Annotated in this window: 118 protein-coding genes, 3 tRNA genes and 4 pseudogenes (2 of these 125 running past the window's edge); 80 read left to right on the top strand and 45 right to left on the bottom strand. The window is 40.2% G+C overall.

Annotated elements, in window-relative coordinates:
* From gltX to GYM62_RS15665, 5 genes are all read right to left on the bottom strand, one after another.
* Positions 1-944: the 5' portion of a glutamate--tRNA ligase gene (gene gltX / locus GYM62_RS15685; protein WP_219957096.1), read on the bottom strand. The gene continues 595 nt to the left of window position 1, outside the view; only the first 944 of its 1539 coding nucleotides appear in the window; the start codon lies at positions 942-944; its stop codon lies beyond the left edge, outside the window.
* A gap of 200 nt (positions 945-1144) precedes the next feature.
* The gene (rplS, locus tag GYM62_RS15680; RefSeq protein WP_091652338.1) at positions 1145-1510 is read right to left on the bottom strand and encodes a 50S ribosomal protein L19; all 366 of its coding nucleotides are present in this window, start codon (positions 1508-1510) and stop codon (positions 1145-1147) included.
* 51 nt (positions 1511-1561) lie between these two features.
* Positions 1562-2278: a tRNA (guanosine(37)-N1)-methyltransferase TrmD gene (gene trmD / locus GYM62_RS15675; protein ID WP_091652340.1), complete on the bottom strand. Its 717-nt coding sequence runs from the start codon at positions 2276-2278 to the stop codon at positions 1562-1564.
* 3 nt (positions 2279-2281) lie between these two features.
* Positions 2282-2812, bottom strand: a complete 531-nt coding sequence (gene rimM / locus GYM62_RS15670; RefSeq protein WP_219957095.1) for a ribosome maturation factor RimM — start codon at positions 2810-2812, stop codon at positions 2282-2284.
* Positions 2813-2826: 14 nt separating this feature from the next.
* A complete protein-coding gene (locus tag GYM62_RS15665) occupies positions 2827-3387 on the bottom strand; it encodes a 30S ribosomal protein S16 (protein WP_091652347.1) in 561 nt (186 codons plus the stop codon).
* 161 nt (positions 3388-3548) lie between these two features.
* Here GYM62_RS15665 and GYM62_RS15660 point away from each other — a divergent pair.
* The 6 genes and pseudogenes from GYM62_RS15660 (at position 3549) to GYM62_RS21075 (ending at position 7355) form a co-directional block, all read left to right on the top strand.
* Positions 3549-3620: transfer RNA gene (locus tag GYM62_RS15660), tRNA-Arg, on the top strand.
* A 616-nt stretch (positions 3621-4236) separates the two neighbouring features.
* Positions 4237-5133 (top strand): group II intron reverse transcriptase/maturase, encoded by an 897-nt coding sequence (gene ltrA / locus GYM62_RS15655; protein WP_255590353.1) that lies wholly within the window; start codon positions 4237-4239, stop codon positions 5131-5133.
* Complete coding sequence (locus tag GYM62_RS21095; protein ID WP_255590404.1) at positions 5099-5335, top strand: group II intron maturase-specific domain-containing protein; 237 nt, start codon at positions 5099-5101, stop codon at positions 5333-5335. The genes ltrA (GYM62_RS15655) and GYM62_RS21095 overlap by 35 nt, the downstream gene beginning before the upstream one ends.
* A 19-nt stretch (positions 5336-5354) precedes the next feature.
* Positions 5355-5519 (top strand): hypothetical protein, encoded by a 165-nt coding sequence (locus tag GYM62_RS21090; protein WP_255590402.1) that lies wholly within the window; start codon positions 5355-5357, stop codon positions 5517-5519.
* A gap of 584 nt (positions 5520-6103) precedes the next feature.
* A pseudogene (ltrA, locus tag GYM62_RS21175) lies at positions 6104-7038 on the top strand (group II intron reverse transcriptase/maturase).
* Positions 7035-7355, top strand: a complete 321-nt coding sequence (locus GYM62_RS21075; RefSeq protein WP_255590341.1) for a group II intron maturase-specific domain-containing protein — start codon at positions 7035-7037, stop codon at positions 7353-7355. Before ltrA (GYM62_RS21175) ends, GYM62_RS21075 begins: the two are co-directional and overlap by 4 nt.
* Positions 7356-7482: 127 nt before the next feature.
* On the opposite strand, the gene GYM62_RS15645 is transcribed toward GYM62_RS21075, so the two are convergent.
* From GYM62_RS15645 to GYM62_RS15625, 5 genes are all read right to left on the bottom strand, one after another.
* Positions 7483-7815, bottom strand: a complete 333-nt coding sequence (locus GYM62_RS15645; RefSeq protein WP_255590399.1) for a helix-turn-helix domain-containing protein — start codon at positions 7813-7815, stop codon at positions 7483-7485.
* A 4-nt stretch (positions 7816-7819) separates the two neighbouring features.
* Entirely contained in the window at positions 7820-8152 is a 333-nt protein-coding gene (locus GYM62_RS15640) for a type II toxin-antitoxin system RelE/ParE family toxin (RefSeq protein WP_219957094.1), read from the bottom strand.
* An 879-nt stretch (positions 8153-9031) separates the two neighbouring features.
* Positions 9032-10375 carry a hypothetical protein gene (locus GYM62_RS15635; RefSeq protein WP_219957093.1) on the bottom strand — a complete coding sequence of 448 codons (1344 nt, stop codon included), beginning with the start codon at positions 10373-10375 and terminating at the stop codon, positions 9032-9034.
* 96 nt (positions 10376-10471) lie between these two features.
* Positions 10472-11542: a dipeptidase gene (locus tag GYM62_RS15630; protein ID WP_219957092.1), complete on the bottom strand. Its 1071-nt coding sequence runs from the start codon at positions 11540-11542 to the stop codon at positions 10472-10474.
* A gap of 2 nt (positions 11543-11544) precedes the next feature.
* A complete protein-coding gene (locus GYM62_RS15625; protein ID WP_219957091.1) occupies positions 11545-12255 on the bottom strand; it encodes an SAM-dependent methyltransferase in 711 nt (236 codons plus the stop codon).
* Positions 12256-12340: 85 nt separating this feature from the next.
* Here GYM62_RS15625 and GYM62_RS15620 point away from each other — a divergent pair, with 85 nt between their 5' ends.
* Positions 12341-12529, top strand: a complete 189-nt coding sequence (locus tag GYM62_RS15620) for a hypothetical protein (RefSeq protein ID WP_219957090.1) — start codon at positions 12341-12343, stop codon at positions 12527-12529.
* 44 nt (positions 12530-12573) lie between these two features.
* On the opposite strand, the gene GYM62_RS15615 is transcribed toward GYM62_RS15620, so the two are convergent.
* Together GYM62_RS15615 and GYM62_RS15610 are read right to left on the bottom strand one after the other, a co-directional pair.
* A complete protein-coding gene (locus tag GYM62_RS15615; RefSeq protein ID WP_219957089.1) occupies positions 12574-14940 on the bottom strand; it encodes a S8 family serine peptidase in 2367 nt (788 codons plus the stop codon).
* A gap of 1 nt (position 14941) precedes the next feature.
* Positions 14942-15313 (bottom strand): hypothetical protein, encoded by a 372-nt coding sequence (locus GYM62_RS15610; protein ID WP_219957088.1) that lies wholly within the window; start codon positions 15311-15313, stop codon positions 14942-14944.
* Between the two features lie 573 nt (positions 15314-15886).
* Here GYM62_RS15610 and GYM62_RS15605 point away from each other — a divergent pair.
* On the top strand, positions 15887-17221 hold the full coding sequence (locus tag GYM62_RS15605; protein WP_219957087.1) for an amidohydrolase family protein: 1335 nt from the start codon (positions 15887-15889) through the stop codon (positions 17219-17221).
* 56 nt (positions 17222-17277) lie between these two features.
* Here GYM62_RS15605 and GYM62_RS15600 read toward each other — a convergent pair whose 3' ends face one another.
* Positions 17278-18036 carry an alpha/beta fold hydrolase gene (locus GYM62_RS15600; RefSeq protein WP_219957086.1) on the bottom strand — a complete coding sequence of 253 codons (759 nt, stop codon included), beginning with the start codon at positions 18034-18036 and terminating at the stop codon, positions 17278-17280.
* A 249-nt stretch (positions 18037-18285) separates the two neighbouring features.
* Positions 18286-19002, bottom strand: coding sequence for a pyridoxine 5'-phosphate synthase (locus GYM62_RS15595; RefSeq protein ID WP_219957085.1), 717 nt, complete (start codon positions 19000-19002; stop codon positions 18286-18288).
* Positions 19003-19062: 60 nt separating this feature from the next.
* Here GYM62_RS15595 and GYM62_RS15590 point away from each other — a divergent pair, with 60 nt between their 5' ends.
* The 3 genes from GYM62_RS15590 to GYM62_RS15580 are packed head-to-tail and all read left to right on the top strand — an operon-like array spanning position 19063 to position 20639.
* Positions 19063-19515, top strand: coding sequence for a GatB/YqeY domain-containing protein (locus tag GYM62_RS15590; protein WP_219957084.1), 453 nt, complete (start codon positions 19063-19065; stop codon positions 19513-19515).
* A gap of 1 nt (position 19516) precedes the next feature.
* Entirely contained in the window at positions 19517-20074 is a 558-nt protein-coding gene (locus GYM62_RS15585; protein ID WP_219957083.1) for a CvpA family protein, read from the top strand.
* Positions 20055-20639 carry an aminodeoxychorismate/anthranilate synthase component II gene (locus GYM62_RS15580; RefSeq protein WP_219957082.1) on the top strand — a complete coding sequence of 195 codons (585 nt, stop codon included), beginning with the start codon at positions 20055-20057 and terminating at the stop codon, positions 20637-20639. The genes GYM62_RS15585 and GYM62_RS15580 overlap by 20 nt, the downstream gene beginning before the upstream one ends.
* Here GYM62_RS15580 and GYM62_RS15575 read toward each other — a convergent pair.
* From GYM62_RS15575 to ubiE, 7 genes are all read right to left on the bottom strand, one after another.
* Positions 20623-21276, bottom strand: coding sequence for an outer membrane lipoprotein carrier protein LolA (locus GYM62_RS15575; RefSeq protein ID WP_091652377.1), 654 nt, complete (start codon positions 21274-21276; stop codon positions 20623-20625). The two genes, GYM62_RS15580 and GYM62_RS15575, sit on opposite strands and share 17 nt — an antisense overlap.
* A gap of 32 nt (positions 21277-21308) precedes the next feature.
* Positions 21309-23801 (bottom strand): DNA translocase FtsK, encoded by a 2493-nt coding sequence (locus GYM62_RS15570; RefSeq protein WP_219957081.1) that lies wholly within the window; start codon positions 23799-23801, stop codon positions 21309-21311.
* A gap of 54 nt (positions 23802-23855) precedes the next feature.
* Positions 23856-24896, bottom strand: a complete 1041-nt coding sequence (locus tag GYM62_RS15565) for a quinone-dependent dihydroorotate dehydrogenase (RefSeq protein WP_219957080.1) — start codon at positions 24894-24896, stop codon at positions 23856-23858.
* 91 nt (positions 24897-24987) lie between these two features.
* Positions 24988-25731, bottom strand: a complete 744-nt coding sequence (locus GYM62_RS15560; RefSeq protein ID WP_255590398.1) for a M15 family metallopeptidase — start codon at positions 25729-25731, stop codon at positions 24988-24990.
* Positions 25728-26486: an SDR family NAD(P)-dependent oxidoreductase gene (locus GYM62_RS15555; protein ID WP_219957079.1), complete on the bottom strand. Its 759-nt coding sequence runs from the start codon at positions 26484-26486 to the stop codon at positions 25728-25730. Before GYM62_RS15555 ends, GYM62_RS15560 begins: the two co-directional genes overlap by 4 nt.
* A 59-nt stretch (positions 26487-26545) precedes the next feature.
* Complete coding sequence (locus GYM62_RS15550) at positions 26546-27349, bottom strand: porin family protein (protein WP_219957078.1); 804 nt, start codon at positions 27347-27349, stop codon at positions 26546-26548.
* Positions 27298-28020, bottom strand: coding sequence for a bifunctional demethylmenaquinone methyltransferase/2-methoxy-6-polyprenyl-1,4-benzoquinol methylase UbiE (ubiE, locus tag GYM62_RS15545; RefSeq protein ID WP_091652392.1), 723 nt, complete (start codon positions 28018-28020; stop codon positions 27298-27300). Before ubiE ends, GYM62_RS15550 begins: the two co-directional genes overlap by 52 nt.
* A 124-nt stretch (positions 28021-28144) precedes the next feature.
* Here ubiE and yihA point away from each other — a divergent pair, with 124 nt between their 5' ends.
* The 7 genes from yihA (at position 28145) to GYM62_RS15510 (ending at position 31746) form a co-directional block, all read left to right on the top strand.
* Positions 28145-28756, top strand: coding sequence for a ribosome biogenesis GTP-binding protein YihA/YsxC (gene yihA, locus GYM62_RS15540; RefSeq protein WP_091652395.1), 612 nt, complete (start codon positions 28145-28147; stop codon positions 28754-28756).
* A gap of 38 nt (positions 28757-28794) precedes the next feature.
* Positions 28795-29223: a DUF5606 domain-containing protein gene (locus GYM62_RS15535; protein WP_219957077.1), complete on the top strand. Its 429-nt coding sequence runs from the start codon at positions 28795-28797 to the stop codon at positions 29221-29223.
* Between the two features lie 39 nt (positions 29224-29262).
* Positions 29263-29562 (top strand): hypothetical protein, encoded by a 300-nt coding sequence (locus GYM62_RS15530; protein WP_219957076.1) that lies wholly within the window; start codon positions 29263-29265, stop codon positions 29560-29562.
* Between the two features lie 147 nt (positions 29563-29709).
* The gene (locus GYM62_RS15525; RefSeq protein ID WP_219957075.1) at positions 29710-30105 is read left to right on the top strand and encodes an endonuclease domain-containing protein; all 396 of its coding nucleotides are present in this window, start codon (positions 29710-29712) and stop codon (positions 30103-30105) included.
* A 310-nt stretch (positions 30106-30415) separates the two neighbouring features.
* Positions 30416-30949 (top strand): hypothetical protein, encoded by a 534-nt coding sequence (locus tag GYM62_RS15520; RefSeq protein WP_219957074.1) that lies wholly within the window; start codon positions 30416-30418, stop codon positions 30947-30949.
* A complete protein-coding gene (locus tag GYM62_RS15515; protein ID WP_219957073.1) occupies positions 30900-31322 on the top strand; it encodes a hypothetical protein in 423 nt (140 codons plus the stop codon). The genes GYM62_RS15520 and GYM62_RS15515 overlap by 50 nt, the downstream gene beginning before the upstream one ends.
* Before the next feature lie 37 nt (positions 31323-31359).
* Positions 31360-31746 (top strand): integrase core domain-containing protein, encoded by a 387-nt coding sequence (locus GYM62_RS15510; protein ID WP_219957072.1) that lies wholly within the window; start codon positions 31360-31362, stop codon positions 31744-31746.
* 275 nt (positions 31747-32021) lie between these two features.
* Here the strand turns inward: GYM62_RS15510 and GYM62_RS15505 are convergent, their stop codons facing one another.
* The 4 genes from GYM62_RS15505 to GYM62_RS15490 all read right to left on the bottom strand — a co-directional run bounded on the left by GYM62_RS15505 (position 32022) and on the right by GYM62_RS15490 (position 36723).
* Positions 32022-33953, bottom strand: coding sequence for an OmpA family protein (locus tag GYM62_RS15505; RefSeq protein ID WP_219957071.1), 1932 nt, complete (start codon positions 33951-33953; stop codon positions 32022-32024).
* A gap of 37 nt (positions 33954-33990) precedes the next feature.
* Positions 33991-34479, bottom strand: a complete 489-nt coding sequence (locus GYM62_RS15500; protein WP_219957070.1) for a hypothetical protein — start codon at positions 34477-34479, stop codon at positions 33991-33993.
* Positions 34480-34553: 74 nt separating this feature from the next.
* Positions 34554-35345 carry a (Fe-S)-binding protein gene (locus GYM62_RS15495; RefSeq protein ID WP_219957069.1) on the bottom strand — a complete coding sequence of 264 codons (792 nt, stop codon included), beginning with the start codon at positions 35343-35345 and terminating at the stop codon, positions 34554-34556.
* 43 nt (positions 35346-35388) lie between these two features.
* Entirely contained in the window at positions 35389-36723 is a 1335-nt protein-coding gene (locus tag GYM62_RS15490; protein WP_091652414.1) for a 4Fe-4S dicluster domain-containing protein, read from the bottom strand.
* A gap of 103 nt (positions 36724-36826) precedes the next feature.
* Here GYM62_RS15490 and GYM62_RS15485 point away from each other — a divergent pair.
* The 5 genes from GYM62_RS15485 to GYM62_RS15465 all read left to right on the top strand — a co-directional run bounded on the left by GYM62_RS15485 (position 36827) and on the right by GYM62_RS15465 (position 39292).
* A tRNA-Phe gene (locus GYM62_RS15485) sits at positions 36827-36902 on the top strand.
* Positions 36903-37215: 313 nt separating this feature from the next.
* A complete protein-coding gene (locus GYM62_RS15480) occupies positions 37216-37674 on the top strand; it encodes an RNA polymerase sigma factor (protein ID WP_255590397.1) in 459 nt (152 codons plus the stop codon).
* Positions 37671-38090 carry a hypothetical protein gene (locus tag GYM62_RS15475; RefSeq protein ID WP_219957067.1) on the top strand — a complete coding sequence of 140 codons (420 nt, stop codon included), beginning with the start codon at positions 37671-37673 and terminating at the stop codon, positions 38088-38090. Before GYM62_RS15480 ends, GYM62_RS15475 begins: the two co-directional genes overlap by 4 nt.
* 6 nt (positions 38091-38096) lie before the next feature.
* Positions 38097-38630 carry a DUF4252 domain-containing protein gene (locus GYM62_RS15470; RefSeq protein WP_091652422.1) on the top strand — a complete coding sequence of 178 codons (534 nt, stop codon included), beginning with the start codon at positions 38097-38099 and terminating at the stop codon, positions 38628-38630.
* A gap of 182 nt (positions 38631-38812) precedes the next feature.
* On the top strand, positions 38813-39292 hold the full coding sequence (locus GYM62_RS15465; protein WP_219957066.1) for a DUF4252 domain-containing protein: 480 nt from the start codon (positions 38813-38815) through the stop codon (positions 39290-39292).
* Between the two features lie 382 nt (positions 39293-39674).
* Here GYM62_RS15465 and GYM62_RS15460 read toward each other — a convergent pair.
* Both GYM62_RS15460 and GYM62_RS15455 read right to left on the bottom strand, forming a co-directional pair.
* Positions 39675-40094 (bottom strand): annotated as a pseudogene (locus GYM62_RS15460) (IS30 family transposase); the annotation flags it as partial.
* A gap of 106 nt (positions 40095-40200) precedes the next feature.
* Positions 40201-40683: a helix-turn-helix domain-containing protein gene (locus GYM62_RS15455; RefSeq protein ID WP_219957065.1), complete on the bottom strand. Its 483-nt coding sequence runs from the start codon at positions 40681-40683 to the stop codon at positions 40201-40203.
* Between the two features lie 179 nt (positions 40684-40862).
* Here GYM62_RS15455 and GYM62_RS15450 point away from each other — a divergent pair, with 179 nt between their 5' ends.
* The 3 genes from GYM62_RS15450 to GYM62_RS21170 all read left to right on the top strand — a co-directional run bounded on the left by GYM62_RS15450 (position 40863) and on the right by GYM62_RS21170 (position 43298).
* Positions 40863-42047: a hypothetical protein gene (locus tag GYM62_RS15450; RefSeq protein ID WP_255590396.1), complete on the top strand. Its 1185-nt coding sequence runs from the start codon at positions 40863-40865 to the stop codon at positions 42045-42047.
* Positions 42048-42185: 138 nt separating this feature from the next.
* On the top strand, positions 42186-43169 hold the full coding sequence (locus GYM62_RS15445; RefSeq protein WP_219957064.1) for a 6-bladed beta-propeller: 984 nt from the start codon (positions 42186-42188) through the stop codon (positions 43167-43169).
* Between the two features lie 21 nt (positions 43170-43190).
* The gene (locus GYM62_RS21170; protein WP_219957063.1) at positions 43191-43298 is read left to right on the top strand and encodes a cysteine peptidase family C39 domain-containing protein; all 108 of its coding nucleotides are present in this window, start codon (positions 43191-43193) and stop codon (positions 43296-43298) included.
* 89 nt (positions 43299-43387) lie between these two features.
* Here GYM62_RS21170 and GYM62_RS15435 read toward each other — a convergent pair whose 3' ends face one another.
* Positions 43388-44533 (bottom strand): ATP-binding protein, encoded by a 1146-nt coding sequence (locus GYM62_RS15435; protein WP_219957062.1) that lies wholly within the window; start codon positions 44531-44533, stop codon positions 43388-43390.
* A gap of 171 nt (positions 44534-44704) precedes the next feature.
* On the opposite strand from GYM62_RS15435, the gene GYM62_RS15430 reads away from it, so the two are divergent.
* Entirely contained in the window at positions 44705-45823 is a 1119-nt protein-coding gene (locus GYM62_RS15430; protein WP_219957061.1) for a hypothetical protein, read from the top strand.
* A 10-nt stretch (positions 45824-45833) separates the two neighbouring features.
* Here the strand turns inward: GYM62_RS15430 and GYM62_RS15425 are convergent, their stop codons facing one another.
* Complete coding sequence (locus GYM62_RS15425) at positions 45834-46115, bottom strand: DUF427 domain-containing protein (RefSeq protein WP_219957060.1); 282 nt, start codon at positions 46113-46115, stop codon at positions 45834-45836.
* A 523-nt stretch (positions 46116-46638) separates the two neighbouring features.
* Here GYM62_RS15425 and GYM62_RS15420 point away from each other — a divergent pair.
* A complete protein-coding gene (locus tag GYM62_RS15420) occupies positions 46639-47202 on the top strand; it encodes a hypothetical protein (protein ID WP_219957059.1) in 564 nt (187 codons plus the stop codon).
* Positions 47203-47276: 74 nt separating this feature from the next.
* On the opposite strand, the gene GYM62_RS15415 is transcribed toward GYM62_RS15420, so the two are convergent.
* From GYM62_RS15415 to GYM62_RS15400, 4 genes are all read right to left on the bottom strand, one after another.
* Complete coding sequence (locus tag GYM62_RS15415) at positions 47277-48458, bottom strand: ATP-binding protein (protein WP_219957058.1); 1182 nt, start codon at positions 48456-48458, stop codon at positions 47277-47279.
* 164 nt (positions 48459-48622) lie between these two features.
* Positions 48623-49189 (bottom strand): flavodoxin family protein, encoded by a 567-nt coding sequence (locus GYM62_RS15410; RefSeq protein WP_219957057.1) that lies wholly within the window; start codon positions 49187-49189, stop codon positions 48623-48625.
* 224 nt (positions 49190-49413) lie between these two features.
* On the bottom strand, positions 49414-51156 hold the full coding sequence (locus GYM62_RS15405) for a M14 family metallopeptidase (RefSeq protein WP_219957056.1): 1743 nt from the start codon (positions 51154-51156) through the stop codon (positions 49414-49416).
* A 3-nt stretch (positions 51157-51159) separates the two neighbouring features.
* Positions 51160-52752, bottom strand: a complete 1593-nt coding sequence (locus GYM62_RS15400) for a M14 family metallopeptidase (protein WP_219957055.1) — start codon at positions 52750-52752, stop codon at positions 51160-51162.
* A gap of 212 nt (positions 52753-52964) precedes the next feature.
* On the opposite strand from GYM62_RS15400, the gene GYM62_RS15395 reads away from it, so the two are divergent.
* The 9 genes from GYM62_RS15395 (at position 52965) to GYM62_RS15355 (ending at position 64056) form a co-directional block, all read left to right on the top strand.
* Positions 52965-53795: a universal stress protein gene (locus tag GYM62_RS15395; protein WP_219957054.1), complete on the top strand. Its 831-nt coding sequence runs from the start codon at positions 52965-52967 to the stop codon at positions 53793-53795.
* 6 nt (positions 53796-53801) lie between these two features.
* Positions 53802-55037 (top strand): cation:proton antiporter, encoded by a 1236-nt coding sequence (locus tag GYM62_RS15390; protein WP_219957053.1) that lies wholly within the window; start codon positions 53802-53804, stop codon positions 55035-55037.
* Positions 55038-55141: 104 nt separating this feature from the next.
* Positions 55142-56170, top strand: a complete 1029-nt coding sequence (gene hemH, locus GYM62_RS15385) for a ferrochelatase (protein WP_219957052.1) — start codon at positions 55142-55144, stop codon at positions 56168-56170.
* Positions 56171-56460: 290 nt separating this feature from the next.
* On the top strand, positions 56461-57627 hold the full coding sequence (locus tag GYM62_RS15380) for an MFS transporter (protein WP_219957051.1): 1167 nt from the start codon (positions 56461-56463) through the stop codon (positions 57625-57627).
* Positions 57628-57697: 70 nt separating this feature from the next.
* Entirely contained in the window at positions 57698-58300 is a 603-nt protein-coding gene (locus GYM62_RS15375; protein WP_091653036.1) for a DUF2179 domain-containing protein, read from the top strand.
* Positions 58300-59007, top strand: coding sequence for a tRNA1(Val) (adenine(37)-N6)-methyltransferase (locus GYM62_RS15370; protein ID WP_219957050.1), 708 nt, complete (start codon positions 58300-58302; stop codon positions 59005-59007). Before GYM62_RS15375 ends, GYM62_RS15370 begins: the two co-directional genes overlap by 1 nt.
* Positions 59008-59123: 116 nt before the next feature.
* On the top strand, positions 59124-60578 hold the full coding sequence (locus GYM62_RS15365; RefSeq protein WP_219957049.1) for an IPT/TIG domain-containing protein: 1455 nt from the start codon (positions 59124-59126) through the stop codon (positions 60576-60578).
* 9 nt (positions 60579-60587) lie between these two features.
* Positions 60588-62987: a TonB-dependent receptor gene (locus tag GYM62_RS15360; protein WP_219957048.1), complete on the top strand. Its 2400-nt coding sequence runs from the start codon at positions 60588-60590 to the stop codon at positions 62985-62987.
* A 1-nt stretch (position 62988) separates the two neighbouring features.
* Entirely contained in the window at positions 62989-64056 is a 1068-nt protein-coding gene (locus GYM62_RS15355) for a DUF4249 domain-containing protein (protein WP_219957047.1), read from the top strand.
* A gap of 13 nt (positions 64057-64069) precedes the next feature.
* On the opposite strand, the gene GYM62_RS15350 is transcribed toward GYM62_RS15355, so the two are convergent.
* Positions 64070-65404: a saccharopine dehydrogenase C-terminal domain-containing protein gene (locus tag GYM62_RS15350; protein ID WP_219957046.1), complete on the bottom strand. Its 1335-nt coding sequence runs from the start codon at positions 65402-65404 to the stop codon at positions 64070-64072.
* A gap of 111 nt (positions 65405-65515) precedes the next feature.
* On the opposite strand from GYM62_RS15350, the gene GYM62_RS15345 reads away from it, so the two are divergent.
* The 8 genes from GYM62_RS15345 (at position 65516) to GYM62_RS15310 (ending at position 72968) form a co-directional block, all read left to right on the top strand.
* Entirely contained in the window at positions 65516-65995 is a 480-nt protein-coding gene (locus GYM62_RS15345) for a cytidine deaminase (protein WP_219957045.1), read from the top strand.
* A gap of 3 nt (positions 65996-65998) precedes the next feature.
* A complete protein-coding gene (locus tag GYM62_RS15340; RefSeq protein WP_219957044.1) occupies positions 65999-66643 on the top strand; it encodes an alpha/beta hydrolase in 645 nt (214 codons plus the stop codon).
* Between the two features lie 96 nt (positions 66644-66739).
* Positions 66740-67177 (top strand): UPF0158 family protein, encoded by a 438-nt coding sequence (locus GYM62_RS15335; protein ID WP_091652528.1) that lies wholly within the window; start codon positions 66740-66742, stop codon positions 67175-67177.
* 78 nt (positions 67178-67255) lie between these two features.
* Positions 67256-67753, top strand: a complete 498-nt coding sequence (locus tag GYM62_RS15330) for a GNAT family N-acetyltransferase (RefSeq protein WP_219957043.1) — start codon at positions 67256-67258, stop codon at positions 67751-67753.
* Positions 67754-67775: 22 nt separating this feature from the next.
* The gene (locus GYM62_RS15325; protein ID WP_219957042.1) at positions 67776-69356 is read left to right on the top strand and encodes a M1 family metallopeptidase; all 1581 of its coding nucleotides are present in this window, start codon (positions 67776-67778) and stop codon (positions 69354-69356) included.
* Between the two features lie 3 nt (positions 69357-69359).
* Positions 69360-69659, top strand: a complete 300-nt coding sequence (locus GYM62_RS15320; protein WP_219957041.1) for a hypothetical protein — start codon at positions 69360-69362, stop codon at positions 69657-69659.
* 140 nt (positions 69660-69799) lie between these two features.
* On the top strand, positions 69800-72619 hold the full coding sequence (carB, locus tag GYM62_RS15315; protein ID WP_219957040.1) for a carbamoyl-phosphate synthase large subunit: 2820 nt from the start codon (positions 69800-69802) through the stop codon (positions 72617-72619).
* Between the two features lie 91 nt (positions 72620-72710).
* Entirely contained in the window at positions 72711-72968 is a 258-nt protein-coding gene (locus GYM62_RS15310; protein ID WP_091653039.1) for a DUF4834 family protein, read from the top strand.
* A 184-nt stretch (positions 72969-73152) separates the two neighbouring features.
* Here the strand turns inward: GYM62_RS15310 and GYM62_RS15305 are convergent, their stop codons facing one another.
* Together GYM62_RS15305 and GYM62_RS15300 are read right to left on the bottom strand one after the other, a co-directional pair.
* Positions 73153-74370 carry a class I SAM-dependent methyltransferase gene (locus tag GYM62_RS15305; RefSeq protein ID WP_219957039.1) on the bottom strand — a complete coding sequence of 406 codons (1218 nt, stop codon included), beginning with the start codon at positions 74368-74370 and terminating at the stop codon, positions 73153-73155.
* Complete coding sequence (locus GYM62_RS15300; RefSeq protein ID WP_219957038.1) at positions 74371-75363, bottom strand: aspartate-semialdehyde dehydrogenase; 993 nt, start codon at positions 75361-75363, stop codon at positions 74371-74373.
* 302 nt (positions 75364-75665) lie between these two features.
* Here GYM62_RS15300 and GYM62_RS15295 point away from each other — a divergent pair, with 302 nt between their 5' ends.
* On the top strand, positions 75666-76043 hold the full coding sequence (locus tag GYM62_RS15295) for a transposase (protein ID WP_219956869.1): 378 nt from the start codon (positions 75666-75668) through the stop codon (positions 76041-76043).
* Complete coding sequence (locus tag GYM62_RS15290; protein ID WP_219959474.1) at positions 76013-76861, top strand: IS3 family transposase; 849 nt, start codon at positions 76013-76015, stop codon at positions 76859-76861. Before GYM62_RS15295 ends, GYM62_RS15290 begins: the two co-directional genes overlap by 31 nt.
* Positions 76862-76934: 73 nt before the next feature.
* On the opposite strand, the gene GYM62_RS15285 is transcribed toward GYM62_RS15290, so the two are convergent.
* Positions 76935-77189, bottom strand: a complete 255-nt coding sequence (locus tag GYM62_RS15285) for a hypothetical protein (RefSeq protein WP_219957037.1) — start codon at positions 77187-77189, stop codon at positions 76935-76937.
* 228 nt (positions 77190-77417) lie between these two features.
* On the opposite strand from GYM62_RS15285, the gene GYM62_RS15280 reads away from it, so the two are divergent.
* From GYM62_RS15280 to scpB, 4 genes are all read left to right on the top strand, one after another.
* Complete coding sequence (locus tag GYM62_RS15280) at positions 77418-79922, top strand: lamin tail domain-containing protein (RefSeq protein ID WP_219957036.1); 2505 nt, start codon at positions 77418-77420, stop codon at positions 79920-79922.
* 68 nt (positions 79923-79990) lie between these two features.
* Positions 79991-80161: a hypothetical protein gene (locus GYM62_RS15275; protein WP_175557866.1), complete on the top strand. Its 171-nt coding sequence runs from the start codon at positions 79991-79993 to the stop codon at positions 80159-80161.
* A 213-nt stretch (positions 80162-80374) separates the two neighbouring features.
* Positions 80375-80758 carry a TraR/DksA C4-type zinc finger protein gene (locus tag GYM62_RS15270; protein ID WP_091652554.1) on the top strand — a complete coding sequence of 128 codons (384 nt, stop codon included), beginning with the start codon at positions 80375-80377 and terminating at the stop codon, positions 80756-80758.
* A gap of 4 nt (positions 80759-80762) precedes the next feature.
* Positions 80763-81323: an SMC-Scp complex subunit ScpB gene (scpB, locus tag GYM62_RS15265; protein ID WP_091652556.1), complete on the top strand. Its 561-nt coding sequence runs from the start codon at positions 80763-80765 to the stop codon at positions 81321-81323.
* Between the two features lie 1333 nt (positions 81324-82656).
* On the opposite strand, the gene GYM62_RS15260 is transcribed toward scpB, so the two are convergent.
* The 4 genes from GYM62_RS15260 to era all read right to left on the bottom strand — a co-directional run bounded on the left by GYM62_RS15260 (position 82657) and on the right by era (position 85826).
* Positions 82657-83280 (bottom strand): SprT-like domain-containing protein, encoded by a 624-nt coding sequence (locus GYM62_RS15260; RefSeq protein ID WP_219957035.1) that lies wholly within the window; start codon positions 83278-83280, stop codon positions 82657-82659.
* A 64-nt stretch (positions 83281-83344) separates the two neighbouring features.
* A complete protein-coding gene (locus tag GYM62_RS15255; RefSeq protein WP_091652562.1) occupies positions 83345-83542 on the bottom strand; it encodes a hypothetical protein in 198 nt (65 codons plus the stop codon).
* Positions 83543-83617: 75 nt separating this feature from the next.
* Positions 83618-84931 carry a ribosome biogenesis GTPase Der gene (gene der / locus GYM62_RS15250; RefSeq protein WP_091652565.1) on the bottom strand — a complete coding sequence of 438 codons (1314 nt, stop codon included), beginning with the start codon at positions 84929-84931 and terminating at the stop codon, positions 83618-83620.
* Position 84932: 1 nt separating this feature from the next.
* Positions 84933-85826, bottom strand: coding sequence for a GTPase Era (gene era / locus GYM62_RS15245; protein ID WP_091653042.1), 894 nt, complete (start codon positions 85824-85826; stop codon positions 84933-84935).
* Between the two features lie 551 nt (positions 85827-86377).
* On the opposite strand from era, the gene GYM62_RS15240 reads away from it, so the two are divergent.
* From GYM62_RS15240 to GYM62_RS15105, 29 genes and pseudogenes are all read left to right on the top strand, one after another.
* A tRNA-Met gene (locus GYM62_RS15240) sits at positions 86378-86450 on the top strand.
* A gap of 171 nt (positions 86451-86621) precedes the next feature.
* Positions 86622-87878, top strand: coding sequence for a tyrosine-type recombinase/integrase (locus GYM62_RS15235; RefSeq protein ID WP_146914387.1), 1257 nt, complete (start codon positions 86622-86624; stop codon positions 87876-87878).
* A gap of 2 nt (positions 87879-87880) precedes the next feature.
* Complete coding sequence (locus tag GYM62_RS15230) at positions 87881-88576, top strand: hypothetical protein (protein ID WP_146914386.1); 696 nt, start codon at positions 87881-87883, stop codon at positions 88574-88576.
* A gap of 69 nt (positions 88577-88645) precedes the next feature.
* The gene (locus GYM62_RS15225) at positions 88646-88948 is read left to right on the top strand and encodes a hypothetical protein (RefSeq protein ID WP_103923791.1); all 303 of its coding nucleotides are present in this window, start codon (positions 88646-88648) and stop codon (positions 88946-88948) included.
* 277 nt (positions 88949-89225) lie between these two features.
* On the top strand, positions 89226-90248 hold the full coding sequence (locus GYM62_RS15220; protein WP_103923792.1) for an AAA family ATPase: 1023 nt from the start codon (positions 89226-89228) through the stop codon (positions 90246-90248).
* A 192-nt stretch (positions 90249-90440) separates the two neighbouring features.
* Positions 90441-91457, top strand: a complete 1017-nt coding sequence (locus GYM62_RS15215) for a toprim domain-containing protein (RefSeq protein ID WP_160111208.1) — start codon at positions 90441-90443, stop codon at positions 91455-91457.
* Between the two features lie 76 nt (positions 91458-91533).
* Entirely contained in the window at positions 91534-91689 is a 156-nt protein-coding gene (locus GYM62_RS15210) for a hypothetical protein (RefSeq protein WP_184496413.1), read from the top strand.
* An 18-nt stretch (positions 91690-91707) separates the two neighbouring features.
* Positions 91708-91854: pseudogene (locus tag GYM62_RS21070) on the top strand (phage integrase N-terminal SAM-like domain-containing protein); the annotation flags it as partial.
* Positions 91852-92496: a tyrosine-type recombinase/integrase gene (locus tag GYM62_RS15205; protein ID WP_255590697.1), complete on the top strand. Its 645-nt coding sequence runs from the start codon at positions 91852-91854 to the stop codon at positions 92494-92496. The pseudogene GYM62_RS21070 and the gene GYM62_RS15205, both read left to right, overlap by 3 nt.
* 85 nt (positions 92497-92581) lie before the next feature.
* On the top strand, positions 92582-94492 hold the full coding sequence (locus GYM62_RS15200; RefSeq protein ID WP_103923795.1) for an ATP-binding protein: 1911 nt from the start codon (positions 92582-92584) through the stop codon (positions 94490-94492).
* Positions 94493-94579: 87 nt separating this feature from the next.
* The gene (locus tag GYM62_RS15195; protein ID WP_219957034.1) at positions 94580-95785 is read left to right on the top strand and encodes an SIR2 family protein; all 1206 of its coding nucleotides are present in this window, start codon (positions 94580-94582) and stop codon (positions 95783-95785) included.
* 141 nt (positions 95786-95926) lie between these two features.
* The gene (locus tag GYM62_RS15190) at positions 95927-96925 is read left to right on the top strand and encodes a DUF2971 domain-containing protein (protein ID WP_103923797.1); all 999 of its coding nucleotides are present in this window, start codon (positions 95927-95929) and stop codon (positions 96923-96925) included.
* 370 nt (positions 96926-97295) lie between these two features.
* The gene (locus tag GYM62_RS15185; protein WP_160111209.1) at positions 97296-97562 is read left to right on the top strand and encodes a helix-turn-helix transcriptional regulator; all 267 of its coding nucleotides are present in this window, start codon (positions 97296-97298) and stop codon (positions 97560-97562) included.
* 96 nt (positions 97563-97658) lie between these two features.
* Complete coding sequence (locus GYM62_RS15180; RefSeq protein ID WP_014773254.1) at positions 97659-98528, top strand: SDR family oxidoreductase; 870 nt, start codon at positions 97659-97661, stop codon at positions 98526-98528.
* Positions 98529-98573: 45 nt separating this feature from the next.
* A complete protein-coding gene (locus tag GYM62_RS15175) occupies positions 98574-99335 on the top strand; it encodes an SDR family NAD(P)-dependent oxidoreductase (protein WP_144605546.1) in 762 nt (253 codons plus the stop codon).
* A gap of 83 nt (positions 99336-99418) precedes the next feature.
* The gene (locus tag GYM62_RS15170; RefSeq protein ID WP_014773255.1) at positions 99419-99772 is read left to right on the top strand and encodes a nuclear transport factor 2 family protein; all 354 of its coding nucleotides are present in this window, start codon (positions 99419-99421) and stop codon (positions 99770-99772) included.
* The gene (locus tag GYM62_RS15165) at positions 99744-100229 is read left to right on the top strand and encodes a hypothetical protein (protein WP_014773256.1); all 486 of its coding nucleotides are present in this window, start codon (positions 99744-99746) and stop codon (positions 100227-100229) included. Before GYM62_RS15170 ends, GYM62_RS15165 begins: the two co-directional genes overlap by 29 nt.
* Positions 100230-100340: 111 nt before the next feature.
* Positions 100341-100718, top strand: coding sequence for a DoxX family protein (locus GYM62_RS15160; RefSeq protein WP_219957033.1), 378 nt, complete (start codon positions 100341-100343; stop codon positions 100716-100718).
* Complete coding sequence (locus GYM62_RS15155) at positions 100718-101383, top strand: NAD(P)-dependent oxidoreductase (RefSeq protein ID WP_014773258.1); 666 nt, start codon at positions 100718-100720, stop codon at positions 101381-101383. The genes GYM62_RS15160 and GYM62_RS15155 overlap by 1 nt, the downstream gene beginning before the upstream one ends.
* An 84-nt stretch (positions 101384-101467) precedes the next feature.
* Positions 101468-102349 (top strand): dioxygenase, encoded by an 882-nt coding sequence (locus GYM62_RS15150; RefSeq protein WP_014773259.1) that lies wholly within the window; start codon positions 101468-101470, stop codon positions 102347-102349.
* A gap of 13 nt (positions 102350-102362) precedes the next feature.
* Positions 102363-102851 (top strand): luciferase family protein, encoded by a 489-nt coding sequence (locus GYM62_RS15145; protein ID WP_014773260.1) that lies wholly within the window; start codon positions 102363-102365, stop codon positions 102849-102851.
* A 52-nt stretch (positions 102852-102903) separates the two neighbouring features.
* Positions 102904-103335, top strand: coding sequence for a PaaI family thioesterase (locus tag GYM62_RS15140; RefSeq protein WP_014773261.1), 432 nt, complete (start codon positions 102904-102906; stop codon positions 103333-103335).
* Positions 103336-103486: 151 nt separating this feature from the next.
* A complete protein-coding gene (locus tag GYM62_RS15135) occupies positions 103487-104080 on the top strand; it encodes a TetR/AcrR family transcriptional regulator (RefSeq protein WP_200820542.1) in 594 nt (197 codons plus the stop codon).
* A gap of 71 nt (positions 104081-104151) precedes the next feature.
* The gene (locus GYM62_RS15130) at positions 104152-105186 is read left to right on the top strand and encodes an efflux RND transporter periplasmic adaptor subunit (protein ID WP_103923946.1); all 1035 of its coding nucleotides are present in this window, start codon (positions 104152-104154) and stop codon (positions 105184-105186) included.
* Between the two features lie 4 nt (positions 105187-105190).
* Positions 105191-108265: an efflux RND transporter permease subunit gene (locus tag GYM62_RS15125; RefSeq protein WP_014773264.1), complete on the top strand. Its 3075-nt coding sequence runs from the start codon at positions 105191-105193 to the stop codon at positions 108263-108265.
* 11 nt (positions 108266-108276) lie between these two features.
* Complete coding sequence (locus GYM62_RS15120; RefSeq protein WP_014773265.1) at positions 108277-109647, top strand: TolC family protein; 1371 nt, start codon at positions 108277-108279, stop codon at positions 109645-109647.
* 86 nt (positions 109648-109733) lie between these two features.
* The gene (locus GYM62_RS15115) at positions 109734-110600 is read left to right on the top strand and encodes a patatin-like phospholipase family protein (protein WP_014773266.1); all 867 of its coding nucleotides are present in this window, start codon (positions 109734-109736) and stop codon (positions 110598-110600) included.
* Between the two features lie 10 nt (positions 110601-110610).
* Entirely contained in the window at positions 110611-110841 is a 231-nt protein-coding gene (locus GYM62_RS15110; protein ID WP_184496415.1) for an acyl carrier protein, read from the top strand.
* Between the two features lie 127 nt (positions 110842-110968).
* Positions 110969-112183, top strand: a pseudogene (locus GYM62_RS15105) (IS256 family transposase).
* A 260-nt stretch (positions 112184-112443) separates the two neighbouring features.
* Here GYM62_RS15105 and GYM62_RS15100 read toward each other — a convergent pair.
* The 4 genes from GYM62_RS15100 to GYM62_RS15085 all read right to left on the bottom strand — a co-directional run.
* Positions 112444-112713 (bottom strand): hypothetical protein, encoded by a 270-nt coding sequence (locus GYM62_RS15100; protein ID WP_014773269.1) that lies wholly within the window; start codon positions 112711-112713, stop codon positions 112444-112446.
* A gap of 7 nt (positions 112714-112720) precedes the next feature.
* Positions 112721-113467: a ParA family protein gene (locus tag GYM62_RS15095; RefSeq protein WP_103923800.1), complete on the bottom strand. Its 747-nt coding sequence runs from the start codon at positions 113465-113467 to the stop codon at positions 112721-112723.
* 68 nt (positions 113468-113535) lie between these two features.
* Positions 113536-113943: a helix-turn-helix domain-containing protein gene (locus GYM62_RS15090; protein ID WP_103923801.1), complete on the bottom strand. Its 408-nt coding sequence runs from the start codon at positions 113941-113943 to the stop codon at positions 113536-113538.
* Between the two features lie 380 nt (positions 113944-114323).
* Positions 114324-114410: the 3' portion of a hypothetical protein gene (locus GYM62_RS15085; protein WP_219957032.1), read on the bottom strand. It continues 168 nt past the right edge of the window; the window shows 87 of its 255 coding nt (coding positions 169-255); its start codon lies off the right edge, out of view — the gene reads right to left on this strand; the stop codon is at positions 114324-114326.

Genomic DNA, 114410 nt, shown 5'->3' with positions numbered 1-114410 from the left:
CCGGGGTTCCATCCCAAGAATGCCAGGAAGTTTAATAGGGCTTCAGGAAGGTAGCCTTGCTCTCTAAAACCTGCAGCCGTTTCTCCGCTTTCCTTATTTTCCCAATTGAGTGGGAAAACAGGGAACCCTAACTTATCGCCATCTCTTTTGGATAATTTTCCATTACCATCTGGTTTCAGAAGGAGTGGCAGATGAGCAAATTCCGGCATGGAGTCTTCCCAACCGAAGAATTTATAAAGTAGCACGTGCAGTGGCGCAGAAGGTAGCCATTCTTCTCCTCTGATGACATGCGTAATGTCCATCAAATGATCATCCACGATGTTTGCAAGGTGATAGGTTGGCATCCCGTCAGACTTCATCAAAACCTTATCATCCAAAGTACTGGAATGAACCATTACCCATCCTCGAATCAGGTCATTCATTCTGACCTCTTCTTTTCGTGGGATTTTCACCCGAATGACATAAGGCTCACCTGATGCTAAGCGCTCTTTCACCTCTTCTTCAGAGAGCGTCAGAGAGTTTTTCATTTGGGTTCGGGTAATGCTGTTATACTGAGGGGTTACCACTCTTGCAGCTGTTAGTCTTTCCCTCATAGCTTCCAATTCCTCTGCTGTATCAAAAGCATAGTAGGCATGTCCCTTTTCCACTAAGTCCAAAGCGTACTGCATATAGTCAGCCTTTCGCTCAGATTGGCGATAAGGGGCTACCGAACCTGGATTCCATGGACTTTCATCTGGAGCTATCCCCAACCATTCCAAAGAGTCTTTGATGTATTCCTCTGCACCAGGAACAAATCTATTCTGATCTGTATCTTCTATTCTCAAGAGGAATTTACCTCCCGTTTTTTTGGCAAATAGGTAATTGTATAGGGCGGTTCTTACACCTCCAATATGCAAGGGCCCTGTGGGTGAAGGGGCAAATCGTACGCGAACTTCTCTACTCATGGAATTGTGTTTCTAGTCTGAAAACAGGCTATTTGATATAAAGTTTTTCAAATCAGGGTGCAAAGATAAGGATTTGTGGAGGATTGTAAGAGGGGTTGAGCTGAATGAAATGGAGGGCTGGCTTTTTCCTGTCTACAAATGGCTTTAAACCAAAAAAGGAACCCATTGCTGAGTTCCTTTTTTATGATTTCCGGAGAAGCTTAGTGCTTCACCTGGATTTTTTCCTTGATACGAGCAGCTTTACCCTGACGTCCTCTCAAGTAGAACAATCTAGCTCTTCTTACTCTACCTTGTCTCAATAGATCGATTTGCTCGATAGAAGGAGAAAGGATAGGGAAGATACGCTCTACACCGATACCGTTCGAGATTTTTCTTACTGTGAAAGTCTCACCATTGGTATTCGGGTTTTTACGCTGGATTACAGTTCCCTGGAACTGCTGGATTCTTTCCTTGTTACCTTCTTTGATACGTACGTGTACGTTGATGGTATCACCAGCTTTGAAAGAAGGGAATTTGGCTCTCGCCTCGCTGTATTCCGCTTCTACAATTTTCATTAGTTCGCTCATAGCTTCTATATTTTATGCTTTCGCTGTTTGGCCAACGCGTGGCTTATTCAATTACTTTTTGTTCGATTTCAAATCGCTTTCCCCTAATCCGGACTTGGCCCAAAGGTCAGGTCTTCGCTCACGGGTTCGGCGAACCGACGCTTCAAATCTCCATTCATTTATTTTGGCTTCATGCCCAGAAAGTAACACTTCCGGCACTTCCATTCCTTGCCATTCAGCAGGCCTGGTATAGACTGGTGGGGCTAACAGATTGTCCTGAAAGGAATCTGTCAAAGCAGAAGTCTCATCGTTTAAAACGCCCGGTAGGAGTCTGATCACTGCATCCGCTACTACAGCTGCTGCCAGTTCACCTCCTGAAAGGACGAAATCTCCGATACTGATTTCCTGAGTGATAAACCGCTCTCGAATTCGCTCATCCACACCTTTGTAGTGACCACAAAGGATCAGTAGATTTTGCTTCATCGATAGCGTATTTGCCATGGGCTGATCAAAAGTCTTGCCGTCAGGAGTCATATAGATGATTTCATCATATGTTCTCTCTTTTTGCAAAGCTTCTATGCAGTTGGCGATGGGTTCAATCATCATGACCATTCCCGCGCCGCCTCCAAAGGCATAATCGTCTACCTGCTTTTGCTTGCCAGTGGCATAATCCCGCAAATTGTGCACTCGAATTGTGGCTAGTCCTTTTTCCTCAGCTCTTTTTAGAATAGAGTGAGAGAAAGGCCCTTCCAATAATCCGGGAACAACGCTGATGATGTCAATGTGCATGCCTCAGTCTTCCAAATAAATGTCAAGTAAACCTTCGGGTAATCGGCAGTAAACTTTCTTTGCTGCCTTGTCCACCTTTTGAATGATGCCATCCTGAATTGGGATGAGCACTTCTTTGTTTTGGTGTTTTACTCCGAGGAGATCTTGGGTTTCCAGATCGTAGATGATTTCCACCGGACCGAGAAGTCCCTTGGTTTCATCCTCTACCTCAAACCCTATTAATTCATGGTAGTAATATTGATCGTCTGTTAGTTCGGGAAGTTCGCTAAGCGGAAGGTAAACTTCCGATCCTACCAAATGCTCCACCTGCTCTATGCGATCCAGCTCCTCAAATTTTGCCAAAGCTTTATTTCCTGGCTGTAAGACAAAGTGTTCCAAAAAGAATGGAACCAATCTGCCTTTTTGTTCGAGGAAAAGGTGCTCCAGATCTTCATAATCCTCTGGATAATCCACATCCAGCACCACAACTATTTCACCACGAAGTCCATGAACCTTGGCTACATAGCCTAATTGAAAGCATTGCTCCTTGTTCATGGGGAGATTCTTTATTAAGCTTCTGTTGCTTCGTCGCCTTCTGCGGAAGCTTCAGGAGCTGCTTCTTCGCTAGCTTCTTCAGCAGGAGCCTCAGCAGCAGCTGCAGCAGCTTTTGCTTCGTCTTCTCTAGCTTTGATAGCATCCAAACGAGCCTGGTTCTTAGCAGCTTCAGCTTCCAAAGCTTTCTTACGAGCTTCTTCTTTAGCCTTGCCGATAGAATCAACCTTGCCTGCGATTTTAGCGTCTTTTTCGTTCAACCAAGCTTCGAACTTCGCATCAGCTTGTTCTTGAGTGATTGCTCCTTTGATTACACCGATTTGAAGGTGTTTTTTCAGCATGACACCTCTGTAAGAAAGCATAGCTTTTACAGTGTCAGTTGGCTGAGCTCCGTTCAACAACCACTGTAGAGCACGCTCATTGTTGATGTTGATGGAAGCAGGGTTAGTGTTCGGATTGTAAGTACCGATTTTCTCGATGAAGCGTCCATCACGTGGAGCTCTTGCATCTGCGATAACCACGTCATAGATAGCCATTTTCTTTCTACCTCTACGTGCTAATCTGATTTTAACTGCCATAATTTAAATTGTGTTTGTTTAGTGGATGGAACCCGTCCATCCTAAATTTGGAGTGCAAAGATAGGGTAATTCCCTGTAATGCCATAAGTTGGGTCGAAATAATTTGCCAAAAAGTAGGGTTTTATTTTAACTTGCGTGACTTGAATTTAGATTCAAGGCTTGGCCCTGTAGTTCAACGGATAGAACAAGCGTTTCCTAAACGCTAGATCTAGGTTCGATTCCTAGCAGGGCTACTATATAACGGACCAGTGTACACGCCGCTGCGGGACTTAGAAGGCAGCGACTTTTCTTCCCGTAAAGCAGCTAAACTAATGAACTTCTGCCTGATATACAACAGTACCCGCAGTGGAGTGTACACAGTGTGTGTGCCTTGAATGGTGAATATAGACCAAAAAGATGGTCGTTCCAACGGGTGAAAGTCCCTTAAGCGCGGGAGTCGTTACCCGAAGCCAAGCAAGTGGCAAGGTGGTTTACCGTGAGGTATGCACTGAAGTAAGCCAGACTGCGGTGTCTGTACTGACGAAAAGGAACTCTATACTGAGGCTATGAGGCTGGATGAGGTAGCACATCATGCCGAAGTCCTAAGCTCTGGAAACAGAGATAAGCCAAAATAGTAGATAGAGCAGCGATAGACACAAGGATATTCATCTTACCGAGGGAGGTCTCTGGACGTCTGGAATGTCCAAGAGAAGTCAGCCGAGGTCATAGTAGTTATCGGAAACGAGCTGTAAATACTGCAGAGGTCTCACTGAATAACGAAGGACTGAACATTGAATCGCGTCCTAATTCGGATAGGAATCCCGCACATGCGAGATAGCCTATTCTTAAGCGGACAAGGAGAACAAAGTAATGATAGAAAGAGTACTTCAATCCAAAAACCTTTATAAAGCCTACCGTCAAGTAGTGGGTAATAAAGGCTCATCGGGAGTGGACGGTATGCAGGTGACCGAATTGAAGTCGTTTATCGACCAAGGCAGGACAGCTGTATTAACCGACATCCTGAAAAGGAGGTACGTACCTAAAGCTATCAGAGGGGTTGAAATCCCAAAGAGTAACGGAAAAACCAGATTACTCGGAGTCCCATGCGTAGTGGATAGATGGCTTCAACAGGCAGTTAGCCAGCAATTAGCCACCCGATTCGAATTAACTTTCGAAGAGGAGAGCCACGGTTTTCGACCCGGAAAGAACCTTCACGGAGCAGTAACACAAGCCCTGAAAAACATCAATGATGGCTATCAGGACATTGTGGACATTGACCTGAAAGGTTTCTTTGATGAGGTACAACACTACAAACTGCTTCAGTTAATCTACAATAGGGTAAAATGTCCCACAACTTTGTGGCTGATCCGAAAATGGCTGAGAGCACCAATCCAGATCAATGGAAAACTGCACAAACGCCGAAAGGGTATGCCACAGGGAAGTCCCCTGAGTCCATTGCTGTCCAATATATTATTGGACGAACTGGACAAGTACCTCAAAAGTAAAGGGTTGAAATTCGTGCGCTATGCCGATGACTTCAGTATCTATACTAAGTCCAAAGCATCCGCCCAAAAAGTAGGCAATGAAGTCTATCTGTTTCTGAAGAACAAACTGGATTTGCCTATCAACAAGGAGAAAAGCGGAATCCGAAGACCCTCTGACTTTGAGCTGCTAGGTCATGGCTTCGTGCCAACCTACAAAAAAAGGGGAAAAGGGCAAATACCAACTGATAGTGAAGAAGCAAAGCTGGGTAAACCTGAAACGTAAGCTCAAATGGATCACCAAGAAAACCCTGCCATACAGTTTTGAGGAAAGGCTTCAAAAACTCAATGAGGTATGGATGGGATGGGTAAACAATTACCGACTGGCCAGTATTCAGGGCCAAGCTCAAACAACTCGACGAGTGGCTGAGGAACCGACTCAGATATTGTATTTGGCACGACTGGAAGAAACCCGAGCGAAAACGTAAAAACCTAATCAGACTTGGAGTGGATCATGACCATGCTTACGCATGGAGCAGGACCAGAAAAGGAGGATGGGCTGTGGCCCAAAGTCCCATACTCGGAACAACAATTACGCTCTCTAGACTGAGAAGAAAAGGTTATCTAAGTATGCTGGACTATTACTCTAAATCAAAGCCTGAGATTCAATGAACCGCCGTATACGAGACCCGTACGTACGGTGGTGTGAGAGGCGCACCGTGGGCCTATGGCTCACGGCCGTCTACTCGATGTGTGCTGTGTAAGCTATGATAAAGATGAGGGCAGGCCCTCGGTGAGGGTTGTTTAGGAACACTCACCAAACCACTTCTATGATGCATCTGCGGTAACAATGATGTGTGAAGCGATAGAAGAAAAGGCTGTTTAAATGGTCAGGTAAGGATAGAAGAGATGAGCGAAAGCGAACCTTCCGATGAAGTGACGAAAAGACCAGTCGTTGTCAAAATCCGGTTTATATCGAGAGGCCGGAGATAAGTATAGAAGGTGCCTAATTTACTGTCTATACGGCAACCGTCATAAAGGGGCATGACTTCTATTCAGGCTTTATTGTGGAATCGCAGGAAGCCTATATGCTATGCCAAAAGGAAAACACAAGCAGGCAATACCTGTGAGTTGATTACTGATGAGTATATAGGTGACGGATGAAGTCGTAGTAGTGATGAAACTCCTGTAATGGGAGCGGAGCGAAGGGCTTCAATTATGCAGTTTTAATTTAAGAACAACTTAACTAGTTAAGGATGATTTTTAAAGAACAGACAAAGTCGGTACCAATTACCAAAGAGATGGTTTGGGAATCCTACAAGAAGGTAAAAAGTAATGGAGGTAGTGCAGGGATTGACCAGCAGAGCCTGTCGGAATTTGACAGGGTACGTTCCAAAGAACTGTACAAACTCTGGAACAGACTGGCTTCTGGAAGTTACTTTGCACCAGCGATAAAGCGGGTAACAATACCCAAGGCAGGGGGTAAGACCCGTCCTTTGGGAATTCCCACTGTAAGCGACAGGATTGCCCAACAGGTAGTAAAGACGTACCTAGAACCAAGGCTGGAATCAGTATTTGTGGACAATTCCTACGGATACCGCCCGAACAAAAATGCGCACACAGCAATCCAAAGCGTACAACAGAATGTACGTCGATACAGCTGGGTTATAGATTTGGATATACAGGAGTTCTTCGAAAATGTGAACCATGAGCTTTTGTTGAAAGCTTTGGAAAGACACGTTTCAGAGAAATGGGTATTGCTGTACATCAAAAGGTGGCTGGAAGCACCAGTCATACTTGAGGATGGTGCGGTCAAAGTATCCACGGGAAAAGGTACTCCTCAGGGAGGGTAATCAGCCCGCTTCTTGCCAATCTTTACATGCATTATTGTGTTGATAAATGGCTGGAGAAATTCCATCCATCCGTAATCATGGTTCGGTATGCTGATGACCTTATTATCCATTGCAGTAGCTATCAGGAAGCTGTCAGAACACTTACAGATTTGAAGGATCGTTTAGAAAAATGCGGCTTGAGAGCCCATCCCGAAAAGACGAAAATTGTTTACTGTAAGAAGGAAGGCAGAAATCTGAATGATTACCCTGTACAGTTTGACTTTCTGGGCTTTAGTTTTCAGCCCATGAGAAACAGATTAAGAAATGGGGAAGCTTTCTGCAATTTGATTGTAAGATGAGCCGAAAGTCCAAAGTGCGCATCAACGGAGAACTCCGAAAGCTCAATTTCCATAACAAAACCCAAAGGGGTATTCAGGATCTGGCCATATTGCTAAATCCAAAGATACGAGGGTGGGTTCAATACTATGGGAAGATAAGCCGAAGAAGTCTAAAACCGGTGTTCTATTATCTGCACCATCGATTGATCAGGTGGATTCTGAACAAGTACAAGAGCTTTAAAGGAAGCAAGGTCAAAGCAGTGAAATGGCTTAGACAAGTTACGGTCTCTTATCCAAACCTGTTCTACCATTGGGAACTGGGATACAAGTTAGTCTAACTTGATAGACTATAAACCGACTGCATAATAAGAGCCGTATGAATCGAGAGGTTCACGTACGGTTCTGTGAGAGGTTTAGGGGTGGAATTCCCCTTTACCTACTCGACTGCCAGTAGTGCTTTTGTTTTCACGCTACTTTAAATTCCGATTCATTCATTTCCACACTGAACTTAACCTTAGCTTTTAATGCTTGAAAAACTTTCAAAATTGTTTCGATGGTAACATTTTTTGTGCTCCGTTCCAATTTTGAGATTTGGGATTTTTGAACACCGATAAGTTCTCCAAGTTGTTCTTGTGTCAAGTTTCGTTCTTTCCGAACGGATTTTATCATTTCTCCGAGCAGTTCCATTCGTAGGTCAAATTCGTATTTGTCCCTTTCTGGAGTTCCTATTTTTCCAATGTCCCTGTCCTTAAGCTGCTCAAGGGTCATCATTTTCATTTTTTTATTTTTTGCTTCCATTGTTCTATTGTTCAAAATATTCTTTTCTAATCCTTTCAGCTTTTTCGATTTCTGCTTTCGGAACTTTATCAACTTTTTTCACGATTCCGTGTGTTGAAATGACAAGTGTTGCAGTTTTGTCAGTTTTGTCCCAAAAAGCGAAAAGTCGATATTGCAGTCCGCTATATTTTGTCCTGAACTCCCAAATTTCATCAGTCAGTTTTTTGAACAGCTTCGGGTCGAGTCCGAGTTTGGCCTTGTCAACGTTGTAGTAAATTTTTTGTCTTGTTTTTAAGTCCAACTTTTCTAAAAACTCGAGAGCATGTTCAAGAAAGATTACATCAAAATTTTTGTCCATTCAGATTTTCAATTCATTATACTGCACAAAGATAATAAAAGTTGAATTATATGGAAACTTTTGCGGTTTACTCACATTACTGGCAACTTGTTTATTTATGCACTTTTTGTAATTCTATTTACCATTTCTAGCTGCATAGATGCACCTTTAGTAATGTTATTCCATTTTACTGCCTAACGAATTCTCCCATTACCCAATTCGCTCGTGCGCCAGCGACTCTTGAACTAGTGCACGTTTTTCCCATCAGCTCATGAACACATTATAAATCAGGAGCTGTTTGATTTTTAAATGAAAAGGGAGTTGGAAATATTGCAGTCCTTACTTGCCATTCAAAATTAGGGGGACTCACAAACTCTCCAAGTTCCCAATAGTCGTCTATATTATTTGTCAAATGGATTCTTGTCTTATTCCAAAACTAAATTAAGAATTTCGTCCAAACTGTCTAGCGAACTCTGCACCTTTTTATTGGAAATCGAAAGAATGTGTATGTAAATCTCCATTGTTTTGTTTCTTTACCCATGACCAGGGCAATAGATAAAAACCCTCACCTACCTTCATTTTACAATATGTCAGATTTGATTTTTCGAACTTCCTCAAGATTGTTACGAAGTAGGTGTTGCCTGAAGGGATGAAGGTAAAATCACCTTGCAGTAAACCTTGCAATTAGAGATAGAATGGGGACGAATTTTACTGCAATAAAAATTTACAAACAATTGAAATACAGTTATTTGGAAAACCACCTAATAACAAGCGTTTCCTAAACGCTAGATCTAGGTTCTCCGCCCGGCTGAAGCCATTCGGACGGGGATTCCTGGCAGGGCTACAAAAAAACCTCAGAAGATATTTTCTGAGGTTTTTTTATTGTTTTTGAATATTGATTTATTGCAATCGCGCTTGAATCTCTTCAATCAATCCTTGGTATTTAATCATGATTCTTGACCAATCTCTAAATAGCTCATCATCCTTAACGGTAACCACCTCTTTCACCCTACTTGGATCATTAAGATCTGCCGCTTGACTGACTAATTTGACAGCATAGGCTAATTGGTCGGAGTTGCCTCCAGAACTCACAATAACTCTGGTTCTGATAACAGATGAATTGAAATTCTCTACCTGCCAAGAAGTGGTCAGATATCCTGTGTTAAAATCCACAGTTTCTAAAATGTCAAAATATCGGGTGACAATGGAGGATAATATTCTCCAAGCTTCTTCGGCGCTGTATGCTTTATTCACAGGTACAGTGATTCTGACATTTGCCAAATCTGAAGAAACCGAATTGTCGTAGGCTTGATCTCGAGCCATTTCAATAGCATCAGCTACAGGTGGTGTATTTCTATCTGTTTGATTGCAGTAGTCTTTGTAATATTTTACAAAACCATCTTTGGATACAATAACAGAAATACAACGACCTTTAGGTACTTTCAATTCGTAGGAACCTACACCTACACGCTGTCCCAAAACCTCAATCGCTGCATCTGTAGGAATAGTGGTGATTTTCACCAATCTTTCATCCAAAACAGCAGATTCTCTTACAGGAGGATCAGGGTCGATTCCAGGTTTGTTGCAATAAACTTTGGTGTACTCTACAAAGCCTTCTTTATTGACTTTTACAGTAACACAATCACCAGCCGGAACGATGATGTCTTGATTTCCTTTGCCCATAGGCATTCCGTTGAGGCTTACTTGCCCGTCTGCTGGCTGTACTTCCAGGCGAACCTGTCTATTTTTTAATTCGAAAAATTCTCGAACCGGAGGAGTCTCTCGCTCTGGTGAATTGTAATAGGTTTTGGTAACCGACGCAAAACCCGGCTTTTTAATTTCCAAAGTAGCAGAGCGGTCTTTGGGGATGGTCATGTAAATAGCTTTTGACCCGATTTTTCTACCATCTACAAATATCTCCGCATCAAAAGGCTCCACTGAGATATCTATTCTTCGGGTATCTAAAACGACATCTTGCGATTTATCCCATTTCAGGTCTTTATTGTACTCTTTGATGACTGGCTGATAGCCTGGTTTGGTAATTTTTATCCGATTCTTGGAGTTTTTTTCAAGCTTATACTCTATTGATCCCGTTCCTAACTCCTGCTTTTCGGAGTCATCGTAATCATTTAATAAGATAAATTTAGCATCAGAATGATTTGCTCTTATTTGAAGCTTTTGGCCTTGAGAAGAAAAAACAATAAAACCACAAATCAGAAAACTTAGTAGAAATTTAAAATTCATAGAAATTGAAAGGTTGGCGTTTAACTACTGCAAATAATTCAATTTGAATTATTTATGCAACCAATCAAAGGGTAGATTTATACAATTTCAGATCAATTATCCCCAATTTTTCTTCAAAAAGTTCAACCAATTGCCGTGCATGACTTTTTCTATGTCATTTTTCTCGAAACCCTTGTTCTTCAGCAGGTCTGGAATCTTGCTGAGATCAGCAATGCTTTCCAAATCCCAAGGACATTGCTCTTTGCCAAATCCTCCATCCAGATCAGAACCTATTCCTATGTGGTCAGCATTTCCGGCAAGTTGACAGATATGGTCCAAATGATCCAAAACTGTAGTAATTCTCACATCCCGCTCAACTGGAGTAGATTTTCCCCTTTCCCAGTTGGGGCTAAGCATCCAGGCATCAAATGCTCCTCCTATCACTGCTCCCCGCTCTATCAAAGCCTGAATCATATCATCTGAAAACTGGCGGTTATGATCCACCAAGGCCCGGCAATTGTTGTGGCTGGCCCAGACAGGTCCCTTAAATATTTTCAAGGCCTCCCAAAATGCTTCGTCACATAAATGCGTGGCATCTAAGATCATCCCCAACTCATCCATTTTTTTAAGTAAATCTTTCCCTTGAGAATTGAGTGGGGCAGAAGCATCAGTTCCATGTGCATAGCGTCCGGGGCCGTAATGAGCTGGCCCGATTGCACGCAATCCATAATCGTAGGCTTTTTCCAAATAATCCAAATTGACCAGGGAGTCTGCACCTTCCAGAGAAAGTATAAAGCCTATTGGGTGCTTGCTTTTATCTGTTGCAGCATTCCAACTCGCCAGGTGAGCCTCTAATTCTTTCCAATTTTTGATTTGGGACATTTCACCTTGGTCAACCATCGCTTGGTACCATGCAAATTGTCCCTGTGTATGAGCCCAAGCCTGCTCTGGGGAATGCCAACCAGGCAAGGGATTTTCTGGAGCGACATAGCGGGCAATTTGGGTTGCTACGACCAAACCTATATTTCCTTTCCTCAACTCCGGAAGGGAGACAGTCGCACGGCCTCTGTCGGGTTTGTCATTCAGTCCTTTTTCTATGGTATTAATTTCTGAGATTGGTCGAGTCAAATCTCTGTTCCACTCCAAAGCATTCATGCTCAGGTCTAAATGTGCGTCAAGAATAAACATGTTTAAAAGCTTTGAAGGATGAATACAGTCGGGATCTTATGCAGTTCAATAGGGTTCTTTTTCCAGTCCGCAATGGTCTTGGTTTGGATCAGTTCATCAGCAGCGGTCAGATTTTTGGCAATGCACAATTTGGTTTGAGGAGAAAGGGAGGCCAATGCATCTTCCAGCAATTGATTGTTGCGGAAGGGTGTTTCCATAAAAATCTGGGCTCTATGCTCTTTTGCTGACTCTGCTTCCAGTTTTCTCAGAGCATGATTTCTTTCTTTTTTGTCTATGGGTAAGTATCCGTGAAAAGCGAATGACTGACCGGAAAAACCTGAGCCCATCAAGGCCAAAAACATGGAACTTGGCCCTGATAGGGGAACCACCTGAATTCCCCTGGTATGGGCATGAGCCACTGCCAAAGCTCCTGGGTCTGCGATTCCCGGACATCCAGCTTCAGAAATAATTCCAATATCGGCACCTTTGAAAAGGGGTTGCAGCAATCGGTTGATGCTCTCCGGCGCGGTACTTTTATCCAAGATTTCCATATGGACTTCCTCCAAGTTTACGCCCAATTTCAAACTGGAGATATAGCGACGGGCGGTTCTGAGATTTTCAACCAGAAAAACTTTGGTATGAGCGATCACCTCTTTCACTTGGGGAGTAATGACCGCATCTGCCGTATTTTCTGCGAGTACATTGGGGATCAAAAAAAGTTTTCCTTGGGGCATCTTGAATTTGATTTTAGACAACGAAGTTAAAATTTAAAAAGCAAAATCATTACCTTTTGATTGGATCAGACCAAATCAGATGCTTATGAATTTTAAAACCCAGCTCTTCCTTGTTTTTTTCCTGATTTCAGGCAATTTGTTTCCCCAAAATCTAAAAGCCCTCGTAGGAGGCACGCTAATCGACGGTTTTGGAGGTGCGCCCATCCGTAATTCGGTGATCCTCATCGAAAGTGAGGGGATAAAAGTAGTGCTCGAAGTGGAAAAGTTATCGTGAGTTGCCCCGGGTGCAACCCACGATAGCTATTGGTTTGATGATTTTTATTCGATGATGATTTGCTCCCTCGTGAGCTCTCCATCGACCACCACATGGATAAAGTAGATTCCTTTTTGAAGATTCGAAACTTCAAACGTTATTTTCCCGGCTACCCTTGTTCCTAGTGCAATTTCTCTGCCTTCCTTATCCAATAATACTGCTGACTCGATGACCGGGACTTCTTCTGTCATGGCATTTTTGTCGATTGCCATCATTTCTACACTAAACTGATCTTTGGCTGGATTGGGATAGATTACCATGGAAAATGAGCTGGTACAGCCAAAGGTTTTCTTACTTAAGAAGAAATTAGCATTGGCCCCCTGCCCGCATGCGTTGGATGCACGAACGGATATGGTCAGGGAGTTGGAATAGTTTTGAGGATAGGTAAAATCCAGCGTGTTCGTCCCGACAAAATGAGGGATGCCGGATGGTACTGTCCAGGTGGCATTTCCCGGATTTCCTCCCACCGGGGTGACATTTAGCCAGTGATTTCCGGGACAGAGTTGGACGTTCATCCCCGTGAAATAGGACATATTATTCACCCGCATATTGGTGATCTGAGGAGTTCCTACCCAAATGGATCGCTGAATCTGTAAATTACCACATGGAGAAGTTAAAGTGTATGTCAATGTGGCCTGTCCTGAACTGCCTGATGAGTTAAGATTAGCTGTTGCCCCGCTCCCCGAAGTACTTCCTGTAAACAAGCTTGTTGGGTTAACCGACCAGGTAACCATTGCCCCTGCCGGCACATTTTGTAAGGTGAAATTTGCAGACAAACACATTAAATCATTTCCCGTAATTGGAGGAAGTGCTTGCTGTAATGCTGCCAATGCATTGACTCTTCCAAATCCAAATGTATTGTCAAATCCTGCTGCACCCATATCTGTCGCTGTGTTTTGTAGGATTGTTCGAACTTGGTTTTCCGTCAAACCTGCATTAACAGAAAGCATTAAGGCTGCTACCCCTGATACTTGGGGAGCTGCGGCTGAAGTCCCACCAAAAGTGTCTGTATAATTTCCATTGTTGTAGCCAAGATTACCCATTCTGTCTGTGGTGACGAGATCACCTGCATCGCCTACATTTCCCGAAGGCGCAACCAAGTCCATTTGAGGTCCCCGGCTACTATAGTTCCATATGTTTCCATTTCTGTCTATAGCCCCGACCGCGATCACCCCGTTGACATTAGCGGGAAATGTCACTCCACTAAAGTTTTGGTGAAAATTGCCTGAAGCAAACACAACTATACTCCCTAAACCACCTCTTCCCAATGTTCTTGCCCTGTTGATAGCAAATGTAATTGCATCAAAATTAACCCCTTGGTTTGTAAACCCCCATGAATTACTAAGGACCTCTGCATTTCCTTCATTCCAAGCCCAATCAATTGCATTTCTTAAATCGTCAATATCTTCGTTAAAAAATACTTCTTGGTTAAAAACAAACCAATCATTAAAGATATTAATGGGAATGATGTTAGTACAAGGAGCCACTCCAACGACTCCTAAATTATTATTATGAGTGGCTGAGATTATTCCAGCGCAAGCTTGCCCATGTCCTATGGTATATAAATCAGCGGGAGGGATTGGATTTGTTGGAGCTCCAAACCCATTATTATTAGTTGGGGTAAAGCCTTCAAGAACTCTTCCCTGAATATCCTCATGATTCTCCACACCGTCGTCAATAACCGCAACTCTTACTGGTCTCAGACCTCTGGAAATTCCCCATGCTTGTGGTACATTTATATCAATATTGTTTCCTTGATTTAAATAATACTGTTCTTGATAAAGAGGATCGTTTGGAACTGCTTGGAATTTCTTGATAGTGGCCTTAAAATTTGGGTGACTGTAGTTAACCAAACCACTCTCATAAATCAGGTTGGCAGTACCAATGACCTTGTCCCAATCCTTTAACACTATCTTATAAGAATCGTATTTTTCTTCCTCATAGGATATTACCTCTCTTCCAATAAGGTTGAGTACACTATCAATTGATATTTCAGATTTTAACTCAATTAAAATCTCCCCGTTTATAAACATTGGTAATCTATCGGACTGAAACAAATGCCCGAAAGCAGCATTCTCAATTTCTGGAAACAGAGAAGCAACCTTATTGATGTCTAACTGATCTTTATCTGATTTAATGATCATTTCCTCCTTATTAACTCGGCTTGGAAAACAAGAGAAGCCTGCATTTTGAACCTTTGAGGTCAATATTGGCAGGTTAGTACCCTGCTTTACCTTAACCAGCAATGAGGTCTTATCAATGGCTAAGGCAATTTTTTCACCACCTGACCAATAATAGTATTCTTCCCGCGTTACTGAAGACATCACTGAAAGGAATAAAATAATTCCTAAAAAGAATAGAAAGCTTTTCATATTAGGGACAATTTTCAACTGAATATTCAATTAGAACAATTTTGGGTACTGGAAGAGGTGCAATATTAGCGGGGCAGATAAGATTGGAAAAACCACCATCTCTTTCTTCAGAATATATCCTAAACCTGAAAAAAATTTCGCCATCAGGGATCCTCCCCCCAGGTATTTGAACAATATTATCATATGTTTCTCCCATCCAATCTGTTGTTTTACCTATCCCATTATGGGAAAGGACTTGGGTAACATTTAAATTTAAACAGCTTATATAACCAATAACTCGTCCCTCCACACAGTCTGTCAAGGAGTCGTCTTCACAAGCAAAAAAAACAAAGCCTGTTAAAAACATTAGAATACTCTTATTCAGGGTTTTCATATCTTCCAAATTTAGTTTTAAGACGTTCTTTTAAATGATTTCGTTACAAGCAAGAGAGGAAAAAGCAAAAGAATTGAAAAAAAAGAACCCTATCAAAGCTGTGTTTGGAGAATCATTCCTCTGAAGCAGACCCCTGCTCAGGAAAAGGCCAATTCATGGTCGGTAGTAATACGGCCAGAAGCAGGCTTGACCTTTCGGGCTTCCGAATATTCCAAGTTTACGGCTAGGTTCCAATATGGAGTCGGAATTGGCCAACCCTTAATCGTTCAGGAATTCAAAAATTTTCAACTGGAGGGAAATCTCTCCAATTCCAGACATGAACTTAAGGGAGATTTTTGGTCCATCCAGCTAGGATATCAGATCCTTTTGAAGTAAAAACCGAATGTATACAATTACCCAAAAGCTATTAGAAAATCGGACTGTTTTTTGAAAGTCTCGGGAGAGGCAAGATGATTGTATTAGACCTGACGGGTTTTAAAACTTGACAGGTGTTTTTACAATTTCTTGGCTAATGATGATTACCTCAATTCATATAAGTTTTGTACCTTTTTGGTTCTTATTTCCACCGATCTTATGAAGTCCACCAAATTTCTTTCTCTCTTATTTCTCATCATTTCTTTTCATTCATCTGCCCAAAACCTCAAAGCCCTGGTCGGTGGCACCCTGATCGACGGATTCGGAGGTACGCCGATTCGTAATTCGGTCATCATTGTCGAAGGAGAGCGGATCAAGGCTGTGGGGCAAGTGGGAAGTTTGGAGATTCCGGCAGGGGCCGAAATTATCTCAACTGAAGGAATGAGTGTCCTTCCCGGGCTTTGGGATATGCACGTTCACTTGATGATTAATGGGCACAGCGATTACGCACATTGGGACAGCACCTACATTGATCTTTTTGAGCCCGTTATTATGCCATCCTCCGCCCATCAGTTGCTGATGGCTGGAGTGACCAGCGCCAGGGATTTAGGTGCCCCTTTGGAAGCAAGTATTAATGTACGAGACCGAATCAATCGGGGTGAAATTCCAGGTCCCACTATTTACGTTTCCGGGCCATTTATCCAAAAGAAGCCTTATCCAGGAACTGAAGCATTTAGATGGGGAGTAAACGGTCCTGCGGATGCACGGGCAAAAGTGAAAAAATTGGCCGACGCCGGTGTGGATGTAATTAAGCTTATTGATCAGGATCAGATGACCTTGGAGGAAGCACAAGCCGTGGTTGATGAAGCCCACAAATATGGGCTTCCGGTGGTGGGGCACTCCCATAGACCGGATGAAATTCGAGTCGGGTTAAAGATAGGAGTGGACTGCTTCGAGCATACGGGGCTCAGTTCGGCTCCTGAATATCCGGAAGATATTATGCAGCTATTGAAGGAACGTGCTGCCAAGATGAATTTGGGACCCATTTTCTGGACCCCTACCGTAGAAGGCTTGTACAATTACGAATATGTACGGGATAATCCCGAAAAACTGGATGATCCCTCTTGGCACCTGGGTTTGCCTGATTCGATTATCAGAGATATCCGGGCATCCTTACGCTATCCGGGTAGAATGTCCTATTTCCAGCTGACGCCTGTAAGAAAACCAACCTTGGAACGGAAATTCAATCAACTCCGACAAAGCGGAGCGGTTCTTTTGATCGGAACAGACAGTGGCATCCCCATGAAATTTCATAGCCAAAGTACCTGGAATGAGCTGGATGTTTGGGTGAATCACTTCGGCATGGATCCCCTCCTAACAATCAAAGCTGCTACTTATTGGCCTGCTGTGGCGATGAAAGTGGACAAGGACTATGGCACAATCTCCGAAGGAAAATATGCCGACATCATCGCTGTGCGAGGGGATGTGCTTCGATATATCAACCTGCTACAGGATGTGGATATGGTGATGAAGCATGGACGAAAGGTGAAGTGAAAGTCAGAAAGCTCAAATGAGAAAGCTGAAACAAAACTCAATCAAGACCTTTAAAGTTAATTCAAGAATCTTCTGACTTCCTGAATTACTGCTTCTGGCTTCTCTGCGTGTAACCAATGCCCTGCATCCTGTACAAATTCGATTTGATAGTTGGGAAAATGCTCCAAGATATCCGGTAGGTCTTCCTGCCGAATGTAGTTTGAATTGGATCCTCCCAGAAATAGGGTAGGGCCTTCGTATTTTCCATCGGAGTCCAACTCTTCACCTACTTCTTCTATATTTTCAGTGATCACAGGAAGATTGATTTTCCAGACAAAACCTTCACTGTTTCTACCCAGACTTTTCAATAAAAATTGACGGATGCCTACTTCATCAATATACTTTGCCAACTGATCATCAGCCTCTTTTCTGGATTTGATTTGATCTAATTTGATGGAATTAAGCCCTTCTAAAATAGTTTGATGATGGACTTCATAATATCTGGGTGCAATATCGGCTACGATTAATCGATCCACCCGTTCAGGATACTCCACTGCAAAGTTCATGGCAGTTTTTCCTCCCATGGAATGACCCATAAGGTAGATTTTATCCAAGCCTTCCTCATCTATTAGCTCCTTCAAATCTTCCACCATGACCTCGTAATTCCATTCCTCCGAGTGCGGGGAATCTCCATGATTTCTTTGATCCACGAGATACAGTGTAAAGTCTTTCTCCAGTTCTTTGGCAATTGAAAACCAGTTGTCCGCAGAACCAAATAGCCCATGAAGAATCACCAAAGGTTTACCTGTGCCTGTTTTCTTAAAGTTTAATTTCATCTGTTTATAATTTGTTTTTCAAAGGTCAGATGGAATCTTCGCATTGGTTCTCCGATACATCTGGGCGTCTCTCTGCGTATCACTTTGGGCATGCTCGATTTCATCTATTTTAATTTTCAATGAGAATATTCACCTTCATCTAAAACTCATCAAGTAATGGAGGCGCTTTTTACTCTGAAAGTATACAACTAAAGCATGGGTCTTTTCAAAATTTTGGAGTATGAAATTTCAGCTTTCTACCTTGAGCTTTCAGACTTCTAGTCTTCTTCTATACATCTGAATTGTATTTTCCAAACCATAATACAAAGCATCGCAAACCAAGGCATGGCCTATGGAAACCTCATCCAAAAAAGGGATTTTGTGTTTCAAAAATGCCAAGTTGTGTAGGTCTAAATCATGTCCGGCATTCAGCCCCAAACCTAATTCCCTGGCAATTTTGGACACCTCAACATAGGCAGCAACCGCTTTTTCCCGGTCTTCATGGTAGTTGGCTGCATAGGGTTCTGTATACAATTCAACCCGGTCGGTTCCAGTTTCTTTGGCAGGTTCAAAATACTTGCTCTCAGGATTGATAAAGATGGATACTCTGCAGCCTGATTCTTTCAATTCATCTACGATATCTTTCAAAAAACTCTGATGGGTAATCGTGTCCCAACCAGTATTGGAGGTGATAGCCTCTGGTGGATCAGGCACCAGGGTAGCTTGTGCAGGCTTTACCCTTTTCACCAGCTCCATATAGCGCTTATCGGGATACCCTTCTATATTAAATTCAGTAGTAACGACCTCGGAAAGGTCTAAAACATCCTGAAATCGGATATGCCTTTCATCAGGTCTTGGGTGCACCGTGATCCCTTCAGCGCCGAATCGTTCGCAGTCCAAGGCCACTTGCACTACATTGGGGTTATTAGCTCCCCGCGCGTTTCTCAAAGTGGCTATTTTATTAATATTTACACTTAGTTTAGTCATAAACGAGTCAAAAAGGTATTTTTGTCCGGATAATAGTAGTATAACACAAACTTAGGACGAATGAGTTTAAAGCAGAAGATAGAAAGTGAAATAAAATCAGCGATGATTGCTAAAGATAAGGGAAGATTAACAGCCTTGCGAGCAATCAAGTCGATGATTTTATTGGAAGAAACCAAAGGCGGAGCTAAAGGAGAAATTTCTTCAGATGATGAATTGAAGCTTTTGACCAAAGCTGCCAAACAGAGAAAAGACTCTGCAGATATCTACGAACAGCAAGGTAGATTTGATTTGCATGAGGTGGAAATGGCCGAGCTAAAGGTGATTCAAGAGTTTTTGCCTAAGGAATTGACTGATGAGGAACTGACTCAGGCAGTGAAAGAGATTATCTCACAGACTGGTGCATCCAGCCCGAAAGATATGGGTAAGGTGATGGGAGTGGCTAGCAAACAGCTAGCAGGAAAAGCAGATGGCAAGGCTATTGCTAATAAAGTAAAAGCATTGTTGAATAGCTAAATTGGAGAGCAACTCAATCATAGATATAGTCATTGTAGGAGTGCTGTTGCTAGGCGCCTACGAAGGATACAAACAAGGATTCCTGCTTGGAATCCTTGGCCTTTTTGGTTTTGTGATTGCAGTGATTTTAGGATTCTATTTTATGGATCCATTAGCCGCTTGGCTGGGAGAGAATGTGGAATCAGTGAATATCTCCTATCCTGTCATAGGCTTCCTGATCATCTTTGTGATTAGTTTGCTACTTATCCGGATTGTCGGATGGGTTTTGAAAAAAGTCATGGATTTGACCATATTAGGGACTTTTGATTCCTTTGCCGGAGTGCTCTTTGGAGTAGTAAAAGCGGGATTTTTTCTAAGTCTCTTTCTGTGGTTCACCAAAGAATTTGACTTTGATTTTCCCAAAAAATGGGAGAGAAACTCCGAGATGATTGGGTACATCGAACCTTGGGCTCCTGGAGTAATAGATTCTGTTTCTCCCTTTTTTCCTGAGGTAGAGTCCACTAAAAGCAGTTTTGAAAAGTTGGTTGAGAAGGTGAAGGATGTTACTGCTGATAGATAATTTCGATTCATTCAGTCATATGCTGGCTGACTTGATTCGGCAAACAGGGGAGGAGCTTCTAGTAGTCAGAAATGATGTATCCCTTGCTGAATTAAAAAGCATTCAATTTGAAGGACTCATATTATCTCCAGGGCCTGGAATTCCTAAACAGGCGGGAAACTTAATGGCTATTCTGGAAGAGTATCATCAGCGAACACCTATTTTGGGTGTATGCCTTGGACACCAGGCTGTAGGAGAGTTTTTTGGAGCTTCTTTGGTAAAAAACAAGAAACCCACTCATGGAAAAGTTTACACCGTGAATAAAGTTGGGCAGCCTGAATTGTTGGAAAACCTACCGGAAACTTTTCAGGTCACCAGATATCATTCGCTACAGCTTCAACAATTGCCACAAGAAATAATCCCTATCCTTGAGACGAACCCAGGAGAAATCATGGGGATTCAGCATTCCTTTTTGCCAATAGTAGGAGTTCAATATCATCCGGAAGCCTTGCTCACAGAATACGGGCTGGAATTGATCCACTCTTGGTTAAAGTTGATTCCGGAGAAGATTACCTTAAATCAATAATTTCTATTCCCGGATATTTTTTTGGATCAAAAGCAAAATAGCTGGAAGGTAGATTGGTGTTTTGCTTGAGGTTTTTGAAAGTATAGGAAAACATTCCTCCTTGCCCATCAAACATTTCCCATCCAAGCAAATCTTTGGTGTTTTTGTCAATCATCAGTTTGACCCGCTCAAAAGGTGTATTGTTGGTGGTGGCTTTGAGCTCAACAACAGATACTGTTTTGCCTTGATATTGCTTGTCAGCCAAAAGCTTATAGTCAAAGCCTGACTGATACATTCTATAGATATTGGAAGGGGTCAATTCTCCTTCAGTCTGGGAGACATCATTGATAGTCACTTCTCTGTATCCGTCAGCTTGAATAAAAGTCCAGACAGTCTTGCCATCATTGTAGATTTCCTGCTCTGGAAGCTTCAGGCGATATTGTTCGCCTTTCACGGCTACTTCACCGCTTTGCCTATCGCTTGAGCCCGTATTATCCTGATAAGTAAAATCGAATTGAGCCGTAAAACCGTTCATGCTTTTGAACTTTTGGCTCATGGCATCCAATACGGTTTTGGCTTTGGGGTCTTTTTGGGCAAAGGTAGGGAGTTCTAAGGCCAGGCTCAGAACCAGGGTTAAAACTAGGGCTAATTTGTTCATGTGTATAATACCGATGGAAACTAAATCGGTACTTACAAGCTATTCAATAACTGTTCCAAACTAGCTTCATCTTGGATCAGTACTTCTCGGGCTTTGGATCCTTCAAAAGGCCCAACCACTCCAGCTGCCTCCAATTGATCTACAATTCTACCTGCACGGTTGTATCCCAATTTGAGTTTTCTCTGAATCAGGGAGGTACTTCCCTGTTGATGCATGACAATCAATCGAGCAGCATCGTCAAAAAGTGGGTCTCTGTCTGATAAATCTACTTCGCCTACTCCACTTTCACTTTCCTCTCCCTCAAATTCAGGCAAGAGATAGGCATCTGAATAGCCTTTTTGCTCTCCGATCCAGTCGCAAATCGCATCTACTTCAGGAGTATCCAGGAAAGCGCATTGCAACCGAATCATTTCAGATCCTTGCGAAAGCAGCATATCTCCCATACCAATAAGCTGGTCAGCTCCACCTGCATCCAAAATGGTACGCGAGTCAATTTTAGAAGTCACCCGGAAAGAAAGTCTGGCCGGGAAGTTGGCTTTGATTATACCTGTGATCACATTAACAGATGGTCTCTGAGTGGCTACCACCAAATGTATTCCGATCGCTCTGGCTAATTGTGCCAATCGAGCAATTGGTCCTTCGATTTCTTTACCGGCAGTCATCATCAGGTCGGCCAATTCATCGATAACCAATACGATATAAGGCATGAATCGATGTCCTTTCTCAGGATTCAGCTTCCTTGCTATGAATTTCGCATTGTATTCTTTGAGATTTCTCGCTCCGGCATCTTTCAAAAGATTGTAGCGATTATCCATTTCAATACAGAGTGAATTCAGTGTATAAATTACTTTTTTGGTGTCTGTGATGATCGCCTCTTCCGATCCTGGAAGCTTGGCTAAAAAGTGCCTTTCTATTTTATTAAAAAGGGTTAATTCCACTTTTTTGGGATCTACCAATACAAACTTCAGCTGAGATGGGTGCTTTTTGTAAATCAAGGAAGCCAAAATCATATTCAGACCCACAGACTTACCTTGTCCCGTAGCACCTGCCATCAATAGGTGAGGCATTTTGGCCAAATCCACGACGAATACCTCATTGGAGATGGTTTTTCCCAAGGCAATAGGCAGATCTTTGTCTGAGCGCATGAATTTCTCGGTGCCCAAAACAGCTCTTGCCGGTACTAATTCGCGGTTTTTGTTTGGAACTTCTATACCAATCGTTCCTTTTCCTGGTATTGGGGCGATAATACGAATACCTAGGGCAGCTAAACTAAGGGCAATATCATCTTCCAAGTTTTTGATCTTTGAAATTTTAACCCCTGGTTCCGGTACAATTTCATACAGCGTTACAGTAGGACCTATCGTAGCCTTGATTTCCTGAATCCCTATTTTGAAGTTCTCTAAGGTCTCTACGATTTTGTTTTTATTCTCTTCCAGTTCCTGCCGGGTAACGGTTACTTTTTGAAGATCATATTCATTCAACAAATCCAAGGTTGGGTATTTGTATCTCGGCAGATCCAGGGTCGGATCGTAGGGGTCTAGGTTTTCTACTTCTTCCGCAGTCTTTTCCTCATGTACAGGCTTGGTAACAGAAAACTGCTTCTCCTCCGCCACCACTTCTGATTTCTTTTCCTTGATTTCGTCCAGCAGGTTTACCTGAGGTACATTGAAAAGGTCATCCTCTTCTTCAGTTTTTTCGGTGGAAAGCTCAATAGGTCCTTCATTTCCTTTGACAGTCCAGCTTGACCCATCATCTTCGATTTCTTCCTCATCATCCAGAGCAAATGGATCTTCATTTTTCGAACTCGGCTTGATAGCCAAATCATCAGAGTCTTCGGATTCATCCTCCTCATATGGAATATCATCTCCGGTATTTTTGAGGCTAAACCAATCCAGTTTATCAATATCAAAAAAGAATATCACGAAAATCAGCAGTGCTCCGCCAATTAGAATAAAAGTACCCCATCCCAAGAAATCGGAGGAAAGCTTGGCCAATTCGTAACCAAAACCTCCAGACAAGAAACTCCAATAAGAGTATCCCTGCACTAAAATCACGATATATCCGGTCAATAAGCCCAACCAGAAAGTAAAGAATAAAGCAAAGCTGGTATAGCGGGTCAATGAGATAATGGAAAGCTTAAAAGTCCATCTAAAACCCAAAATGAATAGAAAGGGAGGGAAAAGAAATGCAGCGACGCCAAACCATCTGTAAATCATCCAATGGCCTGCCTGAGCTCCTAAAAATCCTAACCAGTTTTGAGATTCTCTGGCAGATTCCCTGATGGCCTCAGAATCATTGTTCATGACCACACTTTGGTCTGCAGGTCCATTGAGCAGGTAACTGATGAAAGCTATAAACAAAAATATACCTGCAGACATCAGGATGATGCCTAAGGTTAAGACAAACTTGGAGTTTTTGAAGCCTCCCAAAGAGATTTTGGGTCCTTTACTTTTAGTAGAGGCTGCTTTTTTTGCGTTTTCTCCTTTTTTTCGAAAAGTATTGGTCCTGGGTGAATTGGTGGCCATGTATTAGATTCAAATCCGATTTTAAGATAAGGCTTCCTAAGGAAGTTTGGCAAATTACCTCGAAAAATAAGCCAATAATCCTTTTTTGATACGTTTAATCAGGCTAGGTCCCTCATAAATCATGCCTGAGTAGACTTGAACTAAGCTGGCTCCGGCCTGTAATTTTTCAATTGCATCTTCTGCGGAATAAATTCCTCCAACTCCAATGATAGGAAATGCGCCGATGGATTTCTGATTAAGGTATCGGATTACTTCGGTACTTCTGTTTTTCAGAACTTTTCCACTTACTCCTCCTGCGCCTATTGCTTCTACCTGATTCTTGTCCGTCTTCAAAGCACTACGATCGATGGTGGTATTGGTGGCGATAACTCCGTCTATTTCTGTTTCCAGCACAATTTCTATGATGTCGTCCAATTGTCCATCTGTCAGATCCGGGGCTATTTTGAGAAGGATGGGCTTTGGCTTTTCTTTTTTATCATTCGCAGATTTGACTGCCGAAAGCAAAGCTTTTAAGGGCTCTTTTTCCTGTAAATCCCGAAGGTTTGGAGTGTTGGGTGAACTGACATTAACCACAAAATAATCCACATAGGGATGCAATGCTTCGAGGCAATACAAGTAATCATCCACTGCGTTTTCATTAGGAGTTACCTTGTTTTTGCCAATATTCCCACCGACGATGACATCGGATTTTCTTTTTTTCAATCGCTCCACAGCTTCCAGTACCCCGCCGTTATTAAAGCCCATTCTATTGATAAGTGCTTCATCCTGAGGAAGCCGAAACAATCGGGGTTGAGGATTTCCTTCCTGAGGCTTTGGGGTCAATGTTCCAATCTCAATAAAACCAAAACCCAACATGGCCATCTCATCAATCAGCTTGGCATCTTTATCAAATCCGGCTGCCAATCCTACGGGATTTTTGAACTTCAATCCAAATACCTCCCTTTCCAACAAAGGATCATCCAATCTGAAATTAGCTTTCAAAGCGGATTGAACTACCGGAAGATTAAAAGTCAGCTTGGTGAGGTCAAATGTGAGATGGTGTGCAGCTTCCGGTTTCTTCAGGAAGAGTAGCGGCTTTAGTAGAGATTTGTACACGGAGCAGGATTTTGAACTTTTGCAAAGGTAATATTCCCATTCAGAAAATGGGGAAGCTAATCAGGAATTCAGCAGGAGTGAAGTGCTGGATTTACTGAATGATTTCAAATTTTTCCCCTGCTTCTTTTCGGGTATAGGCATTGAAGTGCCACCATTCAGAACCAATTCCCTTAAATCCTGCAGCAAACATCACCTTTCGCAATAACTCCCGATTGGCAACTTGCTGCGGAGTGATTTTTCTTTCTGCCAGCATTTGTTTTTCCCGATCAGGATAGGCAGGATAGCCAAAGAAATCATAGCCTGTGCCCATATCCAAAGCCGAATCAGCTTTGGTATCATAAATGGTCAAATCTACTGCTACTCCAAAATTGTGCAGACTGCCAACTTTAGGATCTGCCACATAAAGCGGTTTAATACTATCCGGCTTATCCAAATTATCCCATAAAATCTGTTGAACCGAGAGGGGTCTGACTCCATCATAAACCAATAGCGTATAATCTGGATTTTCTGCTTGGAGAAGCTCTTGGGCCTTTTTCAATTGATCCGCCACCTCAGGCTGTAGGTAGGCTCTATCCAACTCTCCGTAGACATCCTGCCCAAAAAAATTATCAGTAGTGGAATACTTCAATTCTACTCTGATCCCGGGGATATATTCCTTCAAGTCCACTAATCCTTGATCAATGAGCCTTTGTTCCAGTTCCGAAACGGCATATAGGGTAGGGGCCGTGATTGCCTCAGCTTCTTGCCTTTGACTTTCAGAAAAGACTTCCTGATCACTTTTGGGCGCTGAGCAGGCCGCCATGCTTATCAGTCCTATGTAGATGAATTTTTTCAAAGTTTTTTGTTGACTAGGGTGGAGGATGCCTGAGCTGTGGGCAATACTACAATATCCGCTAAAACTACATGAGAAGGTCTGTTTACACAGAACTCTACGATTTCGGCAATATCCTGAGCAACTAAGGGTTCAAATCCCTGATAAACTTTCTCTGCCCGATTTTCATCGCCTTTGAATCTCACCACAGAAAACTCCGTTTCCACCAAGCCTGGGTGAATACCTATTACTTTGATGCCAAAGGGATTTAAATCCATTCTCATGCCTTTGGTGATAGCATCTACAGCATGTTTTGAGCCGCAGTACACATTTCCATTGGGATAGACTTCTTTTCCGGCGATGGAACCGATATTGATGATAGTTCCTGATTTTCTTTCACACATGCCTGGAATCACCGCTTTGGAAACATATAGGAGACCTTTCACATTGATGTCCATCATCGCATCCCAGTCTTCCAGACTTCCTGACTGGATAGGATCTAAGCCATGCGCATTTCCAGCGTTGTTAACCAGGATTTCTATATTTTTCCAGTTTTCCGGTAGATTCTCAATCAATCCAAATACAGCTTCTTTATCTCTTACATCAAAAACCAAGGGCAAAACCTCTATTCCTGAAGGGACTTCTTTTTTGAGTTCATCCAATCTTTCAGCTCTTCTGCCTGTGGCGATGATATGATAGCCGTTTTTTGCCAAAATAAGAGCACAGGCTTTCCCAATTCCAGAAGTAGCTCCTGTGATCAATGCGATTTTTCTTTCCATATTCCCAAGTTAGGGGAATTGGAAAAAAACAAAAATTCAAACCTGATAATGGGAAGAATTTACTGGAAATTCAGATACAAAGTGATTGTTTTTCTTCGGACGGAGGTGAGTGCATCTCTTATGTCCGGATTGGTGTTTTCGGCTTGATACAAATTATTCAAGCCATGAGAAAAGCGGATTTCAGGAGCAAATTTGAAAAATTTGAAATAAATCTCGAATCCCATTCCCATCTCAATAGTGAAGTCCTGTCCAGTAGTAACCAGATCCTCTAAATTTGCTTCTTCCTGAGACTTGGTTCTGAATTGATAGCTACCACCTCCCAGAAAATACATTCTGGTATTATTGAATCTAACCGATTTGTATTTCATCAAAAGAGGCAATTCCACCATCGTAGCTTCTGAAGTATAAGTCTGAATGTCAAAAGTGGAATTGACAGGTTCATCAGGAGAAGGTGTGGTATTCCCTGGGAAGTTGTCTGGAAAGAAATGAACTTCAGTCTTAAACTCGTAAAAACCTACTTTGGGGGTAAACAGCAATTGAACCTGATCATGAAATCGTAGCATTCCGATGAAACCCAACGAAAAACCGGGATTATATCTTGGGAAGATGGCCCTTACATCTCCGGCAGCTGGGTTTGCAGCATTTAAAAACGCATTACTATACTCTAAACGGTAGGTGCTGTTGTGACCTGCCAGAAAGAAACCATAGGAAACCAGCTTATCATCCGAACCGGAAGTACTGGTCATTCCAAACAGTCCTTGGGCAGACAGTTTTTCAGAAGAAAATAGAACAGCAAGAAAAAGCAGGAAAATTACTTTTCCCCTACGTAAATCGAGCTTATTCCAAAAGTAAGTGGTTTGCATACAGTGCTGTGAAATCCAACTTTTTTCAATACCGCCAGAAAATCCTGTCCATCTGGAAATGCCTGTACTGATTCAGGAAGATAAGTATAAGCAGAATTGTCCTTGGATACAATCTTTCCTATTTGAGGAAGCACAGTATTGGAATAAAAGGAATATGCCTGCTTCATTGGAAATGCTCTCGGCTTGCTAAATTCCAAAATCACTGTTTTCCCTCCAGGCTTCAATACCCTATACATATCTGCCAAACCCTTTTCCAGGTTTTCGAAGTTTCTAACTCCAAATGAAACGATGACAGCATCAAACTTATTATCCTCAAAGAGCAATCCTTCAGAATCGCCGAGCTGCATTTCGATCTTATCTTCGAAGCCACGTTTCTTCATTTTCTTTCGGCCTTCGGAAAGCATGCCCTCAGAAATATCTACCCCGATGATTTTATCCGGATTCAAGGCCAAAGCTTCAATCGCAAAATCTCCGGTACCGGTAGCAATGTCCAAGATCAGTTTTGGCTGATCTTTTTTGAGCATCTTGATTGCTTTCTTTCTCCAGATAATATCAATTCCAAGACTAAGCACATGATTGAGCAGGTCATATTTTGGACTGATATTATTGAACATTTCAGCCACCTGGGCTTTTTTCGGGTCTTCTTTATCTTTGTAAGGGACGACAGACATCACAAAATCATTCTAATGGGACACAATATTACTCAAGAAACCCGAGGAATTGAAAATTGTTGAGTTTGAATGGAATTCATTTGCTAAATAATAAAGCCTTATTTTTGCAGCGAACACAAGAGTCATGATCCAAAAAGCAGAATTTGTAGTTTCCAATAATAATCCTTCCAACTGTCCAAAGCCTGATCGGGCTGAAGTAGCTTTTATCGGGAGATCCAATGTGGGGAAAAGCTCCCTGATCAATATGCTAACCGGAAAGAAGGAGCTGGCCAAGACTTCTCAGAAGCCTGGAAAAACCCAGTTGATTAATCATTTTAAAATCGATGATCGCTGGTATTTAGTGGATTTGCCGGGTTATGGATTTGCCAAAGTGAATGTAAAGGTGAAAGAAGGTTGGGAAAATATGATCACAACCTACCTCACTAAAAGAGAAAACCTCTGTGGAGTTTTTGTTTTGATCGATAGTAGGTTAGAACCTCAAAAAATCGATTTGGACTTTTTGCTATGGTGTGGAACCAATGGGGTTCCTGCAGCAATCGTTTTTACGAAAGCTGACAAGCAGTCCAAAAGTAAGACCCATCAAAATATTCAGAAGTTCCTCAAAAAAATGAATGAGATTTTCGAAGAAATTCCGGATTACCTGATTACCAGTTCCGAAACTGGACAGGGAAAGGATGATTTGGAGGAATTTATCTTAGATCTCGTGAAAGAATACGAAAGCCGTGAGGTCATTTAGACCCAAGTTCTATATTTGCAAGCTGAAAAATACAACCTATGAATTTTAAAGATATAGCCACCGTATCCGGTAAACCGGGACTTTACAAAGTGTTGAAGCCTTCAAGATCAGGAGTGATCTTGGAAAGCATGGATGAGAAAAAAGGGAAAATGGTAGCGGGAATGGCTCAAAGAGTCTCAATTCTTAGCGATATTTCAATTTATACCCTTACGGAAGAGGGAGCGGAGCCTTTGGAGTCCGTGATGAAAAAAATCGAAGCTGAATTTCAGGGTGATTTGGGTTTGGATGCCAATCCTGATGATGCTGAATTGAGAGCATTTATGAAGCATATTCTACCTGATGTAGATGAGTCTAGAGTTTATACTTCCGATATCAAGAAATTGATTTCTTGGTATAAAATTATCCGAACCAATGCTCCTGAGGTATTGGAAGATACAGAGGATAAAAAAGAAGAAAAAGAATCCTAATAGTCAGCCTCGCAATTGCGGGGCTTTTTTGATGTGTATATGGATCAAACTATCAATTCTGAAAGCTTTGAATTGATTCAGAAGGAGTTGAATCTTTCTGATCAGGCAGCCTCCATGAGCGAAGAGGAATATTTAAAAATCATCAGCAAGGCAGTTCAGGAAATGCTAAACAGGGACTTTGAGCGACTTTTACAGGTTTGTTACAGAATAGATTTAGGAGAGGAAAAGCTTAAAAAAATCCTTAACGAATCCGATCCTGATTACCTGGCTTCAGATTTAGCCCATGCCCTTTGGACCCGACAAAAGCAGAAAGTAGAGATCCGGAGGAGGTATTCTTGAATATTCCTGCCTTTGGTGATATACGTTGCAATTCCCCCTTTGGAAACGTGCACCATTTTGGGAAGAAAAGGGATAAAAAAGGGGGTTAGGGGGATTTAATGCTTATTTTAATTTATTAAATTAGTTGAAAAATGATTTTCAACCTTAATGCGATTTATTCCCTATTCTAAATCACTTAAGGAATTCTCACGAGAATTGAGGTCACACTCAACTTTATCTGAGGTTCTTTTGTGGAAGCAACTTCGAGCTTCTCGGTTTCGAGGTTATAGTTTCAATAGGCAAAAACCTTTATCAAAATTCATTGTCGATTTTTACTGTAAAAAGTTAAATCTCGTAATTGAAATTGATGGAGATTCTCATTTTGACGAAGAGTCAGTTATTTCTGACCAAAAAAGACAAAAAATTTTAGAGAGTTTAGAGCTCAATTTTTTGAGATTTTCTGATGTGGAAATCAAGAGATCCATGCCTTCTGTTTTGGAGGAAATTAATGCCTATATAGACGATTGGGAGGATAAAAATGGATGGGAACGAACAAGTTTTTGAGACGTTTTTAAACTATTAAAATCCCCCTTGCCCCCTTTGTAAAGGGGGATTTGCTTATAGTTAGGAAAGAAGGCTGAGGTAAAATTTTGAAAATTGGTCTTTGGTGATGCACCTTACAATTCCCCCTTTGGAACTGTGTACAGCTTTGGGAAGTAGATTTATAAAAAAGGGGGCTAGGGGGATTTTTCTGTGAGTTTAATTCATTTTTTAATTGACTAGCCCTCAAAAAGCTTACAGATTTAAATGTAAATCCTCAGATAGACTGAATGTGTGACTTGTCCTGAATTGAGTTTACACAAAGTAAACTACTATGAAACGACCAAAAGAAAAAAAAACAAGACGCATAGGATCTCTGAGTTGGGCTGAGCGGGAAGAAATGATCAAAGAGTATCTTTCAGGGAATTACTCTAAAGTTGAGATTTGGAAGAAGTATACCGGTCAATCTACAGAACATGGAAAAATGCTTAAATGGATGCGAATGTTAGGTTATTGTGATAGAATTGAAAATCCAATAAAAAGACATTTATCTTTAGGTTTTATCAGACAAGAACAACCTGTTTTGGCAACCAAAGACAACCCGCAAGAACCAAGAGACCTTCAAAAACGCATCAAAGAGCTGGAGCGTCAGCTTGAGAATGCCCAGCTGAAAGCCGAAGGCTATGAGCTCATGATCGAAATTGCAGAAAAGGAACTGAAAATTCCGATCAGAAAAAAAAGTCCGACACCAAGTAATCTCCACCTTAAAGGAAAGGCATCAGCGACAGGCTCTGAGTCGTTTATGTTTATTATTTGGTATGACCAGACAGGCCTATTATCAGCATTATTGGCAGAAGGAAGAAACTAGCTTTGAACAGGAGCTTGTGATCAAGGAGGTGTTACGAATCAGAAAATTCCATAAAAAAATGGGTTGCCGCAAGCTCATGGTGAAGCTGGAAGCCTTCATGTTCGATCATCAGATCAAGATGGGTAGAGATGCGCTGTTTGATCTTTTGGCAGCAAATCAGTTGTTAATTCGCCGCCGAAACAGACGGGTAACTACAACCTATTCAAGTCATTGGCTTCGAAAATATCCAAATCTGATCCGTGAGTTTGTTGCTGATGGAATCAATCAGTTATGGGTTAGCGACATTACATATTGGAGGTTTAAGGATAAGTTTCTTTACATCAGTTTTGTAACAGATGTGTTCTCACATAAAATCGTAGGCTACCATCTGTGAATCGCTGGAAGCTGAATCGTCAATCCATGCCCTTCAAATGGCTTTGGATCGGTTAAAACAACCAGTAGAAGGCCTGATCCATCATTCAGACAGAGGAATTCAATATTGCTGTAAAGAGTATGTCAAGTTATTACAGGACAATAGTATAGCGATCAGTATGACCGAAAACGGTGATCCGTTAGAAAATGCATTGGCTGAACGAATCAATGGAATTGTTAAAGGAGAATACCTGGATTGTTACGAAGTAAATTCCATTCAAGAAGCAAATGAGTTGCTTTCCCAAGTTGTCAACCTCTACAACCAAGAACGACCTCACATGAGTATAGGAAACAAAACTCCTGAGGAAATCCATCAAACCAATCAAAAAACAGATCGATTGTGGAAAAACTATTATCCCAAAAACCGTACACTTGTAAACCAATAAACGGACTAACAAAAACAGTCAATCAGTATCAGGATTTAAACGATAACCTGTAAACCTTTTTTAGGACGAGTCAGTGTTTACAAATCCCCCTTACCCCCTTTGTAAAGGGGGAATTGGCATTAGGTGAAATTGACAGTCTCAGATCTAAAGATTATTAATTGGTCAGGGAAATAATAGAATCTCATTTACCCTATTTGAAATGGGTATTCACTTTTCGTTCGAAGTAAAAGTGTTTTTTAATATAACAAACACCTATTCCTTTCACGAAAAAACCTCTACTCCTTAATCTCGATTACCTTGAACTCGGTACGTCTATTGACCTGATGTTCTTCTTCGGTTTGAGCATTCGGGATGATGAGCTGAGTTTCTCCGTATCCTTTTGCAACCAACCTATCTCTTGAAATACCCTGAGAAACGATGTAATCCACCGCTGACTGGGCTCTTCTTTGTGAAAGATTCAAGTTGTAAGAGTCCGAAGCTCTATCATCGGTATGGGAACTTAACTCTATCCTGATGCTAGGATTATCCTTCAGGATCTGCACTAACTTATCGAGTTCTTTTGCGGCATCTGCTCGGATATCTGCTTTATCCAGATCATAGTAGATATTTTCCAAGATGATGGATTTATCCAAAATCAGTTGATCCAAAACCAAAGTGGTATCCAAGGTCACGTTGGTGACATCCTGCACCAAGGTGGATGGATCCGGCGTTTTTCCTTTGGTCGTGTATGGGATGGATTTTGAGAAGTACCCATTTTTCGAAGCGATGATGGTATAATCTGCTTCTGGGGTCAAGGTGAATCTAACTCTTCCATTGGTATTGGAGAAATCACCACCTATTTGCTTGTTGTTGCCATCATACAAAACCACCCTTGCTTGAGGCAAGACCTGATTTGCCTGTCCGGCTACTCTTTCCTGAGTAGTTACATTCAATAGAACGTTGACAATTTTTGGCTTAGGCGTTTTGTCGACAAAATAATAAATATCATCATCTCCGATTCCACCTTCGCGATTAGAGGAAAGAAAGCCCTCTTTTGGGTAATTCGTAAAAAAGATTCCGAAATCATCCGCTGGACTGTTGATGTTTTCTCCCAAATTCTTGATGACTTGCTTTCCATTTTCGTCGTTTTCAGCCACGAAAAGATCTAATTTTCCATAGCCGGGATGGCCATCTGAAGCAAAGAAAAACTTCCCATCAGGAGCCATTCTTGGGAAAAGCTCATTTCCAGGGGTATTGATATTCGGACCTAGATTGACTGCATTGCCAAAGTCTCCATTGGCTAATTTGGTTGCCTTGTATAAATCAATGCCGCCAAAACCTCCGGGGCGATTGGATGCAAAATAAAGGGTATTGCCATCGGGACTGAAAGCTGGAGTTGAGTTCCACCAAAACTCATCTTCATTGACAGGCATCCAAATAGGCTGTGTAAAACCTCCTCCTCTAAAATAAGAGGCAAATAATGCAGTTTCAGGCAAGTCTTTCGGAGAAGTAGAGTTCCCCCTTGCATAAATAATGGTATTACCATCCGGGCTGATCGCGATGGCAGCTTGATTCAAACCCTCTTCATTTTGAAATTCGGGGAGTGTTCGTATACCGCTGACATCCACTCTCAAATCTTCGGCTCTGGTTCGGAATAACTTGGTGTAAGGCATCCCTGTGGCCGGATAAATACCTGAAGCTTGGCGCGCGCTGGTAAAGTATAAAAAGTTTTCACTGACAATAGGTGCATAATCCGGTCCCGGAGTATTCAGTTCTCTGTAATTGACCAATTCATGATAAGGCCAATAATTTGCAATCCCTTCTGCTAATTTGATGGCTTCCAATTCTCGCTGAACCCTTGCCAAAAGAGCTTCATCTTGTGTGTAGGCTTTAGCATTTTCAAAAGCCTCTTTGGCTTCCTCTGTTTTCTGTTGTGCTTTGAGACTTTGCCCCAAGAAAAAATAGCGATTAAATGAAGGATCTTCTTCTACTAGTTTTTGGTAATAAGGAGCAGAATTTTCAATTCGGTTAGAAAGACGATAGCTTTCGGCAACTATCTCATTGGCCTCTAAATTATCCGGATCTTCTTCCAAAATCTGAGAAAAAGTTCCGATTGCATATTGATATTGGCCAGAAAGATATTGCTCTGTTCCTTTCTCCTGAAGGCTTTTACAGGCCCCCAAAAGGGTCAAAACTAGAAGGAAGGTGCCAAAAAATCGTTGTTTCATGGGTCTTGCTTTGCTGCTCTATGCTGAATATTACTAATTAATTTGGAAAATATTTGTTTAACCAACTTTTCCCTGCAGAAATCCAGATATTTTCCAGGTCTTTCTTTGATTGGAGAACTGGGTTGATCACCGGTGTATCCTTGGTAATTGCCCCCTCCAATACTTTATTTTTTATACTTAGCGCATGAGCAACCTCTATGGCTCCATCTTCTGACTTGAAGCTGACTTTTCCGCTATTTGTCAAATCCACCCGTAATTGCTGTTCCAGCTCTCTTAAAGTTCTCACCGAACTGTCAATGGAACATCCTGAAGCGCCAGCAGCAGATTCATCCACTGCCAAGACCAGAATTTGATCATCCAGAATTTCAAAAGAAGTGGGGAGCGGATTCCCGTGCGCATTCCAACTTTCGCAAAAATGGCTTAGACGGGATTGAATCAACTTTATTTCTTCCGAAGAAAATTTTCTTTCTGACTGATAAAGCCATACTCTGCTATTCTCCGGTAGGGTATCAAATGGCACGTACATGTTTCGAAATTTTAGGTAAAGAAAAACCCTTTCTACCTAACGGCAAAAAGGGTCAAATTGATTCAATCAATCAATCAAATTCCCATATCCTTGGCGATCATCTCAGCCAAATCATAAACTTTGACTTCATTTTCCTTCTCTTTGTTTTTGACACCATCGGTCATCATGGTTAGGCAAAACGGACATCCTACTGCAATGGCATTGGCACCGGTGGCCAACGCTTCTTCAGTGCGTTCAATATTGATATCTTTTTTGCCTGGTTCTGGTTCCTTGAACATCTGAGCTCCACCTGCACCGCAACATAGACCTTTGGTACGGCAACGCTTCATCTCCACCAATTCCACGTCCAGCGCCTTGATGACTTCTCTTGGAGCTTCGTATACATTATTGGCTCTTCCCAAATAGCAAGAGTCATGAAAGGTGATTTTTTTGCCTTTGAATTCTCCCCCTCCCTGAAGGACTACTTTTCCCTCATTGATCAGTTGCTGGAGGAATTGAGAATGGTGGATTACCTCATACTTTCCGCCCAAAGCCGGATATTCGTTTTTGATGGTATTAAAACAATGCGGGCATGCGGTGACCACCTTTTTCACCTCATAGCCATTCATTACCTGAATATTGGCCACGGCCTGCATTTGAAATAAAAACTCATTTCCTGCTCTACGTGCAGGGTCTCCAGTACAGGCTTCTTCCGGACCTAATACCGCGAAAGAAACACCTACTTTATTTAATATTTTGACGAAAGCCTGAGTCACTGCTTTGTAGCGATCATCAAATGATCCAGCGCAGCCTACCCAAAAAAGTATTTCTGGACTTTCTCCTTTGCCGACCATTTCGGCCATGGTTGGTACTTGATATGTAGACATTTTTTAGACTTTTAGATTTTAGAGTTGAGAAGCAAGACCTGAATTACTTGACTTGTTCTTCTTTGACTGAATCAGCCCAGTTGAATCTATCCTGAGGGCTGAATTTCCAAGGTGAAAAGCTGGTTTCCATATTTTGAAACATCGCGTTCCATTGGGCAGGTGTGCCTGATTCTTCCATGGCTACATACCTTCTCATCTGGAGAATAATGGAAAGCGGGTCTATATTGACAGGACAGGCTTCCACACAGGCATTGCAGGAGGTACAGGCATTGAGCTCTTCTTTGGTGATATAATCCCCCAGCAAGGATTTTCCATCCTCGAGACCTGGTCCGCCGGCGTCTATGCTTTTACCTACTTCTTCTGCACGATCACGCACATCCATCATGATTTTTCTCGGGGATAGTTTTTTGCCAGTTAGGTTGGCAGGACACTCTGCTGTACACCTACCACACTCCGTACAGGAATAGGCATTTAATACATTCACCCAAGTCAAATCATTGACATCCTTGGCTCCAAATCTCCCAATTTCGGCAGGAGGATCTGCTGGTGTTTCCGAAGGGATTCCCAACATCATATTGACTTCATTGGTCACCTCTGGCATATTGGGCATCTCTCCTTTTGGCTTCAAATTGGAATACCAAGTATTTGGGAAGGCAAGGAAAATGTGGAGGTGCTTGGAATAGGTGACATAAATGGCGAATGCAAGAATTCCGGCAATGTGGAACCACCATGCGAAGCGCTCAATCACAACCAAGCTACCAGTGGACATGCCTTCAAAAATTGGCTGGATCAAACTGCTGAAAAACAGGGTGCCTAAAATGGTATAATGCTCATCTCCACGATTGGCTAGAATTTGATCGGTAGCATTCATGGTGAGAATGGCACACATCAGTACAATCTCAATAACCAAAATCAAATTGGCGTCCAAGCTCGGCCAACCCTTCATTTCGGGCTTGTTGAAGCGGGGCACTTTGCTGACATTTCTTCTCCAAAGAAAAGCCACGCAAGAGATCAAGACTGCAACGGCGAGGAATTCAAAGATATTCATGGCAACTGTATAGACAGAGCCTAATGCCGGTGCAAAGAGTCGGTGAGTTCCAAGGATTCCGTCCAGAACAAATTCCAGCACTTCCAAATTGATGACAATGAATCCCACATAAATTAATAGGTGGAGGAAAGCGGGAATCAGACGTTTGAACATTTTCTGTTGTCCAAAAGCTACCAAAAGCATGGTCTTCCAGCGAGTGTCGGTTTGATCATTTCGGGTTTCGGCCTTCCCCAAAAGGATGTTTCTTTTCAGAAATTTGATCCTTTTGGCTAAAATGAAGCCTGCTACTCCTAAAATGACCAAAAAAGCGATTTGAGGTAAAAAGCTCATATTGATGAGATTAGCGTTTTGTTTGGGTTTACTTGAATAATTTTTTTTTCAAATGATTTGTATCGAAAAGTCAAATACCTACCTTTGCATCACTTTACAGAACGGTGATGTAGCTCAGTTGGTAGAGCATCGGACTGAAAATCCGTGAGTCGGTGGTTCGAGTCCACTCATCACCACCATCCCGGCCCATGTGGTCGGGATTTTTTTTGCCCTTTTGGATCTTATTCCGCTCTCTTTTTTTGACAATTTCATTAATGCAAAGTAAGAAATAGTCTGCATGCATACTATTTTTTGAAATAATTTAAAATAAATCTAAAATCTTTTCGGCGCTTTACCATAGCATAACGAACTGAAAAGGAAACTGTTAATAATGATTCGGGTTTCCTGATTTTTCGGATTGTTTCCAAATTTTTTTCAAAAAAGTGTAACATTCGGAATCCATCTGCATCATCTACCTGAATGAATTCATTTTTTGAAGGACATATCTGGCCTATGAAAAGCGCGTTATACCGCTTGGTTTTCCTTTGGGTAAAGGACAAATCCTTGGCAGAGGACCTTCTACAAAATGTTTTCGAGCGTTCTTTTCTAAGGCAAAACGAATTGGCAAATCATCCCAATCTCAAAGGCTGGCTGGTGAAGAGCTTGAAAAATGAGGCTTTGATGCATTTCAGAAAATCAGCTAAGCTCAATGCTTTAGAGGATGAGGCGGAATTGATTTTCCAAGAAAGTGAAGAGGAGGAAATTGACCAACGAGTCCCGAAGATTTTCTCCCTGATGAAAAATCTGACGACCAAGCAGCAGGAAGTTTTCCAGCTGAGAGAAGTGGAAGGTTTGAGCTATGATGAAATCGCCGAATATCTGGAAATTTCCATAGAGCAAGTCAAAGTGAACTTACATCGAGCCAGGAAGAGTATTCGGGAACAATTAACCAAACAGGCATCAATCAAATGAACGAGCGAATCAAAGAGCTTCTGGATAAATATTGGGAAGCTTCGAGCAGTGTGGAAGAAGAAGCAGAACTCAAACTCCTATTGAGTAGAGTCCAAGGTTTTGAGTCTGAAAAGCAGCTATTTGGGCTTCTGGATGAAATGAAGCAAGAGGAACCTGTCCGGGTGAAAATTCCAAAAAGGGTTAGGGTGAGAAGCCTGGCCTGGTTGAATTGGGCGGCATCTGTCGCAATTCTGCTGGGATCTTATGTAGGCTGGAGAGTTTACGAAAGACAGCAGGAGGAGCAGGCTTATCGGGAAGTGGTGGCGGCACTCTCTTTGATTCAGCAGAATTTATCCAAGGGTCAGGAGAAAATGTCAAAAATGAATGATTTAAAGTATTTGTCCGCGCCGGAAGATTTATTTAAAACAGAAGAATAATAAATTATGAAAAAGCTACTACTCATTCCTTTTCTTCTCATGTGCTTTGTATTTAAGGTGCAGGCTCAGGAAGATGCGATTCAGCGGTTTTTCGCAAAATATATGGATGATGATCGGTTCAGCCGAGTTTATATATCTCCTAAAATGATGCAGATGGCCGGAGGGTTTTTGAAAAGCAATGCAGCTGAAAAAGACTCCAAGGAGCTAGGTATACTGCTTCAAAAAATCAAGGGTATCAGAATTCTTTCTTCGGATGAAGTAGACGGAAAATCTTACTACAAGGAAGCGATGGGCACATTGACCAGGAATAAGTATGAAGAGCTGATGGATGTACAGGAAAAGGGTTCCAGTCTGAAATTTATGATACGGGAAGAAGGAGGTTTGATCCGGGAGCTCTTGATGATTTCAGGAGAGGGGAAGGAATTTTCTATGATTTCCTTGCTGGGAAGCTTCACTTATGAAGATCTGAATATGTTGGCTGATAAAACTAATCTCCCCGGCATGGATCAGTACGGAAAAGGACCGAAAGGAAAAAAGTAATGAGGATTAACCGCAATTTTCAGCAGGCTTAAATAGAAGAGGGATTTGGTTGGGATGCTTAAGCAATTCCCCTTTTAAAAGGAGGGTAGGGGGATTTTGAAATACAATTATTCCTTAATCTTTCTGCCAAGTCGCAATTTTCTTAATGACTTTAATAAATAATTAAACTAAACCTACATAAAATGAAAAAGCTGATTTTAGTAATTGTCTTGGCGGGATTCGCCTTGGCTGCAAATGCTCAAAGTAAAAGTGTCGCTGCCTTGAAAGAAAAATACAAGGGACATGAGGATTTCTTCAACATGGAGTTGGGTGGAAACTTCCTGAATTTTGCGGAGGGTTTCAAAATTGATATTGATGAAGATGATATGGCTACTGTAGCCAAATCCATTGAGAAGCTGAATTTTTTCAAGCTACCTGAGCAATCGGATCGGAGTGGAGTCGAATTCAAAGCGCTCAAAAAAGGATTAGAGAAAGAACGCTATGAATTATTGATGGAGATGGCCGATAAAGGTGAAATAGTGGTGTATTCCAAAGGAGGAAAAACCATTTCCGATTTGGTAGTGATGGTAGGGGGAGATGAAGGCGACTTGATGGTCGTCGAACTCAAAGGTTCATTTGCCCAAGAACTGGTGGCCGAGGCGATGAAGCAGGGGAGGAAGTAATTAAAATATTTTTAAAGGAAAGGGGCTATTGACTGGAAGTAGATGTTTTAGATTAATTTTTCTCCTTTTCCTAAATTTTCGAATAATTGACACAGTTCACGAGATATCCATACTCTGCTTTCGAAAAGCCGAAAAATATGGGACAGTAGAGTTCAATCTAAAAAGCAAGGGTAAATCCTTGCTTTTTTTATCTCAATGAGTCAGTCTGGCCAAAATAAATTTTTCAAATCCTAAAAACCACAGCTTAAGTTGAAGAATCAGCCGGCAGGTATCCAATTGAACTAGGATTCGGTTTCTGAAATGAATCGGATAGTTATAAAATGTTAATTCTAATGATAACTTAAGATTTAAGTTCAAAGTAATTGCTTAATTTTTGCCGTGTTCAATTCATAAATGCAACACCTAATTTTTGTTTGAGTTTTTGTAATGGACTAAGGTAATCAAACTTTCTAACGGGTCTGTTATTGATTTTTAATTCTATGGATTGAATTTGTTCCACCGAGTACTGATTCAGGTCTGTTCCTTTGGGTAAAAAAGCCCTGATCAATCCAATTCTGTTTTCCACCGTTCCTTTATCCTGAGACGTATAGGGCCTTGTAAAAAAGGTTGGCAGGTTGAATTTATCCCTGATTCGATGGTGGTTTGCGAAGGCTTTGTCATTATCGAACGTGATTGATTTAAAAAATGAGGCGCCAATCCGTTCGATTCTTCTGGTTATTTTCTGTTCAATGACATCGGCGTTCTTACCCTCTAACTTTTCCAACGTGGTGATTAAAGTAGCCCGGTCTACCAGTACCAGAAGTGCCGATTGATGGTTTTACCCATCATCAGATCCACTTCAATATCACCGATCCGCTGCCTCTGCTCCACTACGGGAGGCCTTTTTTCAATGGAAACTCTTTCTTTGATCAGTCCTCTGGAATCCCTGTAATTACCTCTTTTACGTTTTCTTTTACCGTGTCTGAGATGTTTGTATAATCCTCTATCCTTCCTGAACTGCCAATGGTTACTTTTTTTTGCCAGCCAGATCCATTGGTAGAGGGTCTCATGGGACACTCCCGTTGGCCATTGACTCTCCACCTGGCGGCAATCAGTTCCGGACTCAGTTTTTCATCTTCCAGCCAGATTCTGCTCTGCTCCTTCATTACCTCGGTAAACCGTCTGTGTTTGGGTTTGTATTTATGGCGTTCTTGAGCCCGGTTCATTGCTATGCGTGCTGAGTAATTTCCTGCACTACGTCCCCGTTTCCCAGTGTTTCTTTTCAGTTCCCTACTGATGGTACTTTTGTGTACGCCGACCCGACAGGCTATTGCAGTTTGACTGAATCCCTCTTTGTTTAAAACCTCGATTTGATATCTTTGCTCTAGGCTGAGCTGATTGAATTTTTGCATGTCAACACTAATTTAATTATTCAGCCTAAGGAAGGAAGCCTAGGCTTCCTTCCTTAAACTATTAGTGTTGCAATTATTACTTGAATCTGGGTTTTAAATTAGGAAATCAAGTTTTAATATGGTTTCAGAGAATGAGATCCTCATTCTCTCCTTTTTTTAACTCCTTGAATCTAATTTCTATGAGATCTTTTTATTTGCTGTTTTTTTCTTCAATTCTTTTTTTCTCCTGCAACTCTGATGGTAAATCCTCTGAAGAAGTTGAGGGATTAAAATCAATTGAAATTCCCGAATTAGTTAAGCTGGATAGTATTAAAGTAGATTTTTTAGGAAATCCCAATGTTCACGATATTCATCCTGAATTTAAGACCATACTTTTTGTACATAATTATTCCATGTTTTCAGAAGATATCCATTTGGCCGATTTTGAAGGTTTGGTTTTCTCCTCATTTTCTAAAACAGGGGATTACCCCGACACTTATTCTTCTTTATCATCTACTTTGAGAATTGTCGATGACAATTCATTTTTGGCCAATGGTTATAATGGTTTTATGACCTACAATTTTGATGGAAGACTGATTTCAAAAGTGAAACATATTAATTTTCAAGTTCCAAATTATTCCCCTTTGTTGATGGGCCATGGGATGGAAAAAATGGGAGATAAATATGTATACATCAATCAGGATTCCCCCAAGGATAACGATTATTCAAATAAGAGTAGATATGATGAAATGTACTTATTGGACTTGTTAGATCCTGCAACAGGGGAAAGAGAAGGGATCATTAAATTTCCAGAAAGCAGTATTTTTAAAAGTGGAAAGTATTTTTTCCGAAATGCATGGGATCCGGTTTTTCACATAGAAAATAAAAAAATTCATGTAGCATTCGGTTTAGAACCTGTGATTTATACGTTTGAAGCTTCTCCTCCCTATGAAATAGAATCTACTCTGCCCATAGATTTAAAGGGTTACAACTATTTCAAAGGTGCTGATGAATATTCTGAAGATGTTTCATTTTTTGGACTTCGATTTACCTCAGGAATGATTTTAAATATTAAAAAATTTCAAAACTTCTTTCTAGTAGCATATTTTCCTGGGTACGACCAACTTGATACACAAACCAATTTTGAAAACAAATCTCAAGACGAGGCCAAAGACTTTCGAGAGAGGATGCAAAAAAAGTACCCTTCTCGTATCGCAATAGTTGACTCTTCAGGAAATATTCTTAATGATTTTGTTCCTCAGGGATTGGAGCCTAGCAGCATGCTTTTGCGAGATGGACAACTCTGGATGATGGAAAAGGCTGATGAGGAGGTTGAGCGAGATTATTTTAGGCTGTTTCGAGTTGCACTAAATGCGGTAAAATAACTGACAGATTAAAATTAAACTACTCTCTCTCATGTTAGCTAAGGTTCGAAAATGTAAAATGAAAATACCACATTATTCTTCTTTTTAATTTTAGCTAGCCTATTTCAATACTGTAAGAAAAAGGACTACACCGGAACAATGGAATCCGCTAATACTGTAGAAATTCATGTTGAATTTTTGAAAGGCGATTCACCAGAGTTCATTATTGAAATACTAGACTCTATTAACCTTGAGGTTCTTGGAAACCCTCCCCTTACATCAATCCAAGACTTGGTTTTTTCGCAAAACTTCTTCCTTCTTTTAGATAGAAAACAAGGGTTATTAAAATTTGATAATAATGGTATGTTTCTCTTGAAAATTGGAGAGTTTGGTGAAGGGCCAGATGAATATGCTATGCCCTATGCACTTCACTTAGATGAAAAGAAAAACATTGTCTATGTGGCAGATTGGCAGAAAATGGTTATTCTCACTTACAGCCTCGAAGGAAAATTTGAATCAACAAGCAGTAAACTTCTGGGGCATCCTATATCTTTTTATAAAGAAAATGATACGCTTCTGGTAGTTCAGGAAACAATAAATGGAACAAAAGAGCATCCTAGAGAGGTGATGATAAACTCACCTAAACCCAATAGTCTTGAAATTGTGAATAATGAAAGCCCCGCCTACAGTTTTCATTCTAATTTCAACATTATCCATCCCATTCCCAGGATATTAAGCCGAGTAGGTAATTCAAGCTTATTTTACATGCCAATTATTCGGGGAGAGATTTCTTCTCATACCGATAGAGATACGATTTTTAGACATCAAGACGGTAAATTGACCCCAGAGTATTTAATTCATTTAATTGGTTTTGATAGTTCAATGCAATTGAGTATAAGCCAAATAGTGATATCTGATAAATATGCTTTTTTACGCGTGATTTATGACAACTATCCTTATCTTTTTGTGATTGATTTAGAAAGTAATAGTCCCTTAGGTCATTTAAAGAAATTATTCAATCAGGAGATGACAGATGAAATGATTCCAAGGCCTATTAAAGAAGATAGGTATTTTTCCATTATTAGGGATAAGGAGAATGGCTTAGAGAAAAATCCACAAATTGTATTTTACCGCATAATGTAGTAAAGAGACTAAATTATTGTTTTGAAAAATTCCTTCCCCCATAACAACCAACCAAACTCCAAAGACTGTGGGCCTATTTGCTTGAGAATAATCGCAAAGCACCATGGCAAGCTTATTTCCTTAAAATAAATCCGTGAAATATTGGAGACTACCCGGGAAGGAAGCAACTTATTTAAGATTAGGGATGCAATTGACTTGAGGGATGAATATTCAATCATTTATCTTGACTCTAACACCATTCCCACGAAGTCTCTAAAGTTATCTTGGGAAATTACTTGAAAGTCAGCTGGGTAGGCTTCTAAAAATACAGATGGTTTCTTGATTTTGGCATTGGGGTTCCATTTAAATTCAAAGGCCGAAATCCGCCCACCTGCTTCCTCCAAGTAATCAATTTCTTGCTGTTGCTTTGTTCTCCAAAAGAATGAATTTGCATAGGCCGAATGGTAATGATTTCGCTTCATTCGCTCGGTGATCAAAAAATTTTCCCACAAGGCACCAACATCATTTCGAAATTCGAAAGGATTGAAGTTTTGAATCAACGCATTTCGGATTCCATTATCGTAAAAATAAATTTTCCGGGTCGTCTTTATTTCATTTCGAAGATTTCTGCTGAAGGAATGAAGTGGGAAAATGATGCAGCTGAGCTCCAATAGTCGGATATAGCTCGAAACCGTGTTTTTATCCACTCCGGTCAACTGTGCCAATTCATTGTAGCTGACTTCCGAACCTATTTGGAAGGCAAGTGCTTGAAGGATTTTTTCCAAAACCTCAGGCTTTTTGATGGAAGCAAAAGAAAGAATATCCTTAAACAGATAGCTTTGCGTGATTTCATTTAGAATATCCCGCTCTTCCCCACGGTGATTAATGACATCCGGATAGTAGCCATAAATCAAGCGATTTTCCAAATCTCGCAACGCATCCAAATACCCTACCGATTGCTCATATTCTTCATAAGAAATAGGGAAAAGAAAGTATTCGAACTTTCTGCCTGTGAGGGGCTCATGGGTATTGTTTCGAAGCTCAAAGGCAGAAGAACCACTCAGAATCAATTGTACATCTTTGAATTGATCGTGAATAATCTTGGCCGTAATACCAATATTTTCGATTCGTTGGGCTTCATCAATAAAGACAATTTTGGAATTGCCAAGCAGGGTTTCGATTTGCTTCGTATTGGGATTGGTCAATTGCCGTCTAACTAAAGGATCATCACCATCCAGAAACAAAAACTCCCGATCTTCTAGTATTTCACGAATCAAAGTTGTTTTTCCAACCTGCCTTGCCCCGATCAGAACAATAGTCTTCCCCTTAAATAGCTTTGCAGAAATCTTGTTTTCGAATATTCTCGGAATCCTTATTTCATTCATTCACCAAAAGTAATACTTTTTAGTGAATGAATTCACCAAAAAGTATGCTTAATGGTGAATATAATGATAGTTTTCATAGAAAAAGAGAGGAAGGTTGTCCGATAATCGCATGGCTAAACTTTTAGATTTTTTAGCTATCTTCAAGTTCGTGAAAGAAGTTAGTCTAAGAAAATGAAAAATTTTATTCCTATAGCACTCGCTTTATTTTTGTGCTTTTCGTCGTCCTTCGCCCAAACCACCTTTTCAAAAATAGCTGAATTCAAAATTGATCTTTTAAACCCAGTTAAGATTTTAGACTACTATCCTGCCAAAAAACAATATTTGGGATTTATCAATGAAGGGAGTAAAGGAAACAAAATTGCCTTGTTCTCAGAAAATGGTAAAGTCTTAGTCTCGGAAAAATTGCAAGGAGAGGGGCCAAATCAGATCGTAGAATCTATCAATCAAATTGCCTTTGCAGAAGATGGAACTATATGGGTTCATTCCAGCCACAATCTTTACAGGTATGATCAAAATTTGAAGAAAACGAAAAAGATTCCTTTTAGATCCAAGTACACTGTCTCTCTCTATAGTCCTAAAAAACTGACGTACTTCTATGAAAATGGGGTGAAGGGAGATAACTCCTTTATCAGTCAACCTTCCGGATATTCCACTTTTTTTGGGTTCACAGATTTTCTAAAAGAAAACCTAATAGAAGTTTTCAATCCAAAAAATGAAAAGACATACAACTTTGCGCCAGTTTCAGGTCGGTCAAATTTTTCTAAACTGGATCCTTCAATTCATTCAATTTATGCACCTGTTTATTCTCTAGACAAAAGCCGGGGGAAACTATATCTGACCACTACTTTAGACGATGAAATTTCAATAATAGACCTGAGATCTAAAAAGAAAACCGAAGCTCTCAAAATCCGCCACGAAAACTTCCCCGTACTGAAATCCTCCAGAATTTCTTTGAATAATATAGCTTCTAAGGGCCCAATTAATCTTGGAGCTAAAAATGATAATATTTACGTTTTATCAGATGGAACTGTCCTGTTGGAATACATCAGAGCTATTTCACCTGAAGTTTATGAACAGAAAATAGCTGAAAACCGAAACTATCATCACTTTGGCGATCCATCCTACCGTCGATTGATTTTGATCAGAAATGGTAAACAGGTTGGAGAAGATATCCAATTACCTTATAGGGAGATAGCTATGCTTTTACCTGACGATACGCTTTTAATCAAATTACTAAACCCAGAAGAAGAAGAGGATTTCACTAGATATGGGATTTTTAGATTGAAATAGTTTTAGCTAATCACTCGGTCACCTTCACCCCTTTCCAAAAAGCTATTCGATCTTTGATTACTGAAGCGGCGGGCTTTGGGTCAGGATAGTACCAAGCAGCATCTTTGTTCAGCTCTCCATCTACCAATACACTGTAATAAGAAGCTTGACCTTTCCAAGGGCAGGTGCTATGTGTGTCGGACTCTTTTAGGTATTCTTTTTTTACAGTTTCCCGGGGGAAATAATGATTTCCTTCTATGACAACTGTTTGATCCGATTCTGCGATCACCTGATTATTCCAAATAGCTTTCATACGTATTTTTATTAAATGTGAATTCCTCCTGAGACGAGAATAACCCTACTTCTAAAAGAGCTGATTTCAGGTTCTATTCTCCGCTGAAACATTGATTAATTCCCGCTTTTCTTATAAAACACCACAATTGATGAAAAAGATTGAAAAAATATTTTTTTGGTACAATCGATTGCGAAATAGGCTAAATCTAATTTCATGTCATGACATGATTCTGTAAATAAGGTAAAATAAAAATTAAATTCTTTAAAATATATCTTTTGCGATATTTCATGTCTTTCGCAATCGATAGCGGGAAATAATTATTGTATTTTCAATAAATGTGCTTTAAAATTGAGGAATATCAAATAAAACATAATTTTTTTTGAAACATTTGTAATTAAGATCCCGTTAGCTACCTTTGTAATGTTAATTAAACAAAACCATCAGACCCGATGGACCCTGTGACCCAAAATACCTTCCGAATGGATCAGCCATTCCGGGTTACACTAAAACAGAAATCTAAGAACCTATTAAACCAATTATTATGAAATCATTAATGACTATGCTTTTTGTTGCCGGGATGGTAACAGGAGCCTTTGCAGGAGGATCAGAAAAGACTGTTGAAATCAGACAGTCAGAACCTTCGAAAGTAACTGTGGCAGTATCAGAAGCGCCACTGGGAACTGTGATTGTAAAAATCATGGATAGTGACAACAGATTAGTACTGAGAGACAGAATCGTGAAAGATGAAGCTTTTGCAAAAAGATACGATTTGACGGCTTTGCCTAAAGGTACTTATTCAGTGGAAGTTTTAGATCAGTCTGGAGTTCTAAGAACTGCTACTTTCGAAAACTTCATCGCTGAAACTCCTTCTGTGTATTCAAGAGTGACTAAAGTTGAGGCTAACAAATACCGTTTGCTTGTAAGCAACTTAGACGCTAAAGAAATTACAGTTTCGATTTTCGATGGAGACAAATTGATTCACTCTGAAAGAGTAGAGGATCCTCAGGGATTGCACAAACTTTATACTATTCAGAATGTAGGAACTGACATTCGATTCAAAGTTTCCACAGACAACGGTTTTGACAAATATATGTCTGCCCTTTAATTGAAAACTAACCAATTGTATACAACCCCGCTTTGGTCTGAGGCGGGGTTATTTTTTTGTCTAGGTTTTTTGGCTCAGTATAAAAAGCCAAACAACCAGAGTGGAATCCGCTTCTGATTTCCTCCCTTAATATCCAAAGCCAGATACGCGTTGGGTAAGCCTTTAATTTGTTCAGTACTTTTCGAAGGTCCTCCGATTTCAAAGACATAGCTTTCGTCGATCAAAAAATCGGAGTATTTGGATGAAGTTACGGCATGCACGGTGCTGGTTTGATTGTAGAAAAAGGTTTCTCTGATATTTCCTAAGTCAGGTTGTGTGGGAGAGAAGAGATGAATGAAATTCGGATTGTTTAAAAAGATTTTTTCCGGCTTTTGTAAAAAGCTTGTACCCTTCGCATCAGATCTCAACAAATTTAGAATTTGTGCTTGATCTAAATAATCTAAAAGCCTCAAAATGGTGTTTCTGGGGGCTTCTAATTTTTCTGAAAGCTTGTTAATATTAGGGGTGAAAGGGACTGATTCACTGATGACAAAAAGTAGTTTTTTCATGGTTCTTACAGTGGAATGCTGCAAATCTTCAAAAGGTGCTATATCCGTTTCAATTACTAGATTGATGGTTTCTTCCAACTTTTGGTAATAAGTGCTTTTTGCTTCTCTGAAAAACGGGAAGAATCCATATTTTAAATAGTTTCCAAAATCTTCTGGATAATTTATTATATCCAATATCTCCGGTCCGATTGTCGAATGTTTTTGAATAATATCCTCCAAGGAGAGCTGCTGGATAGTTAATTTTTTCTCAAAAAGTAAAAACTCTCTGAAAGAAAGGCCATTCAATTTATAAACAGATGCTCTTCTTGATAAATCCGCATTTCCTTTTGACAAGTCAAGAATAGAGGACCCTGTGGCAACTACCTGTATATCAGGATAATCGTCGTAAAGTTGCTTAAGGTCTTTTGACCAATAAAAGTAACGGTGTACTTCATCTAACAAGAACAATCGAATGCCCTCTTGATAGAGTGTATAGATAGTTTCAATTAATCTATTGGACTCAAAGAAAAAATCATCTAAGCTTAAATAAATTCCCTTAGTATTTGAATCTGAAAGGTATTGCAGTAGGAGAGTTGTTTTTCCAACACCTCGGTACCCCAAGATCAATATCAGCCGTTGGCTCCAGTCAATTTTGTCAAATAAGTACCGCTTAGGTTTCCCTTTTACAAGCTGAATTTTTCTGTCTGACTTTTCTATGAGATGCTTCATAGGCGATTTCTTGAGAAAGCAAAAATATAAAATGGTTTTTTAAAAAACTATTTTGTAATAATGCTTTTTATAAAAAGCAAAATATGTATTTCATTGTTATATGGAAGTTTAATGATGTAGGCATAATGAGTTGTTAAAAAAATGCCTTTTAATTTTAGGTAGATCTATTGAAAGCTAAGGACTCTGTTCGCAACACGTTTTCCCAAATTTTCAGCTTTCTTCAAAAATATCGGATCAAGTGAATCCATTTGAAAGGGGCCTTCATCGGTGATTGCGGAAGCTCCAAAAGCTGCTTCGACTTCTTCCCCACTCATGACTAACAACCCGTGAATTAGCATAGACTTCAAGATAGAAAGCAGGACTCCTTCTTCGCCGATAGAGATTCCTCCTCCGGTAGAAAAAGCTGCCCCTATTTTATCTTTCAAGGGTCTCCCTTCAAAAGGCCATGAATTGATGAATTCCAAAACTGGGGGTGCCGGATTGCCATTGTACACTGGTGAACCTAAGATGATACCTTTTGCTTGAAGTAAATCTTCGACCTTTACATCTTCGATAGCCAATAAAAGTACTTCTACTGAATCGACAGAGTTGGCTCCTCTTGCTACAGCCTCTGCCATTTGTTGTGTGTTTCCTGATTGTGAAAAATAAGTGATTAAAATCTTCGGCCTTTCCTGAGCATATATCCCCACCGAGTAAAAAAGAAGAGTAAAAGTGAAAATGCAGCGTAGCATAGTGACATATTTACCTTGAATATAAGGATTTGAGGGGAGAAAAAGAGTTCAACTCCTTTAGAGTTGAGATGCGCCAAATTTGAGCGTCATCATACCACCAGTTTCACTGGCGGTTATTGAGAGGTTTAACCACTTCGTGGTTAATTGATTCATTGTCTAAAACTTTACAAAAAAATCCCGCCAATAATTATTAGCGGGATTTATGTTTTGTCATTCAGATTTCCTTACTTCTTCCAACTAGCTTTTCCACCTTTGGCGGAATCGACGCTGATGCTGTAATTAGATCCTGAGGATACAATCCAGCGAACTTTCACCGCACTCATTCCAGGGATATTTTCCACCGCAATTTTTTCCGGTGAGTGTTTTTGTTCTTTATAGCGTTTGAAATCCTCGTCCTCTACTACAAATCCAGCCACCACTTTTGCACCGGAGATGCTCACATAGTCTGGTCTTTCGATATTGTATTTCAAATCCTGAGAGGAATGCGTAGGCATCATTCTTTCATTGAAAATGGTCGCTGTGATTGCTTTCAGTCCGCCTCCCAAATCTTCCTCCTTTACATCCATGACAGAAAGTTTCGGAGTATGATAAGCGTGGTAAATAGTAAAGGCAGAATTTCTGTGTGCGTCTTGCTCCATCAAGAAGCCTGGATGGGCTCTTCCAAAGGTTTTCTTGAAACCACCAATCTCGATCTCTCCAAACTGTGGGTGCTCATAACTTTTCCAATCCACAAAGGCATCACCAAAAGTCAAAAGCTGATCTACTTTCAATTGTTCTTCCTGATTGCCTCGACCTGCATTCTGATGGAAGTATAAATAGGAAATCATCAACTCATTGGAATAAGTGAATATCCCACGGTTTCCATAAAACCAATCCAATTCGCCTCCAAATACGGAATAAAGGTCCTTGTAAACTGTCAAATACCTATATCCTGGCATCATTTCTTCACCTTTTTTTGCAATGGCATCATAAATTCTGATATCCTCACGATTGTAGGTATTGACATCCTCCTCAGCACCTGGGCCTCTTAGGATCATTCCTCCGTAGTTATGATAACTCTGGGCACCGGCAATGTTTGGATGCTTCATCACAAACTCCATCACAGAGCGGTTTTCTGGTAAAGTGAAAGGATAGCGAAGAGCTCCTCTTTGAATATAGTCAGGTTGCCAATTCCAGCCCCAATCTCTGTTGGGATCGTAATAACCTACATCATCATCATTGATTCTTCCGTCTCCATCGAGGTCGGTTCCTTCCTGTCCCAGCATCTCATATTCTCCTACCTGATCAGGACCTACAGCAACCAATCTTCTAGGATCCAATGGGTCTTTGATATATCTACCGGTTGGTGATTTTCTAATCATCATGGTGATATGTCCATCTCCATCTAAGTCGTCCATTTCATCTTCACCTGCCAAGCCATCTCCGTCATTATCCAGCTTCATTACACCAGAGCGAGGAGTGTTTTGAGTATTTGGCTTCAAAAAGAAATCATTTCTAGCATCCGGGTTAATCGTAGGCGTGATATAGAAAGTTTTATCCTTTAGGAGTTGCTGGATAAACTCATTGCTTTCATGCATTTCCGTCAAATACCAGGCTGTGTACAAGGCAAACTCAGCACCCTGAATTTCATTGGAGTGAATATTCCCGTCAATCCACATGGCTGGCTTGTCTGTATCTTTTCCGGATTCAAAATCTGTAATGGTCAGAGTCATAATATCTCTTCCTTCATAAGATTTTCCGATGGCTTCTATTTTTGCCAATTTGGGATGTGCTTTTGCGATTTTTTGCATGACATCCACCAGTCCTTCGTAAGTATAATACCTGTTCCAGGCGGTTTCTACTTTAGGTTGATGGGGTGTGCCCACTGCCCTGAAAAACTTTTCCTGAGCCTGGCTTTCTATTTGGCCAAAGCCTAATGCACTCATGGCCAAGGCAAGAATTAAGTTCTTTGTTTTTATCTGTTTCATGGCTTAGAGTTTGAAAGTTGCGTTGATAAAGCCCACATGAGGTGCTCCTGCTTTGATGCTGACATCTCCTTTTCCTCTGATGATCCAGCTTAAACTGCTTTTTCCGAAAGCATCGATAGAATCAATCAGTTGGATTTTTTCCCCGGAAATCATTCTGTCCGCCGGTGCGTTCATGTCCACACGGATTTTGCGAAGCCATCTGGATCTTTCTCCCATTTCTGAGTGTGTAGGAAGTGGAGAGTTGTTGAATAAATCCAAACTCACACGGGTTAAACCGTTCCCCAAAGATTCAATCTTCAAATTCTGCACTTGTAATTTAGGCTGCATTTCAGCCAGCTTAAGAATGAAATCGGTATGTTCTTCAGCGATTTTTTCTACTTTTTCAAAAGGAGGGTTGTGCATGACAAATGGCTTAATACCTCCCACTTCTACTTTTTTGCCAGGGAAATCTGGATGTGAAATTTCCTTCCAAGGAACAAAGACATCCTTCCAGCCCAGTGAATCAGCCCAGGCTAAATAGGTAGCTTCAGGATTGCTTTTTCCTTTATATTCAGGAGTCCAGTAAGCAGGAGTGCTATAACTCAAGCGGGCAAAATGGAAATAAGCCCACTGGAAAAAGTCCCCGTCTGTGCCCTGATTTGTTTGCTGATAGGCTTTCTGAGAAACAGTTTCATTGTAGATCCCGGAAACCATAGCATTTATTGCCTGATCTTTCTCCAGAATAGAAGTGACTACCCGCTTTCTTGCTTCACCTGCATTGTATTTCAATGGAGATGAAAGATTGTTTGCAGGCGAAAAGGTCACAAAGGCAAAAATGTTCCATTGGTCAAAAAGATAGTCCAACATGGCTCTAGATTCTGGCTGAGAGACAGGAATATCACCTGCCAATGGCTGGAAAACCGGGAATTTATAAGTTAAGGACTTGTTGAATGCAATACCCTCCTTCAAGTCTTCGGCAAACTTTCCATCCTGATCATCGTCTTTACTTTCCTTGTAAACGAAATACTTTCCAGCTTCTCCCTTGCTTCTGTCTGCTTTGACCAGTACCCGTTCATCTTCCTTGGATAGCATGTAGTCTCCCATTGGATCTTCAACTCTCATCCAGGTAATGTATCCATCTCCATTGAGGTCAGTATAGCCATTTTCTCCTGCCTTGCCATCACGATCATGGTCTACAGATGCTGCATTTCCCCTTCTTTCATATTTCAGAGAGGCATGATATTGCTCGTAAGCATCAGGAGACATATTTGGGAAAATATAAAATGTGGTATTCTCCAATGCAGATGCATGTTTGCTAATCAGATCTTCAGCAAATCTTGTAGCCAATTCTACGCTGAGAACGTGAAATCCTTCTACCCCTCCGACTACTGCAATAGCTGGCTTTTGGTCTTTATCGCCAGTACCAACTTTCAAAACCCAAATATCTTTTCCCCCCGGGGTTTTGGTGAGGGACTTTAATTCAGCAGAGGCATTGGAGCCTATTCGCTGCAGGCGCTGATTGAGCTGGCTCAGTGTGGGATAATCGGATTGAGCCGAAGCTGCTCCCGACCAGGCCATACCGACAGCCATCAGGCAACCGAGTACGATTTTTTTCATAAATCAATTGAGTTTAAAATTCTGTTTTGTATGATTTTTCAAAGATTATTTCTCCTGAATTTTATTAAAAATTAAGGACAAAATGCAGGTCTGTTTTTCTGGAAGCCATAAATATGCGTGAGTGGGAACAGCTTTGGATAAATGGCGGGAAGCATTTTTTTGTTGTTAGGTTCACTATTTTTCGTTTATTTGAATTAAACCCATCAACCTTTATGTATCAAAAAATTGCCCTTGCAATAGCATTTTCACCTCGAATTGAGGCGCTTATTGCTGAAGTCAAAAGGCTGGTATTGCTTTTTGATTCGGAATTGATTCTGATTCATGTAGGTGTCAAAACGCCCGAATTAGAGAAAAAGCTGACTGAATTAATTGAAAAAAACCAATGTGATCCCGCGAAAACCAAAGTCTTGTGGAAGGAAGGAAAGCCTGTAAAAATGATTCTTCAGGCTTGCAGAGAGGAAAAGGTGGATCTATTGGTTGCTGGAGCTTTGAAACAAGAAGGTCTGTTTAAGTATTATATGGGTTCTGTCGGGAGAAAAATCATCAGAAAATCTCCCTGCTCGGTACTGACCCTGATCGAGCCAAGAATTAAAACCTCTGAGTTTTCCAGAGTGGTCATTAACGGAACCCAGCTGGAAATCACTCCTCAAGTGATCAAGCATGGCTTGGAGTTTTCAAAAGTGGTCAAGGCAGACCAAGTGTCCATTTTGAATGAAATCAAAATGTATGGTTTGCAGATGGGAACGGCTAGTGAGGATTCGGAAGAAGAAATTGCTCATACCAGAAGACAGCTGGTTCAGAATGAGATTGACTATGTGGAGCAAATTCTTAAAGACCTAGATAAAGGAAAATTGAAAATTAATATAAAAGTTACCGGAGGGAAATGGGCTGTGGAGTTGGCAAGGTTCTGTGAAAAAACTGATGCCAATCTGCTGGTTGTAGGAGACGAAAGAAAGCTCAATTTCTTTGATAGGATTTTCCCGCATGACTTGGAAGAGCTGCTCAGCACCCTTCCTTGCAATCTTTTAATCGTAAAAAAATAAGCCTCCATGGAAACGTTAAACCATAAGGAGGTCATCAATCTCCTCCTCCAACTTGCGGCTATGTTAATCATGGCCAGAGTTTTTGCTGAGATTGCCAGAAAATTGAAGCAGCCTGCTGTGGTAGGCGAAATATTAGCAGGAATTGTTTTGGGACCCACTATTTTGGGTTCTTTAATGCCGGGCTTTCAGGAATATCTGTTTGGTTCGCATGAAATGTCCAATATCGCATTGGATGGATTTGTGCAGATTTCTGTGGTCTTGCTCCTCTTCATTGCAGGACTTGAAGTGGAACTGCAGATTGTCTGGAGTCAAGGGAAAAATGCACTCAAAATTGCGGTAGCCTCCATGGTGCTTCCCATTATTGCTGGGTTTGTGGTAGCCTATGCCTTCCCGGAGTTTTTGGGAGTCAATATTAATGACAGGATTGTAGCTTCTACCTTCTTTGGTTTGGCCATAGGAATTACGGCTTTGGCAGTGGTTGCCCGGATTTTGATGGATTTGAATTTATTCAAAACCCAAACCGGACTACTGATTATAGCCGCTGCGATGATTGTGGATGTATTGGGTTGGATTGTGTTTTCAGTGATTCTTTCCCTATCAGAATCAGGAAGTGGAGGCTTGGGAGTCTGGCCAACTATCGGTCTGACGCTGGCTTTTACCTTAATCATGTTGACTATTGGCAAAGGCTTGATCAATAAGACACTTCCATGGGTAAACAAAAAAATGGCCTGGCCGGGAGGCTTATTGTCACTTTCTTTAGCCATTTGTTTTTTGGCAGCCTCCTTTACAGAGTTTATAGGAATTCACGCCATTTTCGGAGCCTTTATCATAGGCGTAGCCTTGGGAGATTCGGAGTATTTGACTGAAAAAGCCAAAGAGATTCTTCATCAGTTTATCAATAATATTTTCGCTCCCATATTCTTTGTTTCAATTGGATTGAAGGTGAATTTTATTGAAAGTTTTGATTTGGGAGTGACGGGAGTGATTGTCATCGTCGGCTTATTGACCAAGTATTATGGAGCCTACTTTGGAAGTAGATTGGCCCAAGTTCCTAGAAGAGAGTCGATCATTGTGGGTTTCGGCTTGAGCACCAGAGGTAGCATGGATATCATATTGGGGTTGATTGCATTGGAATCTGGCTTGGTTTCAGACTCTCTGTTTATCGGTTTGGTGATTTTGGCATTAGTTTCTTCCATTGCTTCAGGTCCTTTGATGGGCTGGGCAGGTAGGCTCAAAATCTAAAAGCTTTTATCAATGTCATATAAGTCGGTTCAATTGGCTTGATTTAACTTTCTCTCGTAATTTTGAGTTGTAAAGGTTCAACACCCATTATCAAACAATAAATCATGGCCAAAAGCGGAAAAATTGGCGTTTTACTCGTCAATTTAGGGACTCCAGATAGCACCAAAACTGGAGACGTAAGAAAATATCTTCGGGAATTTTTGATGGATGGAAGAGTGATTGACTTTCCATTTATTCCCCGTTGGATGTTAGTGAATTTGATTATTGCGCCTTTTCGGGCTCCAAAATCCGCTAAAGAATACAGAAAACTCTGGACGGACAGGGGATCACCTCTGCTTTTTCATACAGAAGACTTAAAAGAAAAACTGGTTGCCAAGCTGGACGCTGAGGAGTATTTGGTTTCCATGGCTATGCGCTACCAAAGCCCAAGTATTGAGTCAGGATTGAAAGAGTTGATGGATGCTAAGGTGAGGAAGATCATCGTTCTGCCACTTTTTCCTCAATATGCCTCTGCAACCAATGGTTCCGTGATTGACAAGGTAATGGAAATTGCTCGAGGCTGGCAGATTATTCCTGAGATTACCTTTATCAGCAATTTTGTAGAGCATCCATTGTTCATTCAGGCGTGGGAAGAATTGGGTAAGGAGATGATGCAGCAAGATCAATATGATCGTTACCTCTTTTCTTATCATGGATTACCAGAGAGACAAATCCGGAAGGGGTCGGTGGATAATTATTGTAAGTTGGGAGCCTGCTGTAATAAATACGGTCCTAAAAACCAATTTTGTTACCGAGCTCAATGCTTTCATACCACACGCTTAGTGGCCGCAAAACTGGGATTGCCGGAGGACAAAGTCATGACTTGTTTTCAGTCCAGATTAGGTAAGGATCCTTGGATCAAGCCTTATACTGAAGATGTAATCAAAGAGCTCGCAGAGCAAGGAGTCAAAAAAGTATTGGTCTTCTCGCCGGCATTTGTGGCGGATTGTTTGGAAACTACCGTGGAGGTAGGCGAAGAATACAAGGAAGAGTTTGAGGAGTTAGGAGGCGAAAAATGGGATTTGGTTCCAAGTCTAAACTCTACTGATACTTGGATAGACTGTGTGAAAGATTTGGTGGAAACACATTCTTGAAAAGTCTGAAAGCTGAAGTTGGAAGGCTGAAATTGGAAGGCTGAAAGCTGAAATGAGAAGGCTGAAAAGTAGGCAGTAGGTAGAAAGCAGTGCCGTCACCGCGAGGAACGAAACGGTCTCAAGAAGTCTGAAAGCTGAAGTTAGAAGTCTGAAATTCAAAGTGAGAAAGCTGAAGTCTAAAAGCTGAAATGAAGAAAGGGAGTGCTTGAGGGGAGACTTTGTAAAATTTTAATCCGAATAAAAGTATCCAACATAAAATAGATTAGGGAAACTGAATTAATGTCTCTTCTTTGACTCCATCTAAAAAAAGCCAGCTCTTATTGATTTTTGGGATTGCTTTGATTTCTATCAATTTGCGAACCTCTATCGCGTCTGTGGGACCACTAATTCCATTCATTCGGGAGGATTTGGATATTTCCAATGGACTGGCTGGGTTTCTTACCACGCTTTCATTGATCACTTTCGCGATCTTCTCCCTCTTTGCGCCATCAATAGGAAAACGTATTGGGAATGCAAGAGCGATATTTCTGGGTATTTCCCTGCTGACAGTTGGTGTAATTATTCGAGTATTGGGGGGAACAACCCTGCTTTTTGTTGGAACTGCCTTGACTGGAATCGGGATTGTCATTGCCAATGTGCTAATGATTCCCCTTTTCAAAGCCAGAATTCCGGAAAAAATGGGTTTGATGACCGCAATTCTATCCACGGGCATGTCGCTTTTTGCCGCCATCGCTTCTGGACTGAGCGTACCTTTGGCTGTAGATTTAAATTTGGGTTGGAGAGGCTCTTTAGCTTCTTGGTCTCTGGTTATGCTATTGGCCTTGGCTGTTTGGTTTCCTCAAGTAAAATTGAAGCCCAAAGCTGCAAATTTGAGCAATGAGGCTATCAAAAATGTCTGGAAATCCACCCTCGCTTGGCAGGTCACTTTGTTTATGGGTGCTCAATCAGTCATGTATTTTACCATGGTCACCTGGCTTCCTGACATGTTGATCTCAAGAGGAATGAGTCCTGTATTAGCCGGGATTGCTTTATCTTATGCCCAGCTTATTTCGCTTTTGGGGACCTTTTTCGCTCCTAATTTTTTGATCAAGCAAAAAGAACAGACTGGAGTAATAATCGGTGTTGGCTTGGCTTATTTCTTAGGCTATGGATTGCTTTTCATTGAGCTGGATTGGGTTGCCTTTGTATCATTGACCATCATAGGAATAGGGAGCGGTGCCAGCTTGAGTATTGCATATACTTTAATTTCTCTTAGAACCATTGAGGATAGGACTACGGCCAAGCTTTCCGGAATGGTTCAATCTGCAGGTTATGTTTTAGCTGCTTTAGGCCCACTTTTATTCGGGATTTCTTTGGATTTGATCGGAGATTGGGATTTGTTGATTTGGTTTTTGATCATCATGACGGCTCAATTCTTGGCGTTTGGTATTCCAGCCGGTCGAAATAGAAAAATCTGAGTTTGGAAGATATTCTTCTCGCCTTGCCGGGAAAGTGGTACCTTTGTGCTTTCATCAAGACCGAAGGCAAATGCAAGATTTCTTATACGAATTAGGGGTTTCCGAACAGCTTTTCAACTATGTCATCATGCCTGCTTTGATATTCATAGCTAGGGTCGGAGATGTATCGATTAATACCCTTCGCATCATGTTTATGATGAGCGGAAAGCGGAATGTCGCTCCTTTTTTAGGGTTTTTTGAAGCGCTCATTTGGTTGCTCGCTATCGGGCAAATCTTCCAAAATATCAATAATCCTATGTCCTACATTGCCTATGCTGCCGGCTTTGGTACAGGAACTTACGTAGGTATGTTTTTCGAAGAAAAATTGGCCTTGGGGAGAGTGTTGGTAAGAATCATTACGCCAATTTCTGAACCCAAATTATTAGAGTTTATGAAGGAAAGAGATTACAGGTTTACCAGTGTGGGAGCGGAAGGAAGGTATGGAAAAGTGAATCTACTTTTTACTGTGATGAAGCGGGAGAATCTTCAGGAATTCATCGCAAAGGTTAAGGAAATCGATGAAAAGGCTTTTTATACGATAGAAAGCGTAAAGCGGGTTTCAGAGGATGAATTGAATGTGATGGAGGACAGGCCACGATTCAAATCCAGATTATTTAGTAAAGCCAGGACCTGATGGGCAATAGCTGGTTTCAGTTTCAGCAGTTTCGGGTGGAACAGGATCGCTGTGCCATGAAGATTTCTACCGATGCAGTCCTTTTAGGATCATTAGCGGAGGGGGAAGATGCCAAAACTATTCTGGATATAGGAACTGGGACAGGTGTCATTTCTTTGATGTTGGCCCAGCGCTTTGAGCAAGCAAATATTTTTGCAATAGAAATTGATCAAGATGCCTTTGAGCAGGCTAAGATGAATTTTGAGCAAAGCATTTTTTCTGATAGGATAGAGATTTTACAAGGGGCAATTCAGGATTTGAAGAAGAAGTCCTCTTTCGATTTGATCGTTTCAAATCCTCCATATTTCCCAGATCATTTGAAATCTCCAGATTCTAAGAGAAACCAAGCATTACATACCGACAGTCTATCATTTGAGGATTTAGCAAGTTCAGTAGACCAGCTTTTGAGTAAGGATGGCGCGTTTTGGGTGATATTGCCACCGCGCCAAATGGCAGAGTTAGAGTTGATATTTTCGAAACTTGGTTTTAACTCTGGAAAGGACATACATGTACAGGATAGACCTGGCAAACCTATTCACAGAATAGTGAGATCCTTTCACAGAACTATTCAAGAAAAGAGGCAAACTCGAATTTTCATAAAAGAAGATTCTGGAGACTATTCGGAGCTTTATAAAAGCCTTATTTCTGGATTTTTATTAGGTTTTTGAAAGGATCGCGTTCAAAAACTGAGGTTGAATGTTAAATCCCTGAAAGATTCAGGTTCAAGGGTTGTAATAAATAGGTATTTCTCTATTTTTGGAGACTTATTAGCTACCCCAGTTTTATGAAAAAAATTCTGTCTCTTTGCTGTTTAGCAATGCTTTTTTTGGGATGGGCCTGTACCGAAGAAAATGAAACCACATTTGTAGTCACTGAAGAAATACTATATGCCAGTGGTGAGCAAGTTCGACTTTTGGGAAGGGTAATCAGTAATCAATCCGTGCAGGTTCAGGATCATGGTTTTTACCTTTCTAAAGACCCTAATTTTGCATCGCCCATCATCTTGTCTTTAGGGGCAAAGGATGGCCCTGGAAGGTTTATCGGGCAAGTATCTGATTTGGAAGTTAATCAACTCTATTATGCCAAATCATTTTTCAATACCGGCGCAGGAGATGAATTCGGAAATGTACTTGAAGTTCGGACTTTACCGGTTGGTCTGGAGTCATTTAGTCCCGCTTTTGGGGCTACTGGACAGGAGATGACCATTATCGGAAGAAACTTCACCAAAGACACCAAAGTGTTTTTTGGCTCTGTGGAAGCTCAAATCATCAGCATTACCCTAGAAAGCAGAATTCGGGTAAGAATACCTGCCCCTAAGGATGGTGTGACGGTTCCTATCAAAATTCAGGTTCAAAATAATGTAGTAGAGTTTCCTGAAAAATTTGAATATAGAGTAGGTACTTATGAATTAATCACCGCTTTTCCTCAGGAAATAAAGGTTTACGACAATGTGTTTTTCCAGAGAAACTCAGGTCTTCATATAGGTTTAGGGTCTGAAAGAAGACTTTTTCAATTAGAATATTTCCAGCGATATGATATAGCAACTAAAACTTGGGATAGAGTGGAATTCCCCGGCTCTCCAAGGTCTTATGCTTTTTTCACGGACAACTATATTGGTGGAGGAACTGCCAGACTTGGAAATCCCATTGTCATAAATTCCAGCTTTTGGAGGATTACAGACTCTGGTTTTGAACAATTGGGTGATTTACCTTTTGAAAGTAGGGAGTCTTTAGCTTTTGAAATTAACTCCACGCTCTATGTTTTGGGAACTAAGCAAAGTAATGAGGCATCTTTTAGAAAGTATAATCCTGTAACCAAAGTTTGGAGTTCGCTAGGAACACCTCCTGAGAATTTCAATGCAGAAAATGCTCACTTTATCTATCAAGGGAGAGCCTATGTAATCGGGAAAGATAAATCAGTTTGGTCCTATACTCCATCCAGCGATTCTTGGCAAATAGTTTCCAGTTATCCAGGCGGACTGGGTGATGGATATGGAATGGGCAGAGTAATCGGAGATAAGGCTTATGTTGGGCTTTATCGCAGATCAGATGAATTGTGGGAGCTTAATCTGAATACCCTTACATGGAAACCCAAAAATCCGATGCCGGGCTTACCTCAAAGTATTTTGGTAGGGCACTTCGTCAAAGATGGAGTATTATACATTATGCGAGTCCCAGACATTACCTTGGCAGGATCATATCCTATGAATATGTACAAATTTACACCTGAGGGATTTTAAAATTTGACTATGAAGCGACTTTTACCTCTTATACTTTTCTTGCTCACGCATGTGGCTTTTACCCAAACCCAACCCAAAAGGGAGGTAGTCGGTAGAGATATTGGGCAATTGAAAAACATCAAAATCTCAGGGAGAATAATGGATGAGATTACAGGTGAAGCACTGGTAGGTGCTACTGTAACAGTACCTGAATTGAACGTCACCCGGATCACTGATTCCAATGGAGGATTTGAACTAGTTCTTGACCGGGCTGAATACATTTTGGAGTTTAGATATGTGGGATATGAGACCATCAAATATCCCATCGTTGCAGTAGGAGATGGAAGAATTTCCATTCGGATGCTTCAAGAAGATTTTCAGTTGGACGATGTGGTTATTTTTGGAAGAGATCCGGAGAAAAATATTCGATCAACCGATATGGGGGCGATTACATTGAGTATGAACTCGATCAAGGAACTCCCTCCATTCCTCGGGGAAGTGGATATCATTCGCTCTATGGCTACGCTTCCAGGTGTTTCGCAAGTTGGTGAGGCCGCAGCAGGATTGAATGTACGTGGAGGAGGGGCAGATCAAAACCTAATTCAGTTTGCCGGGGCTCCAATTTATAACCCAACTCACCTTTTTGGGCTTTTTACTTCTTTCAATGCGGATGTGGTCAATGATGTGACTTTATACAAGTCAGTAATCCCAACACGCTACGGGGGCAGGGGTTCATCCATTTTGGATATTCTACCAAAAACCGGAAGTATTGACAAATGGGGAGGAGACTTGATGTTGAGTAATTTTTCTGGAAAAATCGGGGTTAATGGACCGCTTATCAAGAATAAATTATCTGTCAGGGGAGGCTTTAGAGGCTCCTATATCAATTGGTTTTTAGGTGCTTTGAGCAATCCTGACTTGAATAATTCTCAGGCGAATTTTTATGATGGCAATTTGGTGATTTCAGCTCCTATTTCTGAAAACAATGAATTCACCTATAGCTATTACACCTCTTACGATGATTTTGCTTTTGCCTCAGATACTACAATTTCCTGGAAAAATAATTCTCACTCTCTTCAGTGGAAAAGCAAGTTTGGCGAGAAGTTGAGCCTAGAGGCGTTGGGTTATTATACTCAATATGATTACAGCATCTTTAATCGATCAGGGATCAATGATTTTGATTTGAATTCAGGAATTCAAGATTTCGGAATTAAGGCATTCATGACTTACCAGATCGGAGAAAATAACAGATTGACTTTTGGCGGTGACTTCAAAGATTTAACTATACAGCCCGGTGAATTGATCCCCTCCAGCGAACAGGAATCTGGAATATTGCCTAAAAAGGTGCAGGATGAATTTGGTAGGGAATCCGGGGTACATTTTCAGCATGAACTGGAATTCGGAGAGAAAATTGGGATATCCTACGGCTTAAGGTATGACATGTATCAGTATTTGGGACCAAGGACGGTGAGACAATATGCCGAAAACCAACCCAAATCTGAAGGTTCAGCTATTTCGGAAAGAAGCTATGCGGATGGTGAAAACATTATTTCCTATGATGGACTTGGTCCTAGGGGCTCGATTCGCTACTCGCTTTCCAAATACAGCTCTATCAAAGCTGGATACAACAAAATGTATCAATTCATCCATTTAATTTCCAACACAGCAACCATTGCGCCGACAGATGTTTGGAAGTTGAGTGATGAGTTTTTAAAGCCTCAGATCGTAGATCAATACTCCTTGGGATTTTATAACAATTTCAAGGGGAATATATTCGAGACTTCTATTGAGGTCTACTACAAGGACATTCAAAATGTGGTGGAGTATAAAGATGGTGCTAACCTAATCCTTCAAAATCATATTGAAACCGAGCTTGTTCCTGCACAGGGCAGAGCGTATGGGATTGAGTTGTATGTGAAAAAGAATTTGGGAAGATTGACAGGTTGGGTGTCCTATACCTATTCCAGAAGCTTGAGAAGAGTAATTACACCATTTGAGGAAGAAATGATCAACGATGGCGAATGGTTTGCTTCTAATTTCGATAAGCCTCATGATTTGACATTGATCGGAAATTACAAGGTTTCCACCAATACCTCTATTTCTGCAACTTTCGGATACAGTACAGGGAGACCAGTTACTTTTCCTGAGGCCAAGTTTGATTACTCTGGGAATAATCTAGCTTTCTTCGACAGAAGAAATGAACAGAGACTTCCGGATTTCCACCGGCTGGACTTTTCAGTGAATTTTAAGTTGAAAGGAAAAGGCAAATTCTACGATGGTGATTGGACTTTCTCCATTCTCAATGTATACGGAAGAAGAAATCCATTCTCTCTCTTTTTTGTGGATGAAGCAGGAGCACCTCCTCAAGCCCTCCGTTTGGCAGTGTTGGGAGTTCCTTTACCAAGTTTAAGCTATTCAATTAAGTTTTGAGATGAGAGTATTTAAAAAGCTTTTTTACGTCCTTTTGATGCTGCCTATGGCCTGCATTGATCCCTATGAAGTGGAAGTTGGGGAAGGGGAGCAATTGCTTACCATAGAGGGAATGATTACCACACAGCCGGGTAGACAGGTAATTCGACTGACAAGAAGTGCTACTTATGGTTCTGTATTTGAAGGGCTGATACGGCCAGTCACAGGTGCTACGGTTATTGTAAGAGATGATTTGGGAAATGTAGTTTTTCTAGCTGAGTCAGCAAATGATAGGGGAGCTTATTTTACACCTGAAAATTTTGCTGCCCAGCTTGGACGAAGCTACACCTTGCAGATACAAACGCCAGATGGAACCGTCTATACTTCTTTTCCTGAGAAAGTTAATGCAGTGCCTGAAATCAATAACCTCAGTGTTCAGACTGTTCGGATTCCTGTAGAAGGAGAATTGAATGATAGATCGGGAGTTCAGTTGATAGCAGAGATCAATGATCCTGTGGATGAAAATAACTTCTACTTCTGGCGAAATGGTCCGTCAGTTTACGTTTTGGAAACCAGGCCTGACCTATTTACCCCTCGACCATCTGATGCTAACCCAAGTCGTGATCCTCAGCCCAAACCTTGTTGTATTGCATGTTTTAGATCAGAACAAGTCAGTAACCAAAGCATATTCATCGCAAATGATGATAATTTCAATGGCTTAACTACTAGGATCCCAGTTGCATTTATTGAGGATGACGGCTTGCGATTTGTCAAGACCTACCGGATAGATGTGAGGCAGATGAGCATTTCACAAGAGGCCTATCGTTTTCTTAGGTTGGTAAAGCAACAAACAGAGATCAGCGGCTCGGTATTTGATCCTCCTCCTGCTAGTATTCGTGGTAATATGATTAATTTGGAAAATCCTGAAGAAGTGGTTTTAGGTTACTTTATAGTAGGCGCAGAGACGGTAAGGAGAATCTATATCGATCAGAATGATTTAACCTTCCGACAAAATAAAGCTATTATTCCCGACGATTGCAGGGAAGTTCCGGGCGCCCAAGTAGCTCCGCCTGCTGATTGGAATCCTTAATCTGAACTCCGGTCTATGGCTGGAATTCAGATTTTTCTTGGAATACTATCCCTCTTTTTTCCAACTCTTCCAGTATGGGTAGGTAGATTTCTGGGAGGATGGGTAGATGCAATCCGCTTAGTTTTATTTTTCCATCCAAAAATAAATCCACCGCAATAGCGAGGGGTAATCCTACAGTTTTAGCCATGGCGGTGTAGGTCGAATCCTCTCCGAAGCAGACTAAACTTGATGTGAGCATCTCTTTTCCTTGATCAGTTTCTAGTTCGAACAAATGCTGCATCACGATCATATCCCGATCTTCTTTCCCCAAAGCCCAATCGATTTCCAAAATTGCTTGAAGTAAGGAGGCGGGACTTCCGGATGTTTTTGGCAGCTTTCGATCACTAAAAAATCCCAGCCATTGTAATTTTTCAAAGGTTGGGAAGTCCAAATCTTGGATCAACTCTCCTAGTTTTTCTTCCACGGAAAGTTGAGAGTCATAGGGTAAAAATGCATTGATGAAATCCCGCAGTGTACTGTTTTCAGGAAAATTCACCTCAAAACTATCATCTGTCATCCCCAACTGAACGAATACATTCCAAGCTTTGCAGTAACCGGCCCTTCTTAAAGTTCCTCGCAGCAAGGTTGGGATATTTTCCAGACCATATACTTTTCTATAGCTTAAGGAATCCCGGTTGGCATAGCCATCAAAATCTCCCAATCCTTCAAAATGTATGGATTCCAGCCTCTTATAAAGTTGATGATAAGGAATGAATTTAAGGTCTCCTTTTTCTATATAACGCGAAGTTCCCTGACCTGCCAATACCACATTTCTTGGGTTCCAGGTGAATTTATACTTCCAGGGATTATCTTCCGATTCGGGTGCAAGAAGTCCTCCGCAGTAGGATTTGAAAGAGGTGATTTGATGCCCTTTTTTCTTTGCTTCATCAATAATTTTCATGGCAGACATGTGATCTATTCCTGGATCCAAGCCACATTCATTCAAAAAAAACAATCCTTTTTCACTGATCTCTGAAGCCATCTTTTTCAAATCCTCAGATTCATAGGAGGCAGAGAAAAAATGCTTGCCTAAATCCAAACAGTCTTTGGCAATTGTTGGGTGCATAAAGGCAGGAAGCATGGAGATCACCAGGTCGGATTCCTGAATAAGCGATTTTCTTTTTTCAGGATCGGAAACATCCAAAGATTTTGCAAAAGTATTGGGGCGGTTTTTGAGCTTTTCCAAAGCTGCTTTTTCATCCAGGTCTGCTAAAATCAATTTCCTGTCTTTGTTTTGACAAGTGTCAGCAAGATAATCAATGAGGTAAGTGGAGGATTTTCCGCCTCCTAAAATCAAAATACTATGCATGGGTAAAATTTGAGTTCTCCTGATAAAACTCGCAGGAAAAAGGGAGAATTCCAGATTTTGGTGAACAATTCATTAATTTACTCGTTCGATTTCCCCCAAGCAATTCATTACATGCAAAAAATAGAAGTAAAGAGTTATTTAGAAATTCTGGATTTTTCAGATTTAGATCCACAAGAGCAGGCATTGGTGGAAAAAGCAAAAGCTATCAGTCAAGCTGCCTATGCTCCTTATTCTTCTTTTCGAGTGGGAGCGGCAGTTCTTTTAGAAAATGGAAACATGCTTCAATGCAGTAATCAGGAAAATGTCAGCTTCCCTGCAGGAGTTTGTGCCGAGCAACTGGTTTTAGGCTATGCAGGAGCTAATTATCCTCAATCTGCTCCAATTATGATGGCAGTAGTGGCACAAAGAGCGGGAGAGGATCAGTGGGCGGTAGTTTCCCCTTGCGGGATCTGCAGGCAAACCATCAACGAAGTAGAAAACCGGTTTAATCAGGCCATAAAAATGCTTTTTTTGAGAGCTGATGGGAAAATCTATCGCATAGATGGAGTGGAAAATCTGCTTCCTCTTAAATTCAATGATCTGAAAGGCTAGATTTTGAAAAAAAGTATACGATTTGAATATGAGGCTCATTATGTAGTTTCCAAAGAGCCTGATTTTCGGGAAAAGGAAATTTGGTTGCTTTTCCATGGCTACGGGCAATTGGCTGAGTTTTTTATCAGAAAATTCCAGCCCTTTTTTGACGGAAACCGCTTATTTATAGCTCCAGAAGGGACTAATTATGCTTATTTGAAAGATTTTCAAGGGAGAGTTGGAGCCAACTGGATGACTAGGCATGAGCGGGAAAAAGCGATTGAAAATAACCATCGATACCTAGATGAGTTAATGGCGTCATATCTCAGGAAATTTGAAAAGAAGCCAAAGATAAAAATCCTGGGTTTCTCTCAAGGTGCTGCAACTGCAACCAGATGGGCTAGCAGATGGTCTGGGAAAGTGGACTCCTTGATATTATGGGCAGGAGGCTTTGCACATGATATGCAGTTAGAGGATGCGAGAGGTAAATTTTCCCAAACAAACTTGAAATTGGTCTTAGGAACTCAAGATGAACTGATTACTCCGGAAAGTATTGAAAAGCAGGAGGAACTGATCAGAAGTTTGGGTAAATCGATTGAAAAGATCACATTTGAGGGAGGGCATGAACTTGATACAGAAATTTTGAAAATGATGATGGAAGTCAAGTAAATTGTTCCTAGTTTGGCGCATGATTTGTAACATTAAAAAATAATTGATCCAGAATCTGACATTCGTTATTTTTCTGAAAATATTTCAAAACCATCCATGCTTTCGCTTACAGAAAAAGAGGTAGATTTCATTGCTACCCAATTACTTAAAGGTATGGTCTGTTTTTACCAGATCGACAAAAAGAAAATCCACTTTATGCCTGATGATGAAGATTATTTCAATTATGATCTGACTCCCGACGAAGAGGATATTTTAGACGAGATTGATGCCGAGCCGGATAATTTCGCGGAGTTTACCAAAATGGAAGTTCCTCAAGAGCATCAAATCATGCAGGATTTCATTGATAGAAGGGTAAAAGAGAGAAATCTTGCCGAGGATTTAGTCAACGCTTTGACCAAGCCAAAATCAATGACAGCATTTAAATTTTTGATTGACGAGTCCAAATACCAAGAAGATTGGGCTGAGTATAGAAAGTCCAAGTATCAGGATTGGGTCAAGGAACAAGTAGATAGTTTCAACTACGCAGAGAATTAAAAGTAGCCGCCAAGATATCTTGGCGGTTTTCTTTTTGCCTGATTTTGAGTAGTTTCATAGGCTCTCAATTATTTTTCTATGGAAACTGAAGCTAAGATTTTCATTCGGAATCAACTGAACCCTGGAGATTTAGGGCAAATAGCCGCTCTGCACGGAAGAATTTATGCAGAGGAACATAATTTTGGGTTGGGTTTCGAAGCCTATGTAATGGACAGCCTTTTGGAGTTTTACCGACAATATGACGCCAACCGAGATAAAGTCTGGGTGGTGGAGTCAGAGGGAAAAATGGTCGGATTTTTACTTTTGATGCATAGACAAGATGAACAGGCCCAACTTCGATATTTCATTTTGGAAAAGCCTTACAGAGGCATGGGTTTGGGAAAAAAGCTAATGGAAGAGTGGATGGAATTCTACAAAGAAAAAGGGTACAGAGGAGCTTACCTTTATACAACCTCTGGCCTAGATCCTGCCATTAGTCTTTATGAGCGTTATGGGTTCAAAAAGGTATCTCAAATGAAATCACGGAATTTTGGGGTTCATCTATTGGAGATGCTCTACAGGCTTTATCCTTCTTAGGCTTATTTCTTATATTTCCTTCATGAAAAGAATATCCCTGCTACTCCTCTCTTTAACCTGGTTTTGTTGTCAGTTTTCCTTTGCACAAAATTGGGATTGGGGAGGTCCAATGGACCCGCTCCAAAGTAAGTTTAGCATAGTCCATTATGAGTTGAGACTAGAGCTTTTTCCTGAAAATCAATCTATTGCGGGTTCTAGTACCATCACTTTTGATAGTTCTGAGAAATTAGATACCCTCCGTTTTCAGTTGATTGATGAATACGAAGTATCCAAAGTGACAATGAATGGGGAGGAGGTAAAGTTTTCTCATCAAAATGATGTATTGGATATTATACCCATAGACTGCACCTGTGATCAAGTCACAGTACATTATTCAGGAAAAACTCCCATAGCTATCAACCCGCCTTGGACTGGAGGTTTTACCTGGGAAAAGGACAGACTAGGAAACCATTGGATGGGATTATCTTCTCAAGGAGAAGGAGCAAAAATATTCATGCCGGCATTAGACCACCCCAGTTCTGAGCCCAGTCAGGGAGTTGATCTTTATTTCACTGCGCCAAATCCCTATTTCGTAGCCTCTAATGGTCGTTTATTGGATACCCAAAAAGGACAGGAGAAAACCACCTTTCACTGGGCTACTGAATATCCTATCAATAATTACAATATCAATTTTACTCTGGGAGTTTTTGAAGAAGAAAGTTCCATTTTCACCAGTGTATCAGGGAGACAGGTTCCTCTGGTAGTGTATGTTTTGCAGGAAAATAGAAGAAAAGCATCGGCATTACTTCAGGTGTTGGAGGAAAGTGTCAAAACTCATGAAAAGTATTTTGGACCATTTCCATTTCCGGATGATAAAATTGCGGTAGTGGAAACCCCTTATTTGGGGATGGAGCATCAGACTATCAATGCCTATGGGAATAATTTCCAGTTTGTACCTATGGGAAAGGTTCAATATGACTGGCTTTTACATCATGAATTAGGGCATGAGTGGTTTGGAAATAAAGTCTCAGTAGGTGATTGGGCAGACATGTGGATTCATGAAGGCATTACCGCATATGGAGATTGGCTATTTTATCTGGAGCATGGAGGGGAAGAAGCGTATTTGAAAAAAGTGAAATCAGAGCTTCGAAATATTCCGCATGCCAAGCCGGTACAAAGTCCTCCAAACAGTACAGAAGAAGAGGCTTATCATCCTGAAATTTATACGAAGGGAGCTTATATCATGCACTCTCTGAGAGGTTTTCTGGGGGATGAATTATTTTTCCCTATGCTAAAGGCTTTTGCCAGTGATGATCGATTTACTTATCAAAATCGAGTTAATTCGGATGATTTTGTAAACTTCGTTTTAGATTACTCTGGAAAAGATCTGCGTGGGTTTTTCGATTTATATTTATTGACCACCTCCCTTCCTGAAGTGGAGGTGAAAAATAAGGGCAAAAAGGGCTGGCAAGTGAGTTTGAAAAGAATTGACTTTGAAATGCCTGTGGAAATTGGAACATCAGAAGGAGTCCAAAAGGTGAATCTAGGCATGAAGCCTATGCTAATTAAAAGTCAAACTGCACCTGAGGTAGACCCAAATTATTGGTATATGCTTAAGCGTTAAAAAATGGAAATCAAAAAGCAAAAGGCTCAAGGTTATTATGTCATGATCGGTATTTTGATGGGCTTTCCTATGGGGATTGCCTTAAGTTTGGCTTTGGGGAATTTTGCTTTTGTGGGTACAGGCATAGCGATCGGCTTGCCTATTGGAATAGCACTGGAAGAGAAAGCTAAGAAGGAAGGTAAAGTCAGAGAATTAAATGAAAGTGATCTGATTTTAAGAAAAAAACTTTTTCGAGTGACTCTGATTTTACTGACACTTACTGTTTTAGGATTAGTCACATTTTTGCTTTTTCGACTGAGCTAAAATTCTAGTAAGTCCTTTTTTCAGATTATTTGGCAGTTTTGGGGACTTAATTGTAACTTATCCATGCCCCTTTAGAATATTTTTCTAATTTTGCCCCAATTTGGACTTAAGTAAAAATTTCTCTTCAACCTCCTTCTCTAATGCCTAAAGACAGTAGTATCAAGCACGTACTCATCATCGGTTCAGGTCCCATCGTCATCGGTCAAGCATGCGAATTCGACTATTCAGGCTCGCAGGCATCCAGATCCCTTCGTGAAGAAGGCATCATTGTCACCTTGATCAATTCCAACCCAGCGACGATTATGACAGATCCGGTGACAGCAGACAACGTGTATTTGCTCCCACTGGAAAAGAAATCCATCAAAAAAATTCTAACAGATCACCCGGACATTGACACGGTATTACCGACTATGGGTGGTCAAACAGCTTTAAACTTGGCCATTGACTGCGAAAAAGCAGGAATATGGAAAAATTTCGGAGTAAGAATGATCGGTGTGGATATCGATGCTATCGATACAGCCGAAAACCGGGAAAAATTTAAAGCATTGATGGAGAAAATTGGGGTAGGAGTTTGTAAAGGAGCTACTGCCACCTCATTCCTTCAAGGAAAGGAAATAGCACAAGAAATTGGATTTCCTCTCATCATCCGTGCATCCTATACACTAGGTGGTGCTGGAGGCGCTTTCGTTGAAAAAGAAGAAGATTTTGAAAGATTACTCAGTGCAGGTCTGCAAGCCTCACCTGTACATGAGGTTTTGATAGAGCAAAGTATCTTGGGGTGGAAAGAGTATGAGCTAGAGGTCATGCGGGATAACATCGGAAATATGATCGTTATCTGTTCCATCGAAAACTTTGATCCTATGGGTGTACATACCGGGGATTCGATCACGGTTGCACCAATTCAAACCCTTCCGGATACCGTGTATCAACGCATGAGGAATTATGCGATCACTATGATGAACAGTATCGGAAATTTTGCTGGAGGATGTAATGTGCAGTTTGCAGTCAGCCCTGACAATCAGGAGATCATCGGGATTGAGATCAACCCACGAGTATCTAGATCTTCTGCTCTAGCTTCTAAAGCTACTGGGTATCCAATTGCTAAAGTAGCAGCCAAATTGGCTATAGGTTACAATTTGGATGAGTTACCAAACTCTATCACGGGAACTACTTCAGCTTATTTTGAGCCATCCATTGACTATGTCATTGTGAAAATTCCTCGTTGGAATTTTGACAAATTCAAAGGATCTGACCGTCGATTGGGACTTTCCATGAAGGCAGTGGGAGAGGTAATGGGAATTGGAAGAAACTTCCAAGAAGCCTTACAAAAAGCCTGTCAGTCCCTAGAGATCAAGAGAAACGGTTTGGGAGCTGATGGAAAAGAGTTGAGAGACCAAGCACAGATTCTATACTCCTTGGCTAATCCAAGCTGGAATAGACTGTTCCATGTATATGATGCCTTCAAATTGGGTATTTCATTCAGAACCATTCAGGATTTGACCAAAATCGACAAGTGGTTTTTGAAGCAAATAGAAGAATTGATTCACCTGGAAGGTGAGATTGAAAAATATGAGATTGATACCATTCCATTCGAAGTAATGGATTTGGCGAAGAAGAAAGGCTATGCTGACCGACAAATAGCTCATTTATTGGGTTGCTTGGAAAGTGAAGTTTTTACCAAGCGCTATGAAGAAATGGGTATCAAGCGTGTCTACAAATTAGTAGATACTTGTGCGGCAGAGTTTGAAGCACAGACCCCATATTATTACTCTTCTTTTGGAGAGGAAAATGAATCAGTTAGATCTGATAAGAAAAAAGTGGTGGTACTTGGTTCAGGACCAAACCGAGTAGGCCAGGGGATTGAGTTCGACTATTCTTGCGTTCACGGAGTTTTGGCAGCCAAAGAGTTGGGCTATGAGACCATCATGATCAACTGTAATCCGGAAACAGTTTCGACAGATCCGGATGTAGCAGATAAGCTTTACTTCGAACCAGTTTTCTGGGAGCATATCTATGAGATTATCCTTCATGAAAAGCCTGAAGGAGTAATAGTTCAGTTAGGTGGACAGACTGCCTTGAAATTGGCTGAAAAGCTGGATAAATACGGAATCAAGATTATCGGTACCAGCTTTGAAGCTTTGGATTTGGCGGAAGATAGAGGTCTTTTCTCTACGCTTTTGAAAGAAAACAATGTGCCTTATCCTGAATTTGGAACGATCCATAACACGGATGAAGCACTTGAGCTTTGCAAAACCATTGGATTCCCATTGCTAGTGAGACCTAGTTATGTATTAGGTGGTCAGGGGATGAAAATCGTGATCAATGAAAAAGAGCTGGAAGAGCATGTGGTAAATGTGCTAAAAGATATTCCAAACAATGAGATTTTGTTGGATCACTTCTTGGAAGGTGCGATTGAAGCTGAGGCAGATGCGATTTGTGATGGAGAGAATGTGTATATCATCGGGATCATGCAGCATATCGAACCTGCAGGTATCCACTCAGGAGATTCCTATGCGGTATTGCCTCCATACAACTTGGGAGATTTGGTAATCCGTCAGATTGAAACATACACCGAAAAGATTGCCCTAGCTCTCAAAACGGTGGGCTTGATCAATATTCAGTTTGCGATCAAAAATGATAAGGTTTATGTGATTGAGGCCAACCCAAGAGCTTCCAGAACCGTACCATTTATCTGTAAAGCCTATCAGGAGCCTTACGTGAATTATGCGACTAAGGTGATGCTTGGAGAGAAAAAAGTGACTGATTTTGAATTCAAACCTACCAAAAAGGGTTATGCAATCAAGGAACCAGTTTTCTCTTTCCACAAATTCCCGAATGTAAATAAGGAATTGGGTCCAGAAATGAAGTCTACGGGTGAAGCGATTTACTTCATAGATGATTTGATGGATGATTATTTCTTAAAAATCTATTCGGAGAGAAACTTGTACCTCAGTAGGTAAGAAGTTTGAAGGCTTAAGTGAGAAAGCTGATGATTTCATGTGAGATATTACTCCTTGATTGAAATTTAAAAGGGATAAAAAGAAGAGAGTTTTGGTAAAATTTCTGATTATAGTTTTAGGTGTTGGTTGGTTGTTGGGTCAATTAATTCGCTATTTTTTGCGGAGTAAGTTGGCCAAGTTTGCTGCTCATGTTCAGGAGATGGAGCGAGAGCAAAGAAGAGCCCAACAGTCTCAATCAAGGCCTAAAGAAGATATCTCGGTTGATTACATTCCCAAATCTCATGAAGCCAAACGGAAAAAAGATATAGAAGGCGGTGAATACGTCGATTATGAAGAAGTGAAGGAGTAATCCTTCCCTTTTTTTTTGCCGAATTCAGTGGAAACAAAGTCCTTTTACTTTTAAATGCTTATCAGGCTACCTTTCCTGACTTCAGATATGGAGAGAAGATAAAGGTGTTCTTTAGTGCATTATAAGGAATAAAAATTCAGATCGAAATTTCCACCATATGCATACTGCCTACTAAAAACTGTTACTAGACTCTTTTACACCAAAATAGCTTATACCCAGACAAAGACTTGGTGCCAATTAAAAAATCTTCTCCTCCATCTTTCAAGCCCATTTTCTTTTTCAGGGCATCTGTTCCCATTAGGTAATTCCTGGTAATCACATTCACTTTGCCGGAAGGGAATCGGCTTTTTAGCTCATTTTTCTTGGCAGGGAGTTCTTCAAGTATTTCAAAGACTTTTCCTGGGATATTTTGAGGTAAGTTCTCTGATGTATATAAGTGACTGTTTGAGTCCAGTTTTTTTAGGCCAAAACGTGATCCGAATAATTTGAAAGCCCCGGCTTTTAATACTCCACTGGAAGGCTCAATCAAGTATTTTTCTGCTTCTCCAAATGAGGATTGGGCTAGTTCTTCTTCTTCCCTTTCAAACTCAAACTCCGGTAAATTCCCGCCCAAATCAATCGCAACCACCTTTTTCTTAGGCGAGGTATTATCCTTTTTCCAGTGAAGCAAAAGCTCCTTTACCTCGTTTTTCACAGAAAGAATGGTGATTTTTTGAATTTCAGACAGCTCCGACCAAGCTTGACTGATATCGAGCATAGGGGAATATTTCAAGAGAATCTCATTCGACTTTTTTTTCAAGTCTTCCCAAACTGTCACCAAATCCGGCTGACAATCTTTTAGCTTGTAGAGCTTTTGATTTCCCTTTCCTCTTCTAGCTGGATCAGAATAAATGAGGTCAAAATGAAGCTTAGTTTTCTCCAAAAATTCCAAACCATCCCCTTCAAAAAAGGCAAATTTGCTATCTAAACCCTCCAAGGGATTAGAACCCTTGGAGGGTTTCAATCGCTCTAGATTATACTTTGAAATCTGGAAAAGCTCAGGCTGATTTTCGCAGTAGATTCCTTTTTCAAAGCCTTGGCTTAAATAATAAAAATCCACCCCAAAACCTCCAGTCAAGTCTATCATCAGCTTTCCATTCAGTTCTTCAGCCTTCTTTTTGGCGGTTTCTTCTGATGAGCTTTGTTCCAAGGAAATACTTGGAGGAAAAATGATTTGTGGATTGGCAGCCCATTCCGGGAGCTTTTTTGAAGCTTTTTGTCGCGCGGAAATTTGTTGAACAGCTGCCTTTAGGTCAAAGCTTGTTTTTCGCTGATATTTTAAAAGTAAAAGTGCAGGATCTTCACTGAGATGATCCTGCACAAATTGTTGGAATTCAGTAGTATGAAACTCTCTGAAGTCCATTTATACCAATTGATTCTTCACCAAATAAGCTGCGATCTGAACCGCATTGGTAGCCGCTCCTTTTCTCAAATTATCAGCCACAATCCACATATTGAGGGTGTTTGGCTGAGATTCGTCTCTTCTCAATCTTCCTACAAACACTTCATCTTTTTTATGCGCATTGATCGGCATAGGATAGACAAAATTTGCAGGATCATCCTGTACGATTACTCCTGGAGTCTCAGAAAGTAATTTTCTTACCTCATCCAAATCAAAATCTTTGTTGAACTCCACATTGACTGATTCAGAGTGACCCCCCATAGTAGGGATTCTGACAGTAGTTGCAGTTACTTGTATGCTGTTGTCACTGAAGATTTTCTTGGTCTCATTGATCATTTTCATCTCCTCTTTCGTGTATCCATTCGGCTGGAATACATCAATATGAGGAAGCACATTCATGTCAATTTTGTGAGGATAAACCATAGGAGGATTAGCTTCACCTGCGCGCTCCGCCATCATTTGGTCTACGGCTGCTTTACCTGTGCCTGTTACAGACTGATAGGTAGAGACCACAATTCTTTTGATCCCATATTGGTGTCTCAAAGGCTCCAATGCCAATACCATCTGGATGGTTGAGCAGTTTGGGTTAGCGATGATCTTGTCTTCTTTGTTCAGTTCTTTAGCATTGATTTCTGGTACCACCAATTTTTTGCTTGGGTCCATTCTCCAGGCTGAAGAGTTGTCTACAACGGTAGTCCCAGCTTCAGCAAATTTGGGAGCCCACTCCAAAGATGTGCTTCCACCAGCTGAGAAAATAGCAATATGTGGTTTGGCAGCTACAGCATCAGCCAAGCCGATGACAGTATGTTTTTTTCCTTTATATTCAATCTGTTTACCTACTGAGCGCTCGGAAGCGACCAATAGCAATTCGTCGTAATGAAAATTGTGCTCGTCCAGCACTTCTAGAATTTCAGAGCCAACCAGGCCGGTTGCTCCTACCACAGCTAATTTCATCTGTATATAATTTGTTTTTTAGAGGTCAAATGGAATCAGCACAATTTACAAGCATCCCAGTGTGTGTCGCTTGCGTTGTGCTCGATTTCATGATGGTTTGAATAGGTTAATTATTTTCAAGCTGTAAAATTAACAGCTATGCATTCATTTTCAGATTTATACTGAAATTTATTGACTTGATTTGCTGAATTACTTTTTATCGAATTCAATTCAAGGCGTGTTAAAAGTCTTCAAGTGATAAAAATCTGTTCCTAACCGCTTAAATAACTGGACCAGTTTTGTTGCCTAAACTTAGGAACAAAATGATCGAAGACTTACTTAAAAACGCGCGACTTTCTTCCGGTGGTCGAAAGCTACTCACTTCACAACAAAAAGCCTTTATTGTAGAAGATTGGGAAAGTTCTGGCTTATCTTGTCCTGAATATTGTCGCCGACACGGGCTGATCACCAGTCAGGTGTATAGCTGGCGTTCACTTGCTAAATCAGGAGCCATTATGAGTATCAAAAATCAAGGTGACCTCCATTCCAAAGCTGAATTGGAAATGCTTAGAAAAGAGAATGAAGAGCTCAAGAAGGCTCTCGGGGAATCTACTTTGGATATTAAGATCCTAAAAAAAAAGTTAGAGATGGATCAACTTCGAAACAAGAAATTGAATCGTTATCCAGACAATTCGGAGTAAGCATGAATAGGATTATCAAGACACTGGGAGTCGCCAAATCCTCTGTATATTATAAAGCAAAGCCCTATCCTGAACGAAAAAGGACAGTGCGAAAAGAACTGTGTGAGCAGATGAAACTGGCTGTTGTAGAAATCACGGCAAAGAAATCCACCTATGGGGTACCCCGGGTCAAGGCGCTGCTCAAACGGGATTATGGGCTCAACGTGACCAAATACATGGTGCACCGCTACATGAAGGAAGAAGGGTTGTTGATTACCCGACACCGAACCAGAGGCAGCAGCAGATCCCATACAGGGCAGATAGCAGTAGAAACACCTAATACGCGATGGGCTAGTGATATCACTTCGATTAAATGCTGGAATGGGGAAAAGCTCCGGGTGGCCTTTCTTCTCGACTGTTGTGACAGGTCCATCATCGCCTGGAAAGCAGGAAAACATATGCAGGCAGTTGATATTGAATTAATGGTTCAAGAAGCCTTACATATCCGCTTTGGAGAGAGTTTGCCTGAACCGGATACACTGCAGTTTTTACATGGCAATGGACCGGAATTCATTGAAAAAAAGCTCAGAGCCAGCTTGAAATCCTGGAATATAATCGATTGTAATACCCCAACCTATTCACCACAATCAAACGGGATGTGTGAAGCCTTCAATGCTACATTTAAACGAGATTATGTCTATGAGAGCTGCCTGGATAATCCAAAAACCGTACACAGGCAAATACAGAAGTGGATGAATGAATACAATACATATGCACCACATTCTGCATTAGAAATGAAAACACCAAATGAATTTTATAACTTTAAAATCGCTGCATAACTAGTCCAACCTTCAAGCGGAAAGAGCAAATCAAAAGCAGAACAGCAGAAAATCTTAAGATTGGTTTTAAAATTTACTTGTCTTCAAATTTGCCTTCTCTCCTCCAACCATAAGGGTTAGTATCCGCAGTGGTAATTTGGGATTCTACTTTTCCTGTTTGTGGGTCTTCTGTAAAAAACATGGCAGAAGATTCCCATCTCAAAAGGTTTACCTCTGCTTTCAGTTTTTCTTCGTCCCCGTCAAAAAGCTTTTCCAGCAAGTCTTCCCTGCCTGCACATTGAATTTGCTTAGTCTTCCCGTTTTTATAATGAATCTGATATTCTCTCATAACCTCTTTTCTTAAAAAACTGCTCCTATCTTGTTTTGTTATGAAATAGGCAGAATCCGAGCATTGGGCAGGCTTTTAATTTTGGAAGACGCCGAGCTTTTTATATGCCTTTTGGATTATAGTCTGCATTTCTAGAAAGGAACCAAATGGATAATTTCTATAGACTAAAATTTAAATAATCAATTATGATTTATTAAATTAGTTTATCGGTTTTAGTCTAATAGGTTTATGGTCAGATTTTTAGTTGGACTTTTTATTTTTATCCTGTCGATATTTCAGGCAGAGACTCTGAAAGCTGCTAATCAAAGAGAGGGCTTCGAGAAGGATTTTCAAATTGTAAATCATCCTGAAGAATTTATTCCAGGATGGAGTGGAAACGAGTTGAGGGCAAGTTCATCCCGTATTTTTCAATCTAGCCAAGGCAGAAATGCTTCCAAGGCTTTGGCAGTTCAGCCAATCTCCACCTTTGATGGAAAAGTTTTTATCCGACTGAATCCAAATATGTATGAAAACCCGAAGATTCAATTTTGGGCAAGAGCAGTCAGAAATGGTTCTGGCACTCGTCCGGCGGTGGTTTTCTATTCATTCGAAAAAAGTCTGGAAAATGATCCTTCAAATTGGTTTCGATTAGGGTCAGAAAATGAATTTGCCAATGAAGATCAAGAATTCAGAAAATTTGAAATTCTACTTCCAGAAGAGTTGAGTGCCGAGCCCGAAATCTTTTTAAAACTGGAAATTCGATTTGGATCCGGGACTGGATCCTGTGCCCGTTTTTTGATGGATGATTTTGAATTCGGAGATATAGAAGAGGATTTGGAGGCACCTAAAATATTACGGGTAAGAGGGTATGATAATAAAACTATAGAACTCAGCTTTTCTGAAAAACTGGATCCTGTTTTTTCGCAAATTCAATTGAATTATCTAATGGGTGAGAAGGAACCAGAGTCAGCTATTCTTAGGCAAGATTCTTTGGTGTATTTAAGCTTCGAGGATGCTTTGGATCATAAGGGCTTATTTGATCTGAGAGTTCGGCAAATAGCTGATTTAGAAGGTAATTTTTTAGAAGATACGCTGGTCAATTTTACCTTCTTCGATCCTACCAATATTCCTTACAAGACTTTGGTCATCAACGAGCTGATGCCTGCGCCAAGAGATGGTAATGACCTTCCGAATGTAGAATATATAGAATTGCTCCACATCGGTGATTATCCTGTCAGAGTAGAAGGGGTTCAGATTTCTAATTCAAGGAATACCACTACACTGGGTAATTTTTGGTTAGAGCCAGATTCCTACACTATTCTTGCTCCAACCAACCAAGCCAATCAATTTTTGCCTTTTGGTTCGGTAATTCCAGTTTCTTCTTGGCCAACATTGCTCAACTCTGGTGATCGAGTTCAATTAAGTGACAGAAACGGAAAAGAAATTGACCAAGTTAGCTATACAACAGCTTCTTGGAAAGGCACTGAATTCAGTGGGGGAGGGTATAGTCTAGAGGTTGTAAATCCATTTTTGCGATGCGATCAAAGTTCTTTTCTTCTTTCCTCTAGATCATCCTTTCGGGGGACTCCTGGACAAGAAAATTCGGTTTTTGATTTAAGCCCAGATCTAGTTAAACCAGAGTTACTTGCATTTGAGTTTTTGAATGAACAGACCTTGGTTTTGACTTTCTCGGAACCCCTGCAAACCCTCTATTTTCCTAACTTTTTGAGTTTTCAAGAAATCATTGAAATAGACTCGGTTGGAATTAATAGCGATGAAGTGACATTGTTTTTTCAAAATCCATTTCCGGAAAATAATCCCGTCACTTTAAAAATTCATGGATTTCAAGATTGTAGTGGGAATGAATTGGAAGAAATTGAAATCATAATTATTCGTCCTTCAGAAGCTCAAATCGGAGATGTGATGATCAATGAAGTGCTATTCAACTCCCGGACAGGAAGTCCCAAATTTGTTGAGTTGATAAATGCTACAAATCGCTATTTGGAACTGAGAGATTGGAAGTTGGCCAATTTGGATGCTCAGGGAAAAGTAAATCAAGTAAGGGCAATCAGCGATAGGAGTCTGGTGATTCCGCCAAAGGCACAGCTAGCCATAAGTACAGATACGGTTCAGCTTAAGTTTGACTATCCTTTGTCCTCCATGGGCTTATTTCATCAAATAAATACTTTGCCTAGTTACCCGATCGCCGGTGGAACAGTAGTGTTGCTTGCTCCATCAGATGAGCTTGCAGAGAGCTTCCGGTACAGTGAGCGTTTACATCACCCCTTGCTTAGGGATACGAAGGGAGTTTCATTGGAAAGAATATCCTTGCAAACTCCTGCTTCAGTCATGGCTAATTGGCATTCTGCCTCCGGAACGATGGGCTATGCGACTCCAGGGATAAAGAACTCTCAATTAATAGAAGAGGAATTTTTGGGAAATATAATTCAAATTGATCCGGAAGTATTTGACCCGGAAGGAAGCAATGGAAACACCTTTACTTCCATCAGATATGAATTAAATGAGCCAGGCTGGGTGGGAACTTTTAGAATATATGATATGGCTGGTCGGATTGTTGCGATTTTGGCTCAGAATGAAATTTTGGGTACTTCTGGCCTGTATTCATGGACTGGTACCAATTCAAATGGAGGGCGAGTTCGGACTGGATATTATATCCTTGTAGCTGATTTATTTGATTTAAATGGGAATGTCCGGCAAATCAAAAAGACTATCATAATTGCTGAAAGACTCTAATTTTTTGTAAATGGTTTCTAAAAATGTTTAAAAATCAGTAATTTAGTTCTAATCATCCCCTCAAGCCCATGGAACCTGGAATCATCAATCAGGCCATACAAAAGCTTTGTATTGCCGAAGGAAAAGAAGTAAATGAGGTAATTCAATACCTCAAATTGAAGTATCGGATAGATATTGATCCATTAGTGCTTCAAAAACGAATCGATAAATTAATGAATAAAGGAAAAGCCGTTGCATAACGGCTTTTTTTATGGTCTCCTGATTTTTCGGGTCGTTTCATTATTTTTTCTATCCCATTATCCTAAAACTGTTTCGATAAAGTTGACTGATTCCAAATTGTATTTTTTGATGACCGGTTTCCTTTTATTTTTTGTAAATCCAAGTGCTCCATGTATTTTAGGGAACTTTTAAAGTTAATTATCGTCCCAGTACTATTACTTAATTTGAATACTATGAGTCAGGAAGAAAAAACAGCTTATTCTCAGGAAGAGCTGAAGGAGTTTGAAGAAATCATTCTTCAAAAGTTGGCAGTGGCTAAGGAAGAGCTTTCTTCTTTAAAAGAAAGCCTCAGTAAGAAAAATGACAGTGGAACCGATAACACAGCTTCGACATCCAAACTGTTAGAAGATGGTGCGGATACCTTGGAAAGAGAGAGCTTGAGCCAATTGGCAGCCCGTCAGCAGAAATTTATTATAAACTTGGAGAATGCCCTGATTAGAATCAAGAATGGTACTTATGGTGTATGCGTTGATACAGGCAAGCTAATTGCTAAAGAAAGGTTAAAGGCTGTGCCACACACTATGCATTCTATAGAAGCTAAACTGGCTAAAAAATAAGTCTTTGGATTTCCTTCATCGGCATATTGAGGCATTGATATTTTGCAGTCCTTCTCCTTTGGGGAAGGACGAAATTCATAAGTGCCTGAGTGAAATGTTTGAGGCAGATGTGCCTTTGGAGCATATTGATCAGGCATTGGCCGAACTCCAGGAAAAGTATAAGCAAGAGGACTTTTCTTTTGCTTTGGAAAAGCTTGGGGGTGGTTATCAGTTTTTAACCAAACCAGCTTACCAGACCTCCATTGCTATTTTACTGAAGCAGCAAAGTCAAAAAAGACTGTCCACGGCTCAAATGGAAACCCTTTCCATTATTGCTTACAAGCAACCAGTGACAAAGGGAGAAATTGAGCAGATTCGTGGTGTGAATTGCGATTATTCTGTTCAAAAACTTTTAGAAAAGGAGCTAGTAGAAATAAAGGGCAAATCTGATCAAATCGGACGCCCCTTGATCTATGGCACTTCGCCAAAGTTTATGGAATATTTTGGCATCAATTCCATTCAGGAACTACCACAACCCAAGGATTTTTCCCAGCCTGATAATCAAATAGGAGAAGAGAGGGAGTAGGGAAGGCTGAAATTTGAAGTGAGAAGGCTGAAAAGGGGCAGTAGGCGGTTTTCAGTAGGCAGTCTTCAGTTGGCAGTGAGCAGAAGCAGTCTTAAAAGGCTGAATTGTAAAGTGAGAAATCTGAAAAGTGGGCAGTTTTCAGTTGGCAGTAAGCAGAAGCAGTATTGAAAGTCTGAATTATAAAGTGAGAAATCTGGAAAGTAGGCAGTTTTCAGTAAGTATAGCATCACTGCGAACCCTTTTGGAAAGCTGAATTCAGAAATCTTAAAATAGATATGGAGTAGTAGGCAGTCAATTTTAGCTTTGGTCCATTAAGCTTCTACTGGACAAAACCTTTTAAGTGTCTTTTAGAATTTTTTTACAAAACCACATAGCCACAATAGTTTAGAGAGTAAGGATTCAATTTGATATAAGATCGGTAAGAAAGCCCAATAACAAATAAATAAGTAACTACATAGGTTTTAGAAGCTGCTTCGCTCCGCAAGCTGCACTCGCAGAGACGGCTCTATTCGTATCGCCGCTGCGCCTCCGCGAGAATTATAGTAAAACCAGGAAGGAAGCATAGAAAACATAACTTCTAAAAATTCTTTGCCCCTTCTGTCTTTTGTTGGAAACTATAAGAATTAACTATCAAATGGCTTCTCTGAAACTCTAGTTTACTCATATCTTAAGTTTCTACAAACAAAACGCCTCTCCGAGGCTTTCAGTGGCAAAGACCATTTAGAGCACCATAGGTGCGATCTTATTGTAGAGAGTAAAGTCATAAACTCTCCAGAGGACCAGCGGTGCGATTTGAATTTTGCTAGGATGGAGAGTCAAATAACCAATAACCATTAACTAAGTAACTATATAGGTTTTTGAGACTGCTTCGCTCCGCAAGCTGCGCTCGCAGTGACGGCTCAATACGTTGAGTCGATGCGCCTCCGCGAGAATTATAGTAAAACCAGGAAGGAAGCATAGAAAACATAACTTCTAAAAATTCTTTGCCCCTTCTGTCTTTTGTTGGAAACTATTAGAATTAACTATCAAATCGCTTCTCTGAAGCTCTAGATTACTCATATCTCAAGTTTCTACTAACAAAACGCCTCTCCGAGGCTTTCAGTGAGGGAGCCCTTTTAGAGCACCATAGGTGCGATCTGATTGTAGAAAATAAAGTCATTAACTCTCCAGAGCACCAGCGGTGCGATTTGAATTTTGCTAGGATGGAGAGTCTAATAACCATTAACTAAGTAACTATATAGGCTTTGAAACAAGCCTTCCCCTCTTTGCAACTTTGCGGGAGAAAAAAACTGCTAAGCCTCCGCGAGAAATTTTAAGATTCTTATATCGAACCTTACTCAATCACCTTTACTTTCGCCAAGTGCGTGATTAAATATTTTTTTCCGGTTTTAATCTCTTCACATAATACCCGGGTTCTTCGGGTTTCTCCTTTTTTGAAAACTCTTCCTTCCAATTCAAATGTAATCCCCAATTGAAGATCTGAAAGAAAAGAGTTTGTTTCCAGATCCTTTTGTAAGTCGTATTTGCTCATTTCTTTCATCAAGAACAAGTCTTGAGCAGAACTAGCCTTGGGAGCTCGCATGTGCCTTTGAAGAGGGATTAGCAGGTCCCTTGGAAATACATGCACTGAAAGTAAGGGGCTAATGAGTTTTTGAAAGGTTTGCTTCCACTCATGCCCATGCGGTGCGATTTCTATTCCAAAGTTTAAGAAGGTGTGAAGATGGGCTACTTCGTGAATAAAGGTGAGTAAGAACTGGTATGGGTTTAAGTCCCCGTTTATGGTAATGGTTTGAATACCTCTATCCCTTCTGTATCGGAAATCTCCTAATTTGGATTTTCGTGATTTCGAAACAGTAAAATTAAATGGCTTCTCTTCCCATAAACGCAGGCAGTAAGGGAGGCTGTTGGCAGGAATATGCTTGCTCAGGATTTGTCGGAGTTTTTCCGATGAATTCATTTCGAAAAGTAGCAAAAAAAAGAGTCCCGGTGAGGGGACTCTCGAATTTTTCGGAAGAAAGAAATTACTTAACTTCTTCTACTGTCTCTTCAACTACTACCTCCACAGAGTCAGTAGTTTCTTCAACTGCTTCAACAGTTTCTTCAGTAGTTTCTTCAACAGTTTCAACTACTTCAGTAGCTTCTTCAGAAACTTCTTTGTTGCCGCAAGATGCAGTTGCCATCAAGCCAGCGATTGCGAAAATTGCAAATACTTTTTTCATTTTTTGTGGTTTTCTTAATTCGATACAAATGTAGATTAAGTTTTTTCAATAATGCAAGAACCGCTCAAATATTTTTTATTTGTTTTTATAAATAATTTTTACCGGAACTCCCTCAAAATCAAAGTTCTCTCGCAACCTGTTCTCCAAATACCTCGTATAAGGGTTTTTGATGTATTGGGGGAGGTTACAGAAGAATGCAAAAACCGGATTTTTTGTAGGCAATTGAGTCACATATTTTATTTTTATGTACTTGCCTTTCCATGCCGGTGGCGGATAATGTTCAATTTCTGGAAGCAAAACATCGTTCAATTTGGAAGTTGGAATTCTACGGTTTTTGTTTTCGTAGACTTTAACAGCCAATTCTATCGCCTGAAAAATCCTTTGTTTCTCAGTAACTGAAGTGAAAATTATCGGGATCCACTTGTGTTCACCCAATCTTTCCATCATATCATCCTTGATCTTATTCATGGTCTTGTGGTCTTTTTCTAAAAGATCCCACTTATTGACCATGATCATGATGCCTTTGTTGTTTTTGATTGCTAAGGAGATCAAGTTAATATCCTGTGATTCTAGGCCTCTGGTAGCATCTATCATTACGATGACTACATCAGATTCTTCCAAAGTTCGCAAAGAGCGCATCACGGAGTAAAACTCCACATCCTCTTTTACTTTCGCTTTTTTACGGATACCTGCGGTGTCAGTAATGATAAAATCCTGACCAAATAATTTATAGCGCGTGTGGATAGCGTCTCGGGTTGTTCCGGCTTCGTTGGTTACGATGGATCTTTCCTTGCCTAAAAGGGCATTAAGGAAGCTGGATTTTCCCACATTGGGTCTTCCCAAAATAGAAATCTTTGGAATGCCTGCATCTGGATCCTCTTCTCCTTCATCCTCGAATTGCTCCACCACAAGGTCTAATAATTCTCCTGTTCCACTTCCGCTTACAGCGGCTATTGGGAAAATCTCGAAATCACTTAGCCCCAAAGCGTAAAACTCATTCGCCATTAAGGATTTTTCAAGATTATCTGCTTTGTTGGCTACAATGAAAATTGGCTTTTTGCTGGACCTCAGTTCATCGGCAAATTCCTTATCCAAATCAGTAAGACCATCATGGCAGTCAACAACAAAAAGAATGACGTCAGATTCTTCAACTGCCAGTTTTACCTGCTTGCGGATTTCTGCCTCGTAGATATCATCCGAACCAGTTACATATCCGCCAGTGTCTATGACAGAAAAGAATTTTCCGGACCATTGTGCATGGCCATAATGGCGATCTCGGGTCACCCCGCTCATGTTGTCTTCTATCGCTTTTCTTTCCTCTACCAGGCGGTTAAAAAGTGTGGATTTACCAACGTTTGGTCTTCCTACTATTGCTACTATGTTTGCCATATCAAGATGGGTCGTACCCAAATTTTTTCAGTTTTAATTTATTTTTTCTCCAGTCCTGCTCCACCTTCACAAAGGTTTCCAAATAGACTTTCTTTCCGAAAAATGCTTCCAATTCTTGGCGGGCTTCGATTCCAACCTTTTTGAGCATTTTTCCCTTATCTCCAATGATGATCCCTTTTTGGCTGTCCCGCTCCACATAGATATTTGCGCGCATGCGGATGATGGTTTCATCTTCTTTGAAATCCTCTATGCTGACTTCTGTACTATAGGGAACTTCCTTTTTATAATTGGTAAAGATCTTTTCACGAATAATCTCGGAGGCAAAGAACCGTTCAGGACGGTCTGAAAGTTCCTCTTTATCATAATATGCCGGATGTTCTGGAAGTCTGTCCAGGATTTCCTGCATAATTTTTTCAGTATTGAATTTTTCCTGAGCAGATATTGGGATTACCAATTCAGCCTTGATGAGTGAAGTCCAGTAGTTGGTTACTTCATCCAACTGTCCGGGTTTTGCGAGGTCAATTTTATTGATGACCAAAAGGACTGGAACTCCGGAATTATTGATTTTTTCGATGACATGCTCAATATCGGCGGCTGTTTCGAACAAATCTGTCACAAAAAGAATTATATCCGCATCTTCCAGAGAAATGTTGACAAAATTCATCATGTTTTTCTGGAGCTCGTACTGAGGTTTGAGCATACCTGGAGTATCAGAGAATACGATCTGATAGTCAGGAGCGTTGGTCAGTCCGACTATTCTATGTCTGGTAGTTTGAGCTTTGGAAGTAATGATGGAGACTCTTTCCCCCACCAGAATATTCATGAGGGTAGATTTGCCCACATTGGGTTTCCCGATGATATTGACGAATCCAGCCTGATGAGATTTTTGCGACATTTCACTAAATTTTTTACAAAGGTACTTGATTTTTAGACAATACTGAGGATTTCGGCCTTTCTACAAAATAAAATTTGGTAATTGCTTTTTGATTTTCAAATTGGAAGGAAAGGGTGTAAAGGCTTTGTTTAAGAGCACCTTAATGATGTTTTAAGAATTAGATTTAGGGTACTTCATCCAAAAAGATGCTGTTTGATCCAATATTTTTTCGCTTCAAGGTTTTGCATTTGAAAATTAAACGCATACTTTTGTATCACCATTTGCCACAAGGGCAATTCAAACACAGAAATAATAGCTATAAAAGCTTAAAAACATATCGCGGGATGGAGCAGTTTCCCGATATGGATCGGGACAGGGTTCGCTCGTCGGGCTCATATCCGCCACGGCGGACACAGGTTCAAGTCCTTAAGTTGAAATAGTTTATGAAAATATATCGCGGGATGGAGCAGTTTTCCGATATGGATCGGGACAGGGTTCGCTCGTCGGGCTCATATCCGCCACGGCGGACACAGGTTCAAGTCCTTAAGTTAAAATAGTTTATGAAAATATATCGCGGGATGGAGCAGTTGGTAGCTCGTCGGGCTCATAACCCGAAGGTCACAGGTTCGAGTCCTGTTCCCGCTACTTTTAGACTCCGAACAATGTAAAAATTGTTCGGAGTTTTTTGTTTTTCAGGCATTTAGAACTATCTCGAATCTATTTGATTCTGATAAATTCTAATGATTTTGTCCCCCTTTTTGTCCCCCAATTTGTCCCCCTTCTTGTCCGCCTAGAATTTTTTCGGTATTTTGAACCATGATAGATTTCAAAATTTCCGCGGTTTTGAATCCGAAAAGTAAAAAGTCGCCCGACGGCGAAGCGATCTATTTGTGCATTAATCGAAAAGGAAGGCACTACCTTAATCTCAACCTTGAAAAGATTCCAAAAAATGCTTGGTCAGGAAAACCATTAAAATGGGTCAATAGTCAATATCTGTATGCTGATTTTCACAATCGGGTAATTGCAAGGGAAATTCATCATCTCAAAGAAATCATCCAGGATTTTTATAAGCGGAGTGAGGTTCTGACCGCTGATAAACTGAAGAACATATATCTGGTAAAACACCAAGGCAAAAGAATAAAAGGTGTTAATGGAACAATTGCTCCTGGGGCTAGTGATAAAATTTCATCCTATATCGATTACTCTCTCAAATTTGGAGCAACCAAAAAGAAAGCTGAAGGAACGAGAAAGGTATATGTGACCTTAAAGAATTTGGTTGATAGCTACAAAAGCCAGGCTGTGATGGCTGATTTAGATGAAGCCTATGTTTTGGGATTCATAGATTTCTTGCGGAGCAATGCAACGGAGATTAATTCCGATACCACGGTTGCCAAATATGTGGATCGTTTGAAGGTGATCTATCGAGAGTATTGTGACCAGTATGGGATTCTTTTTAAGAAGCGAATATTTGAAAGACTGGATGTCGAGTCAACCAAAAGGCCTGATAAAATCATATACGTTAATGATAAGCAGTATGAACTGCTGTCTGAAATGAAATTTTCTCTTGAAGAGAGAAGACTTGAAATCACCAGGGATCTTTTTCTTTTGCTTTGCAATACGGCCCTGTATTATAATGATTTGATCGCAATTCGTTCAGAAAATGGATTTGATTGGAACTTGCTGAAAGAAAATCCTGAACACATGGTGCTTCAGGGGGAAAGAAAGAAGAATGGAGAGGAGTTTTGGATTCCGCTTAATGACGCAGCAAAAAGGATCGTCAAAAAGTACTTTCGAGAAGGGGGGGAATATTTGTTTCCTGCAGGCGTGGCTATTTCAGAGCAAAAGTTTAATCAGAACCTGAAAGTCCTTGCAGAGAAGATTAAATTCCCTGATGTGCTATCCAATAAGGTAGGAAGAAAGACTTTCGGAACATGGACAGATCGACTGGGGATGGATGATAATGATATTAGAATGATATTTGGGCATTCGCCCGGCTCGGTTCTTAAGAAATATTATACCGAAAGAAGAACCGTGGAAACCTATAAGAGAATCCTTTCCTTCATTCAGCGATAAGTATGCAAAAGAAAACTAAACTGGCAATCAAACATTACCACGGGAAGGAACTTGAGAAGATTGGAAAATCATCTGCTAGCTTTCCTTTATATGTCATGGTAAGGTACAAGAATGCGAAAACCAAATTTGCATCAAGGTTGGGAATACGATTTGTGAATGAAAATGGTGGTGAGTCCTCTATCCTTGGCAAATTCAATAGAGATGTGATCAGTCTAATTGAAGACGAAGTAAAGCACATTGAACTGCTTAGAGACTATTTTGAGGATGTCTTGGCGGTTGAGTTTACGCCATCTATGGTGGTAAATGAGGTCTTCGAGAATACTGCCTTAGAGAAAGTCATTGATTATTTTGATCAAGTTTTTGAGGAAAAGGAATTGATAGAGATTCTTGCAGAAATTGATCAAGACTTGATTGATTTGTTAAATGCTGCCGGTCCTACCCGGTTTTTGTCAGGTTTAAAGCATCTTGATCTAGCACTTTTTCAGCGATTCATGGAAATTGAAGAAGTCAGACGGGTATTCGATTTTTTCAGGATTTATAAATCATTTAATTGGCCGGAGGTAAATAGGCTTCAATTTAGGATGGCGGTAATTGATGAGAATCAGAATATTGCAGGTTTAAAAAAATGGATGGATGATCGCTTTGATTCCGAAATGCTTCATTATTATCGACTCAATCCAATTGATTTGAATCATTGAAAAAAAAGGACACCAGTGACCGATTTTATTATTTTTCTCTATATTTGAGTAAATCAAACTCAAATCATTATGAATCAAGACACTTTTATTCCGTTTTCGGCTGTTAGCCAAAAATGGCTGGAAGAGAAATTCAAGAATCTGGAAGAGAAAATCTCAAGCATTAATCCGGCTAGTAAATCCGTAAAAGATGAATGGTTGTCGCTTCAGGAATTCATGGAGGCAACTGGCGTTAAATCTCATTACTCGATTTCAAAAATGGAATCCGTTTCCGAGTCCAAAGGGCAGGAGTTTCGCTCCATGTACCGAGGTAAAAGGCGATTTATTCACCAGAGAGAGGTGGATAGGTTTTTTCAGGGGGAGTTTGAGAACTAAAAAAGGAAAGGATGACCATCCTTTCCTTTTGTTGAAAATGCGCAATAGCAGTTCCTTGGTTTGCTTTTAACCTCTTCACAATTAAAAACATGATTCCAAGTTGAACATTCTTTTGATCAAAATCAACCTAGGTAAGGCGGTTTATTGAACTTTTACCACTCTGACTCTCCTCCCAGTTAGATCCTGATAACCATCCGGATCATTTCCAAAAGTTTACAAATCATTCAAAGTAGTATTTACCCCAAAATGCTAATCGAAACCTTATTGCCTAAAAAATATGACTTCAATAAATCATTATACAAAATCGAACGATTCCCGTTCCGGTGAATTCCTAATCATCAAATCCGCCAATGAATGGATGGATGAAGCCAAGTCCAAGCCTATTCCCAAAAAGATCTTTGGCCCGTTTTGGTATGAGGAAGAGCTATGCATTCTCTTCGCTGATACCAATCAAGGTAAGTCGTTGCTTGCCGTACAAATTATCGACAGTGTGTCCAAAGGAGTTCCAACCCTGGGATTGGAGATGGAACTGAAAGCATCTAAAGTCATCTACTTTGACCTGGAATTGACAGCCAAGCAATTTGAAATGAGATATGCTCAATACGATAAGGAAAGAGATATCCTTTTTGATCATTTCGAATTCAGTGACCTTTTCCTGAGAGCAGAAATCAATCCATATGGATTTGATGAGGCTTTTGAAGAGTATGAAAGCTTTCTTTTTAAAGAGATAGAGGTTCAAGCCTCCAAGTCCGGCGCTAAAATCCTCGTAATAGATAATCTGTCTTGTGTGATTTCAGATAATGAGAAGGCAAGGAATACCACTCCATTTTTAATAAGGCTCAACAATCTGAAAAAGATTCATGGGTGGTCGATTTTGCTCATTGCCCATACTCCAAAGAGGAACCTGTTTGCACCGATCAATAGAAACGATATCCAAGGCAGCAAGAGCTTTATTAATCTGATTGATTCTTGTTTCGCTGTAGGAGAAAGTCAAAAAGACCCTTCCATTAAATACTTGAAACAAATAAAAGTCAGGTATGGTGCTTTTAAATATCCCTCCGAAAATGTCCTAGTCTGTAAAATCGGCAAAGACTCAAATTTCAGTTCGTTTAGGTTTATCCAGTTTGGAAAAGAGTCCGATCATTTAAAGCAGTTGAATCCAGTCGATAAATCTCAAATGAAGACCAAGGCCTTGGATCTCAAAAATGAGGGCCATACCAATGTGAAGATAGCTCAGGAACTCGGAGTGTCAGAAGGAGCTGTGAGGAAATGGCTCAAGCAACTTGAGTTAGACGAGTAAGCTCAATCGTAAAAATCGAACTGTACGAGGGGTACGAGGTGTGCGAATCGTACGATTTCCACTTACCACTACCCCTCTTTTTCTTTTTGCAGGTAATCCGACAATTCACGACAAAAGGAAAGATAAGACTCCTTTAAATCAATAAGATGTATTATTTATGTATAGATGTATTTATATAAAAATGTAAATATTATGAACTACTCTGAAGTAAAACAAGCGGCTGCCAGAATCAAACAGGAATTCCCTGTGCTGGATTATTTCCATAGCCTGGTCAGATCAGGATTTCTGAAATTCGAAGGCATCCACGGGAAAGAATATTTTTTTGGTTTCCTGGAACAGCGGACTGGCTCGATTGCCGTAGATGACAAAGCGAATGTGTGGTATGATCATGCCGCAGGAAAGGGCGGAGACGTTATCGCAGCAGTCCAGGAATTTGAAAACAAAACCTTCTTCGAATCAGTGGAAAGCCTCTCTGGATCAGTTCCGGTAAGAAAATTTGTTCCTAGACAAAAACCTGAGATTGCCCAGAAAATAGTGGTGGAAAAGGTGGCTGAGATCAGCCATGATGCACTTATCCAATACATTCGAGGCAGGGGTATTGATCTTCAGGATATTGCTCCTTTCGGTAAAGAGGTGCATTGGCGGAATAAGGGAAAGCGATATTTCGCAGTGGGTTTTCCAAATGAATCGGGTGGATGGGTACTTCGATCCTCTATTTTTAAGGGGAACATTCTTGGAGGAGGTACTTCAATTCGAATCCTTGGGACTGTTAAAGGCATCAAAGTTTTTGAAGGCTGGTTTGACTTTCTGAGTTATCTGAAGCTTTCTAGAGCTACAGATTTCAAAGCCATTATTCTGAATAGTACTGCCAATCTCAGTTTTCGCTTAATTCTGGATGTTTTGGAAGAGTGTGAAGTAGTTGATCTCTATTTGGATAATGATGTTACGGGAGAGAAGTGTACAATTAATTTTATTAGAGTAGCCCAGCTATTCCGTTATTGCCTTCAAAAAGGATCACCTACCGATTGGGATTTGGAGGCATTGAGGGGGAGTAGGGACAAAATTGGAATTCTCCTTTCCAATATGAAAATCATTCCTTCAGAAGCGATGGAAATCTGGAAGATCCAAACGAATGTTTCTGATCAAAGATGTCACTTTTCTGGTTTTGAGGATGTTAATGCATTTTTGGTGGGTGGGGTTCACAAGTGACAATATTCGGTCTGGGGGTTAAAGTGGAATACTTTGGAGTCTCGTCAATACAAAAGCTAATTGGGATCAACTTCAAATGTTATATAAAGGTAAATCTGAAGTCAGGCCATCTGAAAGAAAAGTTGCAGTACCAGTTAGAATCATGAATACGCAATCCGTCCAGGCACTGGCAGATTTGGAGCAGAAATTAATTCTTAAAGCCTATAGCCCATCTACAGTAAAGAACTATTGATCATCATTAACTCAATTTTTATCTTTTTTTGAAAGTCGAAATATTAAGGATGTGACAAAGGAAGAAATAGAAGCCTTTGTCTATCATCAGATCACCAAATATAAAATTTCAGAAAGTGCGCAAAATACGTTGATAAACGCGATTAAGGCGTATTATGAACACGTGCTGGGTAGAGAACGGACTATTTATGATATCCAACGACCTAAGAAAAGCCTAACGCTGCCCAATGTACTCAGTCAGGAAGAGATCAAAGCAATCCTTTGCAGTGTGGAGAATATAAAGCACCGAGCTGTATTGATGCTTATTTACAGTGCTGGATTAAGAATAAGTGAAGCTATCAACCTTTCGTCGGAATATCTAAACCTAAGAAAACGAGATATTCATTCTGATGATGGTTACATTTTCATCAAGGGAGGAAAAGGAAAAAAAGATAGGAAAACTGTGCTTTCACCAATTCTGCTAGTAATGCTTAGAGAGTATTACAAAGCTTATAAGCCCAGTTATTGGCTATTTGAAGGGCAGGAAGGAGGTCAGTATTCAGCGACAAGCATTCAAGCCGTTTTTCGAAGAGCAATAAAGAATAGCAATTCAAACCCTTGGGCGACTGTACACACTTTGCGTCACAGTTTTGCAACTCATCTACTTCAAAAGGGGACAAATTTGCGTTATGTGCAAGCTCTCCTTGGTCATGAAAGTAGTAAGACCACTGAAATATATACGCATGTGCTATCGATATCAAATAAAAATATTCAAAGTCCACTTGATGGGATCGACGAAATCCTTAATTTGGTCACAGCAGATCCCTAAAGACCTGTGGACAATGGTGATATATAGGCAATAGGGAAGTGGTGATGCTGTAACCAAAAAGTATTATAGCTAATAATGAAAACTCATGGAAGGAAAACAAACAGCATTATTTGACGAGAGATTCCTCGAATCATTTACTGGTACTGGAATAGTGAGTGAACCAAAGATTGCTATAATAGAGCTAATTGCAAATTCTTGGGATGCAGGTGCCTCTAAAGTGGAAATCAAATGGCCTAACGAATCAGACAATTCTTTCTTCATCAGAGATAATGGACATGGGATGTCTGAATCCGAATTTGATAAACGTTTTAGAAAATTGGCATATAATAGGCAAAGAGATCAGGGTATTTATGCTGAAATACCTAGAGAAAACTCATTTATTTCAAAACGACTTGCTTTTGGAAAAAACGGCAAAGGACGATTTGCAGGGTTTTGTTTTGGTCCGTCTTTCTTTGTTAAAACATGGAAAAAGAATAATGAAGTTACTGTAAAAGTATTTAAAGGGAATGAAGGCGAAATATTCTTCCAGAAAATAGATAGTAAAGAAGGAGTAACTGGACATGGAACAATGGTTTATGCAGATAATGCCAAAATTCCCATAATCTCGGCTAATTTAATCAAAAGAGAGATTGGTATGAGATTCCTTACTGACCCAAATTTCGAAGTTGCAATTGATGGAGAAAAAATAACCTTTCTAGATATACCAGAGAAAAATATTAAGGAGTTTATTCTAACCGTGGAAGGTTTTGGAGAAGTTAAACTAATTGCAATCGATACTTTATCAACTGACAAAACTACCCATCAACATGGCATTGCATGGCATGTGAATGGGAGGTTAGTTGGTGAGTGTTCGTGGAAAGGAACTGGTATGGATCATCTTATTGACGGAAGACGTATAGAAGCCAAAAGATTTATCTTTATCGTTTTGGCAGATATTTTAAATTCCGAAAAAAACATACATCCGGATTGGTCTGGATTTAAATCAAATAGTGACGAATTTCAATCAGTAAATGAGGTTGTACTCAACAAGGTTAAAGATTTTGTTTTGGATATTTCTAAAGAAAAACGTAAAGAAACTTTTTATGACATCAAATCACAAAATAATCAAACTCTTAAAAGGATTGGGCTAATTGGTCAAACAAAATGGAATTCGTTTATAACTCAAGTGCAGGAGGAATGCCCATCAATTAATGAAACAGAACTTGCAAAGCTTGGGACAATCCTAGCCAATTTGGAGGAATCACAATCTCAATTCAGCCTTATACACGCTCTATATGAACTTGATCCAAATCAACTGGATAATCTCAATGAGATTCTAGAAGAATGGAATGTGGATCTTGCAAAAATAGTTTTGGATGAACTTCAATTTAGGCTAAAATTATTGGAGCAGTTAAAAATCAAAGTACTTTCAAAGGATACTGATGAGGTTCAGGAGTTGCAACCTTTATTCAAAAAGGGCCTATGGATTTTTGGACCCGAATACGAAACTATCGAATACACCTCAAATCAAGGAATGACATCAGTAATACAAAATTTATACGGAGGAATAGAGAAAGGCTCAAGAAAAAGACCAGATTTCGCAATTTTAAGTGACAGTACAGTAGGTCTCTACTCATATCCTAAATATGATGATGAAGGCGGTGAAATTGGCGTAGATAGACTTACGATAGTGGAATTAAAAAAGCCAGGTGTTCCCCTTAGTTCAGAGCAAAAAAGTCAAGCATGGGGATATGTGAAGGAGTTAACAAAAAAAGGATATGTCACTCCTGAAAATAAAATAACATGTTTCGTTCTCGGTTCGGAAATTGATCCACTTGAAGCTCAGGAAACGCATCAAGGGGGAACTAAAATAATTCCTTTACTTTACGATACTGTAGTAAAACGGGCTAACAGCCGATTACTAAATCTTTATGACAAAGTAAAAAATTCACCATTTCTCGAAAATGTAAGACTGGAAGAAGAGCTTAACGGTCAAATGAACTTATTAGAAAATTAATAGGCCATAACAATTTGTAGAAATTAGAGCCTTTCATTGCTACAGCACAACCAAAACTACGATTCTTACATTGACGTTATTTTTTAAATGAAAAGAGCAATAATACTTGGAGCAGGGGCTTCTAAAAGCTATAACAAATCTAAAACAGGTGTGAAAATGCCTGTTGCATTAGACTTTTTTGAAACCTTTAGAAAACTTGAAATTTCAGAAAATCCTTGGGTATTAATTGGACATTTAATTAACTATATATCTGATAGAGATAAAGTTGATGCACTCCAATTTTTGAATTTTTCTGAAGAAATCGAATTACTGCATTCTGAAATTCAAAAAAAATTGTACAAGGCTTTACATCGTGGAAATATTTTTAGACACCCAGATGGTATTCAACAATTAAAGGCTTATAATGAATTGATATTTCTTTTTGTAAGTGTAATAAATGAAATTCAGAATGGTGATGAATCTTTAACTCATAAAAATTTAGCTAAACAACTTTCTACGAGAGACTCAATCATAACTTTTAATTGGGATACTTTGATGGACAGAGCTTTAATGAAAGAAACTGATTGGAATAGTGGAAATGGATATTTTGTACAGCCTTCTGCCGTTTTCAGGGATGATTGGATTTATAATGATGATCAATCTATTGAACGAAATTTCCCGAAGTTGTTAAAACTTCACGGTTCTAGTAATTGGATTACAAGTCATATTATACCTAGCAAAGAAGGCAAATTTGAATTAAGCCAGGAAACTAATGTAGAAGACTTCTATGTCTTCGAACGAGCAACTAAACCATATGCAACCTATGCTGGTAGATACATGTCTGGATATGAAGAGTTCTCATATGGCTATTATCCACCAAATCTTCCCTTGATAGGTAAACCTGCTCCTGAAGGTTATACAATAGTAAAAAGCAGAATTAAAAACCCTTTGATGCCTGAAGGAAAATCGAATGATAAAGGTTTGTATTCTATGCCATTAATAATTCCCCCGGTAAAAAATAAAGAATACGATTTATTTGGAACATTATTTACTCGAGTTTGGGCTGAAGCACAAAGAGAAATTGAAAACGCAGAGGAAATCTATATAATAGGATATTCATTTCCTGTAACTGATATTAGAACTGATCAATTGTTTAAATCGGCATTTCTCAAACGGAAAACATTTCCAAAGATTATTATCCATAATCCCAACCCGGATTTGATCTTTGAAAGATTCACATTTGATTATGGCATACCCTCATCTTACATCATCGTCAAAAAGGAATACTTTGATGAAACCTTTAAATTTGAATAAAAACTGTTCATTTAATAAAAAATAAATAATAAAAAACTTGTAACACCACCTATGCCGCTCCACTTAGGGATAATACTCATAGCCAAAAGTTGTGCTGCATACAAGGATAGCTGACTGAAAAATTATTACCACTGCAGGAAATTGAAGATTCTCTATAAATATCGCCCACTTTCAGAATTTCTTTTTAAGGAACTTTACTATCAAGAGTTGTACTTCGCTTCCTACTTCGAATTGAATGACCCGCTTGATTTGTCGGCTCGGATTGAATTTAGTTGTGAGAAATCCGAGCAAGTAGAATATCTGATTTATTTTCTTTTTAAGTCAACCCTATCGCTCAATGATGCCTTAACTGACAAAAAAAGGAAGAACGACAAAAACCTACTTGCATTCAATGACAACAGAACAAAGGTTGCAGAATTTCAGCAAACGGTTTTTGAATATATAAACCAGCTAAAAGATGAAAAAGAAAGAGTTTGGGATATTGATATTAAAAGCATTATTGATTCCGCATCAAAGAAACACAATCTAGAATTCCAATTTGATTCAGAGAATTTCAAAAGCGTACTTAAACGTATATCGTCAAAATTTCTTGAAAATAGTTATGCTACTTGCTTTTCAGAAAGCAATGATGATTTTTTAATGTGGTCGCACTATTCCAGCAAGCATTCAGGAATCTGTTTAGAGTTTGCGTTAGAAAATTCAGGTCTTTTCCCTTACATCGGGAAAGCTCGAAGGAAATTAGATTGCAAAAAATACAAAGAAAGACTATCCAAATGGGATTTAGAAACCCACGTGTATTGGGACAGAATTAAAAAAGTTAATTATGAGAGCGAACAGCCGTTTATAAATTTTTTCGAGTTTTCACAAGTTTTTGAAAATGAACACGATTGTGATTTGATAGGTCTTTCAAAACCTTGGACACATCATTTTGCTCATCAATTAGAATGGGTTTTCTCTACCAAAACTGCACCGTGGAAATATGAAAAGGAATGGAGAGCGATTCATATAAACTTTGGAAATCCCCAAGAACCAGAAGAAAGAATCCGACATTATCCACTTGAAAGTCTGAAAGCTATCTATTTTGGTATGCGAACTCCAGAAAACGTAAAGAAGAGAATCTTTCACATTTTTGATAAGTAAGCAAAAGAACTACAATACTTTGAATGTAAACCGACAAACGGGAAAGACCTAGAATTTATTGAATGGGAATATTATGAATAATATGCCAACGCATGGAGAGAAAAAGAAACGGCCCGACCCTTCGCATTTTTAAGAAGAGTTGTCATCCGAATTGCCCCAAGCATTTGGCACATGCCATAGCCGCGCCAGACTATAAATAGTAGGCAGTGTGAATTCGAGATAGGTCAGTAATATCATCCATACCCTAAGTATATTATACTTATAAAGTTCAGCCTGGCCAGCAATAAAGCACCTTATTTTATTCGCTATTAGTTTTGGTCAACAGTAAAATTCTTTACAAAACATTATCTTTACAAAAAACAAAATGACAATGGATTTGCTCAAAATATCAAAAGCACTGGCTGATGCCACGCGGTTCAAAATTCTAAAGATACTCATGGCAAAAGGAGAAATCAGTTGCAGTGAATTGGAAGGCCACTTTACGCTTTCTCAACCTACCATTTCACACCACTCTAAAATACTGTTTGATTGCGGACTTATCCATGCAAAAAAGGATGGACAACATTCGCTTTTATCGGTAAATAAGAAGTTGTTAGAAAAATACCTCACATCCCTTAAAGAAGAATTGGTCAAGTAATTTTTTTTATTCAATATATAGATATATTTCAATATATCTTTTAATTTTGATTAAGTTTGTGAAAACATCTACCAACTAATTTAAAAACAAAAAATTATGATATTAATTACAGGAGCCAACGGGCATTTAGGGGCGGCCACTATCGAATCTTTATTGAAAAAAAATCCTAAAACCCCAATTAGGGCATTGGTAAGAACCGAAGAAAAAGGAGCTCCATTCAAAAAAAAAGGAGTGGATATTGCCATAGGAGATTACTTTAATTATGATTCATTGCTTGCGGCTATGCGGGGGGTAGATGTCCTTTTACTGGTTTCATCAAGTTCCATAACCGGACGTTATGAGCAGCATTCTAATGCCATAAAAGCGGCAAAAGAGAGTGGCATAAAGCATATCGTTTACACCAGTGTGCTGAAATCTTCCCCTGATTCCAAATTCAGTGGAGGTATGGATCACGTAAAAACAGAAGCAGAGATTAAAGCATCAGGAATTCCTTATACCATTATGGGAAATACCTATTATGCTGATTTTCTACCGATGTTGTTAGGAGATTTTACCAATACAGGAGCTATTTATTACAGTGCTGGTGATGCAAGGGTAAATTTTGCGTCACGAAATGATATGGCAGAGGCCAATGCAGTTGTACTTTCCAACCCTTCTGCCCATCAGAATAAAGTGTATAATATCACCGCATTAAAAGCATATACCTTTACAGAGATAGCTGTTATGCTTTCGGATATTGTAAATGCCCCTGTAAACTATGTAGATATTCCACTGGAAGATTTGAAAAAGGGCATGCTGCAACATGGTTTGCCGGAAAATGTTACGGGTATGATGGCAAGTATTGCCGAGACCATGAAAGCCGGGGAGTTTGATTATGCCGATGATACATTAAAGAAATTAATTGGTCATCCTCCTCTTGATTTAAAGGATTTTCTAAAAAGTGTATATGGCACAAAATCCTTGTAGGATAAATAAAACCTTAAATAGTAGAAATTCATAAATGAAACCAATATGGGAAAATTAGAAAACAAAGTTGCAATCATTACAGGTGGTGCCGGCAGTATCGGCCTGATTACCGCCAAACTTTTTTTACAAAACGGTGCGAAAATAATGCTTGTTGACGTAAATGAGGATTCGTTGAAAAATGCTGCAACAGAATTACAATCACCAAATGTTGATTATTGCGTAGCAGATGTTACCCAAAGTTCTGATGTTGAAAAATATGCACAGAAAACAGTAGATAAATTTGGCAAAATAGATGTGTTCTTCAATAATGCAGGGATCGAAGGGGTGGTAAAGCCAATTACAGAATACCCGGAGGAAAATTTTGATAAAGTTATTGCTGTCAATGTGAAAGGGGTTTGGTTGGGCATGAAGCATGTGTTACCAAGAATGAATGACGGAGGAAGTGTTATCATTACATCTTCCGTAGCAGGGCTTATTGGCATCTCAGGAATGACCGCCTATAATGCAAGTAAACACGCCACCATTGGTATTATGCGAGCCACAGCACAGGAGGCTGCCCCACGAAAAATCAGGGTAAATACAGTTAATCCGGGGACCGTTGATAACCGGATGATGCGTTCTCTGGAAGAAGGAATGGCTCCAGGACATGCAGAGGCAATAAAAGCGGAATTTATAAAAGGTATTCCCTTGGGAAGGTATGTTCAGCCCGAAGAAGTAGCCAATGTAGTTTTGTATTTAGCTTCTGACGATAGCCAATTTATAACTGCAACCATTAATGTGGTAGATGGAGGAATGGCGGCATATTAGATTCTCTGTTTATTCAACATCGGCACTTACATAGTTATCTGCTCTAAAACCGAATTTATTTATACACGAAAAAATATCAAACCATGAACATCAAAGAAAAAATCGAAGACCTAATCAAGCTAATGCTGTCGGGCAAACAAATGGATGCTTTTGAAAAGTATTATCATGAAGATGTAGTAATGCAGGAAAACTCCAAACCCCCAATGGTTGGCAAATCAGCCAACAGGGAAAGGGAAATTCAAGGGATGCAGATGATTGAAACGTTTCACGGAGCAGAAGTAAAAGCAGTTGCCGTGGGCGACAATGTGACTATGGTAGAATGGGAATTTGATGTCACCTACAAAGGCGCGCCCCGCATGAAAATGTGCCAGGTGGCCGTGCAAAAATGGAAGGACGGCCAAATTATTCATGAACGTTTTTATTATTCAACTAACTAAAATCAAAACAAGAGCAATTTCACTCGATCAAGCCATTGCCTTTATGTCATCGTTTAATGAAAATAATGGAAGCAACCCTTCCAATGAAAAATATATTCCCGGAACCTGCAATATGGGGAGAGAGGAAATCAAAAGGCGAAAAGCAAGTGGATGGACAGGGTTGGTACTAACGGTAATTACCATTTCTCTCTTATTATGGTTCAGTGCACCTCACTGGATGCGACTTGTAGTTTTCATTCCGGCAGTAATGGGAGCAACAGGATTCATACAGGCGTACAATAAGTTCTGCGTGTATTTCGGATTTGGGCACATGTTCAATTTAGGAGAGGTGGGGAAAACAGATACCATCGATCAAAAAGAATTCAGGGTGAAAGACAGAGCAAGAGCCTGGCAATTGCTTGCCTATGCTTTTGGTACAGGATTGATTATTACTGTAATCGTTTATCTCCTGCCCTGATTTTGATCGGATATAAACCAGGTAAGTGAACTACTTGGCAGTTCTTGCTTGAGCATCATGCTTAAGTATAGAATTTATGGAAATGAAATTCATTTAGTAAACAAAACCATCATGGAAAAGCAAACAAAGAGTAAAACAAGAAAAATTGCCGCATGGGTGATAATTGGACTAGTGGGTGTGTTGGTTATTATGAGCGCCACCATGAAACTGACACACGCTGAAGAATTGGTAACTAATTTCACTAAATGGGGATTGATTGATAACCTCACGTTTATAGGAATTGGCGAATTGATTTTCATCATTTTATTTATTATTCCCAGAACATCCTCCCTTGGGTTTCTTTTGTTAACCGCCCACTTTGGTGGAGCCATTGCCACTCATCTACAACATGAGGAATCGTTTATAATGCCTGCCATTATTTTGACTGTGATCTGGATTGGTAATTACCTGCGCAATCCCGAAATGCTGGCAAGTTTTACGAAAAAATAATGGACATAAAAGCAATAGCCGTATTAGGCGCCAATGGCCGAACTGGAATTGAAATTGTAAAACAAGCCCTGGAAAAAGGTTGGGTTGTAAAAGCATTGGTTCGCGACAAACAAAAAATCAAACTTGCAAATCCCAATCTACAAGTCATTGAAGGAAATCCTATGCGTATAGATGATGTGAGGAAAGTTATCAAGGAAACACATGCCATCTTTGTTGCGCTCAACATTGGAAGGAAATCTGACCTGCCTTGGGCAAAAGTGACTTCGCCACTTGATTTATTGTATACAAGTATGAAAAATATAATTTTCGCAATGAATGAAAACGGTGTAAAGCGGGTGATAACTGTTTCAGCCTGGGGAACAGGCGATAGCTACAAAGAAACAAATTGGATATTTAAATTTCTTATCAAAAAGACCAACGTTGGTGTAGCCTACGCAGGTCATGAAGATCAGGAAAGAGTACTTCGTACAAGCGGACTGAAATGGACATCTGTTCGACCGGTTGGCCTTAGCAGCAGTGAAAAGCAGAAGCAAGTTCGGGTAAGCATTAAAGGCGATAAAAAACTAAACATGACCATCAGCCGAAAAGATGTTGCCCGCTTTATGCTGGACATTGTTGATGATGAAAAGTATTACCAGCAAGAACTTTCTATTTCATCAGAATGACTTTATCCGGTAGCGGAGTAACGTGCGTCCGATTTAAATTCCCTTTTGAATTGTAAAATGAACCGATCAGACTTTATAAAAATAATGGGAGCAGCAACAATAGGTTTTGGGACTTCAAATGTAAAGAGCTGGGCCAATTCGATAACCGGCTTACCCGAACAGGAAGTAACCCTTCCGGTTCTTTTTACTTCGCACGGAAACCCAATGGACATACACCTTCCTCATAAAGCGAATCCTTTTTTAACTTATCTTTTTGATTTAGGTGTTGACTTACGAAAAAAATATCCAAAAGAAATTAAAGCCATATTGGTAGTATCAGCACACTGGTGTACCAAAGGCACATACGTAAATGTTTCTCCGTGGCCGGAAACGATTTACGATTTTTACGGTTTCCCTCCCGAATATTACACTATAAAATACATGGCTCCAGGTGCTCCGGAATTTGCCAAAAATGTAGCAGAAGCCATCCCTGCAATTAGAACTACAACCGAATGGGGTTTCGATCATGGCAATTGGCCCATGCTTCGTCATCTTTTCCCAGATGCCAATGTACCGGTTTTTCAGATGAGCATTGATTATTATCAATCTCCTCAATACCACTATGAGTTAGCAGTTCAACTGAAGAAATTAAGAACGAAGGGTGTTTTGATTATCGGCAGCGGTTCCGTTGTTCATAATCTTCAATTGGCAAGTTCCAGACTTTTCAAAGGCGATAAAACCTTGTATGGATGGGATAAGGAATTTGATGAATGGATAAAACAGAGAGTGGTGGACCGCGACATAAAAAGTTTGATGAATTATGAAAAAACAAAATTTGGAAAAATGGCTGCCCCGACTCCCGATCATTATGTGCCGCTAATTTATTCTATGGCTATGCTGAATACCAACGATACTATAGAGCACACCTATGAAAGTCTTTTGCCTGCATTTAGCGACCGTAGTTTCATCATTGAATCAACCCATTAAACAATAGTATAACATGACCTTACATTATGATTTTGAGCTTCCAAAAAGAACAGGAGCCAAACCAACTACCACACCGAGCAATCCTCACATGCAATTGGATCAACAACCAAAAGACAGAAAGCTGGTGGATGAACTCATTGGTTGGGCATTCTCGCTTCCTGATATTTCAAAGGAGTATAGCAAAATCTCTGTACCCGGAGCACAGGCCATGTGTATGTCAGAAGAAAAAATGTGCACACATTGTAATGCTTTTATGGTTGAAACGGAATTTGCGCATTTTCATCCTGCTCCGGATGGCAGTATGCACTTAGGCCTCCCGCAGCGTGATGTAAAAAAAGTAATTGAACTGGGTTGGGGCGAATTGCATCCTGTAGTGCATAAAGGATGGTTGCCGCCAAACTTCATAATGGTTTACGCGCCCAGAAACGAAGAGGAGGCCGATGAGATTAAAAAAATTATTTTTCGCTCCTACCAATTTGCAATAGGTGAAATAAGCGATTAATGAGGCGAAGTTTGGGTCAGTAAAAATAAATTCTACTAAAAAAAAATTAACCATGCACGAAAATGATTTTCAAATATTGAAGCACGCCATCGAAAACATGATGCCTGCTAACAAAATACTCGGTTTAAAAATAGTTGAGATTACAGCAGGCTCGGTTCATATTCATGTTCCATTCAAAGAAGAGTTTATTGGTGATTTTATACAAGGCCGCTGGCATGGAGGTATTCTGGCCGCCATTGCCGATACTGCCGGAGGAGTGGCCGGGGCAACGGCTTTACATTCACCCAATGACAGGCTGAACACCATTGATATGCGCATTGATTATTTACATGCAGCCGTTAAGGCGGATGTACAAGCAAAAGCACGAATAATTAAACAAGGGAAGACAATCATTAAGGTTGATGTAGAATTGTTTCAGCCCGATAATAAAGAACCGGTCGCCCTCGCAAGATGTGTGTATAGCGCATTAAGGAGTGAATCTTAACATGAGCCGCTCAAATTTATGCAAAAATCAGCTTGTTTGAGCTAAACTCCCCAACCGAAAGAATTCTTAAAAGAGTGGGTTTAAAAAAAATGTATATCTTTGCACTCGACCAAAAAACTAATTTGGTCGATAAATAGTTTGGGAAGAAACAATGGAAACAACAATGGACATTAAAGACGATGTAAGTGAGGTCATCCTAAATTCCGCTAAAACCATCTTTGCCAGATATGGTTTTAAGAAAACCACAATGGATGAAATAGCTCATGCTTCAAGAAAAGGCAAAAGTTCCATCTATCATTACTTCAAAAGCAAAGAAGATATTTTCAAGGCAATCGTTGAAAAGGAATCGGATGTGTTAAGTGCTGCCATAGCAAAAGCAATCAATGCAGAAACTACCTCTGAAAAAAAAATACGGGCTTATGTTTTAACAAGAATGAAAGTTATTAACAAATTAACCAATCTATACAGTGCTTTAAAAGATGAATATCTGGAGCATTACAGTTTCATTGAAAATGTCAGAGTGAAGTATGACACCGAAGAGGTTAACACCATCAAAGGAATATTGAAGACGGGTGTTGAAGAAGGTGATTTTAAAATAGAAGACATCAACCTCACCGCCTTTGCCCTGGTCACAGCACTGAAGGGTTTAGAATATCCTTTATTCATTAAAAACAATTATGCAAAAACAGAAAATCGGTTTGAAGGATTGCTGAACGTGCTTTTTTATGGAATCATAGCGAGGTAATTTTTTTTTAACCCATTATCGACCAAAAAACTAAAATAGTCTAATTGTAATTAATAGAACTAACAATGAATATGAAAGTCAATAAACTGCACATCGCTCTTTGGTTTTCCGTTATCCTGGCCGGATGCTCGTCAGGAGAGAATACATCATCGGAAAGTGCGAAGCACATTTCCCTTAATGTTAAAACAGAAGAAGTAATTCAATTTAAAGGAAGCCATACAGTTGGGTATTCCGGGGTTGTGGTGCCAAAGAAAAATACACCACTCAGTTTCTCGGTGCCGGGAACCGTTTCGAAAATAGCAGTAGAAGAAGGACAGCAGGTAAACAAAGGCCAGTTGCTGGCACAACTAAATCCATCGACTATGGAGAACACCTACCAGATGGCATTTCAAAAATTACAACAGGCACAGGATGCGTATAACCGGTTAATGCCGATGCATGAAAATGGTACCCTGTCTGAAATAAAATGGGTGGAGGTAGAAACAGGATTAAGTCAGGCAAAATCGGCTACAGCCATTGCAAAAAAAGGACTTGACGATACAAAACTATATGCTTTTACAGCGGGTGTGATAGGTAAAAAATCGATTCAGGAGGGAGAGAATGTATTTCCAAATATTACAGTTTTTGAATTATTCGACATCAGTAAAGTATATGTAAAAATTCCCGTACCAGAAGATGAGATCAGTTCGTTCAAAAAGGGAGATCAGGCCATCATTACTGTTGGAGCTATCTCTAAAACAATCACCGGTATTGTAAGAGAAATTGGTGTTTCGGCTGATATATTTTCACACTCCTATCCGGTAAGACTTGAAGTTGACAATTCTGATTTAGCCATTAAGCCGGGTATGGTTTGTACAGTCAACTTTGCAACCCAAAACAAGGCGACCGGTGTTCTTATCTCTAACAAAGCAATGCAGCAGGATTTACAAGGGACGCAGTTTGTATATGTGATAGAAAATAACACGGCTCAAAAGCGAGCGGTGAAAACCATTGCTTTAATCGACCAAAAAATTCTGGTCAGCGGAAATTTGAAAGAAGGTGATAAAATCATTGTGGCAGGGCAAGACAAACTTCGCCAGGGCTCACAGGTAAACATTATAAAATAGCATCATGACGACACATAAGTTTAATGTCATAGAATTGGCTATGAGGTATAAGCAAATAGCCATTACCATAACAAGTCTGTTGGTGTTGTTTGGTATATTTTCTCTTTGGGTAATGCCCCGAAATGAATTTCCTGAGTTCATCATTCGACAGGGATTGATCATCGGTGTATTTCCGGGGGCTACTTCCGAACAGGTGGAAGACCAATTAGCCACCAAAGTGGAAAGTTTTCTTTACGGTTTTAAAGAAGTAAACCGGGAGAAAACGTATTCCATATCCAGAGAAGGAATGTTGGTTGTGTTTGTGGAAGTAAACAACAACGTAAAAGACCCTGATGGCTTTTGGGATAAAATAAAATTCGGCCTCAGCGAATTAAAATTACAGTTGCCACCGCAGGTACTTGCGCTGATTGCCAACAATGATTTTGGCGATACAGCCGCTTTGCTACTTACCATACAATCAGAAAGCAAAACCTATAAAGAGCTGGAGAAAGAATTGAAAATTATCGAAACGGAATTGCGAAAAATAAAGGCCGTTTCTAAAGTAAAACACTACGGAATTCAACAGGAACAGATAGCCATTTATCTGGATAATGCTAAACTGGCTTATTACGGTGTGCGTCCTATTACGGTGCTTGCCGCCATGCAATTGGAGGGTGCTGTGTATTACGGTGGCGAACTCAATAATTCAGAATTGATTACACCGATACATATTCCAGCAAATTTCAAATCGGAAGAAGACATTAAAAACCAAATCGTGTATGCCGATCCTGCTGGTAACATCATCCGGATGAAAGATATTGCTACTGTAGTTAGAAAATATAAGGAACCTGACTCTTTCATAAAAAACAATGGGGCAAAAAGCTTGCTGGTGTCATTGGAAATGCAACCTGGCAACAACATTGTTGATTTTGGGAAACAGGTGGATCAATCCCTCGCTTCCATCCGGACTAAAATTTCTTCTGATGTAAATCTGGATAAGATTGCTGATATGCCAACAGCCGTAGATCGTTCCATTATTCATTTCCTGAAAGAATTTTTCATTGCTATTATCGCTGTGATCATCGTTACGATGTTGTTATTGCCTTTACGGGTAGCTGCGGTTGCCGGCGTAACGATCCCCATTACCATTTTTATAACCGTAGGCATTTTATATTTATTAGGTGTTGAACTACACACCGTTTCGCTTGCAGGATTAATCGTTGTATTAGGCATGGTGGTGGATAATGCCATTGTTGTTATTGATAGTCATGTAGAAAAATTAGATCATGGCGAAACGCCCTGGGATGCTGCCTGGAAAAGTGCGACAGAACTTTTTGTTCCGGTATTTTCTGCTACCCTTGCCATTATCGCTACCTATGTTCCTTTGGTATTTTTCTTATCTGGAATGACCGGTGATTTTGTTGGTTCTCTGCCTGTTACCATTGGTGTGGCCTTGTTTACGTCTATGCTGGTGGCCTACTTTCTGGTTCCTTACATGAGCTATGTATTTATCAAAAAAGGAGTCAGGAAAGGAGAAGCGGAAGAAGCAAAAGCCGATAAGAAGTCACTACTCGATTGGGTGCAACAGTTTTATAATAGCACACTCGAAAGTGCCTTCAGAGGACCAAAGCTGACCATGCTGGTAGGCTTACTCTCCATTTTATTAGGCGGAGCAATCATGGCACTGTTGCCACGACAGTTATTTCCAAAAGTGGAGAGGAATCAGTTTGCCGTAGAAATTTATCTACCGGAAGGATACACACTTGCCCAAACAGTTGCTGTTGCCGATAGTATGGAGGTATTGCTCATGAGTGATAGTCGGGTGGTTAATGTAGCCTCCTTCATGGGTACCAGCTCACCACGTTTCCACACTACCTACGCACCTAATTTCCCATCAAAAAATTATGCGCAGTTGGTAGTCAATACCATAACAGCCGACGATGCCGTGGCAATATTGGATGAATATGAAGCAAAACGCAATATTTTTCCAAATGCCTATGTGCGCATGAAACAATTGGATATGCTGAGCACAACCGCTCCGATTGAAGTACGGATTTCCGGTAACAACATTGATTCCATAAAAGCCATCGCTGAAAATGTAAAAAGTATAATGCAACAAAACGATGCTGTTATATGGGCGCGTACGGATTATCTTAATAAAAGGCAGGGTGTGCGTGTAGATGTGAATGATGAACTCGCCAACCGGTTAGGGTTGACCCGAGGACTAATCGCCTCTTCAATAGCATCTGGTTTCTCTGGGATACCTATAGGTACAGTTTGGGAAGGAGATTATCCGGTAGATGTGAAGGTCATTAATCCAATCGATAAAAGAGATGGTTTTGATGATATCGAAAATCAAAATGTAACATCCCTGTTTTTGAGTGCCACAGTTCCTGTGCGACAGGTAACTACCATAACCACCGACTGGAGCGAAGGGCAAATTATCCGCAGGAACGGTGTACGAACTATTACGGTGCGAGCGGATGTAAAAAGAGGGGTGCTACCTTATAAAATATTAGCTGAACTAAAGCCGGAACTCAAAAAAATAAAAACAGGTTCCGATGTTCAACTCACGTATGGCGGTGAGGAGGAAAGTGAATTGGAAAATTATACACCGCTGAGCAAAGCCATGCTGGCAGGCGTAATGTTGATTTATTTTATTTTGCTTTTCCAGTTTAAGCGATCGAGATTAGTCTTTTTAGTGATGCTGACCATGCCTTTAAGTTTTCTGGGTGCGGCTATGGGTTTAGTACTTACCGGTTATCCTTTTGGGCTTACCTCCTTCCTCGGAATAATGAGCCTTATGGGTATCGTCGTGCGCAATGGCATTATCCTGATTGATTATGCTGAAGAGCTCCGCAACAAGAACGGAATGTTATTGGCGGAAGCAGCGGTGGCTGCCGGTAAGCGTAGAATGCGCCCCATATTTCTCACTTCTTTTGCGGCTGCCGTTGGCGTGGTGCCGATGATTGTAAGTGGCTCATCTCTTTGGGGGCCTTTAGGTGCTGTAGTTTGCTTTGGACTGCTGATATCCATGATACTTACCTTGTATGTGCTGCCTGTGATGTATCATCAATCACTTAAGAAATCAATTGCTTAAAATTCTTTAGAATGAAAAAGATAATTATCATAGCTGCCACTTTATTTCTCATAACAGAAGGATACAGCCAGACAACGCTGAGCCTACAAGAAAGTAAAGACTTGGCGATTAAAAATAATGTACACATTAAAAACAGTGCATTGGAAATGGAGATGGCTCAGGAGGTAAAGAAAAATGCTTTTACCAACTACTTTCCTAAAGTAAGTGCAACAGCATTTGCTATGCGTGCGATGGACCCCATCATTAAATTCAATATGCCGGGAGGAAATTTGCCGGTATATGACGGCAATCCGGCTAACCTCGCAACGGCAACAGAGTTTGCTTATTTTCCAGGTTTAAACCTCCAGCTTTTAGATAGAGCAACGGTTGGATTACTCAATATAACCCAACCCATTTTTGTTGGTGGAAAAATCAGCAACGGAAATAAACTCGCCCAATTGGGAGTTGACGTAAAAGAGAAGCAACAACAATTAAGTTTAAATGAAACGCTATTAAAAACAGAACAACAATACTGGCAGATTGTAGTGCTTCAGGAAAAAGAAAAGACCATCGCACAATATGAAGCGTTGTTAAACGATGTAAGCAAGCAAGTAAAGGATGCCTTCAAATCAGGGTTAATTATTAAAAACGATGCGTTGAAAGTACAGATAAAGCAAAGTGAACTTAGAACCAATAAAAGCAAACTGCAAAGCGGCAAGCAGTTAGCGATTAGGCAGTTCTGTCAAACCATCGGTATAGTGTATGACTCAGCGCTGGTATTGCAGGAAGATTTGCAAAACATACAATTGCCAAACACTTATTACACCGATATCGAAGCTGCATTACCAAACCGGGCAGAATATCAGTTGTTGCAGCAATCGGTAAAAGCAGAGCAGTTACAAACTAAAATGAAAAGGGGCGATTATATGCCTCAGTTAGCTGTAGGTGCTGCTGGTTATTCCTTCAACAGCTATTACGAAGGAACTAATACTACTACCAATGGTTTGGTTTATGGCACAGTGTCTATACCCATTTCCGATTGGTGGGGAGGCTCGCACGCCATCAAGGAACATAAAATCAAGGAACAAATTGCCGAGAACACTTTCAATGATACCAAAGGTTTATTAAAGCTTCAGATGGAAAAAGCCTGGACTGATGTAAACGAATCTTATCGTCAAATTATAATGATGGAAGAAACTGTAAAGCAAACCGATGAGAATCTGAAAGTAATGCAGACCAGTTATAACAGTGGTGTTGTCACCCTTTCGGACTTACTGGAAGCACAAGCACTGCAAACAGAAACTGCTGATAAATTGATTGAAGCCAAAACTCAATATCAACTGGCAATATCAACCTATTTACAAGTTACCGGTACCAGTAGAGAGGTTAAGAACATGCGTTAAAGCAATGCTATTTGTACTCAAAAGTAGAAATGGCTAACCATCTGGATTAAATGATAGAATAGAAATTAATGAATGAATTTTAAAAGATGAAAAGGAAAGTATCATTAGTATTATCAAGTGGCGGCTCAAGAGGGCTGGCTCATATTGGTGCTATTAATGAATTGGAGAAACAAGGGTTTGAAATATCCTCTATTTCGGGATCTTCTATAGGCGCTGTTATTGGCGGACTCCACGCGATGGGTAAATTACCCGAATACACCGATTGGGTAAAAACAATAAACCGACAGGTAATCTGGGGACTTTTGGATTTTGCTTTGTCAACCTCCGGGTTACTGAAAGGGGATAAAGTATTTGACAAAATGAAAACAATTATCCCCGACATGAACATTGAGGAGATGCGTATTCCTTTTGCGGCTGTAGCTACTGATCTGCTGAACGAACGCGAAATGATTTTTAAATCGGGTAGTTTTTATGAGGCCATTCGGGCATCGGTAGCAATTCCAACCGTTTTTATACCGGTTATGTATAAGAACTTATTGCTGGTAGACGGGGGGGTGTTAAATCCGGTTCCCATTGAGTATGTAGAACGTAAACAGGATTACATTCTTGTTGTGGTAAATCTATACGGAGATAAAAAAAATGAATTAAACAAAAATGTTTTGCCAAATAACAATTCGAACGATAACCAGCTTAATGGCCTCATGAAAAATATGGCCAAACTGGTTTCATCAGGAGATAAAGGAAGTTTAGGTTATTATTCTATGTTAACCACAACCACTGCTGCTATGATACATAAAATTGCCAGGCAGCATATTGAAAGGTACAAACCGGATATCTTAATCAATATCCCTAATGATTCGGCCAATACCTTCGACTTTCATAAAGCAGATGAACTGATAAAAATAGGGGAAATGGTTGCCAGTGAACAAATAACAAAGTATAGAATATTATAATTATTAAGAGATGGGAAGCTATTCTAAACTCCGTAAAATTATTCATGTTTTTCATCTCTATGGGATCAATTTATTGGGAAAAAGAAAATATGACAACTTCTATCAAGACCTAAAAATGGATAAGGTTTTTGTATTAGGGCTAATCTTCGAGTTGGAACTTGTTACCAAAAATCAACTTAATGATGAAGATGCGTATTCAGCCCAGGTTCCAGCTTATATTATAGAAAAATTGATTAAATAATTAAAACACATTGACATGAGTGCACAAAAGAAATACAAAATGTATGAAAATCCGATAATGGAATTTCTATCGATCGAGTGTGTAATCTTAACTCTGTCTAAAGCTTTGAATTTTAAGATAGAGCAGTATGAAAGAACAAGAATCAGCATTCAAGAAAAAAGTATTAAAACAGTTTTTATCAGGTGACAACCTGTTCCGAAAGGACGGAGCCTTAGCGCCGATACTCAAAGAGTTTTTGGAAGAGGCGCTCCACGCAGAGATGGAAGAGCATCTTCGGGATGAAGAAAATGGTTGGTCATCGGGCAACAAGCGAAACGGCACGGGCAACAAGATTGTCAAGAGTAACCTGGGAGAAGTAACGATCGAGACCCCACAGGACCGAAAAAGTGGCTTTGAGCCTAAAATAGTGAAAAAAAGGCAGCGCATATTAGCCGACAGTCTGGAAGACCAGATCCGCCCTGTATGGCATGGGAGGCAGTATGTGGGATATATCAGCCCATATCCGGGAGATGTATATACAGAGGTCTCCACCGAAGTGATCAGCGGGATTACAGACCGGGTGGTCCCAAAGGTGAAAGAATGGCAGAGCCGTCCTTTAGAGGATGTATATTGTATCGTATGGCTTGATGCGATGCACTTCAAGGTGCGGGAAGATGGTAAGGTGAGGCATAAGGCCCTGTACAATGTTTTGGGTATCAACAAATAAGGGAAGAAAGAGCTGTTGGGCATGTTTCTTTCTGAAAGTGAGGGGGCCAACTTCTGGCTCCAGGTCCTAAGTGACCTGCAGCACCGTGGGGTAAAGGATATCCTGATCGCCTGTACAGATAACCTGACGGGATTCCCTGAAGCAATCCATTCTATTTTCCCTAAGGCTGAGGTACAGCTCTGTATCGTCCACCAGATCCGCAACAGCCTGAAGTATGTAGCTAGTAAGGAGCAGAAGGAGCTTGCCGCTGACCTGAAACTTATCTATGGGGCAGATACCAAAGACGGGGCAGAGTCTGCCCTGTTGGACCTGGAAGAAAAGTGGGGGAAGAAATACCCTGTGGTGGTCCGTTCATGGAACAGCAACTGGGAACGTCTTAGTGCCTATTTTGCCTATACCAAACCCAACAGAAAGATCATTTATACCACCAACGCGGTTGAAGGCTATCACCGGCAGGTTAGGAAAGTCACCAAAATAAAAGGGGCTTTCACAAGTGATATGGCACTGCTGAAACTGGTGTATCTTGCTGCAAAGAGGATCGAACGGAAATGGACGGCCCCTATCCATAACTGGGGGTTGACAGTCCAACAGTTTGCCATTAGATTTGAGGGGAGGTTAGTTTTGGACGCGGAATAAAATAATTATTTAGTTCCCTTCTCTTGGGTTACCCCAAGAGAAGGGAAGGACAGAGTTCGGCTAACACTCCCCTCCCACATTGTATAAACGTAATTAGGGCTGAAGTGCTTGATTAGCCTTTTTCTACAAATTAATTTTTTACATGTGCGTGTCTTTGTTCAAAAAACCGTATTAAAATCAAGCAAAACGTAAAGTCTTTCATAAGAAACAAAGCCATCCTTTCAGGTGGCTTTAATTGTGCAAAAAGGAGTAACCTTTTCCTAAATCCCATAATGCTTAGCAACCGCCGTCAGAATCATATCTCTCATTGAAGCCTTGGTTTCCCTACCTATCTCATATTTTAACTTATCGAACATATCAGTTGGAATCCGGAGTGAGTAGATTTTCACATCTTCTGTGTCAAACTCTTTGCTTGATGATTTTTCTTTTTGTTGTATCTCAGATTCAGGGTTGATCAGCATTCCGAGACCTCTTTGTTTTGCGCCAAGGTTTTTGTTTCCCTTGCTAGGATCGTTCAGTTTCTTCGCCATATTTTTATCAGTTTAACTTGCTTAAAATTTCATCGACCAGCAGTTCATAATCCTTAGCTCCGTTCGAGTCTGGTGCATAGTCAAATATGCTTTGTCCCTGCAGCTGTGCTTCGGCCAATGCTACGTTGATTCGGATTTTGGTGTCGAACACTTTATCCTGGAGATCCTCGGTGAGTTTCTCCACAATGGTTTTGGTCAGGATTCGGTTTGGGTTGATTTGGGTAATAAACACTCCACCGATTTCCAATTTATCGTTTAGGTTGTCCCGGACTTCTTTCACTATGCCCAAAAGCCGGTCCACTCCTTTGTAAGCAAAGTACTCTCCTTGTAATGGTAGCAAAATGGTGTCACTCGCTACCATGGCATTGACGGTCAATAACCCAACCGAAGGAGGGCAGTCAATGATGATGTAGTCGTATTCTGAGCGGATAGGCTTTAGGAGTTTATGGAGGATTTGCTCTCTTCCAATTTTGGATACAATCTCCATTTCAGCTCCCAACAGATCGATGGAGGAGGGAACCAAGTCCAGGTTTTCGGAGACATTAAGGATCGGTAACTTTTTATTCTCCCGAATGGAATCATAAACAGATAATTCAGGATCACCTTTTCCCAGTCCCTCAGTCAGGTTTGCTTGGGAATCGATATCCAACAACAAAACTTTGAAACCTTTTTTGGCAAGCCCAGCACCGATGTTTATGGAGGAGGTGGTTTTACCAGTTCCTCCCTTGTGATTCATGATGGAGATTGTTTTCATGGCTCTTTGGTTTTAACTAAAGATATGAAAACATTTTTCCATAAAAAAGTATTTATATAAATATGTATTTACTTTTGATTAATTCTGGTTTCCAAGTTCTCGATGATCAGGTTCTTTGATCGCACCAATTCACTGTATGAGTTATTCTCAGCAGCTAGGCGTTTCACTTCATTTTGAAGTCTTTCGATTTCTGCTTGGAGCCGGTCAAAAAAGTTTTGCTCGCTCCCTAGTTTGTCCGAGTCCATTTCACTATCCTCGATGGTGGTAATAAACATTTCTCCCTCACCCGTAGCTAACCAACTTAGGTTGATGTTATGTTCTCGCTTTAGGAGGATCTTAATCTTTCCAGAAACGTTGTTCTTGCCTCGTTCTATGTCTGAATATCCTGCCTGAGTCAAGCCCAAAGAAGCCCCGAAATCTGCTTGGGTTTCTTTTAAGAATTTCCGGATGATTTTTAGGCGTTGATTTTCAGTCATTTATGAGTGATTCTTATTTTTAAACGATAAATTTTTTTAATAATATAGCAAAACCATATATTTTTAAAAATAGATATATTCAAAAGGAATTATCCGTTGGTCTTTTCGGATTGTTCGATTGGGATGATCTTCCAGACCTTTTCATTAGTTGATATCTTAAGTTCAGAGCCTAAATCAAGAAAGTGTTATCTGTGAAATTGAATATAGTCCTTTTTCTGTTTTGCAGATCATAACTTGATCCTCTAAGGCAAATATATACATACAAATGTATTTTGTGAGGCAATTATTGGTTTTCTGAATATATACATATCTGTATATCTATATATAGATATGTACAGATATAGGAATATTTCGATGTCTTTTTTCAAGTGATAAAAGCATCATTCTGGTTTTGAAAAATGGGCTTGATTTAATCTCAGGCCATGAATTTTAGCACCTTTTTTTCCTCGCGGGAAAGTGGTGGGTTT

This window comes from Algoriphagus sp. NBT04N3, from assembly GCF_019443765.1.
Lineage (GTDB): Bacteria > Bacteroidota > Bacteroidia > Cytophagales > Cyclobacteriaceae > Algoriphagus > Algoriphagus ornithinivorans.
The sequence above is the reverse complement of the archived record's forward strand: the minus strand, read 5'-3'. Positions and strand labels throughout refer to the sequence as shown.

What these genes read in the sequence shown, in the direction of transcription:
- rplS (WP_091652338.1), bottom strand. Translation starts at nt 1,510, where the DNA reads ATGAGCGAACTAATGAAAATTGTAGAAGCGGAATACAGCGAGGCGAGA.
- trmD (WP_091652340.1), bottom strand. Translation starts at nt 2,278, where the DNA reads ATGCACATTGACATCATCAGCGTTGTTCCCGGATTATTGGAAGGGCCT.
- rimM (WP_219957095.1), bottom strand. Translation starts at nt 2,812, where the DNA reads ATGAACAAGGAGCAATGCTTTCAATTAGGCTATGTAGCCAAGGTTCAT.
- GYM62_RS15665 (WP_091652347.1), bottom strand. Translation starts at nt 3,387, where the DNA reads ATGGCAGTTAAAATCAGATTAGCACGTAGAGGTAGAAAGAAAATGGCT.
- ltrA (WP_255590353.1), top strand. Translation starts at nt 4,237, where the DNA reads ATGATAGAAAGAGTACTTCAATCCAAAAACCTTTATAAAGCCTACCGT.
- GYM62_RS21075 (WP_255590341.1), top strand. Translation starts at nt 7,035, where the DNA reads ATGAGCCGAAAGTCCAAAGTGCGCATCAACGGAGAACTCCGAAAGCTC.
- GYM62_RS15645 (WP_255590399.1), bottom strand. Translation starts at nt 7,815, where the DNA reads ATGGAAGCAAAAAATAAAAAAATGAAAATGATGACCCTTGAGCAGCTT.
- GYM62_RS15640 (WP_219957094.1), bottom strand. Translation starts at nt 8,152, where the DNA reads ATGGACAAAAATTTTGATGTAATCTTTCTTGAACATGCTCTCGAGTTT.
- GYM62_RS15635 (WP_219957093.1), bottom strand. Translation starts at nt 10,375, where the DNA reads ATGAATTTTAAATTTCTACTAAGTTTTCTGATTTGTGGTTTTATTGTT.
- GYM62_RS15630 (WP_219957092.1), bottom strand. Translation starts at nt 11,542, where the DNA reads ATGTTTATTCTTGACGCACATTTAGACCTGAGCATGAATGCTTTGGAG.
- GYM62_RS15625 (WP_219957091.1), bottom strand. Translation starts at nt 12,255, where the DNA reads ATGCCCCAAGGAAAACTTTTTTTGATCCCCAATGTACTCGCAGAAAAT.
- GYM62_RS15620 (WP_219957090.1), top strand. Translation starts at nt 12,341, where the DNA reads ATGAATTTTAAAACCCAGCTCTTCCTTGTTTTTTTCCTGATTTCAGGC.
- GYM62_RS15615 (WP_219957089.1), bottom strand. Translation starts at nt 14,940, where the DNA reads ATGAAAAGCTTTCTATTCTTTTTAGGAATTATTTTATTCCTTTCAGTG.
- GYM62_RS15610 (WP_219957088.1), bottom strand. Translation starts at nt 15,313, where the DNA reads ATGAAAACCCTGAATAAGAGTATTCTAATGTTTTTAACAGGCTTTGTT.
- GYM62_RS15605 (WP_219957087.1), top strand. Translation starts at nt 15,887, where the DNA reads ATGAAGTCCACCAAATTTCTTTCTCTCTTATTTCTCATCATTTCTTTT.
- GYM62_RS15600 (WP_219957086.1), bottom strand. Translation starts at nt 18,036, where the DNA reads ATGAAATTAAACTTTAAGAAAACAGGCACAGGTAAACCTTTGGTGATT.
- GYM62_RS15595 (WP_219957085.1), bottom strand. Translation starts at nt 19,002, where the DNA reads ATGACTAAACTAAGTGTAAATATTAATAAAATAGCCACTTTGAGAAAC.
- GYM62_RS15590 (WP_219957084.1), top strand. Translation starts at nt 19,063, where the DNA reads ATGAGTTTAAAGCAGAAGATAGAAAGTGAAATAAAATCAGCGATGATT.
- GYM62_RS15580 (WP_219957082.1), top strand. Translation starts at nt 20,055, where the DNA reads ATGTTACTGCTGATAGATAATTTCGATTCATTCAGTCATATGCTGGCT.
- GYM62_RS15575 (WP_091652377.1), bottom strand. Translation starts at nt 21,276, where the DNA reads ATGAACAAATTAGCCCTAGTTTTAACCCTGGTTCTGAGCCTGGCCTTA.
- GYM62_RS15570 (WP_219957081.1), bottom strand. Translation starts at nt 23,801, where the DNA reads ATGGCCACCAATTCACCCAGGACCAATACTTTTCGAAAAAAAGGAGAA.
- GYM62_RS15555 (WP_219957079.1), bottom strand. Translation starts at nt 26,486, where the DNA reads ATGGAAAGAAAAATCGCATTGATCACAGGAGCTACTTCTGGAATTGGG.
- GYM62_RS15550 (WP_219957078.1), bottom strand. Translation starts at nt 27,349, where the DNA reads ATGCAAACCACTTACTTTTGGAATAAGCTCGATTTACGTAGGGGAAAA.
- ubiE (WP_091652392.1), bottom strand. Translation starts at nt 28,020, where the DNA reads ATGTCTGTCGTCCCTTACAAAGATAAAGAAGACCCGAAAAAAGCCCAG.
- yihA (WP_091652395.1), top strand. Translation starts at nt 28,145, where the DNA reads ATGATCCAAAAAGCAGAATTTGTAGTTTCCAATAATAATCCTTCCAAC.
- GYM62_RS15535 (WP_219957077.1), top strand. Translation starts at nt 28,795, where the DNA reads ATGAATTTTAAAGATATAGCCACCGTATCCGGTAAACCGGGACTTTAC.
- GYM62_RS15530 (WP_219957076.1), top strand. Translation starts at nt 29,263, where the DNA reads ATGGATCAAACTATCAATTCTGAAAGCTTTGAATTGATTCAGAAGGAG.
- GYM62_RS15525 (WP_219957075.1), top strand. Translation starts at nt 29,710, where the DNA reads ATGCGATTTATTCCCTATTCTAAATCACTTAAGGAATTCTCACGAGAA.
- GYM62_RS15520 (WP_219957074.1), top strand. Translation starts at nt 30,416, where the DNA reads ATGAAACGACCAAAAGAAAAAAAAACAAGACGCATAGGATCTCTGAGT.
- GYM62_RS15515 (WP_219957073.1), top strand. Translation starts at nt 30,900, where the DNA reads ATGACCAGACAGGCCTATTATCAGCATTATTGGCAGAAGGAAGAAACT.
- GYM62_RS15510 (WP_219957072.1), top strand. Translation starts at nt 31,360, where the DNA reads ATGGCTTTGGATCGGTTAAAACAACCAGTAGAAGGCCTGATCCATCAT.
- GYM62_RS15505 (WP_219957071.1), bottom strand. Translation starts at nt 33,953, where the DNA reads ATGAAACAACGATTTTTTGGCACCTTCCTTCTAGTTTTGACCCTTTTG.
- GYM62_RS15500 (WP_219957070.1), bottom strand. Translation starts at nt 34,479, where the DNA reads ATGTACGTGCCATTTGATACCCTACCGGAGAATAGCAGAGTATGGCTT.
- GYM62_RS15495 (WP_219957069.1), bottom strand. Translation starts at nt 35,345, where the DNA reads ATGTCTACATATCAAGTACCAACCATGGCCGAAATGGTCGGCAAAGGA.
- GYM62_RS15490 (WP_091652414.1), bottom strand. Translation starts at nt 36,723, where the DNA reads ATGAGCTTTTTACCTCAAATCGCTTTTTTGGTCATTTTAGGAGTAGCA.
- GYM62_RS15480 (WP_255590397.1), top strand. Translation starts at nt 37,216, where the DNA reads ATGAAAAGCGCGTTATACCGCTTGGTTTTCCTTTGGGTAAAGGACAAA.
- GYM62_RS15475 (WP_219957067.1), top strand. Translation starts at nt 37,671, where the DNA reads ATGAACGAGCGAATCAAAGAGCTTCTGGATAAATATTGGGAAGCTTCG.
- GYM62_RS15470 (WP_091652422.1), top strand. Translation starts at nt 38,097, where the DNA reads ATGAAAAAGCTACTACTCATTCCTTTTCTTCTCATGTGCTTTGTATTT.
- GYM62_RS15465 (WP_219957066.1), top strand. Translation starts at nt 38,813, where the DNA reads ATGAAAAAGCTGATTTTAGTAATTGTCTTGGCGGGATTCGCCTTGGCT.
- GYM62_RS15455 (WP_219957065.1), bottom strand. Translation starts at nt 40,683, where the DNA reads ATGCAAAAATTCAATCAGCTCAGCCTAGAGCAAAGATATCAAATCGAG.
- GYM62_RS15450 (WP_255590396.1), top strand. Translation starts at nt 40,863, where the DNA reads ATGAGATCTTTTTATTTGCTGTTTTTTTCTTCAATTCTTTTTTTCTCC.
- GYM62_RS15445 (WP_219957064.1), top strand. Translation starts at nt 42,186, where the DNA reads ATGGAATCCGCTAATACTGTAGAAATTCATGTTGAATTTTTGAAAGGC.
- GYM62_RS15435 (WP_219957062.1), bottom strand. Translation starts at nt 44,533, where the DNA reads ATGAATGAAATAAGGATTCCGAGAATATTCGAAAACAAGATTTCTGCA.
- GYM62_RS15430 (WP_219957061.1), top strand. Translation starts at nt 44,705, where the DNA reads ATGAAAAATTTTATTCCTATAGCACTCGCTTTATTTTTGTGCTTTTCG.
- GYM62_RS15425 (WP_219957060.1), bottom strand. Translation starts at nt 46,115, where the DNA reads ATGAAAGCTATTTGGAATAATCAGGTGATCGCAGAATCGGATCAAACA.
- GYM62_RS15420 (WP_219957059.1), top strand. Translation starts at nt 46,639, where the DNA reads ATGAAATCATTAATGACTATGCTTTTTGTTGCCGGGATGGTAACAGGA.
- GYM62_RS15415 (WP_219957058.1), bottom strand. Translation starts at nt 48,458, where the DNA reads ATGAAGCATCTCATAGAAAAGTCAGACAGAAAAATTCAGCTTGTAAAA.
- GYM62_RS15410 (WP_219957057.1), bottom strand. Translation starts at nt 49,189, where the DNA reads ATGCTACGCTGCATTTTCACTTTTACTCTTCTTTTTTACTCGGTGGGG.
- GYM62_RS15405 (WP_219957056.1), bottom strand. Translation starts at nt 51,156, where the DNA reads ATGAAACAGATAAAAACAAAGAACTTAATTCTTGCCTTGGCCATGAGT.
- GYM62_RS15400 (WP_219957055.1), bottom strand. Translation starts at nt 52,752, where the DNA reads ATGAAAAAAATCGTACTCGGTTGCCTGATGGCTGTCGGTATGGCCTGG.
- GYM62_RS15395 (WP_219957054.1), top strand. Translation starts at nt 52,965, where the DNA reads ATGTATCAAAAAATTGCCCTTGCAATAGCATTTTCACCTCGAATTGAG.
- GYM62_RS15390 (WP_219957053.1), top strand. Translation starts at nt 53,802, where the DNA reads ATGGAAACGTTAAACCATAAGGAGGTCATCAATCTCCTCCTCCAACTT.
- hemH (WP_219957052.1), top strand. Translation starts at nt 55,142, where the DNA reads ATGGCCAAAAGCGGAAAAATTGGCGTTTTACTCGTCAATTTAGGGACT.
- GYM62_RS15375 (WP_091653036.1), top strand. Translation starts at nt 57,698, where the DNA reads ATGCAAGATTTCTTATACGAATTAGGGGTTTCCGAACAGCTTTTCAAC.
- GYM62_RS15370 (WP_219957050.1), top strand. Translation starts at nt 58,300, where the DNA reads ATGGGCAATAGCTGGTTTCAGTTTCAGCAGTTTCGGGTGGAACAGGAT.
- GYM62_RS15365 (WP_219957049.1), top strand. Translation starts at nt 59,124, where the DNA reads ATGAAAAAAATTCTGTCTCTTTGCTGTTTAGCAATGCTTTTTTTGGGA.
- GYM62_RS15360 (WP_219957048.1), top strand. Translation starts at nt 60,588, where the DNA reads ATGAAGCGACTTTTACCTCTTATACTTTTCTTGCTCACGCATGTGGCT.
- GYM62_RS15355 (WP_219957047.1), top strand. Translation starts at nt 62,989, where the DNA reads ATGAGAGTATTTAAAAAGCTTTTTTACGTCCTTTTGATGCTGCCTATG.
- GYM62_RS15350 (WP_219957046.1), bottom strand. Translation starts at nt 65,404, where the DNA reads ATGCATAGTATTTTGATTTTAGGAGGCGGAAAATCCTCCACTTACCTC.
- GYM62_RS15345 (WP_219957045.1), top strand. Translation starts at nt 65,516, where the DNA reads ATGCAAAAAATAGAAGTAAAGAGTTATTTAGAAATTCTGGATTTTTCA.
- GYM62_RS15335 (WP_091652528.1), top strand. Translation starts at nt 66,740, where the DNA reads ATGCTTTCGCTTACAGAAAAAGAGGTAGATTTCATTGCTACCCAATTA.
- GYM62_RS15330 (WP_219957043.1), top strand. Translation starts at nt 67,256, where the DNA reads ATGGAAACTGAAGCTAAGATTTTCATTCGGAATCAACTGAACCCTGGA.
- GYM62_RS15325 (WP_219957042.1), top strand. Translation starts at nt 67,776, where the DNA reads ATGAAAAGAATATCCCTGCTACTCCTCTCTTTAACCTGGTTTTGTTGT.
- GYM62_RS15320 (WP_219957041.1), top strand. Translation starts at nt 69,360, where the DNA reads ATGGAAATCAAAAAGCAAAAGGCTCAAGGTTATTATGTCATGATCGGT.
- carB (WP_219957040.1), top strand. Translation starts at nt 69,800, where the DNA reads ATGCCTAAAGACAGTAGTATCAAGCACGTACTCATCATCGGTTCAGGT.
- GYM62_RS15305 (WP_219957039.1), bottom strand. Translation starts at nt 74,370, where the DNA reads ATGGACTTCAGAGAGTTTCATACTACTGAATTCCAACAATTTGTGCAG.
- GYM62_RS15300 (WP_219957038.1), bottom strand. Translation starts at nt 75,363, where the DNA reads ATGAAATTAGCTGTGGTAGGAGCAACCGGCCTGGTTGGCTCTGAAATT.
- GYM62_RS15295 (WP_219956869.1), top strand. Translation starts at nt 75,666, where the DNA reads ATGATCGAAGACTTACTTAAAAACGCGCGACTTTCTTCCGGTGGTCGA.
- GYM62_RS15285 (WP_219957037.1), bottom strand. Translation starts at nt 77,189, where the DNA reads ATGAGAGAATATCAGATTCATTATAAAAACGGGAAGACTAAGCAAATT.
- GYM62_RS15280 (WP_219957036.1), top strand. Translation starts at nt 77,418, where the DNA reads ATGGTCAGATTTTTAGTTGGACTTTTTATTTTTATCCTGTCGATATTT.
- GYM62_RS15275 (WP_175557866.1), top strand. Translation starts at nt 79,991, where the DNA reads ATGGAACCTGGAATCATCAATCAGGCCATACAAAAGCTTTGTATTGCC.
- GYM62_RS15270 (WP_091652554.1), top strand. Translation starts at nt 80,375, where the DNA reads ATGAGTCAGGAAGAAAAAACAGCTTATTCTCAGGAAGAGCTGAAGGAG.
- GYM62_RS15260 (WP_219957035.1), bottom strand. Translation starts at nt 83,280, where the DNA reads ATGAATTCATCGGAAAAACTCCGACAAATCCTGAGCAAGCATATTCCT.
- GYM62_RS15255 (WP_091652562.1), bottom strand. Translation starts at nt 83,542, where the DNA reads ATGAAAAAAGTATTTGCAATTTTCGCAATCGCTGGCTTGATGGCAACT.
- der (WP_091652565.1), bottom strand. Translation starts at nt 84,931, where the DNA reads ATGGCAAACATAGTAGCAATAGTAGGAAGACCAAACGTTGGTAAATCC.
- era (WP_091653042.1), bottom strand. Translation starts at nt 85,826, where the DNA reads ATGTCGCAAAAATCTCATCAGGCTGGATTCGTCAATATCATCGGGAAA.
- GYM62_RS15235 (WP_146914387.1), top strand. Translation starts at nt 86,622, where the DNA reads ATGATAGATTTCAAAATTTCCGCGGTTTTGAATCCGAAAAGTAAAAAG.
- GYM62_RS15230 (WP_146914386.1), top strand. Translation starts at nt 87,881, where the DNA reads ATGCAAAAGAAAACTAAACTGGCAATCAAACATTACCACGGGAAGGAA.
- GYM62_RS15225 (WP_103923791.1), top strand. Translation starts at nt 88,646, where the DNA reads ATGAATCAAGACACTTTTATTCCGTTTTCGGCTGTTAGCCAAAAATGG.
- GYM62_RS15220 (WP_103923792.1), top strand. Translation starts at nt 89,226, where the DNA reads ATGACTTCAATAAATCATTATACAAAATCGAACGATTCCCGTTCCGGT.
- GYM62_RS15215 (WP_160111208.1), top strand. Translation starts at nt 90,441, where the DNA reads ATGAACTACTCTGAAGTAAAACAAGCGGCTGCCAGAATCAAACAGGAA.
- GYM62_RS15210 (WP_184496413.1), top strand. Translation starts at nt 91,534, where the DNA reads ATGTTATATAAAGGTAAATCTGAAGTCAGGCCATCTGAAAGAAAAGTT.
- GYM62_RS15200 (WP_103923795.1), top strand. Translation starts at nt 92,582, where the DNA reads ATGGAAGGAAAACAAACAGCATTATTTGACGAGAGATTCCTCGAATCA.
- GYM62_RS15195 (WP_219957034.1), top strand. Translation starts at nt 94,580, where the DNA reads ATGAAAAGAGCAATAATACTTGGAGCAGGGGCTTCTAAAAGCTATAAC.
- GYM62_RS15185 (WP_160111209.1), top strand. Translation starts at nt 97,296, where the DNA reads ATGGATTTGCTCAAAATATCAAAAGCACTGGCTGATGCCACGCGGTTC.
- GYM62_RS15180 (WP_014773254.1), top strand. Translation starts at nt 97,659, where the DNA reads ATGATATTAATTACAGGAGCCAACGGGCATTTAGGGGCGGCCACTATC.
- GYM62_RS15175 (WP_144605546.1), top strand. Translation starts at nt 98,574, where the DNA reads ATGGGAAAATTAGAAAACAAAGTTGCAATCATTACAGGTGGTGCCGGC.
- GYM62_RS15170 (WP_014773255.1), top strand. Translation starts at nt 99,419, where the DNA reads ATGAACATCAAAGAAAAAATCGAAGACCTAATCAAGCTAATGCTGTCG.
- GYM62_RS15165 (WP_014773256.1), top strand. Translation starts at nt 99,744, where the DNA reads ATGAACGTTTTTATTATTCAACTAACTAAAATCAAAACAAGAGCAATT.
- GYM62_RS15160 (WP_219957033.1), top strand. Translation starts at nt 100,341, where the DNA reads ATGGAAAAGCAAACAAAGAGTAAAACAAGAAAAATTGCCGCATGGGTG.
- GYM62_RS15155 (WP_014773258.1), top strand. Translation starts at nt 100,718, where the DNA reads ATGGACATAAAAGCAATAGCCGTATTAGGCGCCAATGGCCGAACTGGA.
- GYM62_RS15150 (WP_014773259.1), top strand. Translation starts at nt 101,468, where the DNA reads ATGGGAGCAGCAACAATAGGTTTTGGGACTTCAAATGTAAAGAGCTGG.
- GYM62_RS15145 (WP_014773260.1), top strand. Translation starts at nt 102,363, where the DNA reads ATGACCTTACATTATGATTTTGAGCTTCCAAAAAGAACAGGAGCCAAA.
- GYM62_RS15140 (WP_014773261.1), top strand. Translation starts at nt 102,904, where the DNA reads ATGCACGAAAATGATTTTCAAATATTGAAGCACGCCATCGAAAACATG.
- GYM62_RS15135 (WP_200820542.1), top strand. Translation starts at nt 103,487, where the DNA reads ATGGAAACAACAATGGACATTAAAGACGATGTAAGTGAGGTCATCCTA.
- GYM62_RS15130 (WP_103923946.1), top strand. Translation starts at nt 104,152, where the DNA reads ATGAAAGTCAATAAACTGCACATCGCTCTTTGGTTTTCCGTTATCCTG.
- GYM62_RS15125 (WP_014773264.1), top strand. Translation starts at nt 105,191, where the DNA reads ATGACGACACATAAGTTTAATGTCATAGAATTGGCTATGAGGTATAAG.
- GYM62_RS15120 (WP_014773265.1), top strand. Translation starts at nt 108,277, where the DNA reads ATGAAAAAGATAATTATCATAGCTGCCACTTTATTTCTCATAACAGAA.
- GYM62_RS15115 (WP_014773266.1), top strand. Translation starts at nt 109,734, where the DNA reads ATGAAAAGGAAAGTATCATTAGTATTATCAAGTGGCGGCTCAAGAGGG.
- GYM62_RS15110 (WP_184496415.1), top strand. Translation starts at nt 110,611, where the DNA reads ATGGGAAGCTATTCTAAACTCCGTAAAATTATTCATGTTTTTCATCTC.
- GYM62_RS15100 (WP_014773269.1), bottom strand. Translation starts at nt 112,713, where the DNA reads ATGGCGAAGAAACTGAACGATCCTAGCAAGGGAAACAAAAACCTTGGC.
- GYM62_RS15095 (WP_103923800.1), bottom strand. Translation starts at nt 113,467, where the DNA reads ATGAAAACAATCTCCATCATGAATCACAAGGGAGGAACTGGTAAAACC.
- GYM62_RS15090 (WP_103923801.1), bottom strand. Translation starts at nt 113,943, where the DNA reads ATGACTGAAAATCAACGCCTAAAAATCATCCGGAAATTCTTAAAAGAA.